Source organism: Bacillus mycoides (assembly GCF_018742245.1).
GTDB classification, from domain to species: domain Bacteria; phylum Bacillota; class Bacilli; order Bacillales; family Bacillaceae_G; genus Bacillus_A; species Bacillus_A cereus_U.
In genome coordinates, this window is the sequence record NZ_CP036132.1 from 4,512,742 (window position 1) to 4,628,084 (window position 115,343).

Genomic DNA, 115,343 nt, shown 5'->3' on the forward strand with positions numbered 1-115,343 from the left:
GCGTTATTTTCTTTATCGGTGCTGGCAGTGTTCTTTACTTCCGAATGTATACAGATTTAACAACTGAGCAAGAAAAGTATATAACGATTACGAAAATCGGCTTAACAGAAGCCGAGATGAAGCGTTCAGCGACAATTCAACTTGCTATCTTATTCTTTGTTCCATACATTATGGCATCGATCCATACGATGTTTGCGACAAAGATGTTGCAAGAAATATTAAATCTCTCATTATTCGCTGAGATTACAGTTGTACTTGTAATCTTTGGAACGGTTGAAATTCTCTTTTTCCTTTTAATTCGTTCCTTTTATATGCAAAAATTATCACAACATATTAAGTTTTAAAAATAGAAAGGTGATTATTATGGAAGAAGTATTACACATAAAAAACGTCTCAAAAGTGTATGAAGGAAAAGTCCCTCATACTGCTTTAAAAAATATAAATTTACACGTAGATAAAGGTGAATTCGTTGCAATTATGGGGCCGTCTGGAAGCGGGAAATCTACATTTTTAAACGTTATCTCTACAATTGATTCACCTACTTCTGGTGAAGTCATTATTAATGGAAAACAACCGCACACGTTCCGCAGAGAGAAGCTTGCTATTTTCCGTCGCCAAGAGTTAGGATTTGTTTTCCAAAACTTTAACCTATTAGATACACTAACAATCGGTGAAAATATCGTGCTGCCTTTAACGTTAGATAATGTCCCTTTGAAAGAAATGGACGAGAAGCTCGATAACATTTCAACAAAACTTGGAATTGATCATATTTTGGACAAGCGTATTTTTGAAGTTTCTGGAGGACAAGCACAACGTACCGCAGTAGCACGTGCTGTTATTCATCACCCATCACTTCTACTTGCGGATGAACCGACAGGAAACTTAGATTCGAAAGCGGCAATTGATGTAATGGAATTATTTACGAAATTAAATAAAGAAGAAGATGCAACAATTTTAATGGTTACTCACGATCCGTTTGCAGCAAGTTATTGTAACCGAGTTATTTTCATTAAAGATGGTGGGCTTTACAACGAATTACACCGCGGATTATATCGCGAGAAGTTTTATCAAGAAATATTAGATGTTTTAGCATTATTAGGAGGAAGACGTGGATGACGTTTTGGCAGTTTGCATTTAAAAATGTCTCACGTAATTCTAAAGCATATTTCGCTTATTTTGTAAGTAGTGCGTTTTCTATCATGGTTTTCTTTTCATTTACTGTATACGCATATCATCCGCGATTACAAATTATGAATAAATTACAAGAACGAGATCCACTCATGAACTTAGCTGGCATGGCACAGTTTGTTATCGTTTTGTTCTCGTTCTTCTTTCTCTTATATTCTATCGGAACATTTTTAAATGTACGGAAACAACAATTTGGCATTTTAACTGTTCTCGGTATATCTCAAAAACAATTAAAGCGTCTTTTGTTTACTGAAAACATGATAATCGGAATGCTCGCTATCTTTGCAGGTATTCAAGGCGGTCTTGTATTTTCTAACTTTTTCTTACTCGTTACTTCTAAATTAACAAATGCAAAAGGCCTCTATTTATATTGGCCAACAGAAGCTATTATCGTTACAACAGTAACTTTTATTATTTTATTTTTCATCGTTTCTACATTTACACCGATGTTCATTCGCACTCGGAAAACAACTCGATTAATTAAAAATAATAAAAAGGAAAAAGACGAAAAAAGGCCGTCTATACTCATTTCATTATTTGCCTTAATTTGTTTAGGGCTGTGCTATTATATCGCCGGTTATCCACAAGGCTACGTAACAGAAAAAAATGCACAAAACGGCTCTGTATACCTTATTATTTTATCTATTTTACCGCTCGTAATAGTCGGCACATATTTATTCTTTTCACAAACATTTCTTCTCCTTATTTTTATTTTAAAAAAGCGGAGAAAGTTTTATATGAAACAAATAAACATGTTATGGATTTCAGATTTAGCTAGCCGTACGCGTAGTAATATTAATGTGCTCTTTATCGTTTCTATGTTGTCAGCACTTGCATTTACAATTATTACCGGGTTATTTGCTGCTAATAATAATACGAAAGCATCGATAGTAGAACAATATCCTTTCCCCTTCACATATACGTCCAAAGGTGAAAATCCATTTGAACAAAAGCACATTGCTACAATTGAAACGGAGCTTACAAATGCTAATTTTCAATACAATAAGCATAAGGTTACAATGTTAAAAGATACCGCTTTAAAAGAAGACATTACTCTTATGAAAATGAGTGACTATAACACACTTGCGAAACAATTAAAGAGACCGGAAATAACCCTTGATTCTACACAAGTTTATATTATTTCTCGGTACTCGCCAGAACTCTTAAATCTTGTATCAAATCCATTTGCAAAACAAAATACAATTACACTCGGATCTAATAAAAAGGAATTTCATATTAAAGGATTTATTAATAAAGGGATCGAACCATCCTTTCTTTTCCCACATATAATTGTTGTACAAGATTATGTATTTGATAATATGATTCCTCATATTGAAACGACCATAGTTTATAACTACTTCGTTGAAAACTGGGAAAATGCAATTGTTCCGACGAAAAATATGTTAAAACATATTAGAAATGATACGGATAGCTTCTATAAGGCATATAAAGATCCAGAATTGGCTCCTAACGCCCCATTTGATATTTATACAGCTGCTGATGATCTAAACTACAGTAAAGGAAATTCAATTGCTACTTTCTTTATTTGGACATTTCTCGGCTTTATTTTCTTTATCGGGGCAGCCAGTGTTTTATACTTCCGTATGTATAACGACTTAACGACTGAAAAACAAAAGTACATTACAATTACAAAACTCGGCTTAACAGAATCAGAAATGTTTCGTTCTGCAACAATTCAATTAGGGATTTTATTTTTCATTCCTTATATCGTTGCTGGTATTCATACAATATTTGCGATTCAGTTTTTACAAAGCATGTTTTCTTTCTCTTTATTAAAAGAATTAGTGATTATACTTACTTTGTTCGGGATTATCGAGATTATTTTCTTCTTCTTAATCCGTTCTCTTTACATCAATAAATTATCACAGCATATTAGAACATGAATAAAATGGCCTTGTGCGTATTGCACAAGGCCATTTTCAATAGTTTTTAATAATTAGCAGTAGCCACCATAGCCGCCGCCATAGCCACCATAACCGCCGTAACCACAACCACCGCCTCCGCCGAAGCAGCTAGCACCGATAATGATTAATAAAATAAACAATACGATTAGAAGCGCAAAACCGCCTCCGCAGCCACGTCTACGGTCGCAATCATCATGTCTGTGTTCACACTTTTCGCTCATTACTCTATTCCTCCTTTAGTATCATTCATAACAAGTTCACCTTGCTCTAAATGAGGGGATTCCATTTATATTATGTTTTCAGGGCAAATAGGAAGCTTGGCATTCCTAAAAACGGGCTTGTTTTGAGAAATGGGCTGCAAAAGAAAAAGAAGATACCTTTAATTAGGTACCTTCTTTCTTTTAGTAAATATGTTCAGTTAAAGTGAAAATTAATACGTATATATCCATTCCCTATCTCTCTTGATACGGATTATTTTCATAAAAAAAGAGGGAGTATTCTCCTCCCTCTTCACTTTCTATATATCATAATTAACTACATAATGCTGCATTTCCGTATTGTAGTAGCCTTCACTATATTCAATTACTTCGCCAACTTCATCGTAAGAATAGCGCATACGTTTTAATAATGCTGTCCCTTCTTTTTCACCTAAATATTCCGCAACGAAACTAGGTGCAAATCCAACAGCGAATTCATCTCTGAAGTTTTCTAAATGTATACCTCGGTCCTCGACTAAATCATAAAGCGATTGTAAATCAAAGTCCGATAAGTCTGTACTTGCCATTCGCGCTGAAAAATAGTGCGTATAATGAATGTACGGGGCATCATTTAAAGCGTATAGACGCTCGATTCTGAAACTCTCTTTGCCAAATAAACGAAATGGCACTGATCCTTCTTCATTATGTACTACTTCTGCCTTTAACAATTTCTTTTGTACTTTATAGCCTTCTTCCACTAACACTTCTGTAAATTTTTTACCTTTTGAAAGTTTTGTCGCAGAAGTATTACGAATGACTTTCGTTCCTTTACCGCTTTTCTTTTCTAAATATCCTTCTTGAGCGAGTTCTTTAATTGCGTTTCGCACTGTAATTTTACTCACTTTGAACTCTTCTTCTAATTGTGGTTCAGAAGGAATATTCGTATGAATGGCATATACGCCATGTAATATTCGATCACGAATAATATTTTTAATTTGTAAATATAATGGTCCTTTTTTTCTCGTTACGTTCACCGTTACACCCACTACCTTTCTACATCACCTACTGATGCCGTCATTGCCCGAAGTATATCATTCTCTGATGACATTGGCGTATCACCGACGATTGTATGTGCAAGCATTCCAGCTGCTGACGCAAATGAAACAGCTTTCTCTGGTGCAAACTCTTCTATCTCGCCATGAATAATTCCGCTCGTATAAGCATCTCCAGCACCTATTCTATCATACACAGAAAACGTAAGTGTTTTTGCAAAAGTGAACGCTCCATTTTTACATATGAATCCGCGAAGTGAGTGTGTATTATCACTATTAATAGATCGATGAGTACCAGCAATTGTAGCGATATGATATATTTCAGCCACTTTTGGAATAAGGTCAACAAGTTGTGCTTCTCGCTCTGTCTCTTCTGTTTTCATTCCAAGAACGAACATTGCATCTTTTTCGTTCATCATTACAATATCAGCTAGCCCTAGCATTTCTTCATAATGAGGTTTCGCCTGTTCATACCCATCTTCTCCCCAAAGCGATGGACGATAGTTGCAATCAAAAACAACAGTACCTCCGTTTGCCTTAACTGCTTTCGCTAAAGACTTCATATGATGACGCACAGTATCATTCATCGCAAGTGTAATTCCGCAAAAATGAACGATATCAATCTCCTTGGCGATTTCTTCAAATTGGTACATCTCTTCAGATGCTGTGTTGAAACTACTTTCTAAACGATTGGAATACGTAACGCGGCTTGCACGTGCGCCAAATCCATTTTCTAAAAAGTACATACCAACATATTTACCGCCTCTTGAAATAAACGGTGCTTGAATCCCTAGTTTTTGAATGTGCGATACCGCTGCATCTCCAACTGAATTTTCAGGTAAAGTTGAAATAAGAAAACCTTCATGCCCTAGATGAGAAAGTGCGGCTGCAACGTTCACACCTGTACCTGAAAAAGAATAATTTAGCGTATTAGCTTGCGACAACAATTCATATCCTGGTACTTGCAGGCGCATCATTACTTCGCCGAACGCTGTAATTTTCTTACGCATATTGATCAACTAACTTCTTCACTACCGCTAATAGTTCGCAAACATCTTCTACTTTCGTATTGCCAGTTTCTTTATCAATAATAGAAGAGTACACATGCGGGATAACTTGCTCTACGTTTGCTTCAAGCGCAATACGTACAATTGTTTCAAAGTTCTCTTTATCAATTCCGCCTGTTGGCTCTAATGCGAATCCTTCTTCCGCACAAGCTTTCGCAACTGCGCGATATTCTTCTTCATGAGCCAAACCTTTCATCGGGAAGTATTTCAATGAATTTCCGCCCATATCACGTACAAGTGCGATCGCTGTTTTAATTGGAACGATCGCCTTTTCTTCTCCAGCCGCACTTATTGGCCCAGTAGAAATATTTACGTAACCTACTTTCCCTGTTGGTGATACTAAACTATTAATCCAGCTATCTTTTCCGCCAAGATTTGCGCGCGTTGCCCCAACTGAAGGGAACACTTGGTTAATATGACTACCAGGATAATACTTCGCAATTTCAGCTACAACCGCCGCTTGACGATTATCTCCAGCACCTAGTCCGATTGATACAGCGTCATCAATTTCTTTTCCGTATGCTTTCATCGCTGTAACTGCTTCTTCTACTGTCGGATAATCTTTTGATAAAACGCCGACTACTACATAACCTTCTGCTGCTTCAAAAATGTCTTTCGCATTTCGGATATTGTTCGCTAATACATTTAATGCCACGCGGCCTTTATAAAAACGTTTTTGAATGTTTGTCATTTTAGTTTCCCCCTACAATTTCTCTCATTTTTTCTTCAATCACATGTATATCATCACCTTGAAGTGGACGTGGATCAATATCAAAGAACCCTTGTCTTACTCCGTAATCACGTGTGTAAATTGCGATTTCCCCTTCGCGTAACGCGGTCACAACATCTTTTGCAGTTTTATTTAATTCGTTCTCGTTAATATGGATACGTGCTCTAAAAATTGCTCTTCCAGCTTCATCTTGAACGATTGTTACATTTACACCGTTTAACTCTTTCAGCGGCATAAGTACTTGCAACAATTCTTTTTCTTGTTCACTCTTATCTTCTTTCACTCCGTATTCATCCAGTGCTTGAAGTAAACCGAAAGTCGTCTCTTTCCCAACTTTCATACTTCTTCCGATGCAATGTAATTGCACCTTTAGCCATTCAATATATTTTCGTTTACCGCCAACAATACCAGAAGTAGGTCCTTCAATCGCCTTTGAACCGCTATAAATTGCTAGATCTGAATACTTCACATATTTTTGAATGTCTTCTTCAGCTGCCGCATCAACGATAAGTGGTACATTATTTCGCTGTGCAACTTCCCATGCTTCTTCAACAGAAATCATATTTTTTTGCACTGCATGATGGGATTTTACATAAAGAATAGCTGCTGTATTTTCACCAATCCCATCTTCAATATGCTCTGCTTTCCCTTCATTTGCGTAACCTACTTCAACGAGCTTACCGCCGCCTAAATAAATCATCGTTTCAACAGGAGCACCGTATTGTACGTTATGACCTTTCAGCATGATCACTTCATTTTTCACAATAACCTCTTGATGAAGCCGTTCACTTTTACGACGATTTCCTCCTGTCACAATACCAGCGATAGAAAGCGCAATTCCGCTCGATGCTGAGTTCACAACAACTGCTGCCTCTGAATCTAGAATGCTAGCAATATGGTCTCCCGCTTTATCTACTAAATCTGCAATCTCTACATAATTTTGTCCGCCATGTTTCATCGCATCCATGACTGTATTTGTCGGAGCGGATACACCTAAAATACTCATTCTGCCGCTCGCATTAATTACACGTTTTAATCCATACTTAGCATTCAATGAATGCCCCATTGATTACAACCCCTTTCGTATCAATTCTTCTTTCAGCAATGCGCTGATCCCCTTCTGAATCAATTAACGTAATCGGTTCATCTTTAACCGTAAACAAAGTTAAGTTCGCAATATCCCCTTCTTGAATGCGGCCAAGCTCTGGTTTTTTCAGCCACTCTGCCGCATTTTTCGTAACCGCATCAATTACTTCTTCAAGCGTGTAACCTAAGTAAAGGAATTTCGAAAGAACGTTAGCCATACTATAAACTGGACCATGTATACGGTTCTTCCGGTAAATATCTGTACTAATTGTATTAAAGGCAATACCGTGACGCTTCGCTGCCTCTGCTACTTTAAAAGAAAAGCTAGCATTACCATGCCCAACATCTAAATGCACGCCGCGATTCACTGCATCGATTAACACTGGTAGCGGTTTTCCTTCTTCATCAAATAAATTATTTTCTTTCCCGTTTAAGTAATGTGTAATCACATCATCTTTTTCTAGAAGTGGTACGACTTCCTCTATACGTGGAGGCGCTGAACCGATATGTACCATAATTGGTAATGATGTTTCGCTAGATAACGAGCGAGCCACGTGCAGCGGTTCAATTCCGCTATCACAAACAACACTTTTACTCATTCTCGCTTTTAACCCAACGATTACATCTTTATACTTTTCTACTGCATCTATTACTTTCTCTTTATCTATCCATTCCATATTGGATAATTCATCAATTCGTTTCAAACCGATGCGAGAAATATTTAAAAAGGCAAATAAATTCGTTTTTGCCTGCTCTCTACTTAATACTAAATCCGCAATGCGATCAGCTCCGCAGCTTCCCGCATCAACAATTGTCGTTACCCCTTGCTTAACGCCAATTTTATCCACCTCATCGCCATACGGATCAAACTCTGGAAAAGCATGAACGTGCAAATCAATCCATCCACTCGATACGTAAGTACCTGCGTAATCAAGAACCTTTCCACCTTCGCCAAAACCAGCTTTCGTCATCTGTGCGATTTTATTATTTTCAACTACAATGTCAATCTCTTCCCCGTTCACACGTTTCACATTACGTAGCACGAATCGTTCTGTCATTGTATTTCCACCCTTTTCTATAAGAAGCCATAAGAATACGCTTACATTAAAGTTTCATTTTTATATCTCTTTCTCATATTTAGAGTAGCACGAAAAAAACGAAAAGTAAATATAACGTTATAATGTTTAAATGTAAATTGTTTCGTTCTGTTAAAGAAGATTATAAATTAAAATCAACATTTTGGTGAGAGTTCCCAGTAAATATCAGGACAACCTATAAGCAGGAGGGATGTCCTTGGGATTTCGAATTTTATTATTTATAATCTTAATCACTTTGTATTTACCAATGACGGTTAGCGCAGATGCCCCACCACTCACTGCTGCATTTATTCGTGACCATCAGCTATGGATTAAAAAAAGAAATCAAGAAATACAAATCACAAAGAATCAATATGTGTATTCTCCAAAATGGTCGTATGATGGTAGGTTTCTTGGTTATATTGATAGTGATGAAAAGGGGGAAAAATCTAACCTATTCATTTATGATACTAAGGAGAAAATAAGCTATCAGCCTTATGTACAGGTCGTAACCTCTGACTTTAAATGGGCTCCTAACAAAAATCAATTGGCCTACACTGATCAAGGTGTATTAAACGTTACAAAAATAAAGAATGGTCGCCCACAAGGGTTTGAAAATGTATCACTTGGGATCAGTGATTTCGAATGGTTCCCGAACGGAAAAGAATTTATCGTTTCCTCACACTCCTGCTTGCGTCCTACTGGATGGGGTCCAATCCCACTTTATAGAATTCAAGTAGATGCAAATCTTGCTAAAGATAAAATAACACCTTTTTATACGATTCAAACAAATGAAACTGATTTATTTGCGATTGGTACTAACTATTTTAAGTGGAGTTCTGATGGAAAGTGGGTTAGCTTTTTGGCCACTCCTACTGCTTCCTTGTCAATGGATAGCAATACGTTATGTGTTATCTCATCAAAAGGGAAACACTTTCAAGCGATTGGTGAAATGCTAGGATTCAAAGATTGGATAAAGTGGGCTCCATCAGCCAATCAACTGGCCTATATTTCAGGAGAAGGAAGATTTTTTGTTGAAAATAAGAAAACCACAGTTGCAGATATACTGACATCAAAGCAACAAAAGGAATACACACCTGTAGGTTATGTAGACCTTGATTTGGAATGGTTCTCACCAGACAAAGTGATTGTGGCTCGTGCAAAGGAGAACAAAGAATGGACGGAAGGGCCTGTTCCGCCGATGATCACAACGCTTTATATTATTAATATAAAAACAGAAGAACAAAAACAAATCTCCTCCCCAAAAAAGAATGAACTTGATGAAGATCCTCAAGTTGTTGGATCTTATCTTACTTGGTTTCGTAAGAAGACAAATGTATATAAAGGTGATGTCTGGGTGAAGGATGGTTTACATGGTCAAGAATATATATGGCTGAAGAATATTGATGAGGCTCCAACCTTTTTTACTCTGAATGAAAGCCGTTGAGAAGATGTTAATTAAAATATTCTTCATATAAAGATTACTTTTTCTATTATTAAAAATTGTACCTGTTCCTCTAGTTTGATTCTCCCATTACAAAACGTTATCATGGGAGAATCAAACTTTACTTCAAAGAAACACCTATTCCTGAACCGTCACAATAACCCCGTCCATATTGTTCCCCGAGATTTCATACTGCTTATTCACCGGAACATTCACGTTCATACGATCTGAAACTTTATAATAAGAAACCGTATATTTCTTACCTTCCACATCCGTTGAGATCTCTTTTTTCTCTTTTAGAAAGTCCAAGTATTCCTCTAATGTAATTTTCTCTTTTTGCATAATCGCACTATGAGGTAAGCCTACATAGCGTATATGCCATGGCTCATATTGAATACCCGTAATATTACTTTTATTTTTCGGATAACGTAAAACAAATCCATATTTCCAGACGTTCTCTTCAATCCATTTTCCTTCAGGAGCCTTCTCCATTTTCTTCTGAGTAGACCCTACATCGAGTGATAACCCTAAATTATGTTCACTGTATCCTGCTGGAAGTGCATAATCGGATCCCATTTCTTTATATAATTTACTTTGTTCTTTAAAATCTCGATACCCGCTACTCATTAAGAAATGCTGTACTCCATCTTTGCCAGCTGCATCGACAACGTTTAAAAACTTTTTTACAATATCCTTTGCTAAACGAAGATTTCTATCAAATACCACATAACCTCTTACTAATTCACTATTGTGATTTACATTTATAATGTCGGACCTAATACTATCTTTTTTAACTGGGTAATCTTTATTAACTAATAATAGATTTCCCTTATAAATCTCTTCTTTTGTAACCTCTACCTTTTCAATATTCGCCGATTTTACCTTATTATCTTTTTCTGCAATTTTAACATCGATATCCTTTTGAAATAATGGTGATATATAAAAGCCTACACAGACTGTACATAATATAAAAAGAGAAATAAATACCCACTTTTTCATTTCTAGTTCCTCCTTAACGTAACTTACGTATAGAATAGAAAAAACTATTAAAATAAAAAGTGGGGTAAAGTTTAAATTTTTATTAAATCGCCTGATTCTCTTCTTTTGGTAATCTCACTTCAAATATCGTTCTAATTACATTACTTTCAGCAGAAATGGTACCGTTATGCTGCTCGACAATATTTTTCGCAATAAATAACCCAAGGCCTGTACTACCTTGCTGCTCCGTTCTAGCTTTATCACCTGTATAAAACATATCAAAAAGATACGGTAAATCTTCTTCTGGAATACTATCTCCGTAATTTATAATTTGTACAACTACCTCTTCACGATCAATATATCCGTTCACATCAACAAACTTTCCATCATACCCATAGCGAATTGCATTCGTTAAAAGATTTTCAAATACTCGTGCTAATAATTTTCCGTCACCATTAATAGGTAAATGCGGATTCATATTCAATCTCGCCTCTAAATCCTTTTTTTCTAATAACGGATACAATTCTTCCTCTAACTGTATGAGTAATTCACTTATATCAATTGGTCTTTTTTCAATTTGCAACATGCCATAATTCATTCTCGTTATTTCAAATAATTCATCAATTAAGCTTTCCAGTCTTTCGGATTTTGTAAAAGCAATTGTAGAAAAGTGTTTAATTTGTTCCTTCGTCAAATTCTCATCTTTAAGAATTAAATCTAAATAACCTAAAACAGATGTTAATGGCGTTCTTAAATCATGAGCTAAGTTAACAATGAGCTGATCCTTACTACTTTCCGCAAAATCTCCTCGTTCAACTGCTTCTTTTAATTTCTCACTCGCTACATTCATTTCGCGGGCGATATATCCAAACTCATCATTTGATGAAACGCGAACTTGATTTGTAAAATCTCCGTTCGCCAAATGATGAATCCCGTTTGAAATCTCATCAAAATACTTTAAATACGGCCTAGTAAGGAAGAAGAAAAACATAATGGACAGAGGGATGAAAATGATTAAAAAGAAATTAATATCCCCAATTTGTCTTACCATTGAACGCAATTGAGCTAAAGGATCCTCATAACGAACTACTAATTTATAATAGATCCGTAATCCTTCATAAAGTAAATACGTTACGCCAGCAGCTAATATCATACTTAACGCAAATAGCATAACCATCTTCAATCGAAAGCTTCTCATCTTTTTAGCCATTGAAAGTATACCCTACTCCCCACACTGTTTTTATTAACTTATTCTTTCTTTTATCTTCTCCAAGTTTTTTCCGCAAAGTACGGATATGTACCATAACTGTATTTCCACTTTCGTAATACCCTTCAGCCCATACTTGCTGAAAAATATTTTCCACACTGTACACTTTCTTCGGATGACTTGCTAATAAATATAAAATATCAAATTCTTTTGGTGTTAATTCAATTGGCTCTCCGTACACATTTACTGTTCTTCGCTCAGGATCAATAGCGACTCCGCCTATTTCTAAAGCAGATTTATTCTCCGCTACTTTCGGTTGATTTAACGTAAGAAATCGGCGTAATTGTGCATTTACACGTGCGACTAATTCAATCGGTGTGAAAGGCTTCGTCATATAATCATCTGCGCCTAGCACAAGACCTGTCACCTTATCAAAATCAGATGTTTTCGCACTTAAGAAAATGATTGGCATGTGGTGCTTGCCGCGAATCTGCCTCGTCACTTCATATCCATCCATTTTCGGCATCATAATATCTAAAACCACTAAGTCGATTGGTTGAGTTTGAATAATATGCATGGCTTCTTCTCCATCAGCTGCTTTAACGACGTGGTAACCCTCTTTTTCTAAATGTATCTCAATTAAATCAGCAATTTCCGCTTCATCATCAGCTATTAAAATTGAAATGTGCTTCATTTTAGTCCCCCTACCTCATTCCGTTTTCATACGCTCGATTGTACTGTGATAGTAAATGAAATTATATCGGCGATTTTCCAAATATATCGACCACAACTTGAATTATATCGGCGATTTTTCAATTATATCGACCGTAACTCGAATTATATCAGCGATTTTTCAATTATATCGACCGTAACTCGAATTATATCAGCGATTTTTCAATTATATCGACTTACCAACAATTAACGACAAAATCCTCCCGCTATTTGCGGGCATCCTGATTAAAGGTTCAATTTACCTCTCCAAAACAATCCGCTGCTTCGTGATTTTTTCTAGTCTCCCGCGGTCAACTTCATACTCAGCTTCAACACTTTGCGGCACAACCACTTTCCCGCCCTCAAGCATCACTTCCGGCGAAATAATATCCCTCTCCCAATGCCTATTAGAAGCAGATATATCTCCAGGAATCGTAAAGTTCGGCAATGAAGCAAGCGCAACGTTTTGCGCTCGTGAAATCCCCATTTCCACCATACCGCCGCACCAAACCGGGATATTATGCTCCATACAATAATTATGGATTTGAATGGATTCTGTTAATCCTCCCACTCGCCCCGGTTTAATATTAACGATTTGGCAACTACCAAGTGTAATCGCAACACGTGCGTCTTCTAAACTATGGATACTTTCATCTAAACAAATCGGCGTTTCAATTTTCTTTTGCAGTTGTGCATGATCAAGAAAATCATAATCCGCTAACGGTTGTTCAATCATCATCAATTGAAATTCATCTAGTCGTTTCAACTTCTCTGTATCCGCTAATGTATAAGCTGAATTTGCATCAGCCATTAACGGGATATGCGGAAACTCTTTACGAATTTCTTTCAGTAATTCGTAATCATGTTCCGGCTTTATTTTCACTTTAAAGCGCTCGTATCCTTCTTGCGCGTACTTCTCGAGTTGTTTTAACATAACCGGAATCGTATTGATCCCAATCACAACGCCGACTTCAATTTCAGTCCTAGTTCCACCAAGTAATGTCGCTAACGACTGCTTTTGGCGCTTCGCATATAAATCCCAAACAGCACCTTCAATTCCGGCCTTTGCCATTCGGTTTCTCTTTATATGTTGGAACAAAGACGGTACTTCATTCGGATGAGGGATTTCAGCTTTCAATAAATCTGGTAATAAAAAATCCTGAAGTACATGTAGCGCTGTCTTCACCGTTTCTTCCGTATACCAAGGCTCAGAAAACGCAACGACTTCCCCAAAACCAACATATCCATCCGTATCTTCTAATTCAATGACGATACTCTCACGTTTTTCGTAAGTTCCGTAACTTGCGGCAAATGGGATAACGAGCGGCATTTCCGTTATATAAAGTGTTGCCTTTTTTATTTCCACCTACATCTCCTCCACTAATTGTCTTAACTCTCGTCTTAACAATTTCTTCGAAGCATTTCGTGGTAATTCCTCTAAGAAACACGCTTTCTTCGGCACTTTATATTTCGCTAATTTCTCTTCGCAAAAACGAAGAATTTCTTCTTCTGTTACCGCCCCGCTTTTGACAACAAAAGCAGCTGGTACTTGGCCCCAACTTTCGTCCTTCATACCGACAACACCCGCTTCCACTACCGCTGGATGAGAGAGCAATACTTCTTCAATTTGAGCTGGATATATATTTTCCCCGCCAGAAATAATTAAATCACTGCGGCGATCTAATACGTATAAAAATCCTTCCTCATCTAAATAACCGAGGTCGCCAGTATGAAGCCAACCATTTCTGATCGCCTCACGCGTCGCATCTTCACGGTTAAAGTAGCCACCTGTTACGTTCGGTCCTTTTACAACAATTTCACCTTCAGCACGGGGCGGTACTACTACGCCGTCTTTTTCAATACGAAGTTGGCATTGAAATAGAGGTTTTCCAGCTGATCCTACTTTCGTTAACATATAATCTGCTGATAACGTACAAATTTGCGACGACGTTTCTGTCATACCGTACGTTTGATACACAGGAATTCCTTTTTCCACACACGTTTCTAATAACGGCTTCGGCGCTGGTCCTCCGCCAAGTAACATGCATCGTAAAGAAGATGGATATGTTCCTTCTCCAAGTCGTTCTAATAAATCTGTTAACATTTTAGAAACGACAGAAATAATCGTAACACCTCTCGTTTGAAGTGCTTTATGAATAAAATTAGCATCATATTTCGGAACGAGTAAAATGCGCATACCATACATAATATTTTTCATTAAAAGAGATAGCCCGCCAACATGGAACATTGGCATACAAGCTAACCAACAATCATCTTCGCGAAGCCCTAAATTAAGCGCGGAACCGACTGCACTTGCCCAGTGGTTACCGTACGTTAAAATAACGCCTTTCGGTTTCCCTGTCGTCCCTGACGTATAAATAATTGTCATCGCTTCTTCTAAAGAGAATTCTTCTTGTATAGATGCTTCCGCCTTCGGTCCTTGCATCACTTCAGCAAATGAATATACGGGAACATTTTCCGTCTCAAACTTTTGATCCGTCACTAAACAAACAACTTCAGCATCATCCATTTGCCAAAGTAGCTCTTCTCTTGAAAGACGCGTATTTAAAAGCACAGCTACTGCACCTACGTAAGATAAGGCGTGAATAACTGTAATCATCTCCATACCATTTTTCATCAGAACAGCCACCTTTTGCGCCCGTTTCACTCCTACATGTGAAAGTTGTTCACAAACAGATACTACTTTTTCATGCAGCTGCATAAAAGTAACCTTTTCATCCTCTATTTCAATTGCAGTGCGATCTGGTGTTAAAAATGCACGTTGCATTAACCAATTCGGCATCGTCTCCATCACTCATTCTCCTTTCATGAAAGAAAGAGACTTGATATAAAATCAAGTCTCTTAGTTGTTTTGTTTCCGGTTTGATCTTTGGTTGCATCTCACATTGTGTGCGGGGCAAAACAGTCGGCTCCGCTTTTGAAACATCCAGCTACAGCGGCTAGAACAGTCGGTCGTTTCACGCCTTCCTACGAGGCAAAAAGTGCCTCTTTGTCAGGAGTTCCAACGCCCTCTTGTTCTAAGCGAGCCGCTTCCGCTTTTGGTTTGATCACGGGAAACGAGGGAATTGACCGAAGTCCGGAGTACGTTTTTCTTTGAACGCGTCGCGGCCTTCTTTTGCTTCGTCAGTTGTGTAGTACAATAACGTTGCGTCTCCAGCTAGTTGTTGTATACCAGCTAAACCGTCTGTGTCTGCGTTGAATGCAGCTTTTAGGAAACGAAGTGCCATTGGGCTGTTTGCTAAAATTTCTTGTGACCATTGTACTGTTTCTGCTTCAAGTTGCTCTAATGGTACAACTGTGTTTACTAAGCCCATATCAAGCGCTTCTTGTGCACTATATTGACGGCATAGGTACCAAATTTCACGAGCTTTCTTATGGCCTACCATACGAGCTAAATAACCAGCTCCGTATCCACCGTCAAAGCTTCCTACTTTAGGACCTGTTTGTCCGAATACAGCGTTTTCTGCAGCGATTGTTAAGTCACATACGATATGAAGTACGTGTCCACCACCGATTGCATAACCTGCTACCATTGCGATAACTGGTTTAGGGATTGCGCGAATTAGACGTTGTAAGTCTAATACGTTTAAACGTGGGATTTGGTCGTCACCTACATATCCACCATGACCGCGAACTTTTTGGTCGCCGCCAGAACAGAATGCACGTCCACCTTCACCTGTTAAAATGATAACGCCAACATTTGCATCATCACGAGCGTGCGCAAAAGCATTGATTAACTCCATTACCGTTTTAGGACGGAATGCATTATGTACTTCAGGGCGGTTAATCGAAATCTTTGCGATGCCATTGTATGTTGAATAAATAATATCTTCGTAATTGCCTTCTTTTACCCATTCAATAGTCATTACTATTACCTCCTTTTATATTTCTGATCTCCTCTATAAGTGCAACTTCCTTCTTGCTGAAAAAAGCATCACTGCATAGTTTTTAGAAATCCCTTTACTATTGTATCAAACTTTTCCGGTTGTTCCACATGAATTGCATGGCCAGCACCATCAATTTTGACAAATTTCGCGCGAGGGATGCATTTTTCTATGTTTTTTAATAGGCGAAAGAACTTTTCATCGCTTTCTCCATTCAGTAAAAGGACAGGCATTTTTAAGTTTTGCAATTCGTTCCACCATGAAGGCTGAGCCCCTGTTCCCATGCCGCGAAGACTATTTGCAAGTCCTTTTGGATTATTAGCAAGTCGTTCTTTTCGCACCGCTTCTTTTACGTTTTGCGCTAAACGTTGTTGCGTTTCAAATAGCGGAATATTTTCCCACATCGATACAAAACTTCGGATGCCTTCTTGCTCGATTTTATCGGCAAGTCGTTCATCTTTTTCCTTGCGTTCTTTTCGCTCTTCCTCACTCTCAAGTCCAGCTGTACAGTTTTCTAAAAGAATAGAACGCACATATCCTGGATATAAGCATGCCATCGTAATCGCAAGTCTCCCGCCCATTGAATAGCCAAGTACATGTGCATTTTCAATATGAAGATGATCCAGTAGTTCTTTCATTTGCAGCGCCACATTTTGAATATCATAATGCGTCACATCTTCAGGACTTTCCGTTTTCCCGTGTCCAACAAGATCTACTAAAATGACTTGAAACTGCTCGCTCCAAGAAGGAATAAAGGAACGCCACGTTTCCATGCTTCCCGTAAAACCATGAAGAAGTAGAAGTGGTTCCCCGCTTCCGGCTACTTCATATTCATACGATACACCTTGCAATGTTACTTTCATTTTGATTCACCTTGCAAAGATGTAGTAATAACGTCCATTGTTTTTGCCCATAATTCACGATGTAATTTCAAGTTTTCTTCGCGATTCGTACAAATTTCCACAACGTGTAATCCTTTCGTTGTCGTTCCAGTTTGTACTTCTTCTCGGAAGTTTTCCCATCCATCCACACGGCTAAATGAGCCACCATACATTTTGACAACATGCTCGTAATCAAGCCCAATTGGTGTTCCAAATAATGATTCGAAATGTTCCTTTTTCTCGTATTGTGGTAAGAATGAGAAAATACCTCCACCATCATTATTTACAACAACAATCGTTATATTTAATTCATGTAATTTTGCGGCTAATAATCCGTTTAAATCGTGATAAAATGATAAATCACCGATTACTAATACGAGCGGATCACAAATAATACTCGCTCCTAAAGCTGTTGAAATGATTCCATCAATACCATTTACACCGCGGTTCGCCATTACTTGAATGTTTTTATCCGACGTGAAGAAAAATGAATCTGTATCGCGAATTGGCATACTATTACTTGCAAATAACGTTGCCCCTTCTGGTAATACACGTACAATATCCGTAATTACTTTTCCTTCAAATGCCGTTTCATATGTTTCCATCTCACGAAGTGTTTCTCGCGTTTTCTCGTTTATATGTTTCCACATTCCGAACCAATCATTCTTTTTCATAACTGGCATTTTATCTATTAATGCTCTGCAAAATTCAATGTCACTAGCTTGTACAACTTCTGTCGCAACTAGAGCTGGATCTCTCCATTGTCCAGATTCATCAACAACGATATGAACAGCTTTCGTTTGTTTTTTGATGAACTGCGTTAATGCTTTAGAAACAGGCATTCCGCCGAAACGAATTAAAACATCCGGCTTCCACGTTTCTTTTAACAATTCATTTCGTAAAAATGTATCATAACAATCTATAACCATCGTTTTATCATGATTACCACTACGGAGATTAGAAAGTGGATCTGCTAAAATTGGATACCCTGTTTTCTCAGCTACTTTCATAACAACTTCTGTGATTTCTGGATGATTGCCGTCTCCACAAATAATAAGCCCCTTTTCCATATGTGAAAGGCGCCCTACAAGAGAATCTACATATTCACTCGGCATCGTCACGTTCCCTTGCTGAACTACTCCTGTATATTCACCACGCCCTTTATCCCATAAGCTTTCTAATGAAAAATCTGGGATTAACGGCTCGCGAAGCGGAAAATTGAGATGGATAGGTCCTTGCGGTGCTAGAAGTGCGCTTGCTATCGCACGCTGTGTCGTCATACGAGCGTAATGATACATCGTTTCGCTCGCCTCCGGAAGTGCCATCTCCATAAATTGCTTCACAAAAGTACCGTATAAATTAAATTGATTCATCGCCTGTGGTGCACCCACATCTCGTAATTCATGCGGTCTATCCGCCGTTAATACGATAAGCGGCACTCGTGAATGAAACGCTTCACATACAGCTGGATAATAGTTCGCAGCTGCCGTCCCTGACGTACATAATAGTGCAACAGGACGTTTTTTTGCTTTCGCAATACCAAGCGCAAAGAATCCTGCTGATCTTTCGTCTACATGTAAATATGTTTTTATTCCTTCATGTTGTTCCATTAGTAAGGCAATCGGCGTTGACCGTGAGCCTGGACTAATAACAACATCACATACATTTAGACGCGTCAGTTCGTCCACGAACGCGCCTAAATAATATGATAATGCTTCTATATGATTGTTCATTTCATTAATTCCTCCAAAGCACCAAGCATCGGTCTAAACTTCAAACTTGTTTCTTCATATTCAAGCTGCGCTACTGAATCAATTACGATACCACAGCCGGCAAATAAGGATGCTTTCTCGCCGTTTAATAATCCGCAGCGAAGTGCAACCGCAAATTCACCATTTCCTTCATCATCTATAAAGCCAATTGGGGCACCATATAATCCTCTATCTAAAAGCTCTACATCACGGATTAATTTCAACGCCTCATGACGAGGTGTACCACCAAGAGCTGGCGTTGGATGTAATTCTTCTACCATCGCTAAAAGACTTGCATCGCCTTTTGCTTCTACTGGCGTATATAAATGGATTAAATTTTTCGTCGTTAATAAGCCCGGGCTCTCCGGAATATTAACAGATTCGCAATGCTCACTTAGCACACCTCGAATCATGTTAACTACATAACCGTGTTCAGCCAAATTCTTTTCATCATGAAGAAGCGTCTCACCATTTTGTTTACTTTCTTCTATAGAATTGCCATGACCAATTGAACCAGCAAGGCACATCGATGTAAACTTCTCGCCTTCTTTTCGAATCAATCGCTCAGGTGTCGCCCCTAAGAAGCATGCTCCTTTATAATCAAAAGAAAATACGTAACAATCCGGTTGCCCAATGCGAAGCGCTTCTAAAACAAGAACGGAATCAATATGCTGATCCATCGTTAATTTTAGCTCCCTTGCTAATACAACCTTCTGCACGTTCCCTTGCTTCATTTCATCCTGAACTTTTCCAATCGCATTCATCCAGCCCTTCGGATCAACTTCTACTTTAGAAGTAACTGTTAATTTTGATCCTTCTAGTGCACATTTACTCTCTTGTAAAATTCTCTCTTCTACAGAAATAATTTCGTTATAAAGAGTTTCTGCACAATCTTCAGCTGAAACGAACTGATTAATGGTTAACCACGCTTTTTCATTTTTTACAGTTAATAAAAATGCTGGTAGTGAAAATGTGGTATCATCAAATTCTTTCCAAAGATTCGTTTTTTCTTTTTCTTGGTCAAATGAAAATCCACCAAATAAAAGAGGACCTGTTCCAAATTCATATCCTTCTCTTTGTACAAATGCTTTCTCTTTCACTTTATCCCACTCGTCACGAGCAGTTTGAAAGCGTTTGTGAGAAGAATTTGCTATAGTGAAAACAGAGCCAATTCCAGCAAATATTACATGCTGAGCTGGGTCTGCAAAATAACATCTATTTTCGAATGAGACCCTTTTTCCTGCTGCATAAAACAGAAGTGGATCCACCCAATCTATTTGTTTTACAAAACTAACTAATGTTTTTTCATCAGTCGCACGCTTAATAGCTGTAACAAGAACTTCTTGTAAGCCTTTTTGTTTCGTTTGAATCACAATTGTCTCCCCCCTATGGGCGAAAAATAGTCATAATTACGCTTGATTTTAAGATACACCTCAAAGGAAAGGCCTGTCAACGTTTAGCATTTCTGAGAAATTCACCTTCTCTTCCTAGAAAATAAACGTTGACACTAAATGATGCTTTTTCTACACTTAATTGTGTACAATACGTGACCAAGGAGGGTTCAACATGGAAATGAACGTCGAAACGAATTCCTCTCCTACAGCGCAAAAGCCAAGTAAACAAACCGGCTGGCGCATTTGGTGGAGTTTATTACGTCCCCATACATTAACAGCAGCTTTCGTTCCTGTTTTCATCGGAACAGCTTATGCAATGCAGGTCGGAGGTATAAATCAAATACATCTTCCTCTTTTCTTTATGATGCTTCTTGCTTGCCTTCTCATTCAAGCAGCAACGAACATGTTTAATGAATACTTTGATTATAAAAGAGGACTCGATCATGAAGGTTCAGTTGGAATCGGCGGTGCTATCGTCCGCGATGGCATTAAACCAAAAACCGTGCTTAACTTAGCATTCGGATTTTTAGGCATCGCAACGCTATTAGGTGTTTATATTTGTATGAACTCTAGCTGGTGGCTTGCTGCAATCGGTCTTGTTTGTATGGCCGTTGCTTACCTTTACACTGGCGGCCCCATTCCAATTGCATATACACCATTTGGAGAGCTAACAGCAGGATTATTTATGGGTGTCATTATTATTGGTATTTCATTCTTTATCCAAACAGGGGCAGTAACATCAGAAGTGATTTTATTATCTATTCCCAGCTCCATTTTAATTGGTGCAATTTTACTATCTAACAATATTCGTGATTTAGATGGTGATAAAGAAAATGGTCGTAAAACGTTAGCAATTCTCGTTGGACGCGAAAGAGCAGTTGGTGTACTTGCTTCTATGTTCATCGTTTCCTACATTTGGACAATCGCTTTAATCATCGTTAACATCGTATCACCATGGATGCTTATCGTATTCTTAAGTGCACCGAAAGCATTTAAAGCGACGAAAGGCTTTATCGGCAAAAGCATTCCAATGGAAATGGTACCTGCGATGATTTCAACAGCAAAAACAAATACAATTTTCGGTCTCCTAATGGGAATCGGATTATTGCTTGGATACTTCCTATAGAAAGGAGCTGCTTACGCAGCTCCTTTTTTCATATACCAACTTCCCAGCTGAAATTCATCTCATAATTCCTACTCCGAACGCTCATACTATGTAAAGAAACCGAATTGTAGGAAGGTGGACGACTATGTTAACTCCACAACAAATAAATCAATTTAAATCTATTTTAGAAAAACAACAGCAAGAAGTTGAACAAACGATACAAACTCATGAAAATGAAAACCGTGCATCTGAACGTGATTCAGTAGGAGAATTGTCTAGCTATGACAACCATCCAGGTGATATGGCTACAGAATTGTACGAACGTGAGAAAGATTTCGGACTCATCGAATTTTGGCATAAACAGTTAGAAGATACGAAACATGCTCTGCAAAAAATTGAAGCTGGTACGTACGGAATTTGCGAAGTGTCTGGTGAGGAAATTCCATTTGAAAGATTAGAAGCAATGCCAACTGCTACAACGTGTATTCAGCACACTACAAATAAATTAGATATGAACACGCGCCCAGTTGAAGAAGAGGTGCTAGCTCCTTCGTTTCACAAGCACGACGAAGATCATTCTGTTGAATATGATGCTGAAGACGCTTGGCAAGACGTCGCAAATTACGGAACATCAGAAACACCCTCCGATTTAGAAAGACAGGATTCAAAAAACTATAACGGTATGTATGTAAATAGTGAAGAAAATGTTGGTTATGTAGAGGATTTCGAAAACTTTATCGGAACAGATATGTATGGAAAAAACCCACAAGTTTTCGCTACAGAGGAACATGAAGAATATGAACAATTGCTTGATGATTTTGAAGAACGCACCTTTAAAGGTGAATTATCTTCAGATGAGTCTAGTTCTAAAGCATAAAAAAAGCATTCCGAAGTTCGGAATGCTTTTTTTCGCTAGCTAATTAGTTTTTTGTAACGTTAGCTGCTTGTGGTCCGCGGTTTCCATCAACGATTTCGAAAGAAACTTCTTGACCTTCTTCTAAAGTTTTGAAGCCGTCGCCTTGAATAGCTGAGAAATGTACGAATACGTCTTCTCCGCCTTCAACTTCGATGAAGCCAAAACCTTTTTCGCCGTTAAACCATTTAACTTTACCTGTTTGCATGTCATGTACCTCCTAAATAAAAATGAAACTATGAATCCACATGAAAAGGTGGATATAAAGGACATGAATGTATAACAAGCTTACAGCCTTTAATACAACGTGCTTTATTTCCGTACCACATTATGTAGCTCAATAGTGTTTTCACTATATCACGCTGAATCCAAAACGTCAAATGAGAATACTTTCATCCTATCATTTTTTATAATCCTAGTATAATCTTAAATTTCCATTCTATTTTTATTCAAAAATTAACAAAACTACAGTATTTTAATTCCGTTGATTTCTGTACAATATAATTACTACATATGATGAGGTGAAAAAATGCAAGCACATGAAATCGAGTATAAATTATATGGCGATGATATGCAGTTTGTTGAAATTGAATTAGATCCAGAAGAAAGCGTTATCGCTGAGGCTGGCGCAATGATGATGATGGAAGATCATATCGAAATGGAAACGATTTTCGGTGATGGTTCTGGACCATCTAGTGGTCTATTCGGTAAATTAATGGGCGCAGGTAAACGTCTCGTTACAGGTGAAAGTATGTTTATGACTGTATTTACAAATACAGGTCATGGCAAACGACACGTATCATTCGCCGCTCCTTATCCTGGAAAAATTATTCCTGTTGATTTAACAGAATATCAAGGAAAAGTAGTCTGCCAAAAAGATGCATTTCTTTGTGCGGCAAAAGGTGTTTCTATCGGAATCGAATTTACAAAGAAAATTGGAACTGGTTTCTTCGGTGGTGAAGGTTTCATCATGCAGAAACTTGAAGGTGACGGACTCGCTTTCATGCACGCAGGCGGAACAGTATATAAGCGTGAATTGAAATCTGGTGAAAAACTTCGCATTGATACAGGTTGTCTCGTTGCAATGACGAAAGATGTTAACTACGATGTTCAATTCGTTGGAAAAGTAAAAACAGCTCTATTTGGCGGCGAAGGTTTATTCTTCGCAACGTTAGAAGGTCCTGGAACTGTTTGGATTCAGTCCTTAACACTTAGTCGCTTAGCAGCACGCCTTACAAGCCCAGCAGCTCAAAATAGCGGTGAAGGCAGCGTTTTAGGCGGACTCGGTCGCCTTTTAGATGGGAAAGAATAAAACACTAGAAAAAGATAGTCCCCTCCTTCATAGGGAACTATCTTTTTCTTTTGGACTGTATAAACCATTTTGAATCATATAGTATTCCATCGCTTTATTAAGCCATGTCTCTTCTTCCTATAATAAGATAATAAAATTGTTTAAAAAACAAATAAAAGTGTTATAAAGTATAGAAATAGTACTTGACGGATTTGTATTATATACTTATATAAATAAGAAATACATTTAAATGTGGGGCTGATTAAGTGTTTAAATATAACGTATGTTTCTTAAAAAGTAAGGATAAAGTCTTGATGTTGAATCGTGAAAAGGCACCGATTATGGGCGTGTGGAACGGTGTTGGTGGCAAATATGAAATAGGTGAAACTGCTGATGAGGGTGCAATTCGTGAAGTGTTTGAGGAAACAGGATTCAATGTAAATCAGTACTATTCAAAGGGGATCATTACATGGAATACTAGTGATCATAAAAAAGATGGATTATATGTGTATTTATTTGAAGTAGATACAATATTAGAGAGTGAATCTATAAAAAAAACTAGAGAAGGTATTCTCGATTGGAAGCAAATCGATTGGATACTGAATCCCTCTAATTTAGGGATTGCTGAAATGGTAAAAGAATATTTACCTGTTCTATTAGAAAAAGCGGGCGATTATTCATTTGAATATAAAAATGATATATTAATACTTGTAAAATAAAAGTTTTCACATACAGATTTCATAATTAAACACCTTTATTATCTATTTTAAATGAGGAATTTAATAAAGAAACTTAAAGAGTCTTGCTACATGTGAATTGTAATAAGGCTCTTATTTTGCTATTTAAAATTAAACACTTATATTCTCTCTATACACTTCCTCATTACAATTATATCGTACCATCTTATTATAATGTTTTATATAATCCTTCTACATCCTCTACTTTTTCACTTAAAGAATACACCGCCTCTTCTCCGCGGCATACTTAAGAGTTACCTTCATATGCTGACCAACAAAGTTTTGAACTTCTGGATCATCAACTGGTTTTCCAAATAGCCTTTTTTCAAAAAGAATGAATCAAGTCCCTCACTGCATATATTGAACTATACCTTTTCTTAAGGAGGGCTTTCTTGATGCGTACTCCTTTATCCTTCGATAAAGATACTGCCATACTGTTAGCATCTTGCTGCGATCTAACGTATGAACAATATAAACAAAATGGGATTTTTGAAATACCTGATGGATTCCAATATGTACAAGGCTTTCAAGGAAAAGCGATTCAAACGATGGAATGGTTTGGGTTCATATTAGAATCTGAGGATACGATCATTGTAGCTTTTAGGGGCACACAAACAGATACAGATTGGATTATCGATTCACTCGTCAACCAAAGGCCATACCCATACGCTTTAAATAGCGGAAATGTCCATAACGGTTTTCTTTCAATTTATGAATCTTGCCGGGATCCTATTATGGATATGCTCGTGTCATTACCAGCCCATAAGAAACTTCTTGCAACAGGCCATAGCTTAGGAGGTGCACTCGCTACACTACACATACTAGATGCACGTATAAATACTGCCTTCGCACAGTACGGTCTTTATACATTTGCCTCTCCAAAAGTTGGAGATATCGCCTTTCGAAATTATTATAAACTGCAAGTAGCTAGTAGCTTTCGTTTCGTCAACTTATTCGATGTCGTTCCACTTCTCCCTCCCCGAAACATAAATTTTAATGATCGTGATTGGGAATATGCACACGTTCATCACAACATGACATTTACGAAAAATACAAAATCCATTACGAATAATCATTCCATTACAACATACAAAACATGTCTGACCTCTCATTTTTAACCAGTAAACAATTGGAAATTCAATATTTGTATACTATAATAATCTATGAAATTACTTTCGGATGAGGGGACCTTACATGCTAAAATTTATCTTTGCACTTTTTCTTATAATAATTTTTTCGTTTACAGGTTTCTTTACATTTTCATACTTTGCGACAGGGGAATATGGCGGAACAGGTATAATATATACGTTCATGCCTTACCTTTCTTAAGCAAAATAAGTAAAACGAGCTTAATCTCATTAAGCTCGTTTTATTTTTCTAAGCAAGCGTATCCCTGTTTTAAAAGTGAATAAATAAAAGCCCCTTCAAAAGGGGCTTTCATCTAAAAAAGTTTAACAGTATTACCAATACCCCAAATTTCATTACTGTACTGCAAAATTGTTCGATCACTCGCAAAATGCCCCGATTGTGCAATGTTCAAAATCGACATTTCCAGCCATTTCTGCCTATTTTCGTATGCCCTTCCGACAGCTTCTTGTCTTTCAGCATATGGGCTAAAATCTCGAAGAACGAAGTATTCATCATTTTGAATAACGAGAGAATCATAAATCGCTTCAAATTCAGCTCCCGACTGTGCAAAGAAACCATTCGTTAACTGATCTACTACTTTTTTAATATGCATATTGTGGTGATAATAGTCACTTGCACGATATCCACCATTTTGGTAGTAATGAAGAACCTCATCCGCTGTTAAGCCGAAAATGAAGCAGGCATCATCACCGACCCGGTCTTTTATTTCAATATTAGCTCCATCTAACGTTCCGAGTGTAATTGCACCATTCATCATGAATTTCATGTTACCTGTTCCCGATGCTTCTTTACTCGCAGTTGAAATTTGTTCACTTACATCTGCCGCCGGGAATATATCTTCCGCTAAAGAAACTCGGTAGTTTTCTAGAAAGATAACTTTCATAAATTGACTTACGTACGGATCGGTATTTACTTTTCTTGCAAGCTCATTTATTAATTTAATAATTTTCTTCGCATAATAATAGCCAGGTGATGCTTTCGCTCCAAAAATAAAAGTACGCGGGTAAAATGAAAAACTAGTATCCTCTTTTAAACGATTATACAAGTACAAAATATGAAGAACATTTAATAACTGTCGTTTATAGGCATGTAGCCTTTTCACTTGCACATCAAAAATAGAATTTGGATCAATAGTGATCCCCATTTTATTATGAATGCGCTCCGCTAAAATAATCTTACGCTCTTGTTTTACCCCTGCAAGCTTTTCTTGAAAACTAGTATCATGTATGAAGTTTTGCAGTGCTTGTAGCTTAATTGGCTCTTTCTTCCACTCTTCACCAATCGCTTCCGAAATAAGATTCGTCAGCTGCGGATTCGCCTTCATTAGCCAGCGCCTATGAGCAATTCCATTCGTTTTATTATTAAACTTATCTGGATAAAATTCATAGAACAATCGCATTTCACGCTGCTTTAAAATTTCTGTATGAATTTTCGCCACACCGTTAACGCTATGGCTACCAACAATCGCTAAATGAGCCATTTTCACAAGGTCATGTGCAATAATGGCCATGTCCTCAATGCGCTTCCAATCGTACGAATAACGGTCCCAAAGCTCATGACAGAAACGTTCATTAATTTCTTCAATAATCATATAAATTCTCGGTAATAACGGTTTGAAAATGTGAATTGGCCATTTCTCAAGCGCTTCTGATAACGTTGTATGATTCGTATAGGAAATCGTCTGCGTTGTTATGTGCCAAGCTTCTTCCCATGTCAATTTTTCTTCGTCTAATAAAATACGCATAAGTTCTGGAATTGCTAGAACCGGATGTGTATCGTTTATATGAATCGCAATTTTTTCATGTAACTGACGAAGACTACCGTGTCTCTCCCTATGCATACGAACGATGTTTTGCAAACTTGCTGATACGAGGAAATACTGTTGTTTTAAACGAAGTATTTTCCCCTCATCATGCGTATCATCTGGATATAAAAATTCCGATACGGCCTCTGTTTCACGCTTATATTTCAAAATATCTTTGCAGTTTTGCGGGAAAGGAACTGGCTCCGCATTCCAAAGCCGAAGCGTATTTACAGTACTTGTTTCATATCCTACAACTGGAACGTCATATGGTACTGCCATAATAACTTCTGCATTTGTATGCCTGAACTCTAAACGTCCATCAATTTCTAGTGGTTCAACGTTTCCAAAATAACTTACTTCTACGGCTTGGTCATACCTTCTTACTTCCCAAACGTTTTCATGAAGAAGCCACTGTTCTGGAAATTCTACTTGATAGCCGTCAACAATTTTTTGATCAAACAGGCCATGCTTATAACGAATACCACAGCCATGTCCTGGTAAGTTTAAAGAAGCGAGTGAATCGAGGAAACAGGCTGCTAAACGTCCAAGGCCACCATTACCAAGGCCAGCATCTGCTTCAATCTCTTCTAACTCTTGCAAAGAAATTCCAAGTTCAGAAAGCCCCTTTTCACATACATCTCGAATGCCTAAATTTAATATGTTACTGCCTAGCAAACGCCCAAGTAAAAACTCAATGGATAAATAATACATTTGCTTTTGATCTCCAGAACGATAACTTTCATTCGTTGCAATCCATTGACTATTCATATACTCACGTACCATATGACCAAGCGTATTATACTGATCACGGGTTGTAGAATCTTTGAAACTTTTCCCATACATCATTTCTAATTTTTCTAGAAAAGCGGATTTAAAGCTTTCAACATGAGTAAACATTTTTTCACCACCTCAATGTTATTCCATGAGACTTTTATACAATTTCTTATATGCAAGAGCAGATTTCCCCCAGCTATAATCTTCAGTCATCGCTTGCTTTACAAGCTTATCCCATACCGGTTTATCTTGATAAAACTCAATTGCACGAAGAATTGTATGTAACATGTCATGCGCATTAAAATTCGTAAAGCTAAAGCCATTCCCAATTCCAGTTTCCTCATCGTAAGAATGTACAGTATCATTTAATCCGCCTGTTTCTCTTACAATTGGAATCGTGCCATATGCTAGCGCAATAAGTTGTCCAAGTCCACACGGTTCAAACAGCGATGGCATTAAAAACAAATCGCTTCCCGCGTACACTTGGTGCGCTAACGCTTCATTAAATCCAATATATACTTTTACCTTTTCTGGATATTCGTATGCCATCCATTCAAAGAACTGCTCGTATTCAGAATCGCCTGATCCCAAAATAATACATTGTACATCTTCTTCCATTATTTCACGGAATACAGTACGTACTAGATCAAGCCCCTTTTGCTTCGTCAATCGTGTTACCATCGAAATAACTGGTGTATCTTCTTTTTCTGGTAAACCAAAATAACGCTGCAATGCGCGTTTATTTTCACTCTTTTCCTCTAATGACTCTGCACTATACTGAGCCGTAATATATGGATCTGTTTCTGGATTATATACACTCGTATCAATTCCATTTACAATGCCACTAAGCTTATCGTTATGCTTTCGTAGCAATCCATCTAACTTCTCACCGAAAAACTCATATTGAATCTCTTCTTTATATGTCGGGCTAACCGCTGTAATTTGGTCAGATGCGATAATACCGCCTTTCATAAAGTTCACGTTTCCATAAAACTCAAGCTGTTCACTATGAAAATATTCATGACCAAGCTCCAGTAAGTCGTACATCACTTCAGGAGGAAATACACCTTGGAACTGCAAGTTATGAATCGTATATACCGTTTTAATATGCTCATATAACGGGTTATCTTGATACTTTTCACGAAGTAAGAAATTAACCATAGCTGTATGCCAATCATGGCTATGAAGAACATCTACTTCGAAATCAAGATGCGGAATACACTCTAAAACTGCTTTTGAAAAATAAGAAAAACGCTCCCCATCATCATAATGGCCATAGAGAGAATCTCTCTTAAAATAATATTCATTATCTATTAAGTAATACGTAATCCCATCCTGCTCACCTTTTAAAATCCCGCAATATTGGTTTCTCCATCCAAGAGGAACGTTAATTACTTTATGAAGCGTACATCCTTCTCTTAACTCTTTCGGGATAAGACTGTAGTTTGGAAGTATAATGCGAACATTCACTCCTAATTTTTTTAATTCTTTTGGAAGCGCTCCTGCTACATCAGCTAGACCTCCGGATTTAATAAACGGTACACATTCTGATACTGCAAATAAAATATTCACCTGTTGTTCCACTGCACGAAAAGCGTATACATCATAAATCGCTCTTCTTACAGCTTCCTCCCTTCAAGTTTTCATATAGAGTAAAACCTTAATTAGTGGGGGTTTTCTAAATCCCCCACTAATTATGCACCTGCTATTTACGAATAACTGTTGATTGTACTATTTTGTACACTACCTTTTTCTACAACATATGGCTCATCAGCACTTCCTTTTAACACTACGCCGTCGCCAAGTTTCACATCTTTATCAATAATAACACCGTCTATTATGCAATTATCTCCAATTTTGCTCTTTTGCATAATAATACTATTACGAACAATTGAACCTTTTCCAATTTTAACAGAACGGGAGATAACACTATTTTCCACTTCACCTTCAATAATACTACCGTTTGCAATCATCGTATTTTTCACTACTGCACCCTTCATATAACGAGTTGGCGGCTCATCTTTTACTTTCGTAAAGATTGGTGCTTCTTTCTTAAATAATTGCTTCCAAATAGTAGGCTGCAAAATTTCTAGACTATGCTTATAGTAACTTTCAATCGAATCAATGATAGCTACATATCCTGTATGCTCATACGTAGCAATATGCAGTGATTTCCCGCTCTTTTCTCTCACTACATCAAATAAACTGTATTGCTCCACATCTTTATATGTCTCAAATAAGTCTAGCAATAATTGTTTCTTTAACACATATGTTTGAAGCGAAACCCCTTCATGACAAACTTCAGTAATATCTGCAGACGTATGTATATGTCGCTCTAACACCGCTTGAAAGTTTAACGCTGTTACAAGATGGCTATTCGTAATAACAACATATTCTTCTCTGCTTCTTAGAAAATAATCAATATGTCTTCTAAAATGTGCAAAAGATCCAAATTCGTCATGATCACATTGGCAGTTCGGTGGGAATAAAAACAGTCCATCACGCTTTCTATCTAAATCCCACTGTTTTCCTGAACCGACATGATCCATTAAAGAACGATTTTTATGACTTGTAAAAACCGCCACGCTATGAATATTAGAATTCACCATATTTGAAAGCATGAAATCAATGAGGCGGTAACGGCCTCCAAACGGTAATGCCGCTAATGAACGATGCCCTGTTACTTTCTTTAAGGAAGGAAAACTTCCCGTTGCATTAATAATTCCTAACATTTTTTCTCCCATTCATTTCATCCCCCTTTTCTATTTTCCTTCAGCAATTAGTACTACATCATCAACATTTTTTTCTGGACGAATTATTGTCCCATCTTCAATAACCATTTCCGATCCAACGATCGCTCTTTCAATCACAACGTTTTTACCAATCTTTGCCCCCGGCATAACGACAGAATCGATTACCATACTACCTTCTTCCACCGTCACTCCTTGGAATAAAACAGAATGCTTCACGTCCCCTTCAATGACGCACCCTTCATTAATAAGTGACTCTTCTACTTTTGCCTGTTCTGCAATATATTGAGGTGGCTCGTTTGGATTTACAGAATAAATGCGCCAATTACGATCGTTTAAATTCAACGATGTTTCATCGCGAAGTAAATCCATATTCGCTTCCCATAAGCTTTTCACCGTTCCAACATCTTTCCAATATCCTTCAAACGGATACGCCATCAACTTCTTCCCTTCATCTAATAAAAGCGGAAGTACATCTTTTCCAAAGTCATTACTAGATTCAGGGTTTCTTGCATCCATCTCTAAATATTCTTTTAAAATAGCCCAGTTAAAAATATAAATTCCCATTGATGCAAGATTACTTCTTGGAAATTGCGGTTTCTCCTCAAATTCAACAACTTCCATCTCTTCATTTGTATTCATGATGCCAAAGCGACTTGCTTCATCCCATGGCACTTCAATAACAGAAATTGAAACATCTGCTTCTTTCTCAATATGGTAATCTAGCATTTTACTGTAATCCATTTTATAAATATGATCGCCTGATAAAATAAGGACATATTCTGGTTCGTACTGACTTAAATAGTTTAGGTTTTGATAAATAGCACTTGCCGTACCTGTATACCACTTCACACCTGAAGACTCCGCATAAGGAGGTAACACAGTGACTCCACCATTTACACGATCAAGATCCCAAGCGTTTCCGATTCCAATATAATTATGAAGTTCTAACGGTTGATATTGTGTTAAAATCCCTACCGTTTCAATACCGGAGTTTGCACAGTTACTTAACGTAAAATCAATAATGCGATATTTACCACCAAATGGAACAGCTGGCTTGGCTAAATTTTTTGTTAATGCACTTAAACGACTACCTTTTCCCCCTGCTAGTAACATTGCTACGCACTTTTGTTTTTGAGCCATCTTGTTTTTTGCTCCCCTTTCTCGTCTTCACTGGTCGTAATATGGATACGCCAAATGGTGGAATTGTAATTTCTACATGTGCCGCTTGATTATGATATGGCTCTAGAATCGTCTTGAGACGTTTCTTATTAACTTGCCCCGACCCGCCATATTGCACCGCGTCACTGTTTAAAATTTCGTTATAATACTCGAAATCTGGTACACCTACTTTATAGTTTTCATATGTAGCTTTCGTAAAATTACATACGACAACTAACGCATCTTCCTGATTATCCCCTTGGCGGATAAACGAGAAAATACTTTGCTCATTATTATTAGCATCAATCCACTGAAATCCTTCAGACGAGTGATCTAACTGCCAAAGTGGTTTTGAGCGCTTATACAATGCTATGAGCTCTTTAAAGTAATCATGCATGTAACGATGCATTTCAAAATCATGTAAATTCCAATCTAAATCTTCAAGATCTTTCCACTCATCAAATTGCCCGAATTCTCCACCCATAAAGAGTAATTTCTTACCTGGATGAGTAAAGAAATATCCATATAATAAACGAAGTTGGGCGAACTTATCCCAGTAATCTCCCGGCATTTTATTTAATAACGACTTTTTCCCATGAACGACTTCATCATGAGAAAGCGGCAATATGAAGTTTTCAGAGTGAGCATATAGTAAAGAGAATGTCATTTTCTCATGAATGTATTTCCGGTACTCTGGTGCACATTCCATATATTTCAGCACGTCATTCATCCAACCCATATTCCATTTATAATTAAATCCAAGTCCACCCTCGTATGTTGGAGCTGTTACAAGTGGCCAAGCTGTTGAATCTTCTGCTGTCATAAGAAACTCTTCATCTTCTGCAAACACAGCTTCATTTAACTCCCGTAAGAAAGAAACAGCGTGTTCATTGCTTTGCTCTTTTCCTTCTTTATTCCAGTACAGCATATTCGCAACTGCATCTACTCTGAAACCATCAATATGGAAATATCTCATCCAAAATAACGCATTTGAAATTAAGAAATTACGTACTTCTCTCTTCCCTAAATCAAAATTAACAGTTCCCCATACCAGGTTTTCTTGTACATCTATATCTTTATATTCATAAGTCGGTGCCCCATCAAACAAATATAAACCGTGAGCATCTTTACAAAAATGCCCCGGCACCCAATCTAAAATGACACCGATTCCATATTTATGACATTCATCGACAAAATACATCAAATCATGTGGCGTGCCGAATCTACTTGTCGCTGCATAATATCCCGTTCCTTGATATCCCCAAGAACGATCATATGGATGCTCAACAAGCGGCATAATTTCAATATGTGTAAATTGATGTTCCACCACATACGGAATGAGCGCCTCAGCCATTTCTCTGTAAGAATACAGAGCACCATCTTCTTTCTTTTTCCAAGAACCGAAATGTAATTCATAAACTGTCATCGCTTCTTTATAAATCGATTTTTTCTTTCTCTTACGAATCCAGTTTTTATCATTCCATTCATATCCCTCTATATCAAAAACTACAGATGCCGTATTTGGTCTTACTTCTGCATATACTGCGTAAGGATCTGCTTTTAAAATAACGTCACCGTCCATCGTTTCAATCGCATACTTATATATCTCATTCTCTTCAATATGCGGTGCAAACAAGGACCAAATCCCCTCTTCTGTCACTTGTAGCATCTTATGTTGCTTATAATCCCATTCATTAAAATCCCCAACAACACTCATTGCTTTCGCATGAGGAGCCCATACTGTGAATCGTACACCTCGCATCCCATCTTCCGTCACAATATGTGCCCCAAAGATGTTATAACTGTCATAGTACTTTTCTGTATGAAACTCATCTCGTTTCACTTCTTCACAATTTATTACATCCAATATGTTCACCTCACTAAGATGACAGAAATTTTTTACTCTTTATCATTTCTGCAAAAAACTGAAATATCCTTGTTGTTTTTTAAAAAATATTCGTTTTTTTCTTAAATTTCACTTAAAATATTTACGTTTATCGTGTAAAATATCGAATTTTGACGAATATTCATTGCAAACGCTTCATTTCCCTTGCTATTTCTCACCCTTCATTGTTGCTCAATATTACTTTATTGATTTCTCCCTGTTTTTCACACTATTTTTCACGTGAAATTCAAACAAAATAATCTGTTATAAAAAAATGTTTCTCAACATTTTTTGTCACGAAATTTATTGAAATGTAAAATTCATAAGCACATACTCGTTCTTAATAACGAACAATGAACTTTCGCAACTACAATTCATACTGAAATGCTATGTTTACTTATTTCATGCTCGTTGCGAATGTTTGCTGTAAAAATCAAACTAGATGGCTTTCTTATGTCATTGAAACAAAAAGTAGGAATGGGAGTTGTCACTGCATCACTAGGCTTATCACTTACATTTGGCGGTGTATTCGCCTATTTCAGCGACTCCGAAACATCGGGTAATTCATTTCAAGACGTCTAACACCGAAAAAATAACATATAAAAGCACTCTATTCGAAAATAGAGTGCTTTTTTCTATAAACGACCCTTATCCAGCAAAAGGGGTATATTGGGGATATACAAGGGAAACCGGAAAAGGAATTTATATTAATTTATATAAAGTGAAACTATAATCAGTGGGGCTTTTGTTCATCTCCCACCTAACTTCTTCGCTCCAACCAAATTTTGAGGTGGGAGTTTTACTGCCCGCAAATAGCGGGATAAATTCAGAGGTAGGAAGCAGTTTCCCGCCTCTGAATTATTTAGCAATTATTATAGTACTGGTGCCATTGTTTCTTTTAATACTTTTACAGAATGAGCGAATTTCGCTTTTTCTTCTTCGTTTAATTCAAGTTCTACGATTTCACGTACACCTTCGCGGTTAATAACAGCTGGAACACCTACGTAAGCATCTTTCTCACCATATTGGCCTTCAAGGTATGCAGATACAGTTAATACGCTGTTCTCGTTGCTTAAGATCGCTTTAGTTACACGAAGTAGTGACATACCGATTCCGTAGTAAGTTGCGCCTTTACGCTCGATAATGTGGTAAGCTGCATCGCGTACATTTTCAAAGATTTTATCTAAATCTTCTTGGTTATACTGTTCGTTGTTCGCTAAGATTGTTTCTAGTTTTTGTACACCTACAGTAGCATGGCTCCATACTGGAAGTTCAGTATCACCGTGCTCACCAACGATGTAAGCATGGACGTTACGTGGATCTACATCTAAGTAGTCACCTAACATGTAACGGAAACGAGCAGAGTCTAAAGTTGTACCAGAACCAATTACGCGCTCTTTTGGAAGACCAGATTCTTTCCAAGTTACGTAAGTTAAAATATCAACTGGGTTTGTTGCGATTAAGAAGATTCCATCGAATCCGCTATCCATAATACCGCGAACGATTTGTTTAAAGATCTTTGTATTTTTCTCAACTAAGTCTAAACGAGTTTCGCCTGGCTTTTGTGGTAATCCAGCAGTGATAACAACTAAATCTGCATCTTTACAATCTGCATAGCTACCGCTCCAAACTTTTGTTGGTGCTGGAGAGAATGGTACCGCATGGCTTAAGTCCATTGCTTCCCCTTCTGCTTTTGCTTCATTAACATCTACTAGTACGAATTCTTCAGCTACACCTTGGTTGATCATTGAGTAAGCATAACTACAACCTACAGCTCCTGTTCCTACTAATACTACGCGATTGATACCTTTTTTCATGTTAATTTCCCCTTTCAATTGTTTACATCTATTTTTTATTATTGTTTAAGTAAGTAATTAAAATACTAATTTAATGTTGTTTAACTTCTTTACATTCATATTGTAGCACGGATTATTGTGAATTACTTCACAAATTATGACCTATTTGTGAACTTTTTCACATAGAGTGTAAAGTTATTAGAGTGCGGGTGAAATCCATCTCAATGGAGGCGTTTTCTTTAGATTGTGAAAGGGGTGGACTTTGGTTTTTATCGGTAAGTGAAATTATATCGGCGATTTTCTGAATATATCGACCATAACTCCAAATATATCAGCGATTATTTAAATATATCGACCGTAACTCAAATTATATCAGCGATTTTTGCAATATATCGACTTACCGACAAAACCCGACAAGGATAGCACCATAAAGAAGCTCTCTCTTTTCTATTAATTAGACGATTCAAATAGAAAAAAGTATACAACATTTTTTAATCAGTGGGGCGGTTGTTCACCCCCACTGATTATTAGCCCACACCAATCGGGCTTTTACGAGCAGTTGATCTCCCACCTAACTTCTTTGCTCATGCCAAAATTTGAGGTGAGAGTCTTACTGCCCACAAATAGCGGGATAAAAAAAGCAGACTACTAATAGTCTGCTTTAAATAAAATATACACAACAAAAAAGAGATAGCAGATTATGCTATCTCTTTTAGTATGACCCGTACGGGATTCGAACCCGTGTTACCGCCGTGAAAGGGCGGTGTCTTAACCACTTGACCAACGGGCCAAAATCTGGCAGAGAAGAAGGGATTCGAACCCTCGCACCGCGTTCGCGATCTACTCCCTTAGCAGGGGAGCCCCTTGAGCCACTTGGGTACTTCTCTATAATATGGCTCCGCAGGTAGGACTCGAACCTACGACCGATCGGTTAACAGCCGATAGCTCTACCACTGAGCTACTGCGGAATAATTATGGTGGGCCTAAATGGACTCGAACCATCGACCTCACGCTTATCAGGCGTGCGCTCTAACCAGCTGAGCTATAGGCCCATAAAAAGCGGGTGAAGAGAATCGAACTCTCGACCAGAGCTTGGAAGGCTCTTGTTTTACCACTAAACTACACCCGCATTAAATTAAAAATGGTGAGCCATGAAGGATTCGAACCTTCGACCCTCTGATTAAAAGTCAGATGCTCTACCAACTGAGCTAATGGCTCATTTTGAAAGTGGTGCCGGCTAGAGGACTTGAACCCCCAACCTACTGATTACAAGTCAGTTGCTCTACCAATTGAGCTAAGCCGGCTTGCGATTTCAAAATGGTGGCTCGGGACGGAATCGAACCGCCGACACGAGGATTTTCAGTCCTCTGCTCTACCGACTGAGCTACCGAGCCTTTATGTAAAAAAATGGCGGTCCCGACCGGGGTCGAACCGGCGATCTCCTGCGTGACAGGCAGGCATGTTAACCACTACACCACGGGACCATTTGGTTGCGGGGACAGGATTTGAACCTGCGACCTTCGGGTTATGAGCCCGACGAGCTACCGTACTGCTCCACCCCGCGATGATATAATATTTAATTTAGAAAAAATGGAGGAGGTAGAGGGATTCGAACCCCCGCGCGACTCTCGCCGCCTGTCGGTTTTCAAGACCGATCCCTTCAGCCGAACTTGGGTATACCTCCGAGATATGAACTTTGAGTGGTGGACCTTGTAGGACTCGAACCTACGACCGGACGGTTATGAGCCGTCTGCTCTAACCAGCTGAGCTAAAGGTCCTTATGGTAGCGGCGGAGGGGATCGAACCCCCGACCTCACGGGTATGAACCGTACGCTCTAGCCAGCTGAGCTACACCGCCATAAGTGATATTCAAATAAGTGGAGCCTAGCGGGATCGAACCGCTGACCTCCTGCGTGCAAGGCAGGCGCTCTCCCAGCTGAGCTAAGGCCCCATATGTTGAAATATCGGGAAGACAGGATTTGAACCTGCGACCCCCTGGTCCCAAACCAGGTGCTCTACCAAGCTGAGCCACTTCCCGTTAATAAAAAACGCGCCCGAGAGGAGTCGAACCCCTAACCTCTTGATCCGTAGTCAAACGCTCTATCCAATTGAGCTACGGGCGCATATGGTGCCGAGGGCGGGGGTCGAACCCGCACGGTGGTCACCCACCGCAGGATTTTAAGTCCTGTGCGTCTGCCTGTTCCGCCACCCCGGCATGTCATATTGAAAATTGGAGCGGAAGACGGGATTCGAACCCGCGACCCCAACCTTGGCAAGGTTGTATTCTACCACTGAACTACTTCCGCAAGACATGTATGAGTTATTTTATTAAAAGTGCGGGTGAAGGGAGTCGAACCCCCACGCCAAAGGCGCCAGATCCTAAGTCTGGTGCGTCTGCCAATTCCGCCACACCCGCATATTATAATTTTAAAAGAAAAAATGGGGCGACTGATGGGAATTGAACCCACGAATGCCGGAGCCACAATCCGGTGCGTTAACCACTTCGCCACAACCGCCATGATTTTCTGGTGCCGACTAGAGGACTTGAACCCCCAACCTACTGATTACAAGTCAGTTGCTCTACCAATTGAGCTAAGTCGGCTAGAATGGTGGAGGATGACGGGATCGAACCGCCGACCCCCTGCTTGTAAGGCAGGTGCTCTCCCAGCTGAGCTAATCCTCCGAATTGCCTGGCAACGTCCTACTCTCACAGGGACAAGGTCCCAACTACCATCGGCGCTAGAGAGCTTAACTTCCGTGTTCGGTATGGGAACGGGTGTGACCTCTCTGCCATCATTACCAGACTGTATTCATTTAAGACAATAATTATCATAACTTATTCGACATTTAAAGTCAATAAGTTTTTTATATTCTTTCAAAACTAGATAACATCGCTTCATATTATATGGTTAAGTCCTCGATCTATTAGTATTCGTCAGCTCCACATGTCACCATGCTTCCACCTCGAACCTATCAACCTGATCATCTTTCAGGGATCTTACTAGCTTACGCTATGGGAAATCTCATCTTGAGGGGGGCTTCATGCTTAGATGCTTTCAGCACTTATCCCTTCCGCACATAGCTACCCAGCTATGCCCTTGGCAGAACAACTGGTACACCAGCGGTGCGTCCATCCCGGTCCTCTCGTACTAAGGACAGCTCCTCTCAAATTTCCTGCGCCCACGACGGATAGGGACCGAACTGTCTCACGACGTTCTGAACCCAGCTCGCGTACCGCTTTAATGGGCGAACAGCCCAACCCTTGGGACCGACTACAGCCCCAGGATGCGATGAGCCGACATCGAGGTGCCAAACCTCCCCGTCGATGTGGACTCTTGGGGGAGATAAGCCTGTTATCCCCGGGGTAGCTTTTATCCGTTGAGCGATGGCCCTTCCATGCGGAACCACCGGATCACTAAGCCCGACTTTCGTCCCTGCTCGACTTGTAGGTCTCGCAGTCAAGCTCCCTTATGCCTTTGCACTCTACGAATGATTTCCAACCATTCTGAGGGAACCTTTGGGCGCCTCCGTTACACTTTAGGAGGCGACCGCCCCAGTCAAACTGCCCACCTGACACTGTCTCCCGGGTCGATAAGACCCGTAGGTTAGAATTTCAATACAGTCAGGGCGGTATCCCACCAGCGCCTCCACCGAAGCTAGCGCTCCGGTTTCAATGGCTCCCGCCTATCCTGTACAAACTGTACCAAAATTCAATATCAGGCTACAGTAAAGCTCCACGGGGTCTTTCCGTCCTGTCGCGGGTAACCTGCATCTTCACAGGTACTATAATTTCACCGAGTCTCTGGTTGAGACAGTGCCCAAATCGTTACACCTTTCGTGCGGGTCGGAACTTACCCGACAAGGAATTTCGCTACCTTAGGACCGTTATAGTTACGGCCGCCGTTTACTGGGGCTTCAGTTCAGAGCTTCGCTTACGCTAACCCCTCTCCTTAACCTTCCAGCACCGGGCAGGTGTCAGCCCCTATACTTCGCCTTACGGCTTCGCAGAGACCTGTGTTTTTGCTAAACAGTCGCTTGGGCCTATTCACTGCGGCTTTCCGTTAAGAAAGCACCCCTTCTCCCGAAGTTACGGGGTCATTTTGCCGAGTTCCTTAACCAGAGTTCTCTCGCACACCTTAGGATTCTCTCCTCGCCTACCTGTGTCGGTTTGCGGTACAGGCACCTTTTATCTCGCTAGAAGCTTTTCTTGGCAGCGGGGAATCAAAGACTTCGCTCCATAAGGAGCTTCCCCATCACAGCTCAGCCTTCACGATAAGCGGATTTGCCTACTTATCAGCCTAACTGCTTGGACGTGCACAACCAATCGCACGCTTCTTCTATCCTTCTGCGTCCCTCCATTGCTCAAACGATAAAGAGGTGGTACAGGAATATCAACCTGTTGTCCATCGCCTACGCCTGTCGGCCTCGGCTTAGGTCCTGACTAACCCTGAGCGGACGAGCCTTCCTCAGGAAACCTTAGGCATTCGGTGGACGGGATTCTCACCCGTCTTTCGCTACTCATACCGGCATTCTCACTTCTAAGCGCTCCACCAGTCCTTCCGGTCTGACTTCACTGCACTTAGAACGCTCCCCTACCACTGATACCATTGGTATCAATTCGCAGCTTCGGTGGTGTATTTAGCCCCGGTACATTTTCGGCGCAGAGTCACTCGACTAGTGAGCTATTACGCACTCTTTAAATGGTGGCTGCTTCTGAGCCAACATCCTAGTTGTCTAAGCAACTCCACATCCTTTTCCACTTAATACACACTTTGGGACCTTAGCTGGCGATCTGGGCTGTTTCCCTCTTGACTACGGATCTTATCACTCGCAGTCTGACTCCTAAGGATAAGTCATTGGCATTCGGAGTTTGACTGAATTCGGTAATCCGATGAGGACCCCTAGTTCAATCAGTGCTCTACCTCCAAGACTCTTACACTTAAGGCTAGCCCTAAAGCTATTTCGGGGAGAACCAGCTATCTCCAGGTTCGATTGGAATTTCTCCGCTACCCACACCTCATCCCCGCACTTTTCAACGTGCGTGGGTTCGGGCCTCCATTCAGTGTTACCTGAACTTCACCCTGGACATGGGTAGATCACCTGGTTTCGGGTCTACGACCACGTACTAAACGCCCTATTCAGACTCGCTTTCGCTGCGGCTCCGCCTCTTCAGCTTAACCTCGCACGGGATCGTAACTCGCCGGTTCATTCTACAAAAGGCACGCCATCACCCATTAACGGGCTCTGACTATTTGTAGGCACACGGTTTCAGGATCTCTTTCACTCCCCTTCCGGGGTGCTTTTCACCTTTCCCTCACGGTACTGGTTCACTATCGATCACTAGGGAGTATTTAGCCTTGGGAGATGGTCCTCCCAGATTCCGACGGAATTTCACGTGTTCCGCCGTACTCAGGATACATTCAAGAGAGAACGAAGTTTCGACTACGGGGTTATTACCCTCTGTGACGGACCTTTCCAGGTCGCTTCGTCTACCTCGTTCCTTTGTAACTCCGTATAGAATGTCCTACAACCCCAAGAGGCAAGCCTCTTGGTTTGGGCTAGATTCCGTTTCGCTCGCCGCTACTCAGGAAATCGCATTTGCTTTCTCTTCCTCCAGGTACTTAGATGTTTCAGTTCCCTGGGTCTGTCTTCCATACCCTATGTATTCAGGTAAGGATACCATACCATTACGTATAGTGGGTTTCCCCATTCGGAAATCTTCGGATCAAAGCTTACTTACAGCTCCCCGAAGCATATCGGCGTTAGTCCCGTCCTTCATCGACTCCTAGTGTCAAGGCATCCACCGTGCGCCCTTTCTAACTTAACCAAACTAAAATTAAAAAAATATGAGCTACACTGTTATCTAGTTTTCAAAGAACATACATTTAAACTTGAGAGATAGTTCTCTCAAAACTGAACGAAACGAAACAAGTCAACGTTTATTGATGAACTGCGTTCATCAATTCTCCATAGAAAGGAGGTGATCCAGCCGCACCTTCCGATACGGCTACCTTGTTACGACTTCACCCCAATCATCTGTCCCACCTTAGGCGGCTGGCTCCATAAAGGTTACCCCACCGACTTCGGGTGTTACAAACTCTCGTGGTGTGACGGGCGGTGTGTACAAGGCCCGGGAACGTATTCACCGCGGCATGCTGATCCGCGATTACTAGCGATTCCAGCTTCATGTAGGCGAGTTGCAGCCTACAATCCGAACTGAGAACGGTTTTATGAGATTAGCTCCACCTCGCGGTCTTGCAGCTCTTTGTACCGTCCATTGTAGCACGTGTGTAGCCCAGGTCATAAGGGGCATGATGATTTGACGTCATCCCCACCTTCCTCCGGTTTGTCACCGGCAGTCACCTTAGAGTGCCCAACTTAATGATGGCAACTAAGATCAAGGGTTGCGCTCGTTGCGGGACTTAACCCAACATCTCACGACACGAGCTGACGACAACCATGCACCACCTGTCACTCTGCTCCCGAAGGAGAAGCTCTATCTCTAGAGTTTTCAGAGGATGTCAAGACCTGGTAAGGTTCTTCGCGTTGCTTCGAATTAAACCACATGCTCCACCGCTTGTGCGGGCCCCCGTCAATTCCTTTGAGTTTCAGCCTTGCGGCCGTACTCCCCAGGCGGAGTGCTTAATGCGTTAACTTCAGCACTAAAGGGCGGAAACCCTCTAACACTTAGCACTCATCGTTTACGGCGTGGACTACCAGGGTATCTAATCCTGTTTGCTCCCCACGCTTTCGCGCCTCAGTGTCAGTTACAGACCAGAAAGTCGCCTTCGCCACTGGTGTTCCTCCATATCTCTACGCATTTCACCGCTACACATGGAATTCCACTTTCCTCTTCTGCACTCAAGTCTCCCAGTTTCCAATGACCCTCCACGGTTGAGCCGTGGGCTTTCACATCAGACTTAAGAAACCACCTGCGCGCGCTTTACGCCCAATAATTCCGGATAACGCTTGCCACCTACGTATTACCGCGGCTGCTGGCACGTAGTTAGCCGTGGCTTTCTGGTTAGGTACCGTCAAGGTGCCAGCTTATTCAACTAGCACTTGTTCTTCCCTAACAACAGAGTTTTACGACCCGAAAGCCTTCATCACTCACGCGGCGTTGCTCCGTCAGACTTTCGTCCATTGCGGAAGATTCCCTACTGCTGCCTCCCGTAGGAGTCTGGGCCGTGTCTCAGTCCCAGTGTGGCCGATCACCCTCTCAGGTCGGCTACGCATCGTTGCCTTGGTGAGCCGTTACCTCACCAACTAGCTAATGCGACGCGGGTCCATCCATAAGTGACAGCCGAAGCCGCCTTTCAATTTCGAACTATGCAGTTCAAAATATTATCCGGTATTAGCCCCGGTTTCCCGGAGTTATCCCAGTCTTATGGGCAGGTTACCCACGTGTTACTCACCCGTCCGCCGCTAACTTCATAAGAGCAAGCTCTTAATCCATTCGCTCGACTTGCATGTATTAGGCACGCCGCCAGCGTTCATCCTGAGCCAGGATCAAACTCTCCAATAAAGTTAGTTTGTCTAGCATCTAAAAATAAAAATTGACGTTCACGTTGTTTGTTTCGTTCAGTTTTCAAAGAACTACTTAGCCACTCATTTGCGACTTCCTTATGTTAACATCTTCGTTTTTCGATGTCAACTAAGTTTTTCAATTTCTTTTTTGTCGTTTTCTGCGTTTCCGCATCAGCGACGGTTATTAATATATCATGTAAAAAAATGAAATGCAACACCTTTTGAAAACTTTTTTCAAACCAACTACATTTCTTTTTTAATATCATATACTTAAACGAAATATCTCTTTCATTTCTAAGTAATTCCTACATATATTCTATATAAAGTCACTCTGCCAAAAAGCGTTTCTTTCTATATAAACGTTTTATTCATATACCATATCATACAAGGAGGAATATACATGGACTACACCGACTTATTAATAAAACTAGGTCTCTCGGCTATTTTAGGGTTCGCCATCGGTTTAGAGCGCGAATTAAAACGTAAACCACTCGGTTTAAAAACGTGTTTAGTTATTTCTATAATTAGTTGCCTCCTGACGATTGTTTCTATTAAAGCTGCTTACAACTTACCACATACCGATCATATGAATATGGATCCACTTCGACTTGCCGCTCAAATTGTATCAGGAATCGGTTTTTTAGGTGCCGGTGTAATTTTACGCAGAGGAAACGATAGTATTGCGGGATTAACGACCGCCGCTATGATTTGGGGTGCTTCTGGTATTGGCATTGCCGTTGGAGCTGGTTTCTATATCGAGGCTACTTTCGGAATGTGTTTCCTTATGATTAGTGTAGAACTTATACCCTTAACGATGAAATTCGTCGGTCCTAGATCATTTCGCCAACGTGATATCGCAGTGAAACTTGTTGTACGAAATATGGACAATATCCCCATTGTAATTGAAGAAATAAAAGAAATGGATATAAAGGTTAAAAATATGAAGCTTAAAACATTAGAAAGCGGCGCTCACTACTTACATCTTAAATTGTCTATCGATCAAAAAAGACATACTGCCGATGTTTACTATGCTCTCCAACATCTTGAAAGTGTTCAACAAACTGAAGTTGAAAGTATGTATTAATTATGAAACGAACTCTCTTTTAAATTAGAGAGTTTTTCTTTTTTCTATAATGGTAACAATGAATGTAGTCCTGAAACGTAAGGAGGAATAGAAACTTGAAATCCCGCCCGAATTTAGTAGATACATTTCGTGATTCCATTATTTTTCGTTTAATTTGTTTTATTATTGTACTTACTGCTTTTTCTGGCTTTCTTATACATACACTCGAGCCAGATCACTTCACCACATGGTTCGACGGGATTTGGTGGTCAATCGTTACCATTTTCACCGTTGGATACGGCGATTTCGCCCCCCATACAACGATAGGAAAAATTATCGGGATAGGCATCATTTTATTAGGAACGGGATTTTGTTCTTATTATATGGTTCTATTCGCTACCGATATGATTAATAAACAATATATGAAAATTAAAGGAGAAGAAGCTGCTACCTCTAATGGTCATATGATTATCGTTGGCTGGAATGAGCGCGCAAAACATGTTGTAAAACAAATGCACATATTACAACCGAACCTTGATATCGTTTTAATTGATGAAACACTTTCTTTACTTCCAAAGCCATTTCATCATTTAGAATTTATAAAAGGTTGTCCGCATCACGATCAAACTTTATTAAAAGCTAACATTACAACAGCTCACACTATATTAATAACATCAGATAAAGAGAAGAACGAAAGCTTAGCAGATACACAGTCCATTTTAAATATTTTAACTGCAAAAGGACTTAATCCAAACATTCACTGCATCGCTGAACTTCTTACTTCTGAACAAATCCAAAATGCAATGAGAGCTGGCGTATCAGAAATTATAGAAGGAAATAAATTAACGAGCTATGTATTTACCGCTTCTCTTTTATTCCCTTCCATTTCAGGCGTACTATTCTCCCTTTACGATGAAATCTCTGATAACAAATTACAACTGATGGAGATCTCCCCGTCCTGCACCGGACAATCCTTTGCGAATTGTAACTATACTCTTTTAAAACAAAATATTCTCTTACTAGGTGTAAAGCGCGACGAACAATATATGATCAATCCAGTTCATTCTTTCATTCTCATCGAAAGCGACATACTCATCGTTATTCACCATTAAAAAAATGACTTTCTAGTTCTTGTACTAGTACTTTACCAATATTGATATATTTTCTTTTCACGTCTCCATCGGGATCTTTCGGCTCAGCAAATTGATCAACTCCACTCGTTCCAGCTGTTAAAGAATTAACATTATCATCTAGTTCGTCTTGATATACGTGCGAAAGAATATACGGCGTTTCAAGACGGACTATTACCTGAGGCACATCTAGTTCTCCATCCACAGCTGTAAATGGTACTCGTAAAAATTGATAACCATCTTCTTCGTCGATTTTATAATCAAAACATCCTTTATCATAATCCCAATTACCACCAATACTATATCCAAGTGGTTTCATAATCTCTTCTAACTTATATAACGCATATGTACGTCCTTCTAAATTTGATTGAATCGGAATCAATCCCATCCCTCCTAGACTTTTCCTTTAGCATACCCATTCTAGTTTGAATATACCGGTGTACTTTTCAGTAAAATAATAAAAAGCGATCGGAGACCCGATCGCTTTTTATTATTTTAAACGCTCTTCTAATTCTGCTTTTAACTCTTCAAATCCTGGTTTTCCAAGTAGAGCAAACATATTTTTCTTGTACGCTTCTACTCCTGGTTGGTCAAATGGATTTACGCCTAATAGATAGCCGCTCATCGCACATGCTTTTTCGAAGAAGTATACAAGGTAACCGAATGTGTACTCGTTTAGTTCTGGAATGTTTACGATTAAGTTCGGTACTCCGCCATCGCTATGTGCAAGTAATGTACCTTCGTATGCTTTTGTGTTTACGAAGTCTATCGTTTCACCAGCAAGGTAGTTTAATCCATCTAAATCGTTGTCGTCTAATTCGATTTTTAGTTCGTGTGTAGATGTACCTACTTTAAGAACTGTTTCGAATAGGTCACGACGACCTTCTTGAATGTATTGACCTAATGAGTGTAAGTCAGTTGAGAAGTTTGCTGAAGATGGGAAAATACCTTTTTGATCTTTTCCTTCACTTTCACCAAATAACTGTTTCCACCACTCAGAGAAGTAGTGAAGTGCTGGCTCATAGTTAACAAGCATTTCAATTGTTTTCCCTTTATTGTATAGGGCATTACGAACTACTGCGTATTGGTAAGCTGGGTTTTCTTCAAGTTCTGATTTCGCGAAGTCATTATGACCAGCAGCTGCACCGTTCATCATCTCTTCAATGTTTAGGCCACTTACTGCGATTGGTAATAATCCTACTGGTGTTAATACAGAGAAACGACCGCCAACATCATCTGGAATTACAAATGTTTCGTAACCTTCATTGTCAGCTAATGTTTTTAATGCACCACGCGCTTTATCTGTAGTTGCATAAATACGTTTGCGAGCTTCTTCTTTTCCATACTTTTCTTCTAATAATTTACGGAAAATACGGAATGCGATTGCAGGCTCTGTTGTTGTACCTGATTTGGAAATAACGTTAATAGAAAAGTCTTTACCTTCTAGTACGTCCATTAAATCTTTCATGTAAGTGGAGCTAATGTTTTGTCCAACAAATAGCACTTGTGGAGTTTTACGTTGTTCTTTAGAAAGCGTGTTATAGAAAGAATGGTTTAACATTTCGATTGCTGCGCGTGCTCCTAGGTAAGAACCACCAATACCTACAACAAGTAAAATGTCAGAGTCATTTTTAATTTTTTCTGCGCATTTTTGAATGCGAGCAAATTCTTCTTTATCATATTGAAGCGGAAGCTCTACCCACCCAAGGAAATCGTTCCCAGCTCCAGTTTTTTCGTGGATTGCATGATGTGTTACTTTTACTGCATCACGTAAATAAGTTAGTTCATTTTCACCGATGAAGGATAACGCTTTAGAATAGTCGAACGTTACATGTGTACTCATCTTTTTCCCTCCAATTATGTATATGTATTTCTGTATTCACTTTAGCGAAACTAAAGTTGTAAATCAAGCGATTCAACAATTGTAAACGTAACCATTATTTATTTTTTAGAAAAAGTTCATTTTTTGCATAAAAATTCGCATTTTTCGGTATAGATGTATATACATCCTTTTTTCGTACATTTTTCATGTATAAAAACAACAAAACTATACCATTCTATAAAGGAGTTAAATTTTCTTATTAACTCCTTGCTTGCTCACGCTTCACATTAAGGGGGGACTTTTCATGAGTACCTTGCAACGTATCGCATTAGTCTTCACTGTAATCGGCGCTGTTAACTGGGGACTAATCGGGTTCTTCCAGTTTGACTTAGTAGCGGCTATTTTCGGTGGACAGAACTCAGCTCTTGCACGTATTATTTACGGCATCGTTGGTATTTCTGGGCTTATCAATCTCGGCTTACTATTTAAACCATCCGAGAATCTTGGTACTCACCCAGAAACACATGAAATTCAATAGTCAGTATGTCTTTTTCGCCTCCGACATACGAATATGATTGCATGCAATCATATTTGCAAATATATATATCATAAGTCACAGTAAAAGAGGAACGCTCATATGCGTTCCTCTTTTACTTTATTACCTCCGACTCTTCAATCCATTCTGCTAGCTTTTCTCGCAGCGTATTAAATCCGTTCTCAGATGGATTCGGTATAAGAATTCGTCCTTGCTTTCTTTTCGCCGCTTTTAACGATAAACTCATTTTTCTGTGTTCTTCATCAATTGAAAGTACTTTTACTTCTACTGTATCTCCGACCTTTAAAAAGTCATGAATGTCTTTTACATACCCATTTGTGATTTCAGATATATGCACAAGTCCTTGTGTTTCTGCATCCAAAGCTACAAATGCACCGTAATCTTGAATTCCAGTTACTTTCCCTGTTACAACCACTCCCGTTGTATATTGTTCTGACATGTGAAACACTCCCATACGTTTACCATTTTCTCTACAATTGTAAATAGCAAAGCAGATGTATTTATTGTTAAATATCCGATTAGTGAGTAAGTATCCTAAGTAAAACACCGAGGATACTCCCACCTTATATTAGTAAATTATACCACTTTGATAGAACTCATTCAAAATTCACGAAAAAATTTCCTGTAATACGTATAATTCTCCAATATTAGGATAGAATACTAACACATGGCTTTCTAGTATTCCCCCCCTTTTTATGGACAAAACGTATTGTGTTTTGTCCTTTTTTTATTCTCTATGAACCGTTCCATTCTCTTCATTGCTTCCATAAGTTGCTCAAGCGATGTTGCATATGAACAACGAATAAATCCTTCACCACTCCCGCCAAACACATTTCCAGGAACAACAGCCACTTTTTCTTCTAATAATAATTGTTCTGCAAATTCTGCTGAAGATAGTCCGGTTGAAGCTATAGAAGGAAAGACATAAAATGCCCCGCCTGGCACATGACATGTTAAGCCCATTTCATTGAAAGATGTCGTCATAAAGTTACGACGTTTTTTATAGCTATCTCTCATTCGAATTACTTCATCATTTCCCCCGCGTAATGCTTCAAGTGCTGCAAATTGAGACATCGTCGGTGCACACATCATTGAATACTGGTGGATTTTGAGCATTAATTCTGAAAATTGCACAGGGGCTGCAATCATCCCAAGACGCCATCCCGTCATCGCAAATCCTTTTGAAAACCCTGAAATTAAAATTGTATGGTCACGCATATTTTTAATACTCGCGAAACTCGTATATGCTTCGTCGTATACGAGCTCTGCATAAATTTCATCAGATAACACGATCAAATTATACTTCTCAACAATAACTGCTAGCTTTTCTAATTCGGATTTATTTAACATTGCGCCTGTTGGGTTATTGGGAGAACAAAGTAATATTGCCTTTGTTTTCGTTGTAATAGCTGCTTCAATTTGATCTGGCTGTACTTTAAATTCATCTTCTAATGAAGTCACTACTGGAACTGGGACCCCGCCCGCTAACGTAACAAGTGGTGCATACGAAACGAAACTTGGTTCAATAATAAGTATTTCATCATCAGGGTTTACAATAGCACGCATCGCTACATCTAGCGCTTGACTCGCTCCAACTGTAACAATGATTTCATCATTCGGATCATAAGATACTGCAAATTGTTTTTTTAGATACTTTGCTATTTCTTGACGGAGCTCCAATAATCCTGCATTTGCTGTATATGACGTATATCCTTGTTCTAAAGAACGAATACATGCTTGCCTTACATTCCAAGGTGTAACAAAGTCCGGCTCTCCCACTCCAAGTGAAATAACACCTTTCATACTTGCCGCTAAATCAAAAAACTTTCGTATACCGGACGGTTGTAAAGATTCTGCTAATCTAGATAGGTCAAATTGCTTCACGGTGTCACCACAATTCTCTTATCATCATCTGTCTTTTCATAAATAATCCCCTCATGTTTATACTTCTTCAAAATAAAATGAGTTGTCGTTGAAACGACAGATTCAATTGTTGCTAATTTCTCAGAAACAAACATTGCTACTTCTCCCATCGTCTTCCCTTCTAATGTAATAGAAAGGTCATATGTCCCAGACATTAAATAAACGGATTTCACTTCTGAATAGCGATAAATTTGTTCAGCTACTGCATCAAAACCCACACCACGCTTCGGTGTAACTTTCACATCAATCATCGCCGTTAAACCAGTATGTTCTTTCACTTTTGTCCAATCGATATGTGTTACATAGTCCACGATAATCTTTTCACTTTCTAATTTCGCAACCATTTTTTTCGCTTCTTCTACTTCTATATTTAACAACTTCGCTAATGTATCTACAGATAAACGACTATTCTTTTCAAGACAAGCTAATAATTCCAATTCTTTCTCTGTCACCATATAAATCATCCTTCCTTTTAGTTTGTGTCTAAATTATACAAATACTCTTTCCAGTTTGAAAAGAAGATTTTTTTTGAGAATTATGTCAAAATAAAGTGAAGGCTAATAATCAATGGGGGGGTTCATCCCCACTGATTATTAGCCTTCACCAATCGGGCTTTTACGGGCAGTTAATCTCCCACCTAACCTCTTTGTTTCAGCCTTTTTTTGAGGTGGGCGTCTTACTGCCCGTTAATAGCGGGGTAAAGTGAAACTTTAATCAGTGGTAGGGTTCATACCCGCTGATTATTAGCACACACCAATCCGGGTAAAGAGGAAAGGGGATGGAACCGTGAAACCAAAAGTATATATTGCCGAACCAGTTCCAACATTTGTAGAAAACTATTTATCAGAACACTGTGATTTTGAAAAATGGGATCAAAACGAGAAAGTACCTCGTGATGTTCTATTGGAAAAAATAAAAGATAAAGATGGGTTATTAAATTTCGGATCTGCTATAAATGAAGAATTATTGCAGGCTGCTCCTAATTTAAAAGTAGTAAGTAACATTTCTGTTGGCCATGATAACTTTGATTTAAAAGCGATGAAAAAACAAAATGTTATCGGAACGAATACTCCATATGTGTTAGATGATACAGTAGCCGATCTCGTTTTCGCTCTTATGTTATCTGCTGGTCGCCGTGTTTGCGAACTCAATTCCTATGTAAAAAATGGTGAATGGAACGCTGAAATCGGAAAAGAACACTTCGGACTAGATGTACATCATAGTACGATCGGTATTATCGGAATGGGACGAATTGGAGAAGCTGTCGCAAAACGAGCGAAATTCGGATTTGATATGAATGTCCTTTACTATAACCGTCGCCGTAAAGAAGAAGCTGAGCAAAAATTTGATGCTACATATTGTGATTTACAAACTCTAATCAAACAATCTGATTTTATTATTCTTCTTACTCCATTAACAGATGAAACGTATCATCTTATCGGTGAAAAGGAATTTTCACTAATGAAAGAAACAGCAATTTTCATTAATGCTTCTCGCGGGAAAACAGTAGATGAAACTGCATTAATTCATGCGTTAACAGAAAAGAAAATATTTGCAGCCGGCATCGACACATTTACACAAGAGCCGATTCAAAAAGAGAATCCGCTCTTATCATTACAAAACGTTGTAACTTTACCCCACATCGGATCTGCAACATTAAAAACTCGGCAGCAAATGGCAATGACAGCTGCTGAAAATTTAGTGGCAGGATTACAAGGAAAAACACCACCTAATATTGTGCGTGGGTAATTATAAATAAGCGAAAGGCAAGATGACGATGTCATCTTGCCTTTTTTTGTTAACATATTTTGTTTCTTGCCGGGAGATGATATGAACAAAAATCAATGGAGTGACAAAAAATGAACCATGAATGCAAATGCCCTTACTTCACTTTTTCCACTCGCGGGACTACTATTCATTACGAATTGTATGAACATAATACTAAAAAAGAACGACCTACTTTCGTACTCGTTCACGGCTTCCTCTCTTCCTCATTTAGCTATCGACGACTCATTCCTTTACTAACAAAGGAAGGTACAGTAATTGCCCTTGATTTACCACCATTCGGAAAAAGTGATAAATCTCATCTCTTTAAATATTCTTATCACAATTTAGCAGCTATTATTATCGATTTAATCGAACATTTATCTCTCTCAAATATTGTATTAGTTGGTCATTCTATGGGCGGACAAATTTCACTCTTTGTAAACCGACTACGCCCTGAATTAATTTCAAAGACGATTTTACTATGTAGCTCTAGTTATTTAGCACGCGCAAACTTCCCTTTACTGTACTCCTCTTATTTACCGTTCTTCCACTTATACGTGAAGAACTGGATTATTCGAAGGGGCATCGTTCATAATTTAATGAATGTCGTTCATGACCATTCATTAATTGACAATGAAATGATGGAAGGCTATGCTGCTCCTTTTTATGATGATCGTATATTCCCTGCTTTAACTCGAATGATAAGAGACCGTGAAGGTGACTTATCTTCAACTGAATTACAAAAAATCGAAACCCCAGTATTACTCATTTGGGGTGAAAAAGATCGCGTCGTCCCTGTACATGTAGGACACCGTCTCCATAAAGACCTACCTAATTCCACTTTCATTTCTTATGAAAATACAGGACACTTACTACCTGAAGAAAAGCCCGATCATGTTTATGAAGAAATTATTGCGTTTGCGGCGCAATAAAGTGAAGCTTTAATCCGTGGGAGGTTCTATCCCACGGATTATTAGCCTTCACCAATCGGGTTTTTATGGGCAGTTTGATTTCTCACCTAACCTCTTTGCTTCAACCGAGTTTTGAGGCGGGAGTCTTACCGCCCGTTAAAACGGGATAAAGTGAAGCTTTAATCAAACCGCACAAATGAAAATAAACAAAAAGGCTGTCGTAAATTCCGACAGCCTATAATGAACAACTTCCGCCTTCTTTTAGTACGAGTAACTCTACTGCTAATTTTTCGCATTTTTCAAGTGCAGGTACTTCTTCAAAAGACATAAAGTATATATGTTGAATTTTCTTTGCGATGTATTTCGGATCATCAAACACACTTACGACGTTTACAACATCGCTCGCTTCTGTTTCATAAAACTCCGGTCCCATTTGAAACGGATCCCAATTTTTCACAACCTCAATCATTTTGTCATATGCACCCATCTACTTCCCGCCTTTTCACTTTTTAATGCTTTTCTTTATCGTATCATATCAGCTATTCTATAAGAAGAGTGAGAATTTTCATAACTTAACAGTTTGACAGAAGAAAGGAGCAAACATATGCAACTATTTCATAAAACGGTAAATCGTCGCGGAACACATAGTACAAAATGGGATACATATAAAAATGAAGAGCTCATCCACGCTTGGATTGCAGATATGGATTTTGAAGTACCAAAACCAATTCAAACTGCATTACAAAAACGCACAGAACATCCTATTTTCGGCTATACACTTCCTCCTGAAAATATCGGGGATATCATTTGTAATTGGACGAAAAGCCAATACAATTGGGAAATACAAAAAGAATGGATTGTATTTAGCGCAGGTATCGTTCCAGCTCTTAGTACGAGCATACAAGCTATAACGAAAGAAGAAGAAGCCGTACTTGTACAACCTCCTATTTATCCACCATTTTTTGAAATGGTCAAAACAAATAATAGACAATTATGTGAGAGTCCCTTATTTAAACAAAATGGCATATATAAGATAGACTTCGAGCATCTAGAAACTCAATTTAAACAAGGTGTAAAACTAATGCTTCTTTGCAGCCCTCACAATCCTATCGGACGCATTTGGACGAAAGAAGAGCTAATAAAACTCGGTACGTTATGTACGCAATATAATGTAACCGTTGTCGCGGATGAAATTCACGCCGATATTATTTATAAAGGCCATACTCATACACCGTTTGCTTCTTTATCTGAAGAATTAGCAGCACGCACTATTACTTGTATGGCTCCGAGCAAAACATTTAATATCGCTGGATTACAAGCATCGATCATTATTATTCCGAATGAAAATCTCCGTAATGCCTTTATGTCTATCCAATATAGACAAGGTTTCCACGGATTAAATACATTTGCTTATACAGCAATGCAAAGTGCCTATACAGAATGTAATGATTGGCTAAATGAAATTCGATTGTACGTTGAAGATAACGCTCAATTTGCTTGTGAGTATATTCAAAATCACATACCAGCTCTTTCTGTAATTAAACCAGAAGGTAGTTTTTTACTGTGGATTGATTGTTCCCACTTGGATCTTTCTCAAGATGAACGAACAGCATTGCTTGAAGAGGAAGGTAAAATCATCGTTGAGCCTGGTGAGAAATACGGAACAGGTGGAGAAGCCCATATCCGAATTAACATTGGCTGTCCTAGATCTGTTTTAGAAGAAATTTTAAACAGACTACACCATACATTCTCATAACAAAAAAGGAGGCTATCCCAAAATGATTTTGGGACAACCTCCTTTTTTCGGTAAATCGATATAATTCCACTTACCATCATGTGGTTTTAGAACAAAATCTACCATTCGCGGTAGCTTCTATTTTTTCTTCATATCCGACGCTTTTTTAACAATAACACCGCAAGCGATTCGGCCACCAGATTTACCTGCTGGTTGTGTCATACCATCATCAGCGTTTTCTGTAATAATAATAGACGCTCCATCTTTTCTATGAATCGTCGTTTTTCCTTCTTCAAGCGTTATATGCGGAGCATCGATTTCTGCTTTAATCTTTCCAGAACCATCCGCCACTACATTCGGTAAATCACCATTTTCCGCACCTTTCGGATTCAAGAGCCCATGTTTTTTATTATCTGGATTAAAATGATTCCCAGATGATTCGAAACTAGGCGCTTTACATTCTCCGATTTCATGTACATGCAGCCCGTGTGGTCCTGGTGTAAAACCTTCCGCTTTAATCGTAATTTTCACTCCACTTGTTTGCTGCGCTACTTTTGCAGTCCCAACTTCATCACCTGAAGCATTATGTAATTTCACATCAATTTCTTTCGGCTTCCCTTGGTCACAACCCGCCATTAGAAACAATAAACAACAACTGAAAAAAAGCCGTCTTTTCATTCAATTCCCTCCAAAATACTTTCTGCCCTTAGATTGTCCGAGCATAGAGGGAAACATGCAAAAATGAATTACTGTTTCTTTTCAGCTAAAAGCTTTTCTTCTACTTTCTGTAATCGCTCTGCTTCTCGTTTTGATACACGAATAAACATACGCCACGTAGCAACCGCACCGATGATAAATAGAACGCAAACAATACCTGGAATAATATACTCCGTTTTATCTTCAGGAAAATATAAAGGCATCATACAGAACACTCCTTATCGAGGAATTTATGGCAAAAATAAACATCAGAATTTTCTGTTTTATCACCTTGAATTATAATTGAAGCCTGTCATATTCTCAAGGGGGGCGTTCCGAAAGCGAATGATTTCTTTGACTCCTTCGCGCACTTTCCTTACTATAAACTTGAGGTGAAAAATATGAGAGAAACATTTGAAATTGGTGAAATCGTTACTGGTATTTATAAAACTGGAAAATACATCGGCGAAATTACAAATAGCCGTCCTGGCAGTTACGTCGTAAAAGTATTAGCTGTTTTAAAACATCCAGTGCAAGGGGATTTACATAATGTAAAACAAGCTGAAGTACCATTCTTCCACGAAAGACGTGCTTTAGCTTTTCGTGAACAGACGAACATTCCAGAGCAAATGGTGAAGAAATATGAAGGAGAAATTCCGGATTATACAGAGTCACTAAAATTAGCATTAGAAACTCAAATGAATTCATTTTCTGAAGATGATTCACCTTTTGCGGGGCGTAGTCTAGAAACACTTCAGCAATTGAAGCAAGATTACAAACTTTAAAAAACAAAACGACCAAATTACATATTTTGCAATTTGGTCGTTACTGTGTACTTACTTTCTTTAACACTTTCGAAAAATCAACAAGTTCCCCTAATGTTGGAGGTGCTGGTTTGACTAAATACTCTTTATCTTTTTCTACTAACTTAAAAATATTATATGTCGTCATCGCATCATCAAGCGCACAATGATGCTTTCCTGTTCCTGCTTTTCCATACGCCTCAATTGCTTTCCACAGCCCTGTTTGATTTCTCTCTCCAAAAAACTTCTTATACTCAAGCGATAAATCACGACACTGTCCAAAGAATGGAAATTCTACTCCCGCCATTTCGCAATTATGCTTTAAGACTTTCATATCCATATTTCCCCACGTTACAATTGTCGGTTTACAACTCTTTTCATATTCTGCAAGTTTCTCAACAAGTTCATGAAAAGAAATTCCTTTGTCCACTACTTCCTGTTTAATTCCTAAAAATTTTTTACATCGATCCGTTAAAGACGGAAATGTTTTCGGTCTAATATGCGATGAATACGTATCTTCCACCTTACAACCAACAACTGAAACGAGTCCGACCTCAATAATTTCTGGGAAAAAACCTTTTGGCTTTTTTCTATGCTGGGGCATCGTAAACTCAAAGTCTAAAAACAAAAATCGTTGTTCATCCATACGATCCCTTCCTTATCATCTTTGTCATTCCTTTCTATTTGACACTCCTACACGAACAAGCTCGAATGCTGATTCGATTTTAAATATTCAGATTGGATGTATCTTATATATATGTCAAATGCCCACAAATATTTTTAAAAATAAGAAAAAATGACCTATGCAGAAAATATGACAAAATAAACCCTTTCATTTACATCCGCCATTTTTCTACTTTATAATGACGTTATGTGTGTTTCATCTAGTTAATTTTTTGACACACTAAGAAAAGTGAATGAAAGGAGATGAGAGTTTTGCACGAAACAACGCAAGAACTCGCAAACTGGCAGTATTATTTCGCTATCGCAGTCTTTTTAATTACATATGCCATTATTATTTCTGAAAAAATTAACCGCGCTGTCATCGCACTTCTTGGTGCAGCATTCATGGTAATTGCCGGGGTCGTTGACTTACACAATGCCTTTACGAAACATATTGAATGGGGAACAATTACATTACTCATCGGTATGATGATACTGGTAAACATTACAAGTAAGTCAGGTGTCTTCCAATACGTTGCCATTAAAGCCGCAAAAGGAGCACAAGGAAATCCAATTAAAATTTTAATTTCACTTTCCTTACTTACCGCGCTTGGCTCCGCATTTTTAGATAACGTTACAACCGTACTTCTTGTTGTTCCAGTTACTTTATCTATTACGCGCATCTTGCAAGTAAATCCTGTTCCATATTTACTTTCTGAAATTATTTTTTCAAACATCGGAGGAACAGCAACATTAATTGGTGATCCGCCAAATATTATGATTGGTTCTGCTAATAAACATTTAGACTTCAATGCTTTCTTATTCAACTTAGCACCTATCGTAATCATCATTATTGCTGTTACAGCAACAATGCTTTACTTCATGTACCGTAAGCAATTAATTGCTGATCCTGTACAAATTAAAAAGCTAATGAGCTTAGATGAAAAACAATACATTAAAGATCCAGTATTAATGAAAAAATCTTTAACAGTACTTGGACTTACTATTTTAGGTTTCATGACTCATTCCATCTTCCATATTGATGCAGCTATCATCGCCTTAACTGGTGCTACTGTCCTTATGTTAATCGGTGTGAAAGAACATGAAATTGAAGAGGTATTCGCAAGTGTAGAATGGGTAACAATCTTCTTCTTCGCGGGACTATTCGTACTCGTTGGAGGACTTATCGATATCGGTCTTATCAAAACGTTAGCTCAAAAAGTAATTGGAATAACAGGCGGAGATATTTCTCAAGCATCTATCCTTATTCTATGGGTATCTGGTATCGCCTCTGCAACAATCGATAACATTCCATTCGTTGCAACAATGATTCCGCTTATTAACGATATGGCAGTTGGGCTAGGTTTATCACCTTCTGACGCACAAGTCGATGTACTATGGTGGGCATTAGCATTAGGTGCTTGCCTAGGTGGAAACGGAACATTAATCGGGGCTTCTGCTAACGTAATCGTAGCCGGAATCGCAAGTCGTGAAGGACATAAATTCAGCTACATGGAATTCCTTAAAGTCGGCTTCCCAATTATGATCGTTTCATTAATCATTTCTCACATTTACATTTACTTACGTTACCTTATGTAATAGAAAAAAGGGCTGTCAAATAGGACAGCCCTTTTTTTGGTAAATGAAATTATATTAATGAATTTTCAAATATATCTATCACAACTTACAATATATCAACGATTCTACACAAAATATCGATTTGCCGACAAGGTGCGACAATAGTTGCAAGAAGCTGTTCCAAAACATCTTCGAAACAGCTCCCCTATATCTACTCGTTATACCTCTCCGGCTCATTCCGAATGATAAATAAATGAATCGGCAAGAAAACCGAAAATGTGATTACATGAATAATCGTAAATAATATAGCGTTCGTTCCGTATCTATCTAAAATAGCGTAAATGAGATAAATAGACAGTACAATCGATACAGCTGTTGCTAGTAAACTTATAATCGGTACGAAATTAAAGATGAAACATGCGACATATATGCCGAATACTTTCCATCCTGCTTCTTCTTTCAAGAAATCCGGTAATTTATCCTTCGCTAAGTCCCCCCACGTCTTACTATTCAAAAAAGGAATAAACGCAAGAACACCATCAGTTGCACCATCATTTTTCGCCATCGTATAAAGTGCAAAAGCTGTTAACAAATACGAAATAATTGCCCAAATTATTATAACAAGAATAAACGCAAAACTAAGAGCAAAGAAACCTGCTAGTACGCCTTGATCTTCCATCTTATCCTCTCCTCTCTCTTCTCAACATATTTCATTACAGTGCAAGTTATGTTTTAAAATTTAACCAAACTCTCTGTATAATAAATATAAGAAAGATAATAAGAGAGGAGAACGTACTTATGCATCCATTTGTAAAAGCATTACAAGAGCATTTCATAGCTCATCAAAATCCCGAAAAAGCAGAACCGATGGCACGTTATATGAAAAATCACTTCCCGTTTCTCGGTATTCAAACTCCTGAGAGAAGACAGTTATTGAAAGACGTAATTCAAATACATACTCTCCCAGATAAAAAGGACTTCCAAATTATCGTGCGTGAACTTTGGGACCTACCAGAACGTGAATTTCAAGCTGCCGCACTCGATATCATGCAAAAATATAAAAAACATATAAACGAAACTCATATCCCATTTCTAGAAGAACTTATTGTCACAAAATCTTGGTGGGACTCTGTTGATAGCATCGTCCCTACATTTTTAGGTGCTATCTTTTTAAAACATCCAGAATTAATTTCTGCCTATATTCCAAAATGGATTGCATCAGAAAACATATGGTTACAACGCGCCGCTATTTTATTCCAGCTAAAATATAAACAAAAGATGGATGAAGAACTTCTTTTCTGGATTATTGGACAACTACATTCTTCAAAAGAATTTTTCATTCAAAAAGCGATTGGCTGGGTCCTTCGCGAATATGCAAAAACAAAGCCCGATGTCGTTTGGGAATACGTGCAAAATAACGAGCTTGCTCCCCTTAGTAAACGTGAAGCAATTAAGCATATTAAGCAAAATTACGGAATAAATAACGAAAAAATAGGCGAGACTCTATCCTAGATAGGCACGTTCCTCTATTGAGATTTAAAAAAGAACGTGTTAGAATATGTTCATTATTAATATAAGTAGCGATGACGGACTTATAAGTACTTGCATAAAAAGCGATTCAGGGATAGTGAAAGCCTGAAGCTGCGAGGAAACGGCAGTCTCGAGCAATACGTGATAAAGTGGATGCACATTTTGTGTATCAACTAGGGTGGAACCGCGGGCAAACGCTCGTCCCTAGGCGATTAAGCCTTGGGATGAGCGTTTTTTTATGTTTTTTAAAGCATATATTTCCCGCTTCCAAAGTACCCATCACGTCATCGCCAATACGTTAACTTTCAAAAGGAGGATTTTATTATGTATTCAATGGAACAAGTTGTAAACTTAGCAAAACATCGCGGTTTCGTTTTCCCTGGTTCTGAAATTTACGGTGGTCTTGCAAACACTTGGGATTACGGTCCACTTGGAATCGAATTAAAAAATAACGTTAAAAAAGCTTGGTGGAAAAAGTTCATTCAAGAATCTCCACACAACGTTGGTTTAGATGCTGCTATTTTAATGAACCCAAAAACTTGGATCGCTTCTGGTCACGTTGGTAACTTTAATGATCCAATGATCGACTGTAAAAAATGTAAAGCTCGTCACCGTGCTGACAAATTAATTGAAGATGCATTAGACGCAAAAGGCATCGAAATGGTCGTTGACGGTCTTACTTTCGACCAAATGGCTGACTTAATGAAAGAACATGAAGTAAAATGTCCTGATTGCAGTAGTGAAGAGTTCACTGAAATCCGTCAGTTCAACTTAATGTTCAAAACATTCCAAGGTGTTACAGAGTCTAGCACAAACGAAATCTTCCTTCGTCCTGAAACAGCACAAGGTATTTTCGTAAACTTTAAAAACGTACAACGCTCTATGCGTAAGAAACTTCCATTTGGTATCGGCCAAATCGGTAAAAGTTTCCGTAACGAAATCACACCTGGTAACTTCACATTCCGTACACGTGAATTCGAACAAATGGAACTTGAATTCTTCTGTAAGCCTGGTGAAGATTTAGAGTGGTTCGCATTCTGGCGTGAAACTTGTAAAAACTGGTTACTTTCACTTGGTATGACTGAAGAAAGCATGCGTCTTCGTGACCACGGTGAAGACGAATTATCTCACTACAGTAACGCAACAACTGATATTGAATTCCGATTCCCATTCGGTTGGGGCGAACTATGGGGCGTTGCATCTCGTACAGACTTCGATTTAAAACGTCACATGGAACACTCTAACGAAGACTTTAACTATATCGATCCACAAACGAATGAGCGTTACGTGCCATACTGCATCGAGCCATCTCTAGGTGCAGACCGTGTAACATTAGCATTCTTATGTGATGCATATGAAGAAGAGCAATTAGAAAACGATTCTCGTACAGTTCTTCGTTTCCACCCTGCTTTAGCACCATATAAAGCAGCTATCTTACCATTATCTAAAAAGCTATCTGAAGGTGCTACTGAAGTATTCGCAGAACTAGCTAAAGACTTCATGGTAGACTTTGATGAAACTGGTTCTATCGGTAAACGTTACCGTCGTCAAGACGAAATCGGCACACCATTCTGTATCACATACGACTTCGACTCTGTTGAAGACAAAGCTGTTACAGTACGTGACCGTGACACTATGGAACAAGTTCGTATGCCAATTAGCGAACTAAAAGGTTTCTTAGAGAAAAAAATCCAGTTCTAATTATAAAGTGAAACTTTAATCAGTGGGGGTTTTGTTCATCCGCCATTGATTATTAGTTGAACCAATCGGGCGTTTACGGGCAGTTAATCTCTCACCTAACTTCTTTGCTCCAACCGAATTTTGAGGTGGGAGTTTTACTGCCCGTTAATGCGGGATAAAAAAGAGGCAGCTCATAAGAGCCGCCTCTTTTCTATTTTTCACGTTTTTCTTTAATTGCTACTGTACATCTTGATACGCATAGTAAATCATCATTTTCATCAATGATGCGAATATCCCAAACCATTGTCGATTGTCCTCTATGTATCGGTGTTCCAATTGCTGTTACAATTCCATCTTGCTTTGAGCGAATATGATTTGCATTAATTTCTAATCCGAAACAAATACATTTCTCTTGATCAATTAAATTGTATGAACCAACACTTGCCACAGTTTCTGCTAATGCAACAGATGCACCGCCATGTAAAAATCCAAACGGCTGATGCGTACGTTCATCAACAGGCATTGTAGCAACTACTTTATCCTCTGTCATTTCTAATAGTTCAATTCCAAGCGAATCCATTAAAGTTTTTGCCATATCGTTTTCAACCTCTCTCACTTTAAATCAAATGTATAATTTTACCTGTTTAATTTCAAACTACCTATAACACTTATATAAGGAGGTTTCACCTAAATGAAACAGAAATTTTGTATACTATTGCTTATGTTCTCCTTCCTGACTATTGTACCAAATTGTGCAATAGCAGCCAAAGCATCCAACCTGACAATCAATGTTAAGACTGTAACGCAAAAAGGTAAGAAACCTTATATAGAATATCAAATTAATAGGCCTTCCTTTCACAACTTTTCTGATTCAAAATTTCAAAATAAGCTAAATTCCTATTACAAAAACTCTACTGCTACATTTAAAAGTAAATTAGAAAAAGAAGCGAAGAAATATTATAAAGAAACAGAAGGATCTAGCACACCTTTTCATCCATACGTTGCAAATGTTGACTATAAAGTAGCTTTAAACAAACCACCTTTCCTAAGTCTATATGTGAATTACTATCAATATACAGGCGGAGCGCACGGACTTTATACGTGGAAGGCAAATACATTTGATTTAAACGAAAAAAAATTATTACACTTAGACGATTTATTTCAGCAAGAGGATAAATATAAAGAAATAATTCGCACAGAGATTATAAGACAAATTAAACACAATGAAAGCATTTATTTTCCTGATGCAGCCGAAAAGGTAACGAGCACTAAAAAGTTTCACTACTTTTTAGAACCGGATAATCTTGTAATTTATTTCCCTTTATATGAAATTGCTCCTTATTCAAGCGGAATTCCGCAATTTCGTATTCCATACACATTGCTTAGAGACTATTTAAAGCCTTCTTATCAAAATATTTTGATTGACAACAAGTAAATACTTTCGCTACGATAATGTTAACCTAAATACAACTGGAGGTTAACATTATGAAGAAGCTTCATGTTTTAGATTTAGCATTAGCTGCCATGTTCGTCGCTCTTATGGCTATTGGTGCAAATATTGTATCGTGGGCACCATTCTTACAGGTAGCGGGCGTTCCATTATCTATGCAACCATTTTTCGCAATTTTAGCAGGTCTTCTTCTTGGAAGTAGACTTGGGGCATTATCAATGACTGTTTACATGCTTGTGGGAGTAGCGGGTGCGCCAATCTTCGCTAACTTCAAAGCTGGATTTGGAGCACTTTTAGATCCTACTGGTGGTTTTATTATCGCATTTATTATCGTTGCTTACGTATCAGGAAAACTAGTAGAACAAAAAGAACGACCAACATTCAGCACCTTTGCAATCGCTTCTTTCGCAGGAATCATTTTAACTTATATTATCGGTACTACTTACATGTACGGGGCAGTCAATATTTTCATGGGTGGTAATATGAGTTATAAAGCTGCTTGGATGATTATGATGTGGTTCGCAGTAAAAGATATTGCGTTTACAATTATCGGCGCTATTATCGCACCTCGCATATACTATGCTGTACGTCGTTCGGCTTATCAGCATTCTCATTCGACGATTTCATAATAAACAAGGAGCTGTTCCTATAGGAACAGCTCCTTGTTTATTATATTAAGACTCTTGCTTCATTTGCTCTTCTAAAATTTTCTTCATCATTACTAGCATATCATCACGTAATTCTGGGTGTTGCAATGCCATTTCGATTGTCGTTTGAACGAATCCTAACTTTTCACCTACGTCGTAGCGTTTTCCTTCGAAGTCGTAAGCAAATACACGTTGAATTTCATTTAAGCTTTGAATTGCATCCGTTAACTGAATTTCGCCACCCGCTCCAACTTGTTGCTGTTCCAAGAACATAAAGATTTCAGGAGTTAAAATGTAACGTCCCATAATCGCTAAGTTTGAAGGCGCAGTACCTTGCGTTGGTTTTTCAACGAAATTACGAACTTGATAACGACGTCCCTCTTGCTCTAACGGATCAATAATTCCATAGCGATGTGTTTCTGCTTCAGGAACAGTTTGTACACCAATAACAGAAGAAAGTGTTTTGTCATACTCGTCCATTAATTGACGTAAACATGGTTTTTCAGCTTGAACGATATCATCGCCTAATAATACTGCAAACGGCTCATCACCAATGAATTTACGCGCACACCAAACAGCATGTCCTAATCCTTTTGGTTCTTTTTGACGAATGTAATGGATATCTACCATTTTAGAAGAAGCTTGTACTTTTTCAAGTAACTCATACTTTTTCTTCTCTAATAAGTTTTGCTCTAATTCAAATGCGTTATCAAAATGATCTTCGATAGAGCGCTTTCCTTTACCAGTAACGATAATAATATCTTCGATGCCTGATTTTACTGCTTCTTCTACGATGTATTGAATTGTTGGTTTATCTACAATTGGAAGCATTTCTTTTGGCATTGCTTTCGTTGCTGGTAAAAAGCGTGTTCCTAATCCCGCTGCCGGAATAATTGCTTTTCTCACTTTTTTCATGACAAATACCCTCGCTTTTCATTCTAATTCTCTTAGTAAAGTGCAAATTTATAACACTCGCTCGTAATAATCCTCTACATCAAACAAAACTACAAGAAAAGAGGAGGCCGTTCTCCGTTCTCCCCTTTTCCTATCAGTAGCACTCTATTCTATTATAAACGATTCATAATATCTTCTTTAATAGTAAGTAACTTTTGTTCACTATTTTGTAAGGAATCATCTTGTACACCAAAGTAGAATTTAATTTTCGGCTCTGTTCCAGATGGACGTAAGCAGAACCAAGAACCATCTTCTAATTGATATTTTAACACATTTGATTTCGGCAAGTGAATCTCTTCCTTATTTCCATCTTGTAACGTTGTAATGATGCTTTCCTTATAATCCTCAACTGCAACGACTGTTAAACCAGCTACTTCTTTCGGAGGATTCCCGCGGAATGTTGCCATCATCTTTTGAATCTGTTCGGCACCATCTTTTCCTTTTAACGTTAACGATACAAGGTCCTCACGGAAGAACCCATACTTCTTAAATACTTCTAACAGACCATCATATAACGTTTTACCTTGTGATTTGTAGTACGCAGCTACTTCACATGCAAATAGGACAGATTGAACCGCATCTTTATCACGGCAGAATGGACGGATTAAATACCCATAGCTTTCCTCATAACCGAATTGGAATTCATATTGTCCGCTTTCTTCATACTGTCTAATTTTTTCACCGATAAATTTAAATCCAGTTAACGTATCAACTGTATCTAAACCGTATGCTTTTGCGATTGTACGGCCAATTTCAGACGTTACGATTGTTTTTAAAACAACACCGTTTTCTGGAAGCGTTCCGTTTTCCTTCTTTTGTGATAATAAGTAATCAAGCATCAACGCACCTGTTTGGTTACCAGTTAATACTTGGAACTCACCATCATGATTGCGAACTGCTACACCTAGACGATCTGCATCAGGATCTGTTGCGATTAACACATCAGCGCCTACTTTTTCACCGTCGCGAATTGCATACTCAAACGCTGCATGCTCTTCTGGGTTTGGTGATTTTACTGTAGAGAAGTTTGGATCTGGTAACTCTTGCTCTTTTACAACTGTTACATCTGTAAATCCAACTTCTTCTAAACCACGACGTACCGAAATATTTGATGTTCCATGTAATGGTGTAAAGACGATTTTTAAATCTTTTCCTACTTCTTTCACCATCTCTTTATTAATAATGACATTGTTCAATTCTGCCGCATATGCATCATCTACTTCTTGTCCAATTATATGTAATAACCCGTCAGCTTTTAATTGCTCAACATCAGCAACTTCAACTGTTAATTCATTTTCTACTGCATTTACGTAGCTAATTAACTCATCAGCTTCTTTTGGAGGCAACTGCCCACCATCCTCACCATATACTTTATAACCGTTATATTCGGGCGGATTATGGCTTGCCGTAAGAACGATTCCACTTACTGTATGTAAATGACGAACTGCGAAAGAAAGCACTGGCGTTGGACGTAAGCTTTCAAATACATATGTTGTAATACCTTGTGCACCAAGAGTAGCAGCTACTTCCATTGCAAATTCAGGTGATTTATGACGAGAATCATACGCGACAACAACACCACGTTTTTTCGCGTCTTCACCTAATTTTTCAATAAACCTAGCTAATCCTTTTGTTGCTTTACGAACTGTATATACATTTAAACGGTTCGTACCAGCACCAAGTTCACCACGCATACCACCTGTGCCGAACTCTAGATTTTTATAAAAGCTATCCTCGATTTTCTTCTCATCTTGCTTCATGTTTTCTAGCTGTTCTTTTAATTCTACATCTAATTCTGCATATGAAAGCCAGCGACTAAATTCTTGTTTCCAATTCATACTTCCATCTCCTCTAGCCTGTCGTATCTTCATTATATGAAAAAAACAACCTGCATCTCAATATTTTTTAAAATCTAACAGGATTTTACTATAAATATTTGTATACACTATGGTTAAATACTCCACCAAAGGGAATGAGGATTATGCAAGAATGGGGCTTGTCAGAAGAGCTCAAAATAAAAACAAAGCAGATGATTGAAATTGCTGAAAAAGAATTATCAAACATGAAGCATGCAATCGATAAAGAAGATGAATGTATTTTATGTAAAATGGAAGATATTCATCATATGTTAACAAATGTACAGACGTTAGCAGCTACATATTATATTCAAGCATATTTATCACCTTATACGGAAAGTTCACATTTCATCACTACAGCTGTCCAACATTTAAGCGCTCGAAAACACGGTGCTCTTATTATCGTGGAACGAAGTGAAGCTCTTGATTCTTTCATTCAAACTGGAACGACATTAAACGCACACTTAACCGCGCCACTACTTGAATCGATCTTTTATCCAGGGAACCCTCTTCATGACGGAGCCGTTCTCATTAAAAATAATCATATTCTCTCAGCAGCTAATATTCTCCCATTAACAAAAAGCACAGAAATCAATCCTGAGCTAGGAACACGTCACAGGGCTGCAATTGGCTTATCAGAGAAAAGTGATTCACTTATATTAGTTGTCTCTGAAGAAACTGGTCGTACTTCATTCGCTTTAAATGGGACGTTATATACGATTTCTTTATAGAATACCTATAAAATAAAAAAAGCTGTTCCGGAAAGGTTCATTATGTAATGACCTTTCCAGACAGTTTTTTTTGCATTCTTTATTCTTCTCCGAAACGCTCAACAAGTGTTGCAAGTGTACGCACCATTGCACCTGTTGCCCCGGCCGGTCCTAAATCATGTGTTCCTGTTGTTTCAGATGTTCCAGCGATGTCTAAGTGTACCCATGGTGTTTCTTCTGCAAATTCACCAAGGAATGTCCCAGCCATAACCGCATGTCCTTCACGGCCTGGTGAGTTATTTAAGTCAGCAAATTTACTGTTTTTGACACGTTCTTTATCACGTTCAAAAATCGGCAATTGCCAAATTGGCTCATCCGTTTCCATAGAAGCCTCTAACACTTGTTCAAACAATTCTTCATTATTTGTCATTGCACCTGTTGTATGATTTCCAAGTGCAACAATTACACCGCCTGTTAATGTTGCAACATCAACTAAGTAATTTGCACCAAGTTTCTTCGCATACGTAATACCGTCAGCTAACGCTAGGCGACCTTCTGCATCTGTATTTAATACTTCAATTGTTTTTCCGCTCATAGATGTAATAACATCATCTGGCTTAAATGCTGTACCACTTACAACGTTGTCAGTTGATGGAATAACAGCAATTACATTTTGCTCTGGGCGAAGTTCACCGATGATCTCCATCGCGCCAAGAACAGCTGCAGCGCCGCCCATATCACCTTTCATACCAACCATGCCTTCACGTGGTTTTAAAGAATAGCCGCCAGTATCATATGTAATCCCTTTTCCAACAAATCCAATTACATCTTTCCACTCTTCTTTTCCTTTATAAATAAGAGCGATCATTTTTGGCGGTTCAGTAGATCCTTGGTTTACTGCAAGTAATGCACCCATACCAAGCTCTTCCATCTCTTCTTTCTCAAGAACCTTATAATCCATATCGTATTTTTCCGCTAATTCAACTGCATACTCAGCAAGCTTTGTCGCTGTTAATACATTTGGCGGCATATTTACAAGTGTACGAGCTGAATTCGTTGCACGTCCATGTACGTATCCTACCGTTAATGCTGCTTCAATTTCTTGTGCATCTTCTGCTGTAATAGCAATCAGTTTTTCTAACTCTACTCTTTCTTTTTCATCCGTTTTATATGTTTGTAATCCGTATGTACCAAGGCAATATACTTCCGTTGCAATATGAGCTACATCAATCGCATCTAATTTCTCTGTTACGAAAGAATCAAGTAAGATTGCTGCGTCTTTTACTTTTGCTGATTGTAACGATTTAAAAGCTTTACTAAGAGCCGCACGTAACGTTTCTGTTGTATATGACTCTTTCTTACCTAAACCAACAAAATAATAACGTTTAACATTTGTTTTTCCTAAGCTATGTACTTTTGAAATGGCTTTCTTCTTAGTTGAAAGTTCTTTTTCTTCTAATAAAACTTGTAATTGTCCTTCAAACGCTTTATCCAGTTCTTGTACAAAGCTACTCGTTTTATCTTCTTCAAATAAGGCAACAATTACCGCCTCATGACTTGCTAATTCTTTTTGTACTTGAAACATGTTCAGACCCCCTAAATTTCTCTATGTCCATTATAACTTTATTTTCGATAAAATGCGATAATTCGGACTTCTGTTTTGTATTTAATTCTCTGAATACTATTTTTTAAAAATAGTAAAAAGGGTACTTTAGAAACCCTATCTAAAGTACCCTTTTATTAAAAATACGTTTTATTATAAAGAATAGTTCGAGACTGCAAAATGATAAAAATATAGCATACTTTCAAAATTATTTATAATTATTAATATTAATATTAAACATAAAGCAACTACTTTTACACGTCTTATCACTTTAAAACCATATGCCAATAATAGCGGTATTGTAAACAGCATATGTGCACCATATATAAATGCTTCAGATGACCCAAAACCAATAATTCCGTGTAAAACGATATTAAATAATAAACATAAACTTAAAAATCTTACGAAAGGTTCTTTTATAAAGTTTTTCCATACAACTACCAATATAAAAGCATACACAGATACAATCACAATCCAACCAGTCATAGTATGCGATGGGAGCATATTTAATTGCGCAAATTGCTCACCTTGTCTTAAAGTAACCTCCGAGAATGGTCCAAAGATGAATGAAGATCCTAATAATAGATGAAATATTAATATACCTGATGGCTTAACGTATTCTGGTGAAAAATTCTGTTCTTGCGCAGCAAAGCCCATACTAGCCTTTACTGCTTCGATAAGAACTACATTATTTGCGTTCATTACTAATACAAACAGGACCACGACAATAACAATCGAAATACCAGTCCAAATAATTTTTTTCTGCAGTTTCTTATAACTCATCACACTACCTAAAAACCAGATAAACGAATTGGTTAATGTAACCCCTGTTATTCCTATTGCCAACAATACATTCGCAATACTAAATCCTATTTTCGCTTCTTTTTTCCCTGTAATAAATGGATAGCATACAAAGCACATAAGTACTAATGTGAAATTTGCATAGCTAAAAGATTCTGGTGTCCACGTAATAACTAACATAGTAGCTGAAAATCCATACATGACCGCTAGTAAAAAAGAAACAAGCGTATTCTTACAAATTTTACAGCATAATGTATAAATCATCACTACACTGAGCGCGCTTAAGAACGCTTGAATGAATATAATACCATGTATAATATTCCCTACTTTCACTGTCTCCAATATCCACATAAACCCTTGAATAAAATAATAAAGGAATGGATGTCGGAACCAGGTCACCGCTGTTATATCTACTTTTTCAAGGAAAAAGGAGATAATATAATATCCTTGATCAAAAGAAAAATAGGTATCAACCACCCACTCTTCAATAAAAAGCTTAGAGTGAGTATCCATTTTCCAGCCAATAAAAAAATAAAATGCCCAGTAAAAAACGAAAAGGACAAGGGCTAATATTCCCTTTCCTTTATAACCATTCCAAATATTCAATACTTCTTCTCCTTTCTAAGGTAAAAATACCATAATTAAATGTGCTACATACCCAATAACTGTTCCTAACATCAATCCACCAAAAATCTCATGCCAATGATGTCCTTGGCGCTCTCTTAATTTCTCTTCTTCCGAACTAATATGTTTATTCAACATTTTTGCATGTTTACCAACCGTACGTCGAAGTCCTGTGGCATCAATGATAACAATCGTTAAAATTGCCATCCCAATCCCAAACATCGGTGTATTAAAACCTTCGTGAAACCCTATTGTCATGACCATACTTGATAAAATCGTTGTATGTGTACTAGGAAATCCACCGTTTCCAACTAAACGAAAAGCATCTTTTCCAGAACGAAGATAATTCACTAAAAATTTCAATACTCCCGAAGCCACCCAAGCTATAAATGGAAGTACACAATATAAATATGTTCCCATTGCTTTACCTCCTATGATTTTGCGATAAATAGAATTCCAACCACTATACATACCATTCCAGCAATTTTCATGAAATTGATAGTTTCACCAAACAATAGTGCTGACGCAATAATAACAAATACATATCCGAAGCTCACCATTGGATATGCATAACTTAGATCAACCTTTCTCAGTACAATCATCCATAATAATGCACTTAAACCGTAAAAAGCTAATCCAAAAAAGTTTGGTAAATTAACAAAATTCATAATACCTAAAGCCGCTGAACTTTGCGATTTCATTGCACCAAACTTTAATAAAATTTGTCCTACAACTCCCATACCAACTGATAAGATAATCATTAAAAATTGTTGCATCTCTATACTCCTTAACTGTTTTTATTCCAAATAAAAAACGTTTAAGACACTCTTCTTAAACGTTTTAACAAACCCGAATAGAGTAATTAAAAGTTCAATAGTATAATAATAACTGTTATCGCGTATAACAACACCGTTATTAAAATATGCTGATCCTCTAATAAAACTTTATCAGGTTCTCCACCTTTATCTTCCATGTGAACTAAATATAAATAACGAAAGATCCCGTAAATTACAAATGGGATTGTCCACATTAAATAGATACTTTTCCCTGCATTAAAAGTAAAAATAGCATAAGTAACGATTGTTGCTGATGTAACAATTGTACTTAATTGATCTAATAAAGCAGGAGAGTAACTTTCTAATACTTTTCTATGAGAACCTTTATTAGCCTGTAACAACACTAATTCATGTCTTCTTTTATTAATAGCCAAGAATAGTGACAGTAATAATGTGCATAATAAAAACCATGGTGTAAATGGCACTTGAATGACTAATCCCCCGGCTAACGCTCGTAAAACAAATCCAGATGCGATAATTAAAATATCAATTATTACAACATGCTTTAGACGAATTGAATACGCTACATTTAAAGTGAAATATACAGCTAACACTAAACACAATAATGGGTTTAATACATATGAAACTACTAAAGATGCTACTAAAATCACACAACCTGCCGTAATAGCAAAATACGGATTTAATGCACCTGATGCCATCGGTCGGTATCGTTTAACAGGGTGTTGTCGATCCGCCTCAATATCCATAAAATCATTTAAAATATACACACAACCAGATATCGCACAAAATAGCGCAAAACAAATTGTAGCTTGTGCCACCATAGTTAAAGATACTTGTTTTATAGAAAAGACTAGCGCTGCAAATACAAGCAAGTTTTTAGTCCATTGCTTCGGGCGTAACTGTTTAAAAAACAATACAACTATATTCTGTTGAGATAAAGTTCCTTCTCTCATAATAATAAGAGAGCTTCTATTTCTTTCACTCTCTTCCGTCCCTCCCTATTCAATTGTTATTTCCTTCTAGTACAGGAAAGATTATAACATATAAACTTAACATTGAAAATCAGCTATTAAATACCGATAATAAAGGGCTCTCCTCTATATTAATATTTCTCAAAAATACAGGAGGAAGCCCTATCGATTATATATTCTATTTTAAATATTGTCCGCGAAACACTTGCATCGTTTCGTCTTGATTTAACATCGTTAACTCTTCTTCCGAAAACTTACCATTTCCTATTTTCACTATATACACATTTACTTTTTTCTTACCCCATTGGCTATAAACATCTTTCACCGTATCATAATATAAATCGAGACGATTTCCTTTTATAGCACCGCCCTTATCAGCTACAACACCATATCCGTAACCTGGCACGAATAGAATTGTCCCAAGCGGGAATACGCGCAAGTCAGCAGCGATTGTGGAATATAAATCCCTTTTTGCTTTAACACCTGAATATGTAATGCCATACTCTGGATGCCCCGGTCTCTTTCCAGTTGACTCTATACCTGATGTATAACCAGTTGCAGTCATTTCTATAACACGATATTTAGACCAGTCATTTGCCTGCTCTAAAGCATTTATCACTTCTTTACTCGGAGCAACTTTTTTCTCAATTTCTGCTGCATGTACTTCTTTTGCACTTGTTTCTTCATATGATTTTATAATCTCCAATAAAGAAACTCCTGTGAAAGCCTTCCATGTTACGCATAATGCGAATGCAAGTAAACAAGTCATCATAATGCGAATACAATATCGTTTTAACATTTTTATATTCCACACTCCTTCATCGTTAATCATTCCCTATACGATGAAGGAATATGCAAAAAAATAATCTCCAAATTGATTGGAGATTAAAACATTTGATATCCACTTTTCCGAAGTTTCTTAATTATGATTCCTGCTAAAGCAGCACCTACTAATCCAGTAGATAGAATAAACACATCTGCGTGTCCTAAATGCGATACACTCGTCCCAAATGAAGAAAATGTTTCTTTTGGCTTTGAAAAATAGTCCCATACACTCGCTTTATTAATAATAAGCATACAAATAATCGGATACACAATAACCATTACCCACGTAGCTCGCAAAATCATGTTGAGCAAAAATCCAATTCCAAAAAATAAAATAAAGAACAACATCATTGAAATAAGTAGTACCGGTATACTCACTTCTTCTCCCTCTCCTTCGCATACGCCGTAAACACATGATAAGCCGTATAACCAAATTGCTCTCCTGGATTTAATGTTTTGTCCATTTCAAAATGCGACTCTGCTCTTCCTTCTAATAAATATTTGATGAGTACAGAAGTATTTTGATCATCTGCAATATTTTCTGGATGTAAAAAAGCTACTTCCGACAATTCTTTCTCCTGTACGATAATGTCTTCTCCCTCTGGCTCTAGAAGAAAAATAATCATATTATCACTAATTTCATTATGAATAACACCTGAGCGAATACCAATAATCCCCTTTACATGAGAAACAATTCCTGTTTCTTCCAAAATCTCACGTTTCACAGCTTCATCAACAGTCTCACCTTCATTAACAAAACCAGCTGGTAAAGACCATTGCCCTTTCAATCCACCGTATTTTTTCTTAACGAATAGCCATCTCCCATCTTTTGTAGCTACTAAGCCACTGACAGCTAACCACACTTTCCCTCGCTTCCCCATAATATAACCTCCTCCACCAAACGAACAGAATATTCTTTCTTTTTTATATATTATACTATATTTTCAATACGAAAAAAGCAGAAACAGCTCATAGCCGTTTCTGCTTTTTCTACTATATATTAAAAGAACTTCAATTTACCTTTTTTAAGAACTAATAAAGGTCCGCCTAGTAAGAATAAGTAACGGTTGTCGATTACTTTCTTCATGAATGAAGCTTTCCAACCTGTTAACTTTTTACCCATAACAACGCCCATTGCATCGTCATGACCTAATGAACATACAGATCCTTTATTATCAAATGCGAACTTTTTCATTTCACCTTTACCGCGAACTAACACAGTTAAATTGTGTGCAATGTTATAACCTTCTTGAATTGCAATCTGTGCTGTTGGTGGGTATGGACGGTTAATCTCCTCATTGATGATTAACGCTGCGTCACCAACCATGAATACATCTTCATGACCCGGAGCGTGCATGTACTCATCCACTTTAATACGTCCGCGCATTGCTTCAAATCCAGACTCTTCCACAATACCGTTACCACGAACACCTGCAGCCCAAACTACAGTTTCAGATTTAAGAAGTTCAGCATCATCACCGTTTGCAACGATAATACCTTCTTCAGTTGCTTCCTTAATTGCTGTACCTATGCGGAATTCTACACCTTTTTTCTCAAGTTGTTTTACAGCGTACTCAACTAATGCTGGATCGAAACCAGGAAGTGCTGTTGGAGCAGCTTCTACACAGATGATACGTGCTTTTTCACGTGGAACATCGTACTCTTTGCAAAGTTCAGGAATACGGTTTGCAAGCTCACCTACGTACTCGATACCAGTAAATCCAGCACCACCAACAACGATTGTTACTAACTCATCACGTTTTTCAGTCGCATATTGAGCGAACTTTTCTTCCATATGCTCACGAATTTGACGAGTTGCATTAATGTTAGTGATTGAGAATGCATGCTCTTTTAACCCTTTAATTCCGAACGTTTCTGATTCGAAACCAAGACCGATTACTAAGTAATCATACTCTAATTCACCATTTTTTAAGATAATACGTTTTTCAGCAGCTTTAATCTCTACTACTGTATCTTGTACAAAGTTCACTTTATTTGTATCGATAACGTCTTGAATATCTAGACAGATTTTATCATCTTGTAATGTACCAGCTGCACTCTCATGTAACCAAGTTGCTTGGTAGTGATAGCTATTGTTGTTTACTAACGTAATTTCAGCTTCACTTACAGATAATGTTTTTTGCAGACGAACAGTCGTAATCATCCCGCCATAACCTGCACCTAAAACTACGATTTTTGGAGTCTTCACTAAATCACAACCCTTTTCTTTATATAATAGTAATAAAAAATAATACCAAGTACTAAAAACTCTATTTGTCAAGAATGTGGAATTTATCACATTCTATATCATAACAAAACGCAGTCAAAAAATCGTACGAAATTTGTCATAGAAATTTAACATAATACTTCCCTATATTAGTCGGTTTCATTCCATAATTCAAGCACCTAGAGAATTATCAATATTTTAAAATAACATAGCGTTTTCAAGGGTTTTTCAGCCTTTTTTTCATGTATTTTCCTTTCGCTATATTTTATACGATTCTAAAACATCTATGCGCAAACTTACTTATTATTCAGTCGTTTTCAGAAGTATTATTAACTGAAATATGCTATCATTTATTTGAATGTGTCATCATTTGCAGGATTTTCATGTACATATGAACAATATATGAAATCAATATTAAAATTCCATCATCTATAGGGGGAATGAAAATGACAGAAAATCAAAAAGTTTACGACATAACAATTATTGGTGGTGGCCCAACAGGACTATTCACTGCATTTTATGGCGGAATGAGACAAGCAAGTGTAAAAATTATTGAAAGCTTACCTCAACTTGGCGGGCAATTATCCGCATTATATCCCGAAAAATATATTTATGATGTAGCTGGGTTCCCAAAAGTGCGCGCACAAGAGTTAGTTGATAACTTAAAAGAACAAATGAAAAAGTTCGATCCAACTGTTTGCTTAGAAGAAGCTGTTGATACGCTTGAAAAACAAGCTGACGGTATATTTAAACTTGTTACAAATAAACAAACTCACTACTCTAAATCTGTCATTATTACTGCTGGCAATGGTGCTTTCCAACCACGCCGCTTAGAATTAGAAGGCACAGCAAAATACGAAAAGAAAAACTTACATTATTTCGTTGATGATATGAATAAATTTGCTGGAAAACGCGTCGTAGTATTTGGCGGCGGTGACTCAGCAGTAGACTGGACAATGATGTTAGAACCGATTGCGGACAAAGTTACAATTGTTCATCGCCGTGATAAATTCCGTGCACATGAACATAGCGTAGAAAGCTTAATGAATTCCCGTGCAGAAGTAAGCACACCGTATGTTCCAGTTGAACTCATCGGTGATGACACGATTGAACAAGTTGTTCTTCAGCACGTAAAAACAGAAGAAAAAGTTATCCTTGATGTTGATGACGTAATCGTAAACTACGGCTTCGTGTCTTCGCTTGGTCCAATTAAAAACTGGGGCTTAGATATTCAAAAGAACAGCATCCTCGTGAACTCAAAAATGGAAACAAATATTCCTGGCATTTACGCTGCTGGTGACATTTGTACATATGAAGGAAAAGTAAAACTCATTGCTTGCGGCTTTGGTGAAGCACCGACAGCAGTAAACAATGCAAAAGCTTACTTCGATCCAAACGCAAAACTTCAACCAATGCACAGCTCAAGTATGTTTTAATATAGAAATGAAAAGAACTCTTTTTACATGAAAGGAGTTCTTTTCACACTCTCTCCTTTTCCTAACTAAAATACATTCCAATTTTATAAAAAAACACTACTTCCTTCCAAAATATGTTACAATAAAAACAGAACATACGTTTCATTTAATAAAGGGAGGTTTTATTAATGAAAGAACCTATTCTCGTAAAAAAAGAAGCTTTCCAAGCAATCGGTGTCTCTATTACAACTACAAACGAAAAAGAAGCATCGACTGAAGGAAGGATTCCAATGCTTTGGAATCGCTACTTTCAAGAACAAATCATGCATCAAATTCCAAATCAACAAACAAAAGAAACATTCGCCTTCTATTCAAACTACGAATCAGATGAAACTGGTACGTATCAATTTACGATTGGTATGCCCGTTTCTTCATTAGAAGACGTTCCTGAAAATATGACAACTTTAACAATCCCTGCTACTACGTATGCGGTATTTACAACGAGAAAGGGACCAGTTTCTGAAGTCGTTTGCGAGGCTTGGGAATATATTTGGCAATGGTCGAAAGAAAACAAACGTGCCTTTACAACAGATTTCGAACTGTATGATGAAAAAGTAACAGATCCAAATAACGTACAATTGAATATTTATATTGCATTAGCCTAAAACATTAAAAAGAAGATGCCCTTGGTATCTTCTTTTTTTGTCGTGAAATAGCCACTGTGCAAATTCATTATTATTGTCTACAATGAGAAAGTGCAGTATAGAACTATTAGAAACTGTATAAAGTGAAACTATACTCAGTGGAGGGGTGATCTCCCACCTAACTTCTTTGCTCCAGCCGAATTTTGAGGTGGGAGTTTTACTGCCCGCAAATAGCGGGCTAAAACGATTATTAATAGGTTTTTCAGTCTAAAATCGGTACATAGAAAGGAAGCACTATGGAGGAACTACAACAAAATAAATCTGCTTTAGAAGGAAGCGGAAAACCGTTATTAAAAAATACGAACTTCCTTTTTCTTTGGGCAGCTACTCTCTTTTCGAGTTTTGCTTTAGCCTTTTTTACTTTTTCACAAACATGGTACATAGCAAAAACATTAAACCTTGAGGCTTCACTCGGTATTGTTTTCGTGGCTCTTAGTGTTCCAAGGCTCATCTTTATGATTATCGGCGGAGCATTAGCTGATAAATTCCCGAAAAAAAATATTATGTTTTACTCTAATATTATTCGCGCTATTCTTGTCGCAACTATTCTCACCTGGTTCATCGTCGGTGATGTAACACTATATACATTTGCTTTGTTCGCTTTGTTCTTCGGACTTGCTGACGCTTTCTTCTGGTCAGCAGATGGATCTATTCTGCCTGAACTTGTAGAAAAAAGCCGTTTAACACAAGCAAATTCACTTACTCAAATGACAAACCAAGCATCTGTCATTTTAGGACCTGTACTTGGCGGTATTCTCATTAAATTTACGAACTATGAAACAATTTTTTCAATTACAATCCTGCTACTCATTATCGCTGCAATACTCGTTCAAAAAATACAATTTACCATACCCGAAAAAAATGAAACAGATAAAGGCATGTTTACTTCTATTAAAGAGGGAATTTCATATGTAAAAGAATCACCATTTCTTTCAACTTTCCTCATATGTAGCGCCTTTTTAAACTTATTTTTAATCGGCCCAATGCAAGTAGGCTTCCCGCTCTTCGTCAAAAACGTTCTGCACGGTGATTCACTTCAGTTTAGTTACTTAGAAGCGTCTGTTGGCGGCGGGATGGCGATAGGAGCTGTCATTGTTGGATTAAAAAACATTAACCGCAGACGTGGTCTATTTTGTATTATCATGATGCTACTGTCTGGTATATTCTTCCTAACCATTAACTTTAGCACCGTACTTTGGCAAGCGTTATTAGCCGGAATGTTTTACGGTATTACAATTGCGATGGCTATCGTTCCACTTATGGCAATGATTCAATCAACAGTAAAAGAAGAGATGATGGGACGCGTTATGAGTTTACTCATGCTTTCATCGATGGGATTCATTCCGCTCTCTTACGCATTTACATCGCTTGCACTTGGGATCGGCATTCCAATTGTAACGGTTATGAAAAGCGGTGCAATCGCTGTTATCGTCTTTGTACTATTTGTAGCAATTCGTGTTCCAGTTGTAAGAAAGTTCGATTAGCTACTTAGAGTCATGTATTATACGCATGACTCTTTTTTAAATGGATCGAATAACGGTATTCCCTTACTTCTCCTTAATGCCGCTCCCCACTCTAATCCAATTTCTAAAAATAAATCTCGCATCGTACTATACAACAGTGCTCCAACATCTTTACGAATTTCTCCGTACTTATACGCTCTCACAACACTTTTCACCCTCCAAATTAAATTTCCACGCACTTCTTCATCAGCTAATATTCCCTCTAATACAGCACCTTGTTCTAGTAATCCGCTCTTTTTATAAGCAAGTTCCACCTTACTCCAAAATATATTAATCTTCTTCGGATTACTCGTCATCGGTATGAGCGCGTATATAAAAGGCTTCGGTATATCGTGACGACAATACGTTTCATCAAGCTCGTACGTTACTTTTCTTTTCTCTTTTATTTGTGGAATGTTTTTAGAAAGAATTGTTTCTCCCGCGCGTTTTTGCTCATTTCCACTACAGCCATCTGCACGATCATCACTTTCACATGCGGACATCTTCATACGGTCATCCATGCGGTCAATCGCAGATTTAAGAAATACATATAAGTTTGCACTATATCCGCCGCGCTTATATCTTTCCTTTGTCGCAACACGCTTTATAATTCCAAGCTCCTCTAACTTCGCAATCGAGCGGCGTACCGTACGAATACTCTTTCCAACATTTGTAGCAATTGTCTCCATTAACGGACAAGCAACACCAACTGTTTCGTTCTTCTCATTAACCGCATATTTCCCTAAAAAATGAATAACTAAAGAATCAGTCTTATTTAGTTGAAACTGATAACATTTAAAAACTTTTTTTTGATGTGCATTAAACTCTTCTTTACTTCGAAATTCACTGTATGGTTTCATTAAATTATATAAGCTTCCCATTTTTATCACCTCATTTATAAGTAAGAGGCAGGAAGAGAAATTGGCGTGATAGTTAATATTTTTTATTGGAGATGACAATATGATCGTAATTAGCGCTTGTTTAGGTGGTATCGCCTGTCGGTATGACGGCAACGATAATCTCGTTTCAAAAATAGAAGAGTTATTACAAAGGGAAGACACCATCCTCGTTTGTCCTGAAGTATTAGGAGGATTATCAACGCCTCGTCCTTCAGCTGAAATTATTGGTGGGAATGGCGATGACGTTTTGGACGGAAAAACGAAAGTAATGACAAAAGCTGGAGAAGATGTTACAGAAGCTTTCGTGAGCGGTGCTTATAAAGCTCTAGAACAAATTAAAGATTTACATCCAGAATATATTATTTTAAAAGAACGTAGTCCATCTTGTGGTAGTTCCACTATTTACACTGGAGAATTTAATGGAAATAAGCAAACTGGTTATGGAGTGACAACAGCGCTATTCCGGAGACATGGATTTACAGTAATTTCTGAAGAAGAATTTGAAAACAACAAAAGGAATTGACCCTGTTCGTCAATTCCTTTTTTCTGTCTTATTTCACACCTAATTTTTCTTTCACTTTCGCAGGAAGTTCATCCTTTTTCACTTCTTCCCAAGCTGTTACGCCTTTCTTATCTGAATGGAATACACGTAAGAATGCTTCCTTGCGAAGATTTTTCACAGCTGTAAATTCTAATTCTTTTTCTTTACCTTCTTTATCAAAGGCAGGTAACTTATACTCGAATGATTTATGCGGCTGACCGCCATCAGCTTTTTCATTCTTCTCAATTCCATCAGTTGTAATTTGAACGTAGTACTCATCTTTACCCATACGGTTTAAATCACAGCCAACTAAAAGGCTTGCAAATACAACTAAAATGCTAAAAAGTGCAATATATCTTTTCATTTCCTTCACCTCATATGTTTTTTCTTATATTCTTATCTTAAAGCCTGGGCTTTAAAGAAGAAATTCAAAAACATGACATGAACATTACACTTTTGTAAGATAGTAAAAATCCGTATGTACAACCGTTCAAATATAATTATTTCTTCACTCTAGAAATTGGCCTTCCCCTTCATGTATCCTCTTTAGCCTTCTTCTTGCATATATTCACTATCTTTGTCCTGCTCTTTTTCTTTTTAACGGCAAAAGAAAAGACCTTCCTAACGATTTGATTTCATCGCTAAGAAGGTCTTTTTATGCAACCTACCCATTCATTCCATTTAGAATAACGGAATGAAAAAACCTAGCACTCTTCCGGCTTACCAGCATTCGACGCTGTACGGAAAGATGATCCACATCCACATGATGCGATCGCATTTGGATTGTCGATTGTGAATCCACCGCCAAGCATAGATTGTTTATAGTCAACTTTCACTCCCTTTACAATCGGAGCACTTTCTTTATCGATAACAAATTCAACACCGAAAAACTCAAGAACTGTGTCGTCTTCCTTTGGTTCTACTTCAAATCCTAAGCCGTAAGAAAGACCACTACATCCGCCGCCATGTACAGCAAGGCGCACGTACTTCTCTCCATCTTCAGCATCTTTTAACATATCTTTAATTTGAAAAGCTGCTTGTTCTGTTACTTCAATCATGAAATACACCATCCTTTCTGTTCTCATTCTATTATACATCTTTACGCTTCTATCTTGTACTCATACACTCCGCGGCAAATTATTTCCGCAGGTCCTTTCATTAATACATTTCCTTCTTCTGTCCATGCGATCATTAAGTCGCCGCCTGCTAAGTGAACTGTAATTTCTTTATCGTGTTCCATTTTTCCATTTAGAATTGCCGCGACGACAGCTGCGCATGCTCCTGTCCCGCAAGCTTGTGTTACACCAGATCCACGTTCCCAAACGCGGAAATTCATCTCTTCATCATTCAAAATCTCGATGAATTCAACATTCACTCGCTCTGGGAACATTTCATGCGTCTCAAGAACTGGTCCTAACGTTGTAAGGGGCGCTTTTTCTACATCATCAACAAAAATAACCGCGTGCGGATTCCCCATTGAAACAGCTGTAAATGCATAACGGTGATTATTGTATAAGAAGTTTTCACGAATAAATGGTGTTTCTCCTTCACCAAGCATCGGTATCTCTTCACGTGTTAAACGAGGTGCCCCCATGTCGATTTTCGCTAATGTAACTTTGTCATCTTCTACCGTTACTTCTGCCGTAACAATACCAGCTAACGTTTCAATTGTGAAAACTTTACCTTCTACTAGTTTATGCTCATACGCATATTTCGCTACGCAGCGTAAACCATTTCCACAGCTCTTTCCTTCTGAACCATCATTATTAAACATGCGCATTTTTACTGGTGCCACGTCAGAAGGACAAATTAAAATCATTCCATCTGCACCAATACCAGTATTAATATTTGAAACCTTTTCCGCTACAAGTGCTAAATCTTCTTCTCTAATTTGTTCCTCAAACATATTTACATATATATAACTATTTCCAAGACCATGCATTTTTGTAAAAGAAAATTGGCTCATTTTTATTCACTCCAAAAATAATTTATTATTTCAAGTATAAAATGCATGCTTTTAGAACACAATATGAATGTCCCCCCTTTCTCATATTTGACAGTATTTTGGCAATAAGCCGTTCTTACACAAATCGCGTAAGAAAAAAGCCCTTCTAAAAGGGCCTTTTTTTTTCGAAATAAACACTCCTAATAAAGTGAAGGCTTTTACGGGCAGCCTTACTGCCCGCGAATAGCGGGATAAATGAAAAAAGAAAAACGTTGCCTGTTTGCAACGCTTTAAAACATTGGATTTTCATCCATATAATCATATACATTATTTACAAGTTCTTCTACTGTTGCACCTTGTACAACTTCACCATTTACAAGTGCAAATGGACCTTCAAAACAGATGCCACAATATCCTAAACAACCATATTCCATTACGTCTAAATTAGGATCTTTTTCTAATTTTTCTAAAGCTGCTTGCGAACCGCTTGCAAGGTTACCTACACAAAATTCGATTAATGGTTTAATCAAAACTCTCCCCCCTGTATCTCTAAACAAATTACCATTTACTTTAGCAAGTATGAAGCGCATACCTAATTTGCGAAACGGGTAAGTAACCCTCTCTACTTATTACCATTCCACTTTATTTATAAGAAGAAAACTAAGCTGTTTCTTGTTGTTTTCGTTATATATTCTAAACTATTTAGTTACTTCACTATTTCACTTCACAATAGATAGTATTCTTTATATAACATACTACTCATAATGAAATAGTAAATAGTAACTAGAAAATGAAAACAGTTTATTTTACTTTTCTTCTTATTGTACAACAGAGTATTCATTCATGCATTGTTATTTGTTCACAAATTCGATATAATTTGATTGAGTAAAGTCGAAATATTTTATTAATATAAAATTGTATGATTAGGGGATATTTCAACAGAAAAGGGGTAATCCATCATGAAACACCTCGTAATACTGGGTGGCGGCTACGGTGGAATGAGAATTCTGCAGCGGCTACTTCCGAGCAACCAACTTCCAGATGATGTACAAGTGACATTAATCGACAAAGTACCATATCATTGCTTCAAAACTGAATATTATGCATTAGTGGCAGGTACAATTTCAGAAACGCATATTCGCATACCGTTTCCTGAACACCCACGTCTTAATATTCAATACGGCACAATCACAAATATTGATCTTGAGACGAAAGCCGTTCATCTCGATGGCGGTGAAACAATCCAATATGATGATTTAATTATCGGTCTTGGCTGTGAAGATAAATATCATAACGTTCCTGGGGCGAAGGAATATACACATAGCCTACAATCAATTGAACAAACACGTAAGACATATGAACAATTAAATAGCCTAGAACCGAATGCAACAGTAGCTGTCGTTGGTGCTGGTTTAAGCGGCGTTGAAGTGGCAAGCGAACTTCGTGAGAGTCGTTCAGATTTAAAAATCTATTTATTTGATAGAAAAGATAGAATTTTATTCCCATATCCAGAGAAATTAAGTAGATACGTAGAAGAATGGTTTGTAAAACATAAAGTTACCATTATACGAAACTCTAACATTACAAAAGTGGAACCAAACATTGTATACAACCATGATGAACCACTTGAATGTGATGCAATCGTCTGGACAGCTGGTATTCAAGCAAATGAAGTTGTTCGAAATCTTCCAGTTGAACAAGATGGTAGCGGACGGGTTGTTTTAACAAAATATCACAATATTCCAAATAATGAGCACGTTTATGTTGTAGGAGATTGTGCAGCACTTCCACATGCACCATCTGCTCAACTTGCTGAAGGTCAAGGAGAACAAATTGTCCAAATATTATTAAAACGTTGGAATAATGAACCACTTCCTGATGAACTGCCTGTTATTAAATTAAAAGGTGTTCTCGGTTCTCTCGGCAAAAAACACGGATTTGGTTTACTAGCAAACCAACCATTAATGGGACGTGTACCGAGATTATTAAAATCCGGTCTTCTTTGGATGTACAAATATCATAACGGTTAATACTTTAAAGGCTGTCTACTATGTAGGCAGCCTTTTTCTATTCATTTTTTTAAAAAATAACTTTCTCAATATAGATTTATAAAATTTTTTATTTTAATATTAAAAATTATTGATGAAAAGTGTATGCTATATGTAATAGTTATTTTATTTAGGACCGAATACGTTCGGTCTTATTTTTTATGCTTTGAATACTACACATAATAGGAGGCATTTCATTTCACTTATGAACTTAGCAAAACTAAATAATCGAATAGAAGTGAAAAAGAAAGAATTAATCCACCTTGTTGAAAAATATGGATTTGCTCACGATAAAGTCATTTCTCTCAGTCAAGACTTAGATCGTTTGCTAAACTTATTAACGAAGCTAACTACTTCCGTCTCAAGACGATCTAATCCTACAAACAAAGAAAAGAGATGTTCCCTCTGAATAGACTTTACTTTTCTATTTTTCTCTCTTTTTGATACGATATAACTAGAATCAGAAAGGAGCAATTTATGTTTATATTAAAAGACATCATATATAAAGATATTCTACACATTCCTTATTTACAGATTCAAAAAGAAAAAACAACTTGTATTATTGGTGAAAGTGGTAGTGGTAAAAGCACATTACTTCGTATGCTAAACGATTTACAATCGCCAACATCTGGCACAATTGAATATAACGGAAAATCTATTTTAGATTACCCTCCCATTCAATTACGCCGTGAAGTTGTCATGCTCGGACAAACTCCGCCTATTTTTGATGGAACAATTAAAGATAATTTATTAATGGGACTTCGATTTTCTGAAAAGCCATTTCCAAATGACGATGCCCTGCGAGGCGCATTAACGACTGTTAGCCTGGATAAAAAATTAGAAGATAACGCCTCTTCTTTATCAGGTGGCGAAAAACAAAGACTTGCTTTCGCTCGCATTATACTAATGGATCCGCCCGTCTATTTATTAGATGAACCAACTTCGGCACTAGATGGTGATACAGAACGCCGCGTTATGAAAGAATTCACTCTACTCGCAAGAGAAAAGAAAAAAACAGTTATCTTCATTACACACTCACAACAACTTCCAGAAGAAATTGCAGACGATATTATTGAAATTAGTAAAACAAACGGTGCAACTAGAAAGGAAGTGCTATCAATTGAAGGGCGTTATTGAATTACAAATTTGGCAACTTGCAGCTGCATATATTTTCATCCTTATTTTAATCGGGCTTGTGAAATTAAAAGGAATACCACGTGAGAAACAAATTACAATTGCTACATTACGTATGACGATTCAACTTGTACTAGTCGCCTATGTTCTTACATACATATTTGAAAATAGTAATCCGTTTTATACAATAGCTCTCATTACTTCTATTACTACATTTGCAATTTTTAATATTTATAAACGAATTAATATTCCAATGTCAAAAGAATTAAAACGAGTAGCCGCCCTCTCCATGATTGCTGGATCAATCGGCCCTCTTCTACTATTTATCTTTGTCATTATCGGGCACGATCCTTGGTATGCTCCGCAATATATCGTTCCTATTGCCGGCATGCTAATCGGTAACGCTATGACAGGTATTTGCCTCGGGGCAAATACCTTTTTAAGCAGTATGAAATCACAAAGAGATCATATCGAAGGTGCACTTATGCTCGGCGCAACACCGAAAGAAGCAGCTGCTCCGCTCATTCGGGATGCTTTCGATTCTGCTATTTTACCAACAATTAATTCTATGGTCGGAATGGGAATTATAAGTCTTCCCGGCATGATGACAGGACAAATTTTATCCGGTGTATCACCATTTACAGCTATTCAATATCAAATTGCGATTATACTTGGCATTTCTGGAAGTACAGCTTTCTCTGTTATTATCTTCTTACAGCTTGGGTATAAAACGTTCTTTAATAAAAGGTGTCAGTTGAAAGAGGTTGAAGCACAATCATAAAAAAGACGCTCTGCAAGTTACTTACAGAGCGTCTTTTTTCTTTGCTAATCTTACGCCTTCTTAACGAACTGTGATTTTAACTTCATAGCTCCGAAACCGTCGATTTTGCAATCGATATCGTGATCTCCCTCAACTAGACGGATACTCTTTACTTTCGTACCAATCTTCACAACTGAAGAAGTTCCTTTTACTTTTAAATCTTTAATTACAGTAACAGCATCGCCATCTTGAAGAACGTTTCCGTTCGCATCTTTTACAACTTTTGCACCATCATTATTTTCAGCTTCCGCTTCTTGGCCCCACTCATGGGCACATTCTGGACATACGAAAAGAGCGCCATCCTCATACGTATATTCTGAATTACATTTTGGACAATTTGGTAAAGTAGCCATAAATTCATTTCCTCCGTTCATTATTTATACGTAAAAATCACTTATGATGTTTACATGTCGATAAATAAAATTTGTATAGCATTTCTTTATACTGCCACAGTCTCACGTTATTGACAAGCCTACCTCAAATTCTCATTTTTTATTGTATTTTACAAAATTTCAAGTAGTATGCCGCACCCCTACCATTATGTTACAGATTCTTCTTTTCCAAATAAACGAGTTCTCTCTAGAAACCCCAACTATTTTCTTCAATGTAAATTTGATACTCTTCTGCTTCTTCTTCACTTAACTTCTTATTGTTTTCATATACTTCTTGCCATTCAAAATAATCTTCACTGAAATAAATAGCAAATTTAATTTTCACTTTTTTCTTCTCTGTATAGTCATAACCAGTAAACTCTACTACGTCATAATCTTTTTCTTTCTTTACAAACTTCCAAGTTGGATTATCCGTCATAACCTCTAAAGTAAACCCTTCATCACTTGAACGAACAACATTTTTTATATTTGGTTCAGTTGGTAAAAAGGAGAGGCCGAACGTGGCTCCACCAAATACTACCCCTACTATAACTTGTAAACCAATCATACCAACAAAACTAGCGCCACCCTTTGATTGTAAGTAATACGCCTTCTCATGATCAGGCATATCTTCTGCCTTATGTAAAATACGAACAGCGTGCTTATAATATAAACGGTTTCCTTGCCATCCAGTAAATATCATAACTCCTAAATGAAGAACTAAATTTAAAGATAAATAAATTCCATCTGAAATATCTATAAAAGGAGGTACAACTATACTAGGTACCGACAATAATGTAAGTATAATAAACAACTTATACATTTTTCGATAAGCTAGCCAAAAATATGGGAAGAAAAAGGCTACCCAATTCCATGTATTTCCTTGCGCTGGATTTTCTACTTTGCCCCATTTAAAGTCATAATAAGCTGTATTCTTTTGAACAACTTTATGTAACTCTTGCGGAGAAATTGTTTCTTGTAAAACAGTGTCTTTCACGTACATCATCCTTCTCTTATTTCTATATAAATTTTATTGTAAAGAAATAAAACAAAGTAATCTAACAAAAAGTAGTTATATTTCATAAAATTGAACGAAAATCGAATATATTCCGACAATTACCTGTTTCTTATTTCATTTTACTTTTAAATATATTAAAATACTTATGAATGATGCATTTAATACACTAAGTTAAACATTTTACATATTTTATAACAAAAAATGTTTCACATGAAACTTCCCATATTTCGTATTATTTTTCTATCATTTTCGATTAGGTTCAAATGTGGGCTTCATATGAAAAAACTAGTAGAAAACAAAATTTGTTTTCTACTAGTTTTTTATCACAGTTCTACATATTTAGTCCCCTTTTATATCCTCCCTACGACTCCCAAGTAATATTCATTTCTTCAAACGACTCTTTACTCACTTCCAACCCTTCGCTATCATTTGTTCCAATCATCGCTACCTCCTCTTTAGACAACAAAATTTCCTCGTTTGGATTTTGGATTTTTCTCTCATAGACTAATTGTAAAAGATCTATTTGCGCCTCTGTCATTTCATACTCTTCTTCCAATCTTTCAATTGCAGATTCCGTATCAAGTAATGGGATTTCTAATAAGAATCCACCGTTCTCTTCCATCTCTTCAAATGAATCGATTGAATATGCACCGTTATCATCAATCCAAAATGCTGTCGTAATGAAAGGCACTGTTTCCCCCTCTACCTCTTCTAGTAAGTATTGGAGTGCTTCCTCTTTAGCAATGTCTACTACTTCCGAAGGCGCCCCTTCAAAATAATTTGCCGCATCAATCCACTCGTCAATTCGCTCACTATTCACATCTTGAAGACATACGATTGTGTACTTCGGATGAAAGGTAATTGTACCTCTTCCGCCTTGACTATCTTGCACACTATAGTTAAAACCATCCCACGAACTTTCATGTGAGAAATCAGGAGCATGTGCTACAAAAATTGCATCTGCAATCGATCTTAAAATACATCCTTTCCATAGTTGTTCTTTACTTATATGAAAGTTATATTTACTCATTCTCTTCCCCCGCATATATATGTTTTTGAATATTATCTTTCGACTTCTCATTCCTTGTAAAGTACTTTTTCATTATCTAAAAATAGTAAAAGCATCCTTTATATGAAGGATGCTTTTACTATCCACCTACCACTTCTCCCTGCACTCTTCAATCACACTAAGTAAATACCGCTTCGTCATATCAGCCCGTCTCCAACTAGAGAGCTTTCGCTTTTCCTTTGGATTATGCCGTATTCGCTCTACTTCTCTTAATAAAGGCTCCCACTTATGAGAGTAAAGTTCCAACATGTATTGCAATCCTCTATCTTTTGAAACGATTGTTTTATGATCTAACGTATATAAAATACGTCCCATCGTAACGACAGCTGATTCTACCCATTCTTCTATGAAAAATAAATAAGGACGCTTCGCTTTTTCAAGCCAGTAATGTTCTACGTTATATTTCATTGTATTTACTACATCGTCCCATCTTATTTGAAAGGGAAGGTCTTCTGCTTCTTTCCCGACAACTGTAATGCCTTGGTTTTTCAATGTCCACCATGTTACCGCGTTAATATCCCAATGACCAATATCAGCCTTACCATCTGCACAATACACGTACTCATTGATTTCATGATTGTATTTCCCTAAGTCATCAAGCGGAATATACATACCATCCATTCTTTTACCCAACGTACTTTTCCTAAGTTTTTTATGCAGCTCTATAATTTGCTGTTTTTCAGCTTTATTCACGGAATCACTTATTACCGTAACAAAATCCACATCGCTCGTTTCTATATGAAATGCTCCTAGCGCGATTGATCCGTAAATGTATACCCCGACTATTTTTTCATCCGAAAAAATTTCTTTTAATTCTACTATGTACTGCTCCATTAACTGTTTCACTTCTCCTGGTAAAGCATGTTTTATTCCATTCTCCACGTCGATCCCTCCAATAAAAAAAGCCTTCGCAAATTCGCAAAGGCTTCCTGATTTATAAATATTTCTCGATTTCTTCGTAAACATCCTTCAAACGAGGATTTCCTTCTCCAACAATTTCTCCATTTACAAGAACGACTGGATAAAATAAATCTTCCTCCACTACTCGCTCTGCGAATGTTTTTTTATCTTCATCTTCTTGTTCTTCTTGAAAATCAATATACTCAAACTTAAATTTATTTTCTTGTCCTTCATATTTACGACCAATCGCCGCTTGTAACCACTCAAACGTTTCTGTTGAAGATGGCATTCCAACGCAGCTCGCACAAATTACTTTCGTCCCATACACTTGAACATTAACCATTTCTTCTCCCCCACTTCTCGTTCTAACAGTATATTCAGATGTCTTATTGCATAAGCACATCATTTTACAAACTTATTCCATACCCCTATACTGAAAAAACACGTTGTATACATGATAAAATATTTCGACAATAAAACAAGAACAGAAAAAATAGATTTTCCCCTCTATCTTGATTATAATAAAACTGATGAAAGGAGTCGATAAAAATGGAAAACCCACATATGCAAGAACAAGTATTAGAAGTATTAGATAAATTACGTCCATTCTTACTTCGCGATGGCGGAGACGTTGAATTAGTAGACATTGAAGAAGGTATCGTAAAACTACGCCTTATGGGTGCATGCGGAAGCTGCCCAAGTTCTACAATCACACTAAAAGCTGGTATCGAACGCGCACTACTTGAAGAAGTACCAGGCGTTATTGAAGTAGAACAAGTATTTTAATTTAAAAGCGGAAGCGGCTCATTCAGAACAGAAGGTCATTGGAGCTCCTGACGAAGAGGCGCTTTTTGCCTCACAGGAAGGCGCGAAATGGCCGACTGTTCTAGCCGCTGGAGCTAGATAACATCTAAAAGCGGAAGCGGCTCGTTCAAAATGTGAGGGGGATGGAGCTTCTGACATAGAGGCGCTTTTTGCCTCGGCGGAAGAAGCGAAGCCACCGAACATTTTAGCCGCTGGAGCTAGACATTATCTAAAAGCAGAAGCGGCTCGTTCAAAGCTACTTCTAAAAAAAGAGACCATATTTGGTCTCTTTTTTTGTACGCAAACAAAACATACTCCCCTACACTATTAACATCATAAAACAAAATTGGAAATCCTTCTCAAAAAATGCGATAATTAATATATAGTGAATCGTTCACACATATAAAGCGAAAAACATAGGGGGGACGACGTATGCCAAAAATAGGGAGTACTTTTGTAACAATTCAAGAATTAGAACAGAAAAAAGAATATTTATTAAGTCTTTCACCCGTTATACCGACATGGAATACGAGCTATCAATTTTTATTTAAAGAAATACAACAAGAATTATTAAAAAAGGTAAATGAAAAAATTGAAAGACACCACATTATTTTAACTATATGTACAGATCAAAAAGTAGGAGCATAGCTTCTTATTATATAAAGATAGACACGGGTATCTTTTGTGGTATAAAAAAGAGACCTCAATTGGCCTCTTTTTTATACTTTTAAGATAGCCAATCTAATTTCCTAATGCCTAACTTATCAACTGGTAAACGAAATGACTCGTAAAAATGATTCATAAATTGCTCAGTGCGCTTCACATCATGTAAAATAATTTCTAAACGAGCTCTATATATGCCTTTTTGTTCTTCGTTTCCTGTTTGATAGTATCGTTCAACCGTTTCAAAGTAGTGAAGCGGGAACAGAAGCCTTGCGAATAATAAGCGCCAACCAAATGAAGAGAGCGAATAATTACGTTCATAATCTGTAATGAATTGAACTACCGTTTGCTCCCAATCTTTCTTTTTCTCTATCATCATATAGCGAATACATTCTGCTATATCCCTACTTGGGTGATCATATACCCAATCAAAAGGAAGTTTTAAGCGCTTCGTTTGATGCCATAATAGAGGTGTAAATCGTTCTTGGCAAATTGTTGCTGCGTCAGTTATTTGTGGTGTATCGTCCATTTCTGTATCGACAACATATTGAATTGCATTTTCTGCAACTCCTAAGTAATACGGGAAGGATTCAATAAACAATTGATCGAATACGTCTGAAGGATGATTCATCACTTGCGATTGCCAAAACCTTTCTAATTGGTCGAGCCTTTTTTCCCATAATGCTTTCCATTCGCCAATGCGGCTTAATTGCTCAACTTCTTCTGGAAAGAATGCACCACGTTTATGGAAGATAGAAAGCTCACTTCCTAATGATGTAGCATGTCGCTCTAACATACGCATACCTTTTAATAAGCAGTAATTTTTTTCTTCTATCTCACTTACATGGTAGCCGTGTATAGTCGGAACGAAAGTCGCAACAGTTATATCCCCTTGCTGGTTCATATAATCACTGAGCTTTTTCATCTCTACAAGTACTTCTTCCTCCATTTCTCCAATTGGAACAAGTACATAAATTTTGTTGCGAATCCAAAAGCTTTTATAGGGGCCAAGGGGGATTAATTCTTTAACATGCATGTGATAATGCTCATAAATATGCTGAATCATCGCAGTCGCCACCTATGGTTTTTCTTTATATATATGAGCTTGTGCTCGCCTTTCATTCCTATGCACATGATAAAGCAACGAAACGTATACAAATACTAAAAAGAAAAAAAGGTGATAAACATGAAAGACTCAAATCAACTACAAGAAAGAGCATTACAACTATTACAAGAACGCGGTGTAACAATTGACGATATTGCTGAACTTGTTCATTTTCTTCAAAAGAAATACCATTCAAATTTAGAGATGTCAGAATGTCGCTATAACGTTGAGCGTGTACTATCAAAACGAGAAGTACAAAACGCACTGATTACAGGCATTGAACTTGATGTCCTTGCTGAAAAGGGAATGTTAAGCGCGCCGTTACAAGATATCGTAAAACGCGATGAAGGACTATATGGAATCGATGAAGTCATCGCACTTTCAATCGTTAACGTGTACGGTTCTATCGGTTTCACGAACTTTGGATATATCGATAAGTTAAAACCAGGTATTTTAGAATACTTAAATGATAAATCAACTGGAAAGGTGCACACCTTCCTTGATGATATCGTTGGCGGAATCGCTGCCGCTGCTTCAAGCCGTTTAGCGCACCGTGCTGAGCATTCAGAGTAACGTGTCTAGGCCGTCAGTTTCATACTGACGGCCTTTCATATTCCATAAGCATAAATTCTCTTCCACGGCTCCAAAAAACAGGCCCTACTTGAAATCCAATATTTTTATATAGCCTAATCGCTCTCTTATTGAATGTCGCTACGCTCAGTCGAAACATTTTCGAATTCAATTCCTCAGTAGCAAATGCTATTCCCGCTTGAAAAAATATTTCCCCCATCCCTTTCCCTGTCAAATCCGGCTTCATTCCAAGTCCGATATCTACAACATCTTCTCCCTCATATAAATTGGCATCTCTTCCGCCCGGAACTTGTGCATTTTCTCCAAAACAAAAATAGCCGATAAATTCTCCATTCTCTCCGCAACAACCGTAATACGTCCCATCTAGCAACTCTTCTATTACTTCAGCATCTCCTGAAAAGCTATATAAATTGTACGATTCCTCATACGTCCACATATTTATCTCATTCGCTTCTTCCTCTGTTAATTTATGTATTTCCATTCCTCTCGCTCCTCATCAAATATTCTATATATATTTACTCATTCATTTTTCACATTCACTTTCCCTCTAATTACAATATGCATAATTACATGCGCACACCCATTTAAAAAATGCTAAAATTTATTTGAATCGCTGTTGTTACACTTCTTGATTAAGAAAGACCGTTAACCGGAAAATTAACGTCTTATCAAATTCAAGCAATTGGCACATGTTGTCATCATGAAAGACACTCGAAAGAGTGTCTTTTTTTCTATACCTGAGAAGGACCTGCTCATTTACAAAATAAATGCATAAATTAATATAACTCTTAAACACATTATTCCCTTTCTATATGTTGCGGCGTTCGTTGCGACAGATTCGGATAATAAAAAGCACTCCAGCCAGAGTGCTTTTTACTTTCAAACAAGGAGGTTACATATATGGATAGTACTCTTGTATTTAACTTTGGTATCGGTATTGTCATCATTTTATTCGTCTTCTTTGTACTTTGTATGAGCGGAGTATAGTAATCTTTTATGCTGATAACTCCTTTAAAGTGTCACTCAATTTAAACTTTCTTAATTGTAATGAAGCAATCATTGCTGCTCCTGCTCCGAGTATAATGCTAGCTAGTGCCAATATTAAAACTTGATTATACGGAATGATAATAACCGTTAACTCTAAGCTTGATAACACAATATAACTAAATACAATTCCACCTAAAACCCCAATACAACCAGCTATCGCTCCAAGTAAAGTGCCCTCTAATAAAACAATCCGTCTCATTTGCTTCGGAATAGCTCCTACCGCACGAATCATACTAATTTCAGCACGTCTTTCATGTAAACTTGCAACAATTGCATTCATTAGTCCTATACCTGAAATAATAAAAACGATTACAACTAATAAGCGAATTAACATCATCATTTGCGATAATAACTGCTCCTGCTCCTTCAATAAATCGTAGCTGTTAATAACCTCTACGTTATCTTTATTATTTGTAATTTGTTTTACTTGTTTCTTAATCTCTTCAAATGATTGATTAGAATTTGTCATAATTTGAATCGCTTCATATCCTTGTACATGAAACTTATCTCGGGCCCATTGTTCATTCACAAAAATATCTGATCCTCTTAGCCTTAATCCTTGCTCAATAATCGAAACGACTTTAATCGTTTGTTTTTCTTTCCCTTTCCCTTGTACTTCAATCGTATCATGTAACTGAATCCCTAAATTTTTAGCCGTTTCTTTCGTAACGACTCCTTCACCATCTTGTAATGGCTTATTTAAATTTTGCCCTGAAATCACTTTTGCCTTCGTTACTTTCTGATACGCTACAATATCATTACCTATAACTTCCATTGAGTCATAGTTAAGATTATTTTTTTTCACATGTTCATACCATTCTTGATTAGCTTTTTTAAAGTCATAATTTATAAGTTTTGCTGTGAAATCAGTAGCATTCCCTACACTTGCTTCTACACCGGCAACTTTTTTAATCTTCTCCATCCAACTAAACGGTAGAACCTCAATTCCTTGCGACTCCATCGGTACACGTACTACTAAATCCGCTGGTAAATGCTTTTGTAATCCTTTCTTCGTACCTTCATACATAGAGTTTACATACATTGTTCCAACAAGTGCTAACATAAAACCAAATGCTAATATAGCAACAGACACAGCTGCCTTATTCCGATAACGAATTACATTCCGGCTACTAATCGTCGTTTCAATTCGTAATATCATTTGAAACGGTTTTGCAATCACTGGTGCTATCATACGAATAAATAACGGAATCGCAAATAACAAACCAACTGCAAATAAAAGTGCTCCAATCGCACTTGGATTAAAACCGATATACTGTTCTAATACGTTACCTGCTAGTCCAATAACAGTACCAACAATTAAAATACTAAGGCTAAAAGCACTCCATCTCTTTTCTTTTTTCTCATTACTAGGAAGACCTGGCCGAAGTGCTTGAACTGGTGGAATCTTTCTAACCATGAAAGCTGGTATAATGGCACCTATGATAGACATAACAATCCCTAGTAAAAACGTAATGAATAAAATCTCACCTGAAATCGAGAATGATGCTTTCCCTGCACCCTCAATATTCACCCATTTGTTAATAAATGATGCTGCAATTGTTTGCGTACCTGCTCCAAGAAGGACCCCTGCTAGTGATCCGATTGCCCCAATACATAAAGCCTCTAATAAAACGACTAATATAATTTGATTTGGATTACTACCAAGTGCACGTAATAATGCCCATTGCTTAAATCGACTTCTGACAGATAAGAAGAAACTTCCCATTATTAAAAGGGCTACAACAAATAAGGCAATACCACCTAAACTAAAAATCAATGGCTTCATTACATTTAGTCGTTCAAATGCCTTATCTACATAAGTACGTTGGTCCACCTTTATATTTTCAATCTTTTTATGTACATCAAAAGCAATTGCTTTTTTCACATTTACATCTTGTACTTTCACTTGAACGAGATTGAATTGATTTGGTAAATTTAATTCTTTTTGAAGCCAATGGATTGGAAAATAAGCACTATGCCCCATTGACGCCATTAACGGTGGATTTAAAATACCGACAACTTTCACAGCCTTTTCACCATGCGGCGGGAATGGTAGTTTAATCATATCTCCTACTCGTATATTTTCACGGTCTGTATACCCTTTTGTCAGTGCTACTTCAGCCCCTTCTTTCGGATATCGACCTTCTAATATTTTATAAGAATGCATTTCTGGAGAATCTTGCTCAACACCCCAATAGGATGGCTTTCCCGATAACTCTTTATAATTTGGAAAAGGATAAGGTATAAGTACTTTCGATATTTTTTCAGCATTTTCTAAGCCATCTATTCCTTTTAAACTTTCATTATTTAAATACATATCATTTTTTATATAGCCAAATTGTAAATTATAATCTCCATACCGACTTACCACTTGTTCTTTCACACTTTGCTCTACTGATTGATTGCCTAGTAATAACATCGTCGCTAACATAACACCTAAAGCTGCACCGAGGGCAATCAACATATTTCGCAACCAATTTTGTTTCATCGATTTTATCGCATACTTAATTACCCATCGCATCACCTTTACCTCCTACTTTAAAGTGACGATTCATAATCTCTTGAATTTGAGTAACTTGTTGCGGGATATTTCGAAATTTCCATCCTTTACTTTCAGCATGTTCATGAATCACTTCACCATCTAATAAGAAAACGACTTTATCAGCATGGGCCGCTACGAATGGATCATGCGTTACAATGACAGCTGTTTGTCCTAACTCATCACAGGCATTGCGAAGGACCGCGATTATATTTTTGCTATTTTCTGAATCTAATGCCCCTGTTGGTTCATCCGCTAATATAATAGCTGGCTCATTTGCAAAGGCTCTCGCTATCGCAACCCTTTGCTGTTGCCCACCTGATAACTGTGCTGGTAAATGCTTTTCTTTTCCTTTCAATCCAACGAGCTCTAATAAACGATTTGCTGTCACCGTTGCCTTCTTTTGCGAGACATTATCTAACAGTAAAGGCAATCCTACATTTTCCTCCGCACTAAACACTGGAATTAAATTAAACTGTTGAAAAATAAAACCGATTTTATGCCTTCTAAACAAAGCGAGCTCTTTTTCTTTTAATGTTGAAATCTCTGTTCCATCTACTCGTATACTGCCTACTGTTGGAATATCTAATCCACCTAACAGCTGAAGTAAGGTCGTTTTACCCGATCCACTTGCCCCCATAATACAAACAAAATCTCCTTTTTGAATTTGAAGATTAATATCTTTTAAGATTTTTACTTTACTCTCCCCAATATCAAACGATTTTTCTAACCCTTCAATTTCAATAATATTCATCCCGATATCCCCTTCTCTCTCTATTTACCAATCTATATATTCTATCCAAAAATGCAAAATCCCTACTATTTTGTATTTTTTTGTCACATACTAACATTTATATTAACCGGCAGTAAGTGCCCGATTAGTGTGAGCAAATAATCAGTGCGGGATGGACACCCCCACCGATTAAAATTTCACTTTATTTCTCACGTCAGAAAAATTGACTCTCGTAAAAAAAGTAACCATAATAGTTACACGAATATATAAAAACTATTCACATATCCACAATTAGGAGGAAGAACAATGAAACATGTAATCGTTTATGCACACCCGAATACAGAAAGCTTCAATCATGCAATTTTAGAAACTGTAAAAAGTGAATTAGAAGGAAAAGGTCATGAAGTACGCGTTCGTGATTTATACGAATTAAACTTCAATCCAGTATTAGGTGCTTCCGATTTCATCTCATTTTCCCAAGGAAATACACCAGAAGATATTAAAGAAGAACAAGCGCATATCTCTTGGGCTGATAGTATTACATTCATTTATCCCGTTTGGTGGGCTGGTCTTCCTGCTATTTTAAAAGGATACGTTGACCGTGTATTTAGCCACGGCTTCGCTTATGCTTACAGTGAGAATGGTATTGAAAAGTTATTAAGCGGAAAAAAAGGATTGTTATTATCTACGATGGGAAATTCGAAAGAAGTATACACAGCAGGCGGTATGTTTGATGCAATGAAGAAAACAGCGGATGTTGGTATTTTTGAATTTACAGGCATTGAAACAATTGAGCATACATTCTATACAAGTGTTCCTTCTGTGGATGACAGTGTGCGTAAACAATATCTTGAAGAAGTTAAAGACGTTGTGAATCGTGCATTTTAATAAAAAACTCCGGTTATAACAACCGGAGTTTTTTATTTCATCATCAATTTCGGAATATATCTTTGAAGTATACTTTCTAATTCATTCATATCTTCCTGTCTAATAAGTAAATTTACATTGTCATTCATTTTTTCTCGCCCGCGATATAAAAATATATTTTCTTTTGGATTTTCCCATGTTGATGTTTTATAGCCTTTTAATTCTTCGTATGAATAAAAGTTCAATCCGTCTATTACACCTTTTTCATATATTTGTATACTTTTAATAAGATGGATAGCTATTAAAGTCATAAAACAACTTGCTACAGCATGAATACCTAACTGAACGAGAAACTGTTCAACTGTACCAATATCACCACTTATGTACTGAGCATATATATACATACATTGCCCGATGAAGTACGCTGGTCCAAGTAATGCAATCCAACGTCGCTTCACCCGAGGATATGTTGCAATAAGTTTTCCCACGCTTTTTTTCATTTCATTTATTTTATATATCTTCCATAGAACAAAGAATAAAACACATAATGTAAAAATAAACATAATACATGACATCCAGTACACTCTTATTCCCCCTTTGCATCATTACATATAAATTTTACATTTTACATCCCTATAGTACATATGCAATTGTGCATAAAAAAACAGGCAACCGCTCCGGTTACCTGCATTTCATTACATCTTCTCAATCCACTCCGTCAAGTTATGCACAACTTGCGTCGGTTGTACTTCATATTCTGTTAACTTCTCCACAGTTGTTACTCCAGTGTGGACAATAAGGGTATGCATACCAGCATTTATCCCCGCTAAAATATCTGTATCGTAGTTATCCCCAACCATTAATGCTTCTTTTTTTTCTATGCCAAGCACTTTTAACGCTTGTTCCATAATGATTGATTCTGGTTTTCCAATAAAGATTGGATCCACACCTGTTGATACTGCTACAACTGATGTTAATGAACCGTTACCCGGTAATAATCCGCGCTCGGTCGGAATCGCGATATCCCCATTTGTTGAAATAAACGTTGCACCGTTACGCACAGCAAGACATGCTTTTGCTAACTTTTCATATGTGATATCGCGATCTAAACCAACAACGACGAAATCAGGATTTTCATCCACAATTTCAAATCCTTTTTCCACAAGAGCAGCGTGTAAGCCCTCTTCACCAATCATATATACAGTTGCATCTTGTTTGCGCTCATAAATAAAGTTCGCTGTAGCCATGCTCGTTGTGAATACTTGCTCCGCTTTCGCTGGAATATCGAAACGAACAAGTTTTTCTGCAACTTGTTCTGGTTTACGAGTTGAGTTATTTGTAACGAATAAATATGGAATACCACGTTCTCCTAATGCTTTTACGAAGTCGCTTGCTTCTTCAATTTGTTCTTCTCCGCGATACATCGTACCGTCTAAGTCAATTAAATAACCTTTATACATCTATTTGTCTCTCCTTCTATGCTAACGTTCTCACCTATCATACCACTCTTATATTAACCCCTTTTTCAAAAGAAAAAAACGCTTTACCCTAAAGCGTCCCATAACGTTCATTTTTTCTCTTTTATTTGATAAGAGCAACTACAATCGCCCACGCACATGTTCGTTAACGTTTTCACATTTGCACCTGTAAATAACCGCTTGTACATATCTTTTTCATCTTCACACACTTGCGGGAATTTCTCCGCTATTTCCTTTAACGGACAGTTTTGCTTTTCAAGTATGAAAGAACGTTCCCCATCTCTCTTTATTTGAACCATATAACCGTTTCTCTCTTGCATAGCAGCTATTTCTTGGACTTTATATGCTAAATTACTTTGATTACTTATCTTCTTTTGCAACTGCTCTTCCATTCGTTTCGTTCTCGCTTGTAAAACGTAACGAAGCATTTTTTCATCGCCCATTCGAGCTAAATCATCTAGTATTTCAATAGCAAACTGCTTATATTCTTTCGGGAATGTATCTTCTCCCTTTTGACTTAATCCATACAAATATGTTGGTCGTCCAACATGCTGCCTTAGCATCTTTGAATAAATTAGCTCATCTTTCTCAAGATTACTTAAATGCCTTCGAATTGCCATTTCCGTAATTTCTAAAGCTTCGGCTAATTCTGCTACAGTATGCTCGCCCTTTACCTTCAACAATTGTACAATCTCTTCTTTCGTCGTACGTGCTTTCCCCATAACTCGCCCTTCTCCCTTTTCTCATATACAATATAAGATCCCCAAAGGAATCCCCGGGGATCTTACAAGCACAATTATTCTGGTACAAATGCAGATACAGGCCCTAATTCCTTTTCTAAATAACTGTGAATATTCGCTGGGTATTTCTCTACCACGGCGATATGTTTTTGAATCGTCTTATATAATTCATCATGATTCATTTGAATATAATCTTGCGTAAGCATTTTTCGAAGAAGAATAATTTCTTTAATATGCGCTCCCTCTTCTCCACTTATAACTCTCTCGTCCATTAAAATATCAATAATATCTTCGTAACTTCCTGGATCGCGCATAATAAATCCATCAATCATCGCATTCCCTACATCTAATATACAATCGATAATAAGATGCGACATGCGCTCTAATGCGTAGAATTCAAACTCGGTTTCATATGTCTTTTTCTCTTGAAATGTATTTGTTGCTCGTTCTAAACATACTAGCATTTGTTCTATTTTCTTTCTGTCTACGAAGTACATGAATGTCACCTACCTGGAAATTAAAGCATTTACATTTTAATTGTAACGCTTTCTTCTGAAAAAATCGACAATTTTTCGAATTCACCTTTTCCTCGTTATTTGTTATAGTTATATTTGTATGATTTTTGAAATTGGAGGAATGCAACCTTGGAACGTGAACTCGCACTAGAAATTGTCCGTGTAACAGAAGCAGCAGCCTTAGCATCCGCACAGTGGATGGGCCGCGGAAAGAAAAACGAAGCAGATGATGCAGCAACTACAGCTATGCGTGATATGTTCGATTCAGTAAACATGGCAGGTACAGTTGTAATCGGTGAAGGAGAACTTGATGAAGCACCGATGTTGTATATTGGTGAAGAACTAGGAACAGGTAACGGTCCAGAAGTAGATATCGCCGTTGATCCATTAGAAGGTACAAACATCGTTGCGAAAGGCCTTGCAAATGCAATGGCAGTTATCGCAATCGCAGATAAAGGAAACCTTCTTCATGCTCCGGATATGTACATGGAAAAAATCGCGGTTGGTCCAAAAGCAGCTGGTAAAATTAGCTTAGATGATCCAATTGAAAAAACAATTGAAATTGTAGCAAAAGCAAACAATAAAAAAATTCGTGACCTAACGGTTATCGTGCAAGAACGTGAACGTCATCAAGAAATTATTGACCGTGTTCGTGCAAAAGGTGCACGCGTAAAATTATTTGGTGATGGCGATGTTGGTGCATCAATCGCTACAGCTTTACCTGGAACAGGTATCGACTTATTCGTAGGTGTAGGCGGAGCTCCAGAAGGTGTTATTTCTGCAGCAGCATTAAAATGCCTTGAAGGTGAAATGCAAGCTCGCTTAGTTCCAATGAACGAAGAAGAAGAAGCTCGTTGTCGTGAAATGGGATTAGAAGATCCTCGTCAACTTCTTATGTTAGATGACTTAGTATCTGGTGATGACGCAATCTTCTCAGCAACAGGTGTATCTGCTGGTGAGTTATTAGACGGCGTGAAATTCCTAGGTGGCGATTTAGCTGAAACATATTCTATCGTTATGCGTTACAAAACAAGAACGGTACGATTCATTAAAACGCATCACCATTTAGATCATAAACCACACTTAAACTTAGATATTTAATAAAGGAGCCATGTGTATGGAAGAACGTTTCTTTCTGTACGACGATACTGTCGCTACAAAAACTCGTTTCGTTAGCTTTCTGGGGGAAAATGAGCGTCATGATTTAGCGCTTCTATACTCCGATCGTCATTACGGTAAAACGATAGTCCTTGATATGCAGAGCAACAAATTTGCTATCATCGGTCCTGACGATTTAAACGAACCAGGCTACTTAGAGCATGCATTTTCTATGTCTGAAGAAAATGCAGAAGAATTACGCTCATTTTTATTTGAACTTATATAATTTATCTGGTGCACCAGCTATTTTAGCTGGTGTTTTTTTACAGATTGAATTTTGAATTTTCAATCTTATGTGTTATACTTATGAACAAATCTATTTGGATAGAAAGGACGTTATCTACGTATGCCAACATTCACTTTGTAATGGACCAGCAATTGGATAGCATTACTCTCAAAAAAGCACCGTGCTTTTTCAAGGGAGTAGTCTGCCCATTCCCATTACGAAGGAACGTAACGCATCTGTAGTATGATGTTTACGGAGGTTCCTCTTGGGGGAATCTCCTTTTATTTTTGTCTACTTCTCATGTCTTCATACTACAAGACATCCAAATAGCTGTATTACGTTCCTTTGCCACTAATATAAGAGGTGAAGGAAAATGCAGAAAGTACAACTTTCTTGGAGTTTATATGAAAACGAGTTATCCACAATCGAAAAATATTGTAAGAATTGCAGACGTACTACCCTTTTTACTGATACGAACATTCGCAGGCATAACGCAAATGGAAAAAACATATACCGATTTGCAATTTATAAATGTCCGAAAAATCATACGTGGAATCAAAAGCTCCACATTTATAAATCATTTACTGATCATGTCGAAACTGTCGATATGGATCAGCAAGAACAAACTGAAACAAACACGATTATTTCTATTACAGAGTATAAAGAAAGTGGTATAGAAGAAATAACAATAACATTAGAAATTGTTCTCGGATCTCACCGAATTGATAAAGCATTATCCACATATATTTCAGATTGGAGCCGCGCTGCCATTGTGGATAAAATTAAAAATGGTCGTATTCAGTTAAACGGACGACACCTGAAACCAAACACAACACTCACTGAAGGTGATTTCATCTCAATTTGTTTATAAAGGAGACGATTATGCTAAAAATAAGAAAAGGCACAATTGATTTATTGGACGAATTAGATGTGATGTATGCCGAATGTAAAGAAGCACTCTTACAGAACAAAATTTATCAATGGGATGATTCTTATCCGTCGCGAGACCATATTTCCTATCATTTAAAACAAGATGAACTGTATTGCCTGTTTGAGCATGATTCACTCGTTGGTGCTGTCGTGCTAAACGAGTGGCAATCTCCAGAATATGAACGAATTGATTGGTCAGAAACAGACGGACGCTTTCTTATCGTCCATTCTTTCGTCATCCATCCTTCCGCGCAAGGAAAAGGATATAGCAAAGTACTTTTATCCTTTTGGGAAAGCGAAGCAAGACGGATAGGCTGCAAAGGAATACGCCTAGATTGTTTTACAGGTAATCCGGTTTCATTAAGCCTATATGAAAAAAATAATTATATTTGCCGAGGTGCTGTTTACTTTGTAAGTAAACAGCCTCCTCATAATTGGTATAACTGCTATGAAAAAATCCTCTTACAATCGTAAGAGGATTTTTTTATTTCTTCACTTTTCGTAATACGAAGTGTGCACAACCGAAGTTACAGTACTCGTATAAATACTCTGATAAAGTACTAATTTTCGTATCATATGTCGAACGTTGATTACTATCATCAAAGAAACCGCGCAATCTAAGTTGCTCGTAACCCCAGTCTCCAACGATATAATCATATTTATTTAAAATTTCTGCATAGCGCTCTTTAAATGCTTCTTCACTAAAACCGTCACGAAAGTTTTTAATTACTTCGTACTGAACATTATTAACGCTCACCGTAGTATGAATCTCTTGCTTTTGCTCCATTATGAACTTCCTCTCTAAGCATTCTTCTTTTTATCGTATCACAAAGCATAACAACCAACAATTTCAAATACAAAAAATTGAAAATTAGTGCATGCTATGGAGAAGGAGGTGATACATCGTGAAAAAGCAAATTATCCTCTCTCTTCTCACTCTTTCCTTATTTGCAGGCTGCCAATCAACTAATAAAGCCGAAATGGAGCGTGAAGAAGGAAGTCGTGTTCTTGTTTCCAACAAAAACGACATGTATCATACGGAAAACACAAATACAAGGTTAACTAGAGTCGGTTATTCTTCTAAACAGAAGCATGAAGTATCTAACAAACAAGTAGGCGCTATTAACCGTGAGAAAGTCGCCGAAATGATTACGAGCATGACAGTCAAACTTCCTGACGTCACCAATGCCGCTACACTCGTTACCGACGACGAAGTGTTCGTTGTATACCGTGCCAACACAACGGACCCAAAACTCGTAACAGATCAAGTATATAAAACAGCTTTGTCCATCGTCCCTCGCTATTATAAAGCATATGTATCAACAAACCAAAAGTTGATTTCTCAAATTCAAGGTCTCCAATCTGGTAGCTTAAACGATAAAGAATATGAACAAAGTCTTGATATGTTAAAACGTGAAATGAGCAAAAATCCTCATTTGAACAATACGGGGGATCAAACTTTGAATAATATGATTAAAAAATAAAAAGGTGGAGAAAACCTCCACCTTTTTACTATTTCTTACGATCCGCATAAACCTCCATCGCATCACACATAAACTGCGCTAATCCCCCGCCAAACTTATCAATATTTTTCGTAAAGCGCTCATCAGCAACATACATTTGACCGAGTCCCTTAAATGCCTCTAATGAATATTCACCGAAGTTTTGCAAGTAATCGTACCATACCCCGATTGCTTCTTGCGCCTCTTTAGAATCAGGTGCCCCATTTCGGAGTGTCGCTAACTTTATATATATATTATTAAATTCCTCTTGTTTCTCTTTAGACATACCCTTCGCTGTTTTATTTGCTTTATCTACAGCCTCATCTCCCCATCTTTCACGTGCTTCTTCTTCATATGGGTTATGGCTGAAATCGAATCCTTCAAATTTCTCTTTATTCGTCATTTCAATCTCTCCTTTTGTATGCTGAATTGTTTTATTAATCGTCGCTATCACTTTATCCAATCTAGCCCGCTTTTCAAGAAGCATTTTCTTATGCAGCTGTAATGCCTCTTCACGGTCGAATGAAGGACTCATGATAATTTCCTTAATCTTCTTTAAAGGGAAGCCAAGCTCTTTAAAAAATAAAATTTGCTGCAACGTTTCTAAATTTTCATTGGAATACAGACGATATCCAGACTCTGTCATCTCATCTGGCGTTAACAACCCAATTTCATCGTAATGATGCAGTGTGCGCACACTAATTCCAACTAAATTAGCTACTTCTTTTACCCTCATTGTCATGCATATCTCCCCCTTAATACATACGATAAAGTATGACGCAACGTTAGAGTCAATAAGTAAATTCATTTTATTGCTAAAAGTTTCATCTCGCCTATATTTCATGCATAATAGATATGTACATATATTAGAAAGCGGTGAAAGTATGGTTTCAAATACTGTAATTGCCAGCATCATAATTCAACTCGTTGTTTCGGTTCTGATCCCAATTATTGTACTCGTTTATTTCCGTAAGAAATATAATATTAATTGGAAAATAGTTGGCGTTGGTGTCCTTATCTTTATCGGGTTTACCCAAATACTCGAAACACCATTCCAATTATTCATGCGTGGTAATCCAACAATAGGTCCAATTTTAGAAAACCCATTTATTTTCGCAATATATGGTGGGTTGACTGCTGGTATTTTTGAAGAACTAGGTCGTTTCGTTGCCTTTTACTACTTACTGAAAAAATATCGAGATTATACAGACGGTCTTGCGTACGGAATTGGACACGGCGGTATTGAATCGATTTTAGTCGGCGGATTCGCTGGGCTTCAAACTCTTACCTTTGCAACATCTATTAACAATGGTAGCTTCGCTCAAATGGTTGAACAATACCCACAGTTGAGCCATATCAAGGACTTGTTAATAGAGCAACCTGCCTATTTTTACTTACTTGGTAGCCTAGAAAGAATTATGGCATTAGTACTGCAAATTGCCTTCACAATGCTTGTCGTATACGCGGTAAAACAAAAGAAATACATTTTCCTCGTATACGCTATACTATTCCACGCACTTGTAGACTTTTTCGCAGCACTTTACCAAACAAAAATGATTAACATCTTTGTCGCAGAAGGAATTACTCTTCTCTTCGCGATTGGTGGTTTCATTCTTATTCGTAAAATGAAAGAGAAATTAGTGAGTACAGCCGAGTAAAAAATAAACCACCAAAATTGGTGGTTTATTTTTTATGTGGATTTTCGTAACAGTGATAACTTCGGCCACCTCGAAGTTCCTTCTTTGTTTCTGCATCTATAACTATATATTTATGCAACTCATCTACTTCATCTTGAGAAAAGGATCCCAAAAAATAAACTTGGCGATCTGGATGAACAAACGAATCTTGAATCACCACTCTACTACGACAGCCGACAGCTGTTTTTTGTCGGAAGGTAAATTCTGCATCTTGTACTTCTTTCCATAAAATTTTCTTTCGAACGCTATACGCCGCATTTTTGTATTCCTTATAGACCTTCTTATCTAACTGTTCATAAAATAGATCTTCATTCACAAACAATTTGTTTTGATTGCTCGGGTATTCTAATTTTTGATTAGATTGTGCATATGCTGTGGACAATTGTATGAGAAAACAAATACTGAATACAATGCATATCATTTTTTTCATAATTGCACCTCAAATTTTCATTTATCCACATTACTTTTCCACATACTTAGATCACTATGCCCTTTCCAAGAAAAAGGAATTTTTCCCACATTTGTCGAAGTATATATCGTCAACTTGAAAGATGGGGATGAAATATGAAGAAAATTATTGTAATCAGGCATTGTTCAGCAACTGGACAAGAGCGTAACGCCGAATTAACAAACATAGGAAGAGACCAATCAAACACCGTTGCTACATTCCTCATGGAAAATCATCTACAAATAGATCATATTATTTCAAGCCCATTTGTCCGAGCTATCGATTCTATTCGGCCATATGCCCTCCAAGCTAATTTATCTATTCAAGAAGATGAACGGTTAGCAGAACGCATATTAAGCACTGTTTCAATGGATGATTGGCTTCAAAAACTAGAATACACTTTTACCAATATAGATATTGCCTTTTCGGGCGGAGAGTCAACAAAACAAGCAACAGACCGTGCCATCTCACTTATTCAGGAAGTTTTAAAACTAGAGCATGACACAACATTACTCGTTACACACGGCAACTTACTCACATTAATTTTAAAGCACTTTGATCATACTATTGGCTTTGAAGAATGGAAAACTTTAACGAATCCTGATATTTATGAAATTACACTTGATGAACAATCTATCATACAACGATTATGGGAAGCGCCATCCAAGTAATATCCCTTTCCAATACATTCAGTTGACACTGCGAGAAGATATGCTAGGGCTGCAGTAAAACATAGAGAGGGGTATCATTCAATATGTACGAAGACGTACTTTCTTTACTACATAAAACAAATGCTTCTTATGAAAAGTTTGAACACGAGCCAGTACTTGACTATGAGACTGATCGCATCGTTCGTGAAAGACTCGGCTTACAAGGTACGCCAAGTAAAAGCCTATTTTTAAAATCAAAAGCCGGGGCGTATTACGTATTCTTTACGTTAGAGGGAACTCGCCTCAACCGAGGAGAGATGAAAGAAATAACAGGAGAAAGCTTATCTCTCTGTTCTCCTGATGAGCTCAGAGAAGAGACTGGTTGCACGCCAGGATGTGTAGCTCCTTTCGGTTATTCACAAGATGTAACGATTATTGTGGACAGTTCAATTTATACTTACAAGAAAGTTTTAATCACACCTGGTGTACCTGAATTTACAATTGAATTATCCACAGAGGAATTAAAAAGAATTTTATCAACGTGTCAAAATACTGTTTTAGAGTATAAAAAAAAGGAGAGCTAATATTAGCTCTCCTTTTTCATTATTTCGCTTCTGCTACTTTTTCTTTCGCAGAACGTACTTGCTCATCCGCATGATAAGAAGAACGTACAAGTGGACCAGCTTCACAGTGGCTAAATCCTTTGCTAAGTGCAATTTCTTTAAGCTCTGCAAATTCTGCTGGTGGGTAATATTTAAGAACTGGTAAATGCTTCTTAGATGGTTGTAGGTATTGTCCAAGAGTTAAAATATCCACATTGTTTGCACGTAAGTCATCCATTGCTTCAATTAAATCTTCTCTTGTTTCACCTAAGCCCACCATAATGCTCGATTTAGTTGGAATATCAGGCTGCATTTCTTTTGCTCGACGTAAAAACTCTAATGAACGGTCATACTTTGCTCTAGCGCGAACTCGGTTAGATAATCGACGTACTGTTTCAATGTTATGGTTCAAAATATCTGGTTTTGCATCCATTAACATTTTTAAGTTTTCTTCTACCCCAGCCATATCAGATGGTAATACTTCGATAGATGTGAATGGGTTTTTACGACGTACAGCACGTACTGTTTCAGCAAAAACAGCTGCTCCGCCGTCTTTTAAATCATCACGTGCAACCGCTGTTATAACAACGTGCTTTAAGCCCATTTGTACTACAGAATCTGCTACGCGTTCTGGCTCTTGTAAATCAAGCTCAGTTGGCAAGCCTGTTTTAACTGCACAAAAACGACAAGCACGTGTACAAACCGCACCTAAGATCATAAATGTTGCTGTTTTCCTTACAGCCCAGCATTCATGAATATTCGGACATTTCGCCTCTTCACAAACGGTATGAAGATTCTTAGAACGCATCATTTTCTTTAAGCCTGTATAGTTTTCATTCGTGTTTAACTTAATTTTCAACCATTCGGGCTTGCGCTTATACTCTGTTTGTTTTGTCATGGTTATCAACTCCGCACAATATGAAATAGTTTACCGTGTTCGCTTCTTTCAATGTAACATATCTATTCTAACGTATGAAAGCGATTTGCTCAAATGAAGATTCTAAGATTTTTTCCAATCGTTCCCTATAATGAAATACTCCGTATATCCCACACTAAAAAGAGTGATGTTGTGAAAGGAGTCTATTTCATGCTTCGAAAAATTTCTCTTTTGCTTTCGATTTGCTTTCTTCTCCACCAAAACATCGCTTACGGTGAAGATAATCAGCAAAGCATATATGAAAAGCGCATGGCACTATATAAAGAAACTGAGCAATCTTCAAGTATTCCATGGTATTACTTAGCTGCAATGGATCAATACGAAAGAAACATACGGAGCGTAAGAAAGGATATTCCGAAAAAACCAGATGCCATTATTTCCCTTTATTTCAAACCTGAAATATGGGCTGGACCTGTTAATAGTAATGATACTCTCCCCCATACGATTTCTCTATTTGGCGGAATGGGTTTAGATGGTGACAAAGATGGATTTGCAAATGCAAATACCGATCGTGATCTTCTGCATACAGCAGCAACTATTTTAAAGAAACAAGGAACGTCAGAAGAACGTATTAACATTATGCTTTGGGAATATTATAGACGTGCAAAAACAGTTGAATTGATTACAGAATACGCCCGAATTTATAAACATTATGGACGCATTAATTTAGAAGGAAATGCTTTTCCCCTCCCGATTCGCAGTGACCATAGCTATCGTAGTACTTTTGGTGCTGGTAGAAGTTTTGGCGGCAGGAGGATTCATGAAGGAACCGATATTTTTGCTGGATATGGCGTACCAGTACGATCAACTTGCTATGGCGTTATTGAAACAAAAGGATGGAATCGTCTTGGTGGATGGCGCATTGGTATTCGTGACCTTCATAATAATTACCACTATTACGCTCATTTAGGCGGGTTCTCTAAAGAAATACAGCTCGGACAAATTGTCGAACCAGGAAAAGTAATCGGATTTGTCGGTAGTACTGGTTATGGTCCTCCTGGTACAGCTGGAAAGTTCCCGCCTCACTTACATTTCGGCATGTATAAAGACAATGGCTATACCGAATGGGCTTTCGATCCATACATGCATTTAAGCCTTTGGGAACGAAAAGAACGAGCAAATACAAAACGATAACCGTAGCGAATTGCTACGGTTATTTTTTATCCCGCTATTTGTGGGCAGTAAGACCCCTACCTCAAAATTCAGCGAAAGCAAAGAAGTTCGGTGGGGGCCTTACTGCCCGTAAAAGCCCGATTGGTGAAGGCTAATAATCAGTGGGGGACGAAGCCCCCCACTGATTAAAGTTTCACTTTATATTCACTAACTATCCGTTTTCTTTTTATCTGGTACAACAACCCTGCCACTTCCGTAATAAGTAGGCACTTCACCTTGAACGATGCGCGTCGCAATCGGAATGTTTTGCTTCACCTTAATTTCTTTCGTGCGTAACGGAATCATAACTTGTAAAGTCACTTCCACTTCCATAATAATTTTGATCGCTGTATTATTAATTCCTTGTGGCTCAACTAATTGTTTAATATCCGTATTCACATGACCAATTGGCGTAAAATTAATCGGAATATCCGGTCCTATATTACCAAGAAGCGCATTATCGGTTATGCGCCCAAAAGGAACTGACATAGATACCCCATTCTCTTCGAAAATACCAAGTGCTTTCGTATCCCCTTTTTCTACTTGTTGTAAATATTTCTCTATGTATGCAGTAGTCGATGTTAATATTTCGTTTACTTGTTTTGTATTTAAATCAATTGTAGATACTTTCCCGTTCTTATCCGTTTGTACTTTCATTAATGAATCTACATCAAACCCTTCATTAATTCGGTCTTTTACCGCTTTCGTCATAACTGCTGTTGCCATTTTATGCGTCTCTGTTTCCCCATACTTAATTAACGTTGGCTGAATACTTTTATTTACAATCCATAATCCTTGAACTACCATTACGATAAAAATGATAAACGAAATAAGCAGTATATACCGAAAGGAAATCGGTCCCCTTCGAAACCGCGAATTTTTCGAACGAAATATGCTCATAAGAAAACCCTCCTTCTTATATTATTTCTATGCAAGAAGGAGGGACGATATATGCTTATCTCATTTTTAATAGTGCATCTTTTCCGATTGTGCCTACCGGAATGCCTAAAGCTTCGGCTTCAATCGTTACTGATTCCAGCGGTGCTTCAAGAAGTTGTTCAATCGTTCTTACACCAACCGCACGGCCAGCAATAATTCCTCGATCGCCTAACTTCTCATTTAAAAGACCTACATCTAGAGCACCGCACATAATATATCCTTTATCGCTCATTACAGCTAGCAAATTTGTCTTCGGAAGTTTTACGCTAACAGCAATGAACGTATAGTTATCAATTATAATTGGCTCTACATTAACCATAGTTCACACTCCTCTCTTTCTTATCTTTATGACAAGAGAAAAATGAGTGTTACAAGTTAACTAGCCTATAGTTTGACTGAAGATGTATAAGTTATCAACATGTCTGTTAGTACATCTCTAAGTAATTCTGGCATATAATATTGTTTGTCAGAAAGTGTGGATAGCTCTGGGTATAAGTATCCGAATGTAAACATATCAATCGTTCCTACCGTATATATACGGTCTAATTCCAGCGATTCGCCGTTAATCAATACATCTTCTAGTAAAATTTTATTCCCTGGAATCGTATCTGGAATCACTTCCAACCCATCGTAAATCATTTTCCCCATTACTTTTCCGCGAAATCCGAATCCTTTCACCTCAAGATTCTCCATATTCGGGCGGCGCGCTTTCAAAATAACTTCTCTTAACGTTTTCCCTGGTACTTTTAATAGACATGGATTAATTGGATGTGGACAAATTCGATGAATATCTCCGCGCGTCACAACACCTTCATTTAATCCCTCAAGAAGTACACCAGCGTTCACCATCCCAACATCCGCATTACACCACTCTTTAAGTGCACTTGCCAACATATGAGAAAACATCGTCTCCTTAAACCAATCAACCGGCAATGATTCTTTTAAATGAACGACAGGCTCAGCCATTATCTGTTTACTTTCTTCCTTTAGCATTTCAATTGTGGATAACGGCTCGCTATAAGCACCTAACCGTTCTGTCTTAATCGCTCTACCGTCTTTTTTCAACAGTCTCTTCGTCTCTTTATCCACAGTAAGCTGAACGTGACCGACGTAATGCCCCCACTTTTCACAACAGCAAAGCAAAGTATTATCCACAAGAACACCGCGCTCAAATAAATGATGCGTATGTGCCCCTAAAATAACATCAATATCATAATGCTCCGCCATATACTCATCCATACTTTTTCCAAGATGAGAAAGCACAACCGTAATGTGAGCTGTATCCTTTACTTCTTCTAAAATAGATTCTAAATGGATGATTGGATCTTCAATATGCCAATCGAGCATTTCATAAAACTCTGGATAAGCTACCGTTAATCCAATAAAGGCAATCGTAATCCCATCTGTCGTTGTATGTAATTTATAAGGCTGCGCCCACGCCGGACGTACACCTTCTTTTTCAAATAAATTCGCTACGAGCACCTCAAACCCAGCATCATCATATAGACGATTCAAATGCTCCTTCGCCAATGTAATTCCTTCATTATTTCCGATCGTTACATAATCATATAACGCCTCATTTAAAAGCTTCGTATTCCCAAGTCCATTTGTCGCTTCCGAAATACTATGAAAACGATCCACATGATCGCCAATATCCACAGTTAAAACAGTCTCTCCCGCTTCCTGTCTTCGCTTTTTCTCCCCTAGTACAAACCGAGAAATTTGCGGCCAATTTTCAAAATGACTATGTATATCGTTTGTATGATAAAGGTGGATGATCGTTTCTTTATTTATATTCAGAGAAAAAACCTCCTCTCAGTTCCTTACTGCCATTTACGCTACACGTACGCAATAATCCTGTAAATACTTTTCGTCTTTTCTTGCTATTTTACATTGTACTCGCATTATAAGAAAAAGCCAAAGATTGCCCTTTCAATATGGAATTTTTTACATTATCATCTATGTAAGGAGGTGTTCTCTATTAATCGATATAGCTTTCTCTCACTATGGTTCTCATTAGCAGGAGGCATTTTATTTATTGCTTCTGTACTTTACTTGCCTAATTTATTTCTATTTATTAGCGTTCCACTCGTTATTCTCGGCCTCATATTCAGCATGATTGCCATAGCCAAAAACGAAACAAGTAAATTAAGATTTGTCGGTATCTTTCTCTTACTTATATTAGTTATTTTTATATTAGTATGCGTGCCTTTTATATTTGTAACATTTGGATTTTAGGGCTAGTTATTGCTGGCTTTTTTTTTATTGAGGGGGTATTTCTCCCGCTCGCTATGTCGTAATTTGTTGATAAGTCGATATTCCTTGTCGAACCGCTGATATATTGAAATAATCGCCGATATATTCCAAGTTGTGATCGATATATTTGAAAAATCGCCGATATATTTTACCGAACACCCACCTGGGTATCTCTTCCCAACCAGACCAGCTTACCCAACACAAAAAAGCGCCCTGCTATGCAGGGCGCTTTCTTCATACATATATTATCCAGTTCCAGCGGCTAGAATGTTCGGTGGCCTCGCTTCTTCCTGCGAGGCAAAGAACGCCTCTACGTCAGAAGCTCCATCCCCCTCACATTCTGAACGAGCCGCTTCCACTTTAAATATTGTCCAGCTTCGCCTCCTAACCCCTCATGTCTAAGAACCTTCCGCACCAGAAGATAAAAAGCATCTTCTGTGCGAAAGAACCTTAGCCAACGGGTCTGGACAGTCGGCTCCGCATTTCTATTTAACCAATAGAACCTTCCATCTCAAACTTGATTAGGCGGTTCATTTCAACTGCGTATTCCATTGGAAGTTCGCGAGTGAATGGCTCGATGAAGCCCATTACGATCATTTCTGTAGCTTCTTGCTCAGAAATACCGCGGCTCATTAGGTAGAATAATTGTTCTTCTGATACTTTAGATACTTTCGCTTCGTGCTCAAGTGAAACGTAATCGTTTTTGATTTCGTTATAAGGAATTGTATCAGATGTAGATTGGTTATCCATGATTAACGTGTCACACTCGATGTTAGAACGAGAGTTTTTCGCTTTTGGTCCGAATTGTACGATACCACGGTAAGTTACTTTACCACCATGCTTCGCAATCGATTTAGAAACGATTGTTGAAGATGTGTTTGGTGCTAAGTGAATCATTTTCGCACCAGCATCTTGGTGTTGGCCTTTACCAGCAATCGCGATAGATAATGTTAAACCACGAGCGCCTTCGCCTTTTAAGATAACTGCTGGGTATTTCATCGTTAATTTAGATCCGATGTTACCGTCAATCCATTCCATCGTTGCGTTTTCTTCACAAACCGCACGTTTTGTAACTAGGTTGTATACGTTGTTCGCCCAGTTTTGGATTGTTGTATAACGGCAATATGCATCTTTCTTAATGATGATTTCTACTACCGCACTATGAAGTGAGTTAGTCGTGTAAACAGGTGCTGTACAACCTTCTACGTAGTGTACGTGTGCGCCTTCGTCTACGATGATAAGCGTACGCTCGAATTGTCCCATATTTTCAGAGTTAATACGGAAATACGCTTGAAGTGGTGTGTCAACTTTAATACCTTTTGGAACGTAGATGAATGATCCACCAGACCAAACTGCAGAGTTTAATGCAGAGAATTTGTTGTCTGTTGGTGGGATTACTTTTCCGAAATGCTCACGGAAAATATCTTCGTTCTCTTTTAATGCGCTATCTGTATCTTTGAAGACGACTCCTAGATCTTCTAGGTCTTCTTTCATGTTGTGGTATACAACTTCAGATTCGTACTGTGCAGATACACCAGCTAAATATTTTTGCTCAGCTTCAGGAATACCTAATTTATCAAATGTTGCTTTAATTTCCTCAGGTACTTCATCCCAAGACTTCTCAGATTTCTCAGATGGTTTTACGTAGTACGTAATTTCATCGAAATCTAAGTCGTTTAAGTCGCCGCCCCATTGTGGCATTGGCATTTCATAGAACTTATCCAGTGATTTTAAACGGAAGTCTAACATCCACTGTGGTTCTTCTTTCATACGTGAAATCTCTTCAACGATCTCTTTTGTTAAACCGCGTCCAGCACGGAAAATCGAAACGTCTTTATCCTTGAAACCATATTTATAATCGCCGATATCTGGCAGTTGCTTCGCCATGTTGGTGTGTCCCTCCTTATATAACCTCGTTTTTAGGAACCTTTAACATTACTTATCTTCGTTTAAGCCCTTTTCTAACGCTTTCCACGCTAATGTTGCACATTTAATACGTGCCGGGAACTTGCATACGCCTTGTAATGCTTCAATATCTCCTAAATCAATGCTGTCATCATACTCTTTTCCTAGCATCATGTCAGAGAAAATTTTAGAAAGCTTAAGAGCCTCTTCAATTTTCTTTCCTTTTACTGCTTGTGTCATCATTGAAGCTGAAGACATTGAAATTGAACATCCTTCGCCTTCAAACTTCGCTTCTTGTACAATACCCTCTTCTACTTTCATCGTAAGTTGAATACGATCGCCGCAAGTTGGATTGTTCAAGTTAACGGTAACACTATCTTCTAACACGCCATGGTTACGAGGATTTTTGTAATGATCCATAATAACTTGACGATATAACGTATCTAAATTATTAAATGACATTTGTGAAATACTCCTTTGTCTTGATTAGCGATTCAACAAATGTATCAATTTCTTCTTTTGTATTATATAAATAGAAGCTCGCACGTGCTGTAGAAGAAGCTTTCAGCCACTTCATAAGTGGTTGTGCACAGTGATGTCCTGCGCGAACCGCAATGCCTTCTACATCTAATACAGTTGCTACATCGTGAGGATGTACGTCATCAATATTAAATGTAACTAGACCAG

Annotated in this window: 115 protein-coding genes, 22 tRNA genes, 3 rRNA genes and 2 pseudogenes (2 of these 142 only partly in view); 44 read left to right on the forward strand and 98 right to left on the reverse strand. The window is 37.7% G+C overall.

Annotated elements, in window-relative coordinates:
- The 3 genes in view from EXW56_RS23195 to EXW56_RS23205 are tightly spaced (at most 19 nt apart) and all read left to right on the forward strand, a layout consistent with a single transcriptional unit that may run on beyond the window.
- Positions 1 to 344, forward strand: the 3' end of a protein-coding gene (locus EXW56_RS23195) for an FtsX-like permease family protein (RefSeq protein ID WP_215597001.1). The gene continues 1,612 nt to the left of window position 1, outside the view; 344 of the gene's 1,956 nt are visible here — the last part of the coding sequence; its start codon lies beyond the left edge, outside the window; the stop codon is at positions 342 to 344.
- Between the two features lie 19 nt (positions 345 to 363).
- Positions 364 to 1,116 (forward strand): ABC transporter ATP-binding protein, encoded by a 753-nt coding sequence (locus tag EXW56_RS23200; protein ID WP_002112520.1) that lies wholly within the window; start codon positions 364 to 366, stop codon positions 1,114 to 1,116.
- Positions 1,113 to 3,092, forward strand: a complete 1,980-nt coding sequence (locus tag EXW56_RS23205; protein ID WP_098988757.1) for an FtsX-like permease family protein — start codon at positions 1,113 to 1,115, stop codon at positions 3,090 to 3,092. Before EXW56_RS23200 ends, EXW56_RS23205 begins: the two co-directional genes overlap by 4 nt.
- Positions 3,093 to 3,145: 53 nt before the next feature.
- Here EXW56_RS23205 and EXW56_RS23210 read toward each other — a convergent pair whose 3' ends face one another.
- The 6 genes from EXW56_RS23210 to EXW56_RS23235 form a co-directional block, all read right to left on the reverse strand.
- Positions 3,146 to 3,334 carry a YjcZ family sporulation protein gene (locus EXW56_RS23210; protein ID WP_002199009.1) on the reverse strand — a complete coding sequence of 63 codons (189 nt, stop codon included), beginning with the start codon at positions 3,332 to 3,334 and terminating at the stop codon, positions 3,146 to 3,148.
- A 296-nt stretch (positions 3,335 to 3,630) separates the two neighbouring features.
- On the reverse strand, positions 3,631 to 4,356 hold the full coding sequence (locus tag EXW56_RS23215; RefSeq protein ID WP_002112523.1) for a GntR family transcriptional regulator: 726 nt from the start codon (positions 4,354 to 4,356) through the stop codon (positions 3,631 to 3,633).
- Positions 4,356 to 5,372, reverse strand: a complete 1,017-nt coding sequence (locus EXW56_RS23220) for a sugar kinase (RefSeq protein WP_098988756.1) — start codon at positions 5,370 to 5,372, stop codon at positions 4,356 to 4,358. Before EXW56_RS23220 ends, EXW56_RS23215 begins: the two co-directional genes overlap by 1 nt.
- Positions 5,365 to 6,120: a 2-dehydro-3-deoxy-phosphogluconate aldolase gene (gene dagF, locus EXW56_RS23225; RefSeq protein ID WP_098988755.1), complete on the reverse strand. Its 756-nt coding sequence runs from the start codon at positions 6,118 to 6,120 to the stop codon at positions 5,365 to 5,367. The genes EXW56_RS23220 and dagF overlap by 8 nt, the downstream gene beginning before the upstream one ends.
- 1 nt (position 6,121) lies before the next feature.
- A complete protein-coding gene (locus EXW56_RS23230; protein ID WP_215597002.1) occupies positions 6,122 to 7,225 on the reverse strand; it encodes a DgaE family pyridoxal phosphate-dependent ammonia lyase in 1,104 nt (367 codons plus the stop codon).
- Complete coding sequence (locus tag EXW56_RS23235; protein WP_215597003.1) at positions 7,203 to 8,303, reverse strand: amidohydrolase/deacetylase family metallohydrolase; 1,101 nt, start codon at positions 8,301 to 8,303, stop codon at positions 7,203 to 7,205. Before EXW56_RS23235 ends, EXW56_RS23230 begins: the two co-directional genes overlap by 23 nt.
- A gap of 235 nt (positions 8,304 to 8,538) precedes the next feature.
- Between EXW56_RS23235 and EXW56_RS23240 the strand changes: the two genes are divergently transcribed.
- On the forward strand, positions 8,539 to 9,768 hold the full coding sequence (locus EXW56_RS23240) for a translocation protein TolB (RefSeq protein ID WP_215597004.1): 1,230 nt from the start codon (positions 8,539 to 8,541) through the stop codon (positions 9,766 to 9,768).
- A 135-nt stretch (positions 9,769 to 9,903) separates the two neighbouring features.
- On the opposite strand, the gene EXW56_RS23245 is transcribed toward EXW56_RS23240, so the two are convergent.
- The 9 genes from EXW56_RS23245 to EXW56_RS23285 all read right to left on the reverse strand — a co-directional run bounded on the left by EXW56_RS23245 (position 9,904) and on the right by EXW56_RS23285 (position 20,571).
- Positions 9,904 to 10,764, reverse strand: coding sequence for a M15 family metallopeptidase (locus EXW56_RS23245; protein ID WP_215597005.1), 861 nt, complete (start codon positions 10,762 to 10,764; stop codon positions 9,904 to 9,906).
- 82 nt (positions 10,765 to 10,846) lie between these two features.
- The gene (locus EXW56_RS23250) at positions 10,847 to 11,953 is read right to left on the reverse strand and encodes a sensor histidine kinase (RefSeq protein ID WP_098988752.1); all 1,107 of its coding nucleotides are present in this window, start codon (positions 11,951 to 11,953) and stop codon (positions 10,847 to 10,849) included.
- Positions 11,946 to 12,644 carry a response regulator transcription factor gene (locus EXW56_RS23255; RefSeq protein WP_002112536.1) on the reverse strand — a complete coding sequence of 233 codons (699 nt, stop codon included), beginning with the start codon at positions 12,642 to 12,644 and terminating at the stop codon, positions 11,946 to 11,948. Before EXW56_RS23255 ends, EXW56_RS23250 begins: the two co-directional genes overlap by 8 nt.
- Before the next feature lie 276 nt (positions 12,645 to 12,920).
- The gene (menC, locus tag EXW56_RS23260; protein ID WP_002199002.1) at positions 12,921 to 14,027 is read right to left on the reverse strand and encodes an o-succinylbenzoate synthase; all 1,107 of its coding nucleotides are present in this window, start codon (positions 14,025 to 14,027) and stop codon (positions 12,921 to 12,923) included.
- The gene (locus tag EXW56_RS23265; protein WP_215557632.1) at positions 14,028 to 15,473 is read right to left on the reverse strand and encodes an o-succinylbenzoate--CoA ligase; all 1,446 of its coding nucleotides are present in this window, start codon (positions 15,471 to 15,473) and stop codon (positions 14,028 to 14,030) included.
- A gap of 256 nt (positions 15,474 to 15,729) precedes the next feature.
- Entirely contained in the window at positions 15,730 to 16,548 is an 819-nt protein-coding gene (gene menB / locus EXW56_RS23270; RefSeq protein ID WP_002199000.1) for a 1,4-dihydroxy-2-naphthoyl-CoA synthase, read from the reverse strand.
- 68 nt (positions 16,549 to 16,616) lie between these two features.
- A complete protein-coding gene (menH, locus tag EXW56_RS23275; RefSeq protein WP_215557633.1) occupies positions 16,617 to 17,429 on the reverse strand; it encodes a 2-succinyl-6-hydroxy-2,4-cyclohexadiene-1-carboxylate synthase in 813 nt (270 codons plus the stop codon).
- The gene (gene menD / locus EXW56_RS23280; protein WP_215597006.1) at positions 17,426 to 19,180 is read right to left on the reverse strand and encodes a 2-succinyl-5-enolpyruvyl-6-hydroxy-3-cyclohexene-1-carboxylic-acid synthase; all 1,755 of its coding nucleotides are present in this window, start codon (positions 19,178 to 19,180) and stop codon (positions 17,426 to 17,428) included. The genes menH and menD overlap by 4 nt, the downstream gene beginning before the upstream one ends.
- On the reverse strand, positions 19,177 to 20,571 hold the full coding sequence (locus EXW56_RS23285) for an isochorismate synthase (RefSeq protein WP_002112544.1): 1,395 nt from the start codon (positions 20,569 to 20,571) through the stop codon (positions 19,177 to 19,179). Before EXW56_RS23285 ends, menD begins: the two co-directional genes overlap by 4 nt.
- A gap of 193 nt (positions 20,572 to 20,764) precedes the next feature.
- On the opposite strand from EXW56_RS23285, the gene EXW56_RS23290 reads away from it, so the two are divergent.
- Entirely contained in the window at positions 20,765 to 21,718 is a 954-nt protein-coding gene (locus tag EXW56_RS23290) for a 1,4-dihydroxy-2-naphthoate polyprenyltransferase (RefSeq protein ID WP_002112545.1), read from the forward strand.
- A 124-nt stretch (positions 21,719 to 21,842) separates the two neighbouring features.
- Positions 21,843 to 22,574 carry a yteA family sporulation protein gene (locus EXW56_RS23295; RefSeq protein ID WP_002112546.1) on the forward strand — a complete coding sequence of 244 codons (732 nt, stop codon included), beginning with the start codon at positions 21,843 to 21,845 and terminating at the stop codon, positions 22,572 to 22,574.
- Positions 22,575 to 22,617: 43 nt separating this feature from the next.
- Here the strand turns inward: EXW56_RS23295 and cspD are convergent, their stop codons facing one another.
- Positions 22,618 to 22,818 (reverse strand): cold-shock protein CspD, encoded by a 201-nt coding sequence (gene cspD, locus EXW56_RS23300; protein WP_001193051.1) that lies wholly within the window; start codon positions 22,816 to 22,818, stop codon positions 22,618 to 22,620.
- A gap of 321 nt (positions 22,819 to 23,139) precedes the next feature.
- Between cspD and EXW56_RS23305 the strand changes: the two genes are divergently transcribed.
- Positions 23,140 to 23,922, forward strand: coding sequence for a TIGR00266 family protein (locus EXW56_RS23305; RefSeq protein WP_215597007.1), 783 nt, complete (start codon positions 23,140 to 23,142; stop codon positions 23,920 to 23,922).
- A 27-nt stretch (positions 23,923 to 23,949) separates the two neighbouring features.
- Here the strand turns inward: EXW56_RS23305 and EXW56_RS28015 are convergent.
- Positions 23,950 to 24,039 (reverse strand): annotated as a pseudogene (locus EXW56_RS28015) (MerR family transcriptional regulator); the annotation flags it as partial.
- A gap of 128 nt (positions 24,040 to 24,167) precedes the next feature.
- Here EXW56_RS28015 and EXW56_RS23310 point away from each other — a divergent pair.
- Together EXW56_RS23310 and EXW56_RS23315 are read left to right on the forward strand one after the other, a co-directional pair.
- Complete coding sequence (locus EXW56_RS23310) at positions 24,168 to 24,620, forward strand: NUDIX hydrolase (protein WP_215597008.1); 453 nt, start codon at positions 24,168 to 24,170, stop codon at positions 24,618 to 24,620.
- A gap of 413 nt (positions 24,621 to 25,033) precedes the next feature.
- A complete protein-coding gene (locus EXW56_RS23315; protein WP_002112553.1) occupies positions 25,034 to 25,756 on the forward strand; it encodes a lipase family protein in 723 nt (240 codons plus the stop codon).
- 323 nt (positions 25,757 to 26,079) lie between these two features.
- Here EXW56_RS23315 and glgP read toward each other — a convergent pair whose 3' ends face one another.
- From glgP to glgB, 5 genes are all read right to left on the reverse strand, one after another.
- Positions 26,080 to 28,488 (reverse strand): glycogen phosphorylase, encoded by a 2,409-nt coding sequence (gene glgP, locus EXW56_RS23320; RefSeq protein ID WP_002198995.1) that lies wholly within the window; start codon positions 28,486 to 28,488, stop codon positions 26,080 to 26,082.
- 18 nt (positions 28,489 to 28,506) lie between these two features.
- Positions 28,507 to 29,937 carry a glycogen synthase GlgA gene (gene glgA, locus EXW56_RS23325; protein WP_002112556.1) on the reverse strand — a complete coding sequence of 477 codons (1,431 nt, stop codon included), beginning with the start codon at positions 29,935 to 29,937 and terminating at the stop codon, positions 28,507 to 28,509.
- 137 nt (positions 29,938 to 30,074) lie between these two features.
- Positions 30,075 to 31,109, reverse strand: coding sequence for a glucose-1-phosphate adenylyltransferase subunit GlgD (gene glgD / locus EXW56_RS23330; RefSeq protein ID WP_002160052.1), 1,035 nt, complete (start codon positions 31,107 to 31,109; stop codon positions 30,075 to 30,077).
- A gap of 18 nt (positions 31,110 to 31,127) precedes the next feature.
- Entirely contained in the window at positions 31,128 to 32,258 is a 1,131-nt protein-coding gene (gene glgC, locus EXW56_RS23335) for a glucose-1-phosphate adenylyltransferase (protein WP_000057600.1), read from the reverse strand.
- Positions 32,206 to 34,143 carry a 1,4-alpha-glucan branching protein GlgB gene (gene glgB, locus EXW56_RS23340; protein WP_204208786.1) on the reverse strand — a complete coding sequence of 646 codons (1,938 nt, stop codon included), beginning with the start codon at positions 34,141 to 34,143 and terminating at the stop codon, positions 32,206 to 32,208. The genes glgC and glgB overlap by 53 nt, the downstream gene beginning before the upstream one ends.
- A 471-nt stretch (positions 34,144 to 34,614) precedes the next feature.
- On the opposite strand from glgB, the pseudogene EXW56_RS23345 reads away from it, so the two are divergent.
- Positions 34,615 to 34,734, forward strand: a pseudogene (locus EXW56_RS23345) (TasA family protein); the annotation flags it as partial.
- 299 nt (positions 34,735 to 35,033) lie between these two features.
- Here the strand turns inward: EXW56_RS23345 and EXW56_RS23350 are convergent.
- The 26 genes from EXW56_RS23350 to EXW56_RS23475 all read right to left on the reverse strand — a co-directional run bounded on the left by EXW56_RS23350 (position 35,034) and on the right by EXW56_RS23475 (position 43,482).
- Positions 35,034 to 35,978: an L-lactate dehydrogenase gene (locus tag EXW56_RS23350; RefSeq protein ID WP_002112560.1), complete on the reverse strand. Its 945-nt coding sequence runs from the start codon at positions 35,976 to 35,978 to the stop codon at positions 35,034 to 35,036.
- A gap of 697 nt (positions 35,979 to 36,675) precedes the next feature.
- Positions 36,676 to 36,747, reverse strand: a tRNA-Glu gene (locus EXW56_RS23355).
- Between the two features lie 6 nt (positions 36,748 to 36,753).
- Positions 36,754 to 36,844: transfer RNA gene (locus tag EXW56_RS23360), tRNA-Ser, on the reverse strand.
- Between the two features lie 6 nt (positions 36,845 to 36,850).
- Positions 36,851 to 36,925, reverse strand: a tRNA-Asn gene (locus tag EXW56_RS23365).
- Between the two features lie 7 nt (positions 36,926 to 36,932).
- Positions 36,933 to 37,009, reverse strand: a tRNA-Ile gene (locus EXW56_RS23370).
- A 6-nt stretch (positions 37,010 to 37,015) separates the two neighbouring features.
- Positions 37,016 to 37,086 (reverse strand) — tRNA-Gly (locus EXW56_RS23375).
- 13 nt (positions 37,087 to 37,099) lie between these two features.
- Positions 37,100 to 37,175: transfer RNA gene (locus tag EXW56_RS23380), tRNA-Lys, on the reverse strand.
- A 10-nt stretch (positions 37,176 to 37,185) separates the two neighbouring features.
- Positions 37,186 to 37,261: transfer RNA gene (locus EXW56_RS23385), tRNA-Thr, on the reverse strand.
- Positions 37,262 to 37,275: 14 nt separating this feature from the next.
- Positions 37,276 to 37,351: transfer RNA gene (locus tag EXW56_RS23390), tRNA-Phe, on the reverse strand.
- A 14-nt stretch (positions 37,352 to 37,365) separates the two neighbouring features.
- Positions 37,366 to 37,441: transfer RNA gene (locus EXW56_RS23395), tRNA-Asp, on the reverse strand.
- 3 nt (positions 37,442 to 37,444) lie between these two features.
- Positions 37,445 to 37,521 (reverse strand) — tRNA-Met (locus tag EXW56_RS23400).
- Positions 37,522 to 37,548: 27 nt separating this feature from the next.
- Positions 37,549 to 37,641 (reverse strand) — tRNA-Ser (locus tag EXW56_RS23405).
- Positions 37,642 to 37,658: 17 nt separating this feature from the next.
- Positions 37,659 to 37,735, reverse strand: a tRNA-Ile gene (locus EXW56_RS23410).
- 3 nt (positions 37,736 to 37,738) lie between these two features.
- Positions 37,739 to 37,815, reverse strand: a tRNA-Met gene (locus EXW56_RS23415).
- A gap of 20 nt (positions 37,816 to 37,835) precedes the next feature.
- Positions 37,836 to 37,908 (reverse strand) — tRNA-Ala (locus tag EXW56_RS23420).
- A gap of 13 nt (positions 37,909 to 37,921) precedes the next feature.
- Positions 37,922 to 37,995 (reverse strand) — tRNA-Pro (locus EXW56_RS23425).
- An 11-nt stretch (positions 37,996 to 38,006) separates the two neighbouring features.
- A tRNA-Arg gene (locus EXW56_RS23430) sits at positions 38,007 to 38,080 on the reverse strand.
- Positions 38,081 to 38,083: 3 nt separating this feature from the next.
- Positions 38,084 to 38,172: transfer RNA gene (locus tag EXW56_RS23435), tRNA-Leu, on the reverse strand.
- A 16-nt stretch (positions 38,173 to 38,188) separates the two neighbouring features.
- Positions 38,189 to 38,263 (reverse strand) — tRNA-Gly (locus tag EXW56_RS23440).
- A 29-nt stretch (positions 38,264 to 38,292) separates the two neighbouring features.
- Positions 38,293 to 38,373, reverse strand: a tRNA-Leu gene (locus EXW56_RS23445).
- 24 nt (positions 38,374 to 38,397) lie between these two features.
- Positions 38,398 to 38,473, reverse strand: a tRNA-His gene (locus tag EXW56_RS23450).
- A gap of 10 nt (positions 38,474 to 38,483) precedes the next feature.
- Positions 38,484 to 38,559, reverse strand: a tRNA-Thr gene (locus tag EXW56_RS23455).
- A gap of 5 nt (positions 38,560 to 38,564) precedes the next feature.
- A tRNA-Val gene (locus tag EXW56_RS23460) sits at positions 38,565 to 38,640 on the reverse strand.
- 5 nt (positions 38,641 to 38,645) lie between these two features.
- Positions 38,646 to 38,761, reverse strand: a 5S ribosomal RNA gene (rrf, locus tag EXW56_RS23465).
- A 101-nt stretch (positions 38,762 to 38,862) separates the two neighbouring features.
- Positions 38,863 to 41,784: ribosomal RNA gene (locus tag EXW56_RS23470) — 23S ribosomal RNA — on the reverse strand.
- Between the two features lie 146 nt (positions 41,785 to 41,930).
- Positions 41,931 to 43,482 (reverse strand): 16S ribosomal RNA (locus tag EXW56_RS23475).
- The 16S, 23S and 5S rRNA genes sit together here with 22 tRNA genes alongside, the layout of an rRNA operon.
- A 402-nt stretch (positions 43,483 to 43,884) precedes the next feature.
- On the opposite strand from EXW56_RS23475, the gene EXW56_RS23480 reads away from it, so the two are divergent.
- Together EXW56_RS23480 and EXW56_RS23485 are read left to right on the forward strand one after the other, a co-directional pair.
- Entirely contained in the window at positions 43,885 to 44,568 is a 684-nt protein-coding gene (locus tag EXW56_RS23480; RefSeq protein ID WP_002160049.1) for an MgtC/SapB family protein, read from the forward strand.
- A gap of 95 nt (positions 44,569 to 44,663) precedes the next feature.
- On the forward strand, positions 44,664 to 45,659 hold the full coding sequence (locus EXW56_RS23485) for an ion channel (protein WP_078181327.1): 996 nt from the start codon (positions 44,664 to 44,666) through the stop codon (positions 45,657 to 45,659).
- Here the strand turns inward: EXW56_RS23485 and EXW56_RS23490 are convergent.
- Positions 45,646 to 46,059: a YugN-like family protein gene (locus tag EXW56_RS23490; protein WP_141558677.1), complete on the reverse strand. Its 414-nt coding sequence runs from the start codon at positions 46,057 to 46,059 to the stop codon at positions 45,646 to 45,648. The two genes, EXW56_RS23485 and EXW56_RS23490, sit on opposite strands and share 14 nt — an antisense overlap.
- Positions 46,060 to 46,167: 108 nt before the next feature.
- Positions 46,168 to 47,520 carry a glucose-6-phosphate isomerase gene (locus EXW56_RS23495; protein ID WP_002112570.1) on the reverse strand — a complete coding sequence of 451 codons (1,353 nt, stop codon included), beginning with the start codon at positions 47,518 to 47,520 and terminating at the stop codon, positions 46,168 to 46,170.
- 283 nt (positions 47,521 to 47,803) lie between these two features.
- Between EXW56_RS23495 and EXW56_RS23500 the strand changes: the two genes are divergently transcribed.
- Positions 47,804 to 48,037, forward strand: a complete 234-nt coding sequence (locus EXW56_RS23500; RefSeq protein ID WP_002034535.1) for a DUF378 domain-containing protein — start codon at positions 47,804 to 47,806, stop codon at positions 48,035 to 48,037.
- A 112-nt stretch (positions 48,038 to 48,149) separates the two neighbouring features.
- On the opposite strand, the gene yugI is transcribed toward EXW56_RS23500, so the two are convergent.
- The 3 genes from yugI to EXW56_RS23515 all read right to left on the reverse strand — a co-directional run bounded on the left by yugI (position 48,150) and on the right by EXW56_RS23515 (position 50,433).
- Positions 48,150 to 48,494: a S1 domain-containing post-transcriptional regulator GSP13 gene (gene yugI, locus EXW56_RS23505; protein ID WP_002015848.1), complete on the reverse strand. Its 345-nt coding sequence runs from the start codon at positions 48,492 to 48,494 to the stop codon at positions 48,150 to 48,152.
- Between the two features lie 254 nt (positions 48,495 to 48,748).
- Positions 48,749 to 49,939 carry an aminotransferase gene (locus tag EXW56_RS23510; RefSeq protein ID WP_002198990.1) on the reverse strand — a complete coding sequence of 397 codons (1,191 nt, stop codon included), beginning with the start codon at positions 49,937 to 49,939 and terminating at the stop codon, positions 48,749 to 48,751.
- Entirely contained in the window at positions 49,936 to 50,433 is a 498-nt protein-coding gene (locus EXW56_RS23515) for an Lrp/AsnC family transcriptional regulator (RefSeq protein WP_002124435.1), read from the reverse strand. Before EXW56_RS23515 ends, EXW56_RS23510 begins: the two co-directional genes overlap by 4 nt.
- A gap of 301 nt (positions 50,434 to 50,734) precedes the next feature.
- Between EXW56_RS23515 and EXW56_RS23520 the strand changes: the two genes are divergently transcribed.
- Positions 50,735 to 51,727: a 2-hydroxyacid dehydrogenase gene (locus tag EXW56_RS23520; protein ID WP_033714043.1), complete on the forward strand. Its 993-nt coding sequence runs from the start codon at positions 50,735 to 50,737 to the stop codon at positions 51,725 to 51,727.
- A 110-nt stretch (positions 51,728 to 51,837) separates the two neighbouring features.
- Positions 51,838 to 52,677 carry an alpha/beta fold hydrolase gene (locus EXW56_RS23525; protein WP_002112576.1) on the forward strand — a complete coding sequence of 280 codons (840 nt, stop codon included), beginning with the start codon at positions 51,838 to 51,840 and terminating at the stop codon, positions 52,675 to 52,677.
- A 214-nt stretch (positions 52,678 to 52,891) separates the two neighbouring features.
- On the opposite strand, the gene EXW56_RS23530 is transcribed toward EXW56_RS23525, so the two are convergent.
- Positions 52,892 to 53,143, reverse strand: a complete 252-nt coding sequence (locus EXW56_RS23530; RefSeq protein ID WP_002015854.1) for a YugE family protein — start codon at positions 53,141 to 53,143, stop codon at positions 52,892 to 52,894.
- A gap of 117 nt (positions 53,144 to 53,260) precedes the next feature.
- Between EXW56_RS23530 and EXW56_RS23535 the strand changes: the two genes are divergently transcribed.
- On the forward strand, positions 53,261 to 54,412 hold the full coding sequence (locus EXW56_RS23535) for a MalY/PatB family protein (RefSeq protein ID WP_002198987.1): 1,152 nt from the start codon (positions 53,261 to 53,263) through the stop codon (positions 54,410 to 54,412).
- A gap of 117 nt (positions 54,413 to 54,529) precedes the next feature.
- Here EXW56_RS23535 and sodC read toward each other — a convergent pair whose 3' ends face one another.
- Together sodC and EXW56_RS23545 are read right to left on the reverse strand one after the other, a co-directional pair.
- Positions 54,530 to 55,069 (reverse strand): superoxide dismutase [Cu-Zn], encoded by a 540-nt coding sequence (sodC, locus tag EXW56_RS23540; protein ID WP_002198986.1) that lies wholly within the window; start codon positions 55,067 to 55,069, stop codon positions 54,530 to 54,532.
- A gap of 68 nt (positions 55,070 to 55,137) precedes the next feature.
- Positions 55,138 to 55,314 carry a hypothetical protein gene (locus EXW56_RS23545; protein ID WP_000982763.1) on the reverse strand — a complete coding sequence of 59 codons (177 nt, stop codon included), beginning with the start codon at positions 55,312 to 55,314 and terminating at the stop codon, positions 55,138 to 55,140.
- Between the two features lie 174 nt (positions 55,315 to 55,488).
- On the opposite strand from EXW56_RS23545, the gene EXW56_RS23550 reads away from it, so the two are divergent.
- A complete protein-coding gene (locus tag EXW56_RS23550) occupies positions 55,489 to 55,872 on the forward strand; it encodes a kinase-associated lipoprotein KapB (RefSeq protein ID WP_002112579.1) in 384 nt (127 codons plus the stop codon).
- 40 nt (positions 55,873 to 55,912) lie between these two features.
- On the opposite strand, the gene kapD is transcribed toward EXW56_RS23550, so the two are convergent.
- Positions 55,913 to 56,536 (reverse strand): 3'-5' exonuclease KapD, encoded by a 624-nt coding sequence (kapD, locus tag EXW56_RS23555; RefSeq protein WP_002112580.1) that lies wholly within the window; start codon positions 56,534 to 56,536, stop codon positions 55,913 to 55,915.
- A 290-nt stretch (positions 56,537 to 56,826) separates the two neighbouring features.
- Here kapD and EXW56_RS23560 point away from each other — a divergent pair, with 290 nt between their 5' ends.
- Positions 56,827 to 58,152: an ArsB/NhaD family transporter gene (locus tag EXW56_RS23560; RefSeq protein ID WP_002112581.1), complete on the forward strand. Its 1,326-nt coding sequence runs from the start codon at positions 56,827 to 56,829 to the stop codon at positions 58,150 to 58,152.
- A gap of 190 nt (positions 58,153 to 58,342) precedes the next feature.
- Here the strand turns inward: EXW56_RS23560 and EXW56_RS23565 are convergent, their stop codons facing one another.
- The gene (locus EXW56_RS23565) at positions 58,343 to 58,810 is read right to left on the reverse strand and encodes a hypothetical protein (RefSeq protein ID WP_002112583.1); all 468 of its coding nucleotides are present in this window, start codon (positions 58,808 to 58,810) and stop codon (positions 58,343 to 58,345) included.
- Between the two features lie 119 nt (positions 58,811 to 58,929).
- Here EXW56_RS23565 and EXW56_RS23570 point away from each other — a divergent pair, with 119 nt between their 5' ends.
- On the forward strand, positions 58,930 to 59,643 hold the full coding sequence (locus EXW56_RS23570; RefSeq protein ID WP_002198985.1) for a DNA alkylation repair protein: 714 nt from the start codon (positions 58,930 to 58,932) through the stop codon (positions 59,641 to 59,643).
- A gap of 342 nt (positions 59,644 to 59,985) precedes the next feature.
- Complete coding sequence (locus EXW56_RS23575; protein ID WP_002198984.1) at positions 59,986 to 61,362, forward strand: glycine--tRNA ligase; 1,377 nt, start codon at positions 59,986 to 59,988, stop codon at positions 61,360 to 61,362.
- Positions 61,363 to 61,552: 190 nt separating this feature from the next.
- Here EXW56_RS23575 and EXW56_RS23580 read toward each other — a convergent pair whose 3' ends face one another.
- Positions 61,553 to 61,936, reverse strand: coding sequence for a hotdog fold thioesterase (locus EXW56_RS23580; RefSeq protein ID WP_002112586.1), 384 nt, complete (start codon positions 61,934 to 61,936; stop codon positions 61,553 to 61,555).
- A 96-nt stretch (positions 61,937 to 62,032) separates the two neighbouring features.
- On the opposite strand from EXW56_RS23580, the gene EXW56_RS23585 reads away from it, so the two are divergent.
- Both EXW56_RS23585 and EXW56_RS23590 read left to right on the forward strand, forming a co-directional pair.
- Positions 62,033 to 62,776: a DUF3298 and DUF4163 domain-containing protein gene (locus EXW56_RS23585; RefSeq protein ID WP_002112588.1), complete on the forward strand. Its 744-nt coding sequence runs from the start codon at positions 62,033 to 62,035 to the stop codon at positions 62,774 to 62,776.
- A 50-nt stretch (positions 62,777 to 62,826) separates the two neighbouring features.
- Positions 62,827 to 63,420, forward strand: a complete 594-nt coding sequence (locus EXW56_RS23590; RefSeq protein WP_002198983.1) for a biotin transporter BioY — start codon at positions 62,827 to 62,829, stop codon at positions 63,418 to 63,420.
- Between the two features lie 45 nt (positions 63,421 to 63,465).
- Here EXW56_RS23590 and galU read toward each other — a convergent pair whose 3' ends face one another.
- Positions 63,466 to 64,353: a UTP--glucose-1-phosphate uridylyltransferase GalU gene (galU, locus tag EXW56_RS23595; protein ID WP_002067929.1), complete on the reverse strand. Its 888-nt coding sequence runs from the start codon at positions 64,351 to 64,353 to the stop codon at positions 63,466 to 63,468.
- Positions 64,354 to 64,505: 152 nt separating this feature from the next.
- Complete coding sequence (locus tag EXW56_RS23600; protein ID WP_002198982.1) at positions 64,506 to 66,230, reverse strand: phospho-sugar mutase; 1,725 nt, start codon at positions 66,228 to 66,230, stop codon at positions 64,506 to 64,508.
- 143 nt (positions 66,231 to 66,373) lie between these two features.
- On the opposite strand from EXW56_RS23600, the gene cdaS reads away from it, so the two are divergent.
- Entirely contained in the window at positions 66,374 to 66,979 is a 606-nt protein-coding gene (cdaS, locus tag EXW56_RS23605; RefSeq protein WP_033714044.1) for a sporulation-specific diadenylate cyclase CdaS, read from the forward strand.
- 79 nt (positions 66,980 to 67,058) lie between these two features.
- Here cdaS and pepA read toward each other — a convergent pair whose 3' ends face one another.
- The 9 genes from pepA to EXW56_RS23650 all read right to left on the reverse strand — a co-directional run bounded on the left by pepA (position 67,059) and on the right by EXW56_RS23650 (position 74,788).
- Positions 67,059 to 68,543: a cytosol aminopeptidase gene (gene pepA, locus EXW56_RS23610; RefSeq protein WP_002112593.1), complete on the reverse strand. Its 1,485-nt coding sequence runs from the start codon at positions 68,541 to 68,543 to the stop codon at positions 67,059 to 67,061.
- 171 nt (positions 68,544 to 68,714) lie between these two features.
- Positions 68,715 to 69,968 (reverse strand): DUF6080 domain-containing protein, encoded by a 1,254-nt coding sequence (locus EXW56_RS23615; protein WP_002198980.1) that lies wholly within the window; start codon positions 69,966 to 69,968, stop codon positions 68,715 to 68,717.
- 15 nt (positions 69,969 to 69,983) lie between these two features.
- A complete protein-coding gene (locus EXW56_RS23620) occupies positions 69,984 to 70,406 on the reverse strand; it encodes a divergent PAP2 family protein (RefSeq protein ID WP_033714045.1) in 423 nt (140 codons plus the stop codon).
- 11 nt (positions 70,407 to 70,417) lie between these two features.
- Positions 70,418 to 70,762 carry an EamA family transporter gene (locus EXW56_RS23625; RefSeq protein ID WP_002112598.1) on the reverse strand — a complete coding sequence of 115 codons (345 nt, stop codon included), beginning with the start codon at positions 70,760 to 70,762 and terminating at the stop codon, positions 70,418 to 70,420.
- 86 nt (positions 70,763 to 70,848) lie between these two features.
- Entirely contained in the window at positions 70,849 to 71,736 is an 888-nt protein-coding gene (locus EXW56_RS23630) for a decaprenyl-phosphate phosphoribosyltransferase (RefSeq protein ID WP_002198979.1), read from the reverse strand.
- 196 nt (positions 71,737 to 71,932) lie between these two features.
- A complete protein-coding gene (locus EXW56_RS23635) occupies positions 71,933 to 72,553 on the reverse strand; it encodes a 3D domain-containing protein (protein ID WP_002112600.1) in 621 nt (206 codons plus the stop codon).
- A gap of 86 nt (positions 72,554 to 72,639) precedes the next feature.
- Positions 72,640 to 72,957, reverse strand: coding sequence for a YuiB family protein (locus tag EXW56_RS23640; RefSeq protein WP_002089308.1), 318 nt, complete (start codon positions 72,955 to 72,957; stop codon positions 72,640 to 72,642).
- On the reverse strand, positions 72,954 to 73,460 hold the full coding sequence (locus tag EXW56_RS23645; RefSeq protein WP_002198978.1) for an NUDIX hydrolase: 507 nt from the start codon (positions 73,458 to 73,460) through the stop codon (positions 72,954 to 72,956). Before EXW56_RS23645 ends, EXW56_RS23640 begins: the two co-directional genes overlap by 4 nt.
- 119 nt (positions 73,461 to 73,579) lie before the next feature.
- A complete protein-coding gene (locus EXW56_RS23650; RefSeq protein ID WP_002112603.1) occupies positions 73,580 to 74,788 on the reverse strand; it encodes an NAD(P)/FAD-dependent oxidoreductase in 1,209 nt (402 codons plus the stop codon).
- Between the two features lie 464 nt (positions 74,789 to 75,252).
- Here EXW56_RS23650 and EXW56_RS23655 point away from each other — a divergent pair, with 464 nt between their 5' ends.
- The 3 genes from EXW56_RS23655 to EXW56_RS23665 all read left to right on the forward strand — a co-directional run bounded on the left by EXW56_RS23655 (position 75,253) and on the right by EXW56_RS23665 (position 78,409).
- Entirely contained in the window at positions 75,253 to 76,242 is a 990-nt protein-coding gene (locus EXW56_RS23655) for an NAD(P)/FAD-dependent oxidoreductase (RefSeq protein WP_002160030.1), read from the forward strand.
- 167 nt (positions 76,243 to 76,409) lie between these two features.
- Complete coding sequence (locus EXW56_RS23660) at positions 76,410 to 76,886, forward strand: GyrI-like domain-containing protein (protein ID WP_002198977.1); 477 nt, start codon at positions 76,410 to 76,412, stop codon at positions 76,884 to 76,886.
- Between the two features lie 275 nt (positions 76,887 to 77,161).
- Positions 77,162 to 78,409, forward strand: a complete 1,248-nt coding sequence (locus EXW56_RS23665; RefSeq protein WP_215597009.1) for an MFS transporter — start codon at positions 77,162 to 77,164, stop codon at positions 78,407 to 78,409.
- 17 nt (positions 78,410 to 78,426) lie between these two features.
- On the opposite strand, the gene EXW56_RS23670 is transcribed toward EXW56_RS23665, so the two are convergent.
- Positions 78,427 to 79,308 (reverse strand): helix-turn-helix domain-containing protein, encoded by an 882-nt coding sequence (locus EXW56_RS23670; RefSeq protein WP_002198975.1) that lies wholly within the window; start codon positions 79,306 to 79,308, stop codon positions 78,427 to 78,429.
- Positions 79,309 to 79,387: 79 nt separating this feature from the next.
- Here EXW56_RS23670 and EXW56_RS23675 point away from each other — a divergent pair, with 79 nt between their 5' ends.
- Entirely contained in the window at positions 79,388 to 79,849 is a 462-nt protein-coding gene (locus tag EXW56_RS23675) for a 2-thiouracil desulfurase family protein (RefSeq protein ID WP_002198974.1), read from the forward strand.
- A gap of 28 nt (positions 79,850 to 79,877) precedes the next feature.
- Here EXW56_RS23675 and EXW56_RS23680 read toward each other — a convergent pair whose 3' ends face one another.
- From EXW56_RS23680 to EXW56_RS23695, 4 genes are all read right to left on the reverse strand, one after another.
- Entirely contained in the window at positions 79,878 to 80,231 is a 354-nt protein-coding gene (locus EXW56_RS23680) for a YxeA family protein (RefSeq protein ID WP_002198973.1), read from the reverse strand.
- A gap of 340 nt (positions 80,232 to 80,571) precedes the next feature.
- Positions 80,572 to 80,925, reverse strand: coding sequence for a HesB/IscA family protein (locus EXW56_RS23685; RefSeq protein ID WP_000573823.1), 354 nt, complete (start codon positions 80,923 to 80,925; stop codon positions 80,572 to 80,574).
- A 41-nt stretch (positions 80,926 to 80,966) separates the two neighbouring features.
- Positions 80,967 to 81,833, reverse strand: a complete 867-nt coding sequence (gene dapF / locus EXW56_RS23690; protein WP_002145090.1) for a diaminopimelate epimerase — start codon at positions 81,831 to 81,833, stop codon at positions 80,967 to 80,969.
- A 269-nt stretch (positions 81,834 to 82,102) separates the two neighbouring features.
- The gene (locus EXW56_RS23695; protein ID WP_002015892.1) at positions 82,103 to 82,342 is read right to left on the reverse strand and encodes a YuzB family protein; all 240 of its coding nucleotides are present in this window, start codon (positions 82,340 to 82,342) and stop codon (positions 82,103 to 82,105) included.
- A gap of 429 nt (positions 82,343 to 82,771) precedes the next feature.
- On the opposite strand from EXW56_RS23695, the gene EXW56_RS23700 reads away from it, so the two are divergent.
- From EXW56_RS23700 to EXW56_RS23715, 4 genes are all read left to right on the forward strand, one after another.
- Entirely contained in the window at positions 82,772 to 83,842 is a 1,071-nt protein-coding gene (locus tag EXW56_RS23700; RefSeq protein ID WP_002198972.1) for an NAD(P)/FAD-dependent oxidoreductase, read from the forward strand.
- Between the two features lie 223 nt (positions 83,843 to 84,065).
- Positions 84,066 to 84,269, forward strand: a complete 204-nt coding sequence (locus EXW56_RS23705) for an aspartyl-phosphate phosphatase Spo0E family protein (RefSeq protein ID WP_033716666.1) — start codon at positions 84,066 to 84,068, stop codon at positions 84,267 to 84,269.
- A 68-nt stretch (positions 84,270 to 84,337) separates the two neighbouring features.
- Positions 84,338 to 84,997: an ABC transporter ATP-binding protein gene (locus EXW56_RS23710; protein ID WP_002198971.1), complete on the forward strand. Its 660-nt coding sequence runs from the start codon at positions 84,338 to 84,340 to the stop codon at positions 84,995 to 84,997.
- Positions 84,981 to 85,775, forward strand: coding sequence for an ABC transporter permease (locus tag EXW56_RS23715; protein ID WP_002198970.1), 795 nt, complete (start codon positions 84,981 to 84,983; stop codon positions 85,773 to 85,775). The genes EXW56_RS23710 and EXW56_RS23715 overlap by 17 nt, the downstream gene beginning before the upstream one ends.
- 50 nt (positions 85,776 to 85,825) lie before the next feature.
- Here EXW56_RS23715 and phnA read toward each other — a convergent pair whose 3' ends face one another.
- The 5 genes from phnA to EXW56_RS23740 all read right to left on the reverse strand — a co-directional run bounded on the left by phnA (position 85,826) and on the right by EXW56_RS23740 (position 89,515).
- Positions 85,826 to 86,167: an alkylphosphonate utilization operon protein PhnA gene (phnA, locus tag EXW56_RS23720; RefSeq protein ID WP_002112620.1), complete on the reverse strand. Its 342-nt coding sequence runs from the start codon at positions 86,165 to 86,167 to the stop codon at positions 85,826 to 85,828.
- A 226-nt stretch (positions 86,168 to 86,393) separates the two neighbouring features.
- Positions 86,394 to 87,188 carry a DUF2628 domain-containing protein gene (locus EXW56_RS23725; protein WP_033716665.1) on the reverse strand — a complete coding sequence of 265 codons (795 nt, stop codon included), beginning with the start codon at positions 87,186 to 87,188 and terminating at the stop codon, positions 86,394 to 86,396.
- Between the two features lie 376 nt (positions 87,189 to 87,564).
- On the reverse strand, positions 87,565 to 88,233 hold the full coding sequence (locus EXW56_RS23730; protein ID WP_002198968.1) for a hypothetical protein: 669 nt from the start codon (positions 88,231 to 88,233) through the stop codon (positions 87,565 to 87,567).
- A 126-nt stretch (positions 88,234 to 88,359) separates the two neighbouring features.
- Positions 88,360 to 89,154: a nucleotidyltransferase domain-containing protein gene (locus EXW56_RS23735; protein ID WP_215597010.1), complete on the reverse strand. Its 795-nt coding sequence runs from the start codon at positions 89,152 to 89,154 to the stop codon at positions 88,360 to 88,362.
- A 52-nt stretch (positions 89,155 to 89,206) separates the two neighbouring features.
- Positions 89,207 to 89,515: a YuzD family protein gene (locus tag EXW56_RS23740; RefSeq protein ID WP_002198966.1), complete on the reverse strand. Its 309-nt coding sequence runs from the start codon at positions 89,513 to 89,515 to the stop codon at positions 89,207 to 89,209.
- Between the two features lie 206 nt (positions 89,516 to 89,721).
- Here EXW56_RS23740 and EXW56_RS23745 point away from each other — a divergent pair, with 206 nt between their 5' ends.
- The gene (locus EXW56_RS23745; protein ID WP_000431159.1) at positions 89,722 to 89,958 is read left to right on the forward strand and encodes a NifU family protein; all 237 of its coding nucleotides are present in this window, start codon (positions 89,722 to 89,724) and stop codon (positions 89,956 to 89,958) included.
- Between the two features lie 450 nt (positions 89,959 to 90,408).
- Positions 90,409 to 90,624 (forward strand): hypothetical protein, encoded by a 216-nt coding sequence (locus tag EXW56_RS23750; protein ID WP_002068096.1) that lies wholly within the window; start codon positions 90,409 to 90,411, stop codon positions 90,622 to 90,624.
- Between the two features lie 79 nt (positions 90,625 to 90,703).
- Here the strand turns inward: EXW56_RS23750 and yutH are convergent, their stop codons facing one another.
- Positions 90,704 to 91,705: a spore coat putative kinase YutH gene (gene yutH / locus EXW56_RS23755; protein ID WP_002198965.1), complete on the reverse strand. Its 1,002-nt coding sequence runs from the start codon at positions 91,703 to 91,705 to the stop codon at positions 90,704 to 90,706.
- Between the two features lie 120 nt (positions 91,706 to 91,825).
- On the opposite strand from yutH, the gene EXW56_RS23760 reads away from it, so the two are divergent.
- Positions 91,826 to 92,317, forward strand: a complete 492-nt coding sequence (locus EXW56_RS23760) for a phosphatidylglycerophosphatase A family protein (protein WP_002068093.1) — start codon at positions 91,826 to 91,828, stop codon at positions 92,315 to 92,317.
- A gap of 19 nt (positions 92,318 to 92,336) precedes the next feature.
- Here EXW56_RS23760 and EXW56_RS23765 read toward each other — a convergent pair whose 3' ends face one another.
- The 3 genes from EXW56_RS23765 to EXW56_RS23775 all read right to left on the reverse strand — a co-directional run bounded on the left by EXW56_RS23765 (position 92,337) and on the right by EXW56_RS23775 (position 96,675).
- Entirely contained in the window at positions 92,337 to 92,816 is a 480-nt protein-coding gene (locus EXW56_RS23765; protein WP_215597011.1) for a GNAT family N-acetyltransferase, read from the reverse strand.
- Between the two features lie 513 nt (positions 92,817 to 93,329).
- On the reverse strand, positions 93,330 to 95,903 hold the full coding sequence (locus tag EXW56_RS23770; RefSeq protein WP_215597012.1) for an FtsX-like permease family protein: 2,574 nt from the start codon (positions 95,901 to 95,903) through the stop codon (positions 93,330 to 93,332).
- Complete coding sequence (locus EXW56_RS23775; RefSeq protein WP_215597013.1) at positions 95,887 to 96,675, reverse strand: ABC transporter ATP-binding protein; 789 nt, start codon at positions 96,673 to 96,675, stop codon at positions 95,887 to 95,889. The genes EXW56_RS23770 and EXW56_RS23775 overlap by 17 nt, the downstream gene beginning before the upstream one ends.
- A gap of 285 nt (positions 96,676 to 96,960) precedes the next feature.
- Between EXW56_RS23775 and EXW56_RS23780 the strand changes: the two genes are divergently transcribed.
- On the forward strand, positions 96,961 to 97,542 hold the full coding sequence (locus tag EXW56_RS23780) for an NAD(P)H-dependent oxidoreductase (RefSeq protein ID WP_215597014.1): 582 nt from the start codon (positions 96,961 to 96,963) through the stop codon (positions 97,540 to 97,542).
- A gap of 32 nt (positions 97,543 to 97,574) precedes the next feature.
- Here EXW56_RS23780 and EXW56_RS23785 read toward each other — a convergent pair whose 3' ends face one another.
- From EXW56_RS23785 to EXW56_RS23800, 4 genes are all read right to left on the reverse strand, one after another.
- Positions 97,575 to 98,105, reverse strand: coding sequence for an iron ABC transporter substrate-binding protein (locus EXW56_RS23785; RefSeq protein ID WP_215597015.1), 531 nt, complete (start codon positions 98,103 to 98,105; stop codon positions 97,575 to 97,577).
- Between the two features lie 111 nt (positions 98,106 to 98,216).
- Positions 98,217 to 98,981: a TIGR01457 family HAD-type hydrolase gene (locus EXW56_RS23790; RefSeq protein ID WP_002198959.1), complete on the reverse strand. Its 765-nt coding sequence runs from the start codon at positions 98,979 to 98,981 to the stop codon at positions 98,217 to 98,219.
- Positions 98,982 to 99,088: 107 nt separating this feature from the next.
- Entirely contained in the window at positions 99,089 to 99,721 is a 633-nt protein-coding gene (locus EXW56_RS23795) for a helix-turn-helix transcriptional regulator (protein WP_002198958.1), read from the reverse strand.
- Positions 99,722 to 99,795: 74 nt separating this feature from the next.
- Entirely contained in the window at positions 99,796 to 100,236 is a 441-nt protein-coding gene (locus EXW56_RS23800; RefSeq protein ID WP_215557656.1) for a DUF86 domain-containing protein, read from the reverse strand.
- 147 nt (positions 100,237 to 100,383) lie between these two features.
- Between EXW56_RS23800 and glpX the strand changes: the two genes are divergently transcribed.
- The 4 genes from glpX (at position 100,384) to EXW56_RS23820 (ending at position 103,042) form a co-directional block, all read left to right on the forward strand.
- The gene (gene glpX / locus EXW56_RS23805) at positions 100,384 to 101,355 is read left to right on the forward strand and encodes a class II fructose-bisphosphatase (RefSeq protein WP_215557657.1); all 972 of its coding nucleotides are present in this window, start codon (positions 100,384 to 100,386) and stop codon (positions 101,353 to 101,355) included.
- A 16-nt stretch (positions 101,356 to 101,371) separates the two neighbouring features.
- Positions 101,372 to 101,638 (forward strand): DUF3055 domain-containing protein, encoded by a 267-nt coding sequence (locus EXW56_RS23810; RefSeq protein WP_002112635.1) that lies wholly within the window; start codon positions 101,372 to 101,374, stop codon positions 101,636 to 101,638.
- 373 nt (positions 101,639 to 102,011) lie between these two features.
- Complete coding sequence (locus tag EXW56_RS23815; RefSeq protein WP_002198957.1) at positions 102,012 to 102,509, forward strand: hypothetical protein; 498 nt, start codon at positions 102,012 to 102,014, stop codon at positions 102,507 to 102,509.
- Between the two features lie 11 nt (positions 102,510 to 102,520).
- On the forward strand, positions 102,521 to 103,042 hold the full coding sequence (locus EXW56_RS23820) for a GNAT family N-acetyltransferase (protein WP_002198956.1): 522 nt from the start codon (positions 102,521 to 102,523) through the stop codon (positions 103,040 to 103,042).
- Positions 103,043 to 103,052: 10 nt separating this feature from the next.
- Here EXW56_RS23820 and EXW56_RS23825 read toward each other — a convergent pair whose 3' ends face one another.
- A complete protein-coding gene (locus EXW56_RS23825; protein ID WP_000435944.1) occupies positions 103,053 to 103,355 on the reverse strand; it encodes a YutD family protein in 303 nt (100 codons plus the stop codon).
- A 118-nt stretch (positions 103,356 to 103,473) separates the two neighbouring features.
- Here EXW56_RS23825 and EXW56_RS23830 point away from each other — a divergent pair, with 118 nt between their 5' ends.
- Positions 103,474 to 104,052 (forward strand): YhcN/YlaJ family sporulation lipoprotein, encoded by a 579-nt coding sequence (locus EXW56_RS23830; RefSeq protein ID WP_002112644.1) that lies wholly within the window; start codon positions 103,474 to 103,476, stop codon positions 104,050 to 104,052.
- 28 nt (positions 104,053 to 104,080) lie between these two features.
- Here EXW56_RS23830 and EXW56_RS23835 read toward each other — a convergent pair whose 3' ends face one another.
- The gene (locus EXW56_RS23835; RefSeq protein WP_215597016.1) at positions 104,081 to 104,812 is read right to left on the reverse strand and encodes a MerR family transcriptional regulator; all 732 of its coding nucleotides are present in this window, start codon (positions 104,810 to 104,812) and stop codon (positions 104,081 to 104,083) included.
- Positions 104,813 to 104,912: 100 nt separating this feature from the next.
- On the opposite strand from EXW56_RS23835, the gene EXW56_RS23840 reads away from it, so the two are divergent.
- Positions 104,913 to 105,728, forward strand: coding sequence for a YhfC family intramembrane metalloprotease (locus EXW56_RS23840; RefSeq protein ID WP_215597590.1), 816 nt, complete (start codon positions 104,913 to 104,915; stop codon positions 105,726 to 105,728).
- 25 nt (positions 105,729 to 105,753) lie between these two features.
- Here EXW56_RS23840 and EXW56_RS23845 read toward each other — a convergent pair whose 3' ends face one another.
- Complete coding sequence (locus EXW56_RS23845) at positions 105,754 to 106,197, reverse strand: hypothetical protein (protein WP_215597017.1); 444 nt, start codon at positions 106,195 to 106,197, stop codon at positions 105,754 to 105,756.
- Positions 106,198 to 106,331: 134 nt separating this feature from the next.
- Between EXW56_RS23845 and EXW56_RS23850 the strand changes: the two genes are divergently transcribed.
- Both EXW56_RS23850 and EXW56_RS23855 read left to right on the forward strand, forming a co-directional pair.
- The gene (locus EXW56_RS23850; protein WP_002198952.1) at positions 106,332 to 106,886 is read left to right on the forward strand and encodes a histidine phosphatase family protein; all 555 of its coding nucleotides are present in this window, start codon (positions 106,332 to 106,334) and stop codon (positions 106,884 to 106,886) included.
- Positions 106,887 to 106,969: 83 nt separating this feature from the next.
- The gene (locus EXW56_RS23855; protein WP_002160000.1) at positions 106,970 to 107,449 is read left to right on the forward strand and encodes a YbaK/EbsC family protein; all 480 of its coding nucleotides are present in this window, start codon (positions 106,970 to 106,972) and stop codon (positions 107,447 to 107,449) included.
- Between the two features lie 19 nt (positions 107,450 to 107,468).
- Here EXW56_RS23855 and lipA read toward each other — a convergent pair whose 3' ends face one another.
- Positions 107,469 to 108,365 carry a lipoyl synthase gene (gene lipA / locus EXW56_RS23860; protein ID WP_002112653.1) on the reverse strand — a complete coding sequence of 299 codons (897 nt, stop codon included), beginning with the start codon at positions 108,363 to 108,365 and terminating at the stop codon, positions 107,469 to 107,471.
- Positions 108,366 to 108,554: 189 nt separating this feature from the next.
- On the opposite strand from lipA, the gene EXW56_RS23865 reads away from it, so the two are divergent.
- Complete coding sequence (locus EXW56_RS23865; protein ID WP_215597018.1) at positions 108,555 to 109,538, forward strand: M23 family metallopeptidase; 984 nt, start codon at positions 108,555 to 108,557, stop codon at positions 109,536 to 109,538.
- A 186-nt stretch (positions 109,539 to 109,724) separates the two neighbouring features.
- On the opposite strand, the gene yunB is transcribed toward EXW56_RS23865, so the two are convergent.
- The 6 genes from yunB to sufS form a co-directional block, all read right to left on the reverse strand.
- The gene (gene yunB / locus EXW56_RS23870) at positions 109,725 to 110,456 is read right to left on the reverse strand and encodes a sporulation protein YunB (RefSeq protein ID WP_215597019.1); all 732 of its coding nucleotides are present in this window, start codon (positions 110,454 to 110,456) and stop codon (positions 109,725 to 109,727) included.
- Between the two features lie 55 nt (positions 110,457 to 110,511).
- Entirely contained in the window at positions 110,512 to 110,814 is a 303-nt protein-coding gene (locus EXW56_RS23875; protein WP_002112658.1) for a YunC family protein, read from the reverse strand.
- A 65-nt stretch (positions 110,815 to 110,879) separates the two neighbouring features.
- Positions 110,880 to 112,295, reverse strand: a complete 1,416-nt coding sequence (locus tag EXW56_RS23880) for a bifunctional metallophosphatase/5'-nucleotidase (RefSeq protein ID WP_206772519.1) — start codon at positions 112,293 to 112,295, stop codon at positions 110,880 to 110,882.
- A 945-nt stretch (positions 112,296 to 113,240) separates the two neighbouring features.
- Positions 113,241 to 114,638 carry a Fe-S cluster assembly protein SufB gene (gene sufB, locus EXW56_RS23885; protein WP_002015928.1) on the reverse strand — a complete coding sequence of 466 codons (1,398 nt, stop codon included), beginning with the start codon at positions 114,636 to 114,638 and terminating at the stop codon, positions 113,241 to 113,243.
- A 48-nt stretch (positions 114,639 to 114,686) separates the two neighbouring features.
- A complete protein-coding gene (sufU, locus tag EXW56_RS23890) occupies positions 114,687 to 115,118 on the reverse strand; it encodes a Fe-S cluster assembly sulfur transfer protein SufU (protein ID WP_002089369.1) in 432 nt (143 codons plus the stop codon).
- Positions 115,108 to 115,343: the end of a cysteine desulfurase SufS gene (sufS, locus tag EXW56_RS23895; protein WP_002112661.1), read on the reverse strand. Its footprint extends 985 nt past the window's final position; 236 of the gene's 1,221 nt are visible here — the last part of the coding sequence; the start codon falls outside the window, past its right edge; it ends in the stop codon at positions 115,108 to 115,110. The genes sufU and sufS overlap by 11 nt, the downstream gene beginning before the upstream one ends.

What these genes read in the sequence shown, in the direction of transcription:
- EXW56_RS23780 (WP_215597014.1), top strand. Translation starts at nt 96,961, where the DNA reads ATGAAACATGTAATCGTTTATGCACACCCGAATACAGAAAGCTTCAAT.
- EXW56_RS23790 (WP_002198959.1), bottom strand. Translation starts at nt 98,981, where the DNA reads ATGTATAAAGGTTATTTAATTGACTTAGACGGTACGATGTATCGCGGA.
- glgP (WP_002198995.1), bottom strand. Translation starts at nt 28,488, where the DNA reads ATGTTTACTCATGTTGAAAGCTTTAAATCCGCTTTTCTAGAAAAATTA.
- EXW56_RS23740 (WP_002198966.1), bottom strand. Translation starts at nt 89,515, where the DNA reads ATGGTTAATGTTCAAGTGTATGGGACGAAAGTAATTTGTGCGAGCTGC.
- menB (WP_002199000.1), bottom strand. Translation starts at nt 16,548, where the DNA reads ATGACTATTGAATGGGTAAAAGAAGGCAATTACGAAGATATTATTTAT.
- EXW56_RS23750 (WP_002068096.1), top strand. Translation starts at nt 90,409, where the DNA reads ATGCCAAAAATAGGGAGTACTTTTGTAACAATTCAAGAATTAGAACAG.
- EXW56_RS23500 (WP_002034535.1), top strand. Translation starts at nt 47,804, where the DNA reads ATGAGTACCTTGCAACGTATCGCATTAGTCTTCACTGTAATCGGCGCT.
- EXW56_RS23875 (WP_002112658.1), bottom strand. Translation starts at nt 110,814, where the DNA reads ATGGTTAATGTAGAGCCAATTATAATTGATAACTATACGTTCATTGCT.
- cdaS (WP_033714044.1), top strand. Translation starts at nt 66,374, where the DNA reads ATGCAAGAATGGGGCTTGTCAGAAGAGCTCAAAATAAAAACAAAGCAG.
- sufB (WP_002015928.1), bottom strand. Translation starts at nt 114,638, where the DNA reads ATGGCGAAGCAACTGCCAGATATCGGCGATTATAAATATGGTTTCAAG.
- EXW56_RS23630 (WP_002198979.1), bottom strand. Translation starts at nt 71,736, where the DNA reads ATGAGAGAAGGAACTTTATCTCAACAGAATATAGTTGTATTGTTTTTT.
- EXW56_RS23825 (WP_000435944.1), bottom strand. Translation starts at nt 103,355, where the DNA reads ATGGAGCAAAAGCAAGAGATTCATACTACGGTGAGCGTTAATAATGTT.
- EXW56_RS23835 (WP_215597016.1), bottom strand. Translation starts at nt 104,812, where the DNA reads ATGACAATGAGGGTAAAAGAAGTAGCTAATTTAGTTGGAATTAGTGTG.
- EXW56_RS23565 (WP_002112583.1), bottom strand. Translation starts at nt 58,810, where the DNA reads ATGGAAGATCAAGGCGTACTAGCAGGTTTCTTTGCTCTTAGTTTTGCG.
- EXW56_RS23675 (WP_002198974.1), top strand. Translation starts at nt 79,388, where the DNA reads ATGATCGTAATTAGCGCTTGTTTAGGTGGTATCGCCTGTCGGTATGAC.
- EXW56_RS23725 (WP_033716665.1), bottom strand. Translation starts at nt 87,188, where the DNA reads ATGTACGTGAAAGACACTGTTTTACAAGAAACAATTTCTCCGCAAGAG.
- EXW56_RS23665 (WP_215597009.1), top strand. Translation starts at nt 77,162, where the DNA reads ATGGAGGAACTACAACAAAATAAATCTGCTTTAGAAGGAAGCGGAAAA.
- lipA (WP_002112653.1), bottom strand. Translation starts at nt 108,365, where the DNA reads ATGACAAAACAAACAGAGTATAAGCGCAAGCCCGAATGGTTGAAAATT.
- EXW56_RS23775 (WP_215597013.1), bottom strand. Translation starts at nt 96,675, where the DNA reads ATGAATATTATTGAAATTGAAGGGTTAGAAAAATCGTTTGATATTGGG.
- EXW56_RS23705 (WP_033716666.1), top strand. Translation starts at nt 84,066, where the DNA reads ATGAACTTAGCAAAACTAAATAATCGAATAGAAGTGAAAAAGAAAGAA.
- EXW56_RS23305 (WP_215597007.1), top strand. Translation starts at nt 23,140, where the DNA reads ATGCAAGCACATGAAATCGAGTATAAATTATATGGCGATGATATGCAG.
- EXW56_RS23550 (WP_002112579.1), top strand. Translation starts at nt 55,489, where the DNA reads ATGAGAGAAACATTTGAAATTGGTGAAATCGTTACTGGTATTTATAAA.
- sodC (WP_002198986.1), bottom strand. Translation starts at nt 55,069, where the DNA reads ATGAAAAGACGGCTTTTTTTCAGTTGTTGTTTATTGTTTCTAATGGCG.
- sufU (WP_002089369.1), bottom strand. Translation starts at nt 115,118, where the DNA reads ATGTCATTTAATAATTTAGATACGTTATATCGTCAAGTTATTATGGAT.
- EXW56_RS23580 (WP_002112586.1), bottom strand. Translation starts at nt 61,936, where the DNA reads ATGGCAAAAACTTTAATGGATTCGCTTGGAATTGAACTATTAGAAATG.
- yunB (WP_215597019.1), bottom strand. Translation starts at nt 110,456, where the DNA reads ATGAGCATATTTCGTTCGAAAAATTCGCGGTTTCGAAGGGGACCGATT.
- EXW56_RS23680 (WP_002198973.1), bottom strand. Translation starts at nt 80,231, where the DNA reads ATGAAAAGATATATTGCACTTTTTAGCATTTTAGTTGTATTTGCAAGC.
- EXW56_RS23350 (WP_002112560.1), bottom strand. Translation starts at nt 35,978, where the DNA reads ATGAAAAAAGGTATCAATCGCGTAGTATTAGTAGGAACAGGAGCTGTA.
- EXW56_RS23235 (WP_215597003.1), bottom strand. Translation starts at nt 8,303, where the DNA reads ATGACAGAACGATTCGTGCTACGTAATGTGAAACGTGTGAACGGGGAA.
- EXW56_RS23590 (WP_002198983.1), top strand. Translation starts at nt 62,827, where the DNA reads ATGAAGAAGCTTCATGTTTTAGATTTAGCATTAGCTGCCATGTTCGTC.
- EXW56_RS23760 (WP_002068093.1), top strand. Translation starts at nt 91,826, where the DNA reads ATGAAAGACTCAAATCAACTACAAGAAAGAGCATTACAACTATTACAA.
- EXW56_RS23230 (WP_215597002.1), bottom strand. Translation starts at nt 7,225, where the DNA reads ATGGGGCATTCATTGAATGCTAAGTATGGATTAAAACGTGTAATTAAT.
- EXW56_RS23700 (WP_002198972.1), top strand. Translation starts at nt 82,772, where the DNA reads ATGAAACACCTCGTAATACTGGGTGGCGGCTACGGTGGAATGAGAATT.
- EXW56_RS23295 (WP_002112546.1), top strand. Translation starts at nt 21,843, where the DNA reads ATGTTAACTCCACAACAAATAAATCAATTTAAATCTATTTTAGAAAAA.
- EXW56_RS23515 (WP_002124435.1), bottom strand. Translation starts at nt 50,433, where the DNA reads ATGGTGACAGAGAAAGAATTGGAATTATTAGCTTGTCTTGAAAAGAAT.
- EXW56_RS23770 (WP_215597012.1), bottom strand. Translation starts at nt 95,903, where the DNA reads ATGCGATGGGTAATTAAGTATGCGATAAAATCGATGAAACAAAATTGG.
- EXW56_RS23600 (WP_002198982.1), bottom strand. Translation starts at nt 66,230, where the DNA reads ATGAATTGGAAACAAGAATTTAGTCGCTGGCTTTCATATGCAGAATTA.
- menD (WP_215597006.1), bottom strand. Translation starts at nt 19,180, where the DNA reads ATGAACAATCATATAGAAGCATTATCATATTATTTAGGCGCGTTCGTG.
- EXW56_RS23585 (WP_002112588.1), top strand. Translation starts at nt 62,033, where the DNA reads ATGAAACAGAAATTTTGTATACTATTGCTTATGTTCTCCTTCCTGACT.
- kapD (WP_002112580.1), bottom strand. Translation starts at nt 56,536, where the DNA reads ATGGATGAACAACGATTTTTGTTTTTAGACTTTGAGTTTACGATGCCC.
- EXW56_RS23220 (WP_098988756.1), bottom strand. Translation starts at nt 5,372, where the DNA reads ATGCGTAAGAAAATTACAGCGTTCGGCGAAGTAATGATGCGCCTGCAA.
- yugI (WP_002015848.1), bottom strand. Translation starts at nt 48,494, where the DNA reads ATGTCAGAACAATATACAACGGGAGTGGTTGTAACAGGGAAAGTAACT.
- EXW56_RS23200 (WP_002112520.1), top strand. Translation starts at nt 364, where the DNA reads ATGGAAGAAGTATTACACATAAAAAACGTCTCAAAAGTGTATGAAGGA.
- EXW56_RS23210 (WP_002199009.1), bottom strand. Translation starts at nt 3,334, where the DNA reads ATGAGCGAAAAGTGTGAACACAGACATGATGATTGCGACCGTAGACGT.
- dapF (WP_002145090.1), bottom strand. Translation starts at nt 81,833, where the DNA reads ATGAGCCAATTTTCTTTTACAAAAATGCATGGTCTTGGAAATAGTTAT.
- glgC (WP_000057600.1), bottom strand. Translation starts at nt 32,258, where the DNA reads ATGGCTCAAAAACAAAAGTGCGTAGCAATGTTACTAGCAGGGGGAAAA.
- EXW56_RS23845 (WP_215597017.1), bottom strand. Translation starts at nt 106,197, where the DNA reads ATGAAAAAAATGATATGCATTGTATTCAGTATTTGTTTTCTCATACAA.
- EXW56_RS23810 (WP_002112635.1), top strand. Translation starts at nt 101,372, where the DNA reads ATGGAAGAACGTTTCTTTCTGTACGACGATACTGTCGCTACAAAAACT.
- EXW56_RS23575 (WP_002198984.1), top strand. Translation starts at nt 59,986, where the DNA reads ATGTATTCAATGGAACAAGTTGTAAACTTAGCAAAACATCGCGGTTTC.
- EXW56_RS23290 (WP_002112545.1), top strand. Translation starts at nt 20,765, where the DNA reads ATGGAAATGAACGTCGAAACGAATTCCTCTCCTACAGCGCAAAAGCCA.
- EXW56_RS23645 (WP_002198978.1), bottom strand. Translation starts at nt 73,460, where the DNA reads ATGGGGAAGCGAGGGAAAGTGTGGTTAGCTGTCAGTGGCTTAGTAGCT.
- galU (WP_002067929.1), bottom strand. Translation starts at nt 64,353, where the DNA reads ATGAAAAAAGTGAGAAAAGCAATTATTCCGGCAGCGGGATTAGGAACA.
- EXW56_RS23865 (WP_215597018.1), top strand. Translation starts at nt 108,555, where the DNA reads ATGCTTCGAAAAATTTCTCTTTTGCTTTCGATTTGCTTTCTTCTCCAC.
- glgD (WP_002160052.1), bottom strand. Translation starts at nt 31,109, where the DNA reads ATGGGAGAAAAAATGTTAGGAATTATTAATGCAACGGGAAGTTTTCCT.
- EXW56_RS23840 (WP_215597590.1), top strand. Translation starts at nt 104,913, where the DNA reads ATGCATAATAGATATGTACATATATTAGAAAGCGGTGAAAGTATGGTT.
- EXW56_RS23525 (WP_002112576.1), top strand. Translation starts at nt 51,838, where the DNA reads ATGAACCATGAATGCAAATGCCCTTACTTCACTTTTTCCACTCGCGGG.
- EXW56_RS23545 (WP_000982763.1), bottom strand. Translation starts at nt 55,314, where the DNA reads ATGATGCCTTTATATTTTCCTGAAGATAAAACGGAGTATATTATTCCA.
- EXW56_RS23205 (WP_098988757.1), top strand. Translation starts at nt 1,113, where the DNA reads ATGACGTTTTGGCAGTTTGCATTTAAAAATGTCTCACGTAATTCTAAA.
- EXW56_RS23620 (WP_033714045.1), bottom strand. Translation starts at nt 70,406, where the DNA reads ATGGGAACATATTTATATTGTGTACTTCCATTTATAGCTTGGGTGGCT.
- menH (WP_215557633.1), bottom strand. Translation starts at nt 17,429, where the DNA reads ATGAAAGTAACATTGCAAGGTGTATCGTATGAATATGAAGTAGCCGGA.
- EXW56_RS23850 (WP_002198952.1), top strand. Translation starts at nt 106,332, where the DNA reads ATGAAGAAAATTATTGTAATCAGGCATTGTTCAGCAACTGGACAAGAG.
- EXW56_RS23710 (WP_002198971.1), top strand. Translation starts at nt 84,338, where the DNA reads ATGTTTATATTAAAAGACATCATATATAAAGATATTCTACACATTCCT.
- EXW56_RS23765 (WP_215597011.1), bottom strand. Translation starts at nt 92,816, where the DNA reads ATGGAAATACATAAATTAACAGAGGAAGAAGCGAATGAGATAAATATG.
- cspD (WP_001193051.1), bottom strand. Translation starts at nt 22,818, where the DNA reads ATGCAAACAGGTAAAGTTAAATGGTTTAACGGCGAAAAAGGTTTTGGC.
- EXW56_RS23745 (WP_000431159.1), top strand. Translation starts at nt 89,722, where the DNA reads ATGGAAAACCCACATATGCAAGAACAAGTATTAGAAGTATTAGATAAA.
- EXW56_RS23255 (WP_002112536.1), bottom strand. Translation starts at nt 12,644, where the DNA reads ATGAAGCACATTTCAATTTTAATAGCTGATGATGAAGCGGAAATTGCT.
- EXW56_RS23660 (WP_002198977.1), top strand. Translation starts at nt 76,410, where the DNA reads ATGAAAGAACCTATTCTCGTAAAAAAAGAAGCTTTCCAAGCAATCGGT.
- EXW56_RS23730 (WP_002198968.1), bottom strand. Translation starts at nt 88,233, where the DNA reads ATGAGTAAATATAACTTTCATATAAGTAAAGAACAACTATGGAAAGGA.
- EXW56_RS23625 (WP_002112598.1), bottom strand. Translation starts at nt 70,762, where the DNA reads ATGCAACAATTTTTAATGATTATCTTATCAGTTGGTATGGGAGTTGTA.
- EXW56_RS23820 (WP_002198956.1), top strand. Translation starts at nt 102,521, where the DNA reads ATGCTAAAAATAAGAAAAGGCACAATTGATTTATTGGACGAATTAGAT.
- EXW56_RS23670 (WP_002198975.1), bottom strand. Translation starts at nt 79,308, where the DNA reads ATGGGAAGCTTATATAATTTAATGAAACCATACAGTGAATTTCGAAGT.
- EXW56_RS23855 (WP_002160000.1), top strand. Translation starts at nt 106,970, where the DNA reads ATGTACGAAGACGTACTTTCTTTACTACATAAAACAAATGCTTCTTAT.
- EXW56_RS23250 (WP_098988752.1), bottom strand. Translation starts at nt 11,953, where the DNA reads ATGGCTAAAAAGATGAGAAGCTTTCGATTGAAGATGGTTATGCTATTT.
- EXW56_RS23685 (WP_000573823.1), bottom strand. Translation starts at nt 80,925, where the DNA reads ATGATTGAAGTAACAGAACAAGCAGCTTTTCAAATTAAAGATATGTTA.
- EXW56_RS23480 (WP_002160049.1), top strand. Translation starts at nt 43,885, where the DNA reads ATGGACTACACCGACTTATTAATAAAACTAGGTCTCTCGGCTATTTTA.
- EXW56_RS23570 (WP_002198985.1), top strand. Translation starts at nt 58,930, where the DNA reads ATGCATCCATTTGTAAAAGCATTACAAGAGCATTTCATAGCTCATCAA.
- EXW56_RS23535 (WP_002198987.1), top strand. Translation starts at nt 53,261, where the DNA reads ATGCAACTATTTCATAAAACGGTAAATCGTCGCGGAACACATAGTACA.
- EXW56_RS23795 (WP_002198958.1), bottom strand. Translation starts at nt 99,721, where the DNA reads ATGGGGAAAGCACGTACGACGAAAGAAGAGATTGTACAATTGTTGAAG.
- EXW56_RS23245 (WP_215597005.1), bottom strand. Translation starts at nt 10,764, where the DNA reads ATGAAAAAGTGGGTATTTATTTCTCTTTTTATATTATGTACAGTCTGT.
- yutH (WP_002198965.1), bottom strand. Translation starts at nt 91,705, where the DNA reads ATGATTCAGCATATTTATGAGCATTATCACATGCATGTTAAAGAATTA.
- phnA (WP_002112620.1), bottom strand. Translation starts at nt 86,167, where the DNA reads ATGGCTACTTTACCAAATTGTCCAAAATGTAATTCAGAATATACGTAT.
- EXW56_RS23800 (WP_215557656.1), bottom strand. Translation starts at nt 100,236, where the DNA reads ATGTACTTCGTAGACAGAAAGAAAATAGAACAAATGCTAGTATGTTTA.
- EXW56_RS23315 (WP_002112553.1), top strand. Translation starts at nt 25,034, where the DNA reads ATGCGTACTCCTTTATCCTTCGATAAAGATACTGCCATACTGTTAGCA.
- EXW56_RS23495 (WP_002112570.1), bottom strand. Translation starts at nt 47,520, where the DNA reads ATGAGTACACATGTAACGTTCGACTATTCTAAAGCGTTATCCTTCATC.
- EXW56_RS23530 (WP_002015854.1), bottom strand. Translation starts at nt 53,143, where the DNA reads ATGGGTGCATATGACAAAATGATTGAGGTTGTGAAAAATTGGGATCCG.
- EXW56_RS23655 (WP_002160030.1), top strand. Translation starts at nt 75,253, where the DNA reads ATGACAGAAAATCAAAAAGTTTACGACATAACAATTATTGGTGGTGGC.
- EXW56_RS23635 (WP_002112600.1), bottom strand. Translation starts at nt 72,553, where the DNA reads ATGTTAAAACGATATTGTATTCGCATTATGATGACTTGTTTACTTGCA.
- dagF (WP_098988755.1), bottom strand. Translation starts at nt 6,120, where the DNA reads ATGACAAACATTCAAAAACGTTTTTATAAAGGCCGCGTGGCATTAAAT.
- EXW56_RS23265 (WP_215557632.1), bottom strand. Translation starts at nt 15,473, where the DNA reads ATGGAGACGATGCCGAATTGGTTAATGCAACGTGCATTTTTAACACCA.
- EXW56_RS23815 (WP_002198957.1), top strand. Translation starts at nt 102,012, where the DNA reads ATGCAGAAAGTACAACTTTCTTGGAGTTTATATGAAAACGAGTTATCC.
- pepA (WP_002112593.1), bottom strand. Translation starts at nt 68,543, where the DNA reads ATGTTTCAAGTACAAAAAGAATTAGCAAGTCATGAGGCGGTAATTGTT.